This is a genomic window from Ralstonia sp. 24A2 (assembly GCF_051783885.1).
Taxonomy (GTDB): domain Bacteria; phylum Pseudomonadota; class Gammaproteobacteria; order Burkholderiales; family Burkholderiaceae; genus Ralstonia.
In genome coordinates this window covers 2,518,881-2,630,357 of the sequence record NZ_JBPVZD010000002.1, presented here as the reverse complement: position 1 = coordinate 2,630,357, position 111,477 = coordinate 2,518,881, and the positions used below count along the sequence as shown (strand labels likewise).

Below are 111,477 nucleotides of genomic sequence, written 5' to 3'. Positions count from 1 at the left end.
GTGCTTGGCACGCCGCAGGGCTATCGCGGCGAGGGCGTGATCCAGCGTTTCTGGGAGATCGTCGAGCACCATCGCGTGAACTTCTTCAGCGGCGTACCGACGCTGTACGCCTCGTTGCTGCAAGTGCCTGTTGGCGGGCGGGATGTGAAATCGCTCGAATACGGCCTATGCGGCGCAGCACCCATGCCGGTGGAGGTGTTTCGCCGCTTCCAGGAACAGACCGGCATCAAGATCCTCGAGGGCTATGGGCTCACCGAAGCCACATGTGTGAGCAGCGTCAATCCGCCGATGGGCGAGCGCCGCCTTGGCTCCATTGGCCTGCGCGTTCCCACGCAGCAGATGAAGACCGTCGTACTGGGCGATGGCGGCGAGTACCTGCGTGATTGCGTTGTCGATGAAGTCGGCGTGGTGCTGGTGTCGGGCCCCAATGTCTTCGCGGGCTACCGCCAGACAGAGCAAAACAAGGGGCTCTGGATCGATACGGGGGACGGCCAGCGATGGCTCAACACCGGCGATCTGGCTCGGCAGGACGCACAAGGCTACTTCTGGCTCACGGGCCGCAAGAAGGAGCTGATCATCCGAGGCGGCCACAACATCGATCCGCTCACCATCGAAGCGCCACTGCATCGTCACCCAGCGGTACAGATTGCCGCTGCCGTCGGGCGTCCGGACGTACATGCAGGGGAGCTGCCGGTTGCGTACGTGCAGTTGCGTGCCGGTGCGTCTGCAACGGAAGCTGAATTACTGGCCTTCCTGAAGGCAGAGATTGGGGAACGGGCCGCGCTACCCCGGCAGGTCAACATCCTTGAAACGATGCCCCTGACTGCCGTGGGCAAGATCTTCAAGCCCGCACTCAGGCACCGTGAAACACGCGAAGCCCTGTCTGCGGCGCTCGGGGATGCGGGCATTGCGTTTGACGCGTTGGATGTCGCCGAAGACAAATCAAGAGGCCTGTCGATCTCAGTAAAGCTCGATGCATCGGCATCGACGGCCGCTGCGCGTGAAGTGCTGGGCCGGTTCCCGTTTCCCTTTTCCATCAATTGAAGGCGAGTGGGCCAGCGTTGCGGCTCACCTGACCGAAGGAGGAATTCCTCGCCCGTTCACCCCATCGTGAGCGGGTGAAGTGCCCTGCGCCGCATGGCGGCGCATTCCTGCAGTTGCAGTTCCCACATTACAAAAATCGGAGACAACATGAAGTACACACGCGCGGCAATGCTTTTGTCGCTCGCGGCGACCTCGCTCGCCCATGCGCAGTCGGCAGGGCAGTGGGTCGTCAATGCGGGCTGGATGCATCTCGCTCCTCAAGATTCCAGCCAGCCTTTGACCGTGAATGCCCTCGGGCAATCGGCCGTAGTGCCCGGCAGCGGGTCGACACTGGCTAACGCCAATACCTTCGCGCTCACCACGCGGTATTTCGTCACGGACCGTGTAGCCCTCGAAACGGTGCTCGGCATTCCACCCAAGCTGCACCTGAACGGGACCGGATCGCTGGCGTCTGTCGGCGAGATGGGCACAGCACGGGCGTGGAGTCCGGCCGCGCAAGTGCAGTACCACTTTGGCGAGCCAACCGCGCGTATCCGGCCTTATCTGGGCGCCGGTCTCGCCTACGTCTGGTATCGGGACATCGAACTCAGCAGGCCCTTGGCGACCGGGCAGATTCTCGCTTCGCCAACAACCGGCTCCATGTTGGTCGGTCCGACCACGGCATCGCTGAGCAAGTCGTTCGCGCCGATCGTCAATGCGGGCCTGACGTACAACATCGACGCGCATTGGTCGATTGGCGCATCGGTGTCGTATATGTGGCTGTCCACCAAGGCGACGCTGACGACGCAGGCGCCGGTTGGCACCGTGACAACGACGACAAAGGTGCGGATCAACCCGCTGGCGAGCTTTCTGTCGGTGGGGTACCGGTTCTAGTGCTGATGTGCGTGCTAGGCATGCGGCACGCGAGCCACACGCCTTCCACCTTCGCACCGAAGCGTCAGAACACCTTGATGATCCGAATCTGTGTGAAGTCCCCGGCCTTGGTGTTGTGCGATGCGATTGTCCGCATGTATTGGAGCGTGACCGCCGCGTCGATGCCGGGCACCTTCATCGTGAAGAAACCCCCAACATTGATCGCGCTTCGACGCGCAACGACCGCTCATCGCGGGCTCCACTGCGTGCATGCCCGGTCTGCGAGACTAGGGTGTTGTCGCGTAGTCAACACAGTTCCGTCCTCTGCGCTTAGCCTCGTAGAGCGCATCGTCCGCGGCCTTAGTCAATGCATTCAATGACGGAAAGCTTGATCGGCGCGCGGTGGCACAACCGACACTCACTGTGAATGGTGCCAAGCCCGGGCTGCCAACTGTGGTACGGGTCGCTTCGACTTCCGCACGTATCGCTTCAGCGATTTGCGTGGCACCGGCTTCGTCAGTGTCGGGAAGCACGACCACGAACTCCTCTCCACCGTATCGGGCCGCAAGATCGCCGCGTCGTCGCGCATGCTTGGAAATGCAGTTGGCGAGGTACTGGAGCGCGTTGTCACCCTGTGCATGTCCGTGCTCGTCGTTATAGCGTTTGAAGTGATCGGCATCGACAAAGAGCACGGATAGACAACTGCCGTTGCGTTGCAGGCGATCCCACTCGTTTTCCAGTACGACATCCAGTGCGCGCCGGTTCTTCAGGCCAGTGAGCGGGTCGGTTTGTGTCAGCTCACGCAGGTGGTTTTCGGCCGCCACGCGCCCACGCAGGGCGAATGCGAGGAGCCATACGCCTGCGCAGAACGCGAGACTCACGGACAGTGACGATAGTCCTACGATCCATGACAGCCGCCGCCAGGCTGCAAGTGCATCGTCCATTGCCGGGGCGACCACGGCGATGAATGGTGTGCCTGGCACGCGTTGAAATGTGTATAGGCGTAGCACGCCGTCGCTGGCCGAGGGCGCCACATAGAAGCCCGACTCCTGATTCACCATGCGCGGGAACACGAGGGATTTGTTGAGACTGAACGCGCGGGTTGCGCTAGGTGGCGGATTTCTCGCCACCAGTGTTCCATCGATGCGGACAATGGCAGTGACGCCGCGCGGCCCGACATCCAGCTTTTCAAGAAGTTGCCTGAAGTAGTCGAGGTCGATTGCGACCAGCGCGGTGCCCGCGAATGTCCCATCCCGTCGGTTCATCCTTCGGCTAAGCGCAATGGCCTCCACGCCCGCGCGTGACCGTGCCTGATAGACGGCGGACACATAGAGGCCAACGTTTGCGTGGTCGCGGTGGACGATGAAGTAGTCGCGGTCGCTGAAATTCCAGTGATGCGTCGGGGAGCAGCAACCGTCAACGAGCTGGCCCTTGTCGTCGGTGATGCCCATGCCCGTGAGGTGCTGGGCGGAGGCCGTCTGGCTGAAAAGCAGGTCATGCCGTACCTCTGGATCCAGGTTTCGGATGCCGGGCTTGTCGATCTCGGCGATCAGCATCTGCAGCGATTGATCTGCCGAGTCGACGGTGCGCGAGACGTGGCTTGCCAGAACGGCGGCGACATTTTTTGAGGTTTCGTGAGCGTGCTCGATGGCCGTTTCACGGTCTGCCCACAGCGTCAGCACGCTGATGGACAGGACCACCAGTGTCAGCAACGTCCCCAGTGCACCAACGAAAAAGGGATGGTGGCCTGCCAAGGTGGCCAGCCGTTGGGCGTAGGGACGAAGGGGCATGTCGTGGTCTTGGGCGCGACGACAGACCGCACGTCTGCTGGTTCGTGAGGCAGACTGCAGCCGATCTGGGGGCGGTATTGGCGCGTGCGTGGCACGCCGTCACCGCCGGTTATCGGCACAAGACAGGAAAACTGCAGTCCGGCGAGCTGCTTTTTGTTGCAAGCCCTGCCTTTGAGACACAAATACCCGGCGACGGTGTAGGCATTCAGCACCCAGGAACGGTCCGCCGTGTTGGCTTGCGCAAACCCTGCGCGTAAGGCGCTGAAAACGGCGAACAGCATCGTGCCGTCCATCGACACAAGGAATGCCGCCACACTGGCGATCCAGAACACCGGCCAAGGGATGCGCCGGCAGGCTGCGCGTTAGGTGCGGCCGGTGCCATCGTGGCGGACGCCGTGGCTGTGGCGTTGTCTAGGTGCGTCAGTTCCGATGGAGCGCGCCGGATGCATTCCGCGCAGCCAACCTCAGGAGAGTCCGAATGTCTTGCGCAGGCCCGAGTCGACCGGACCTGCCGGCATGAAGCGGCGCAGTTTGCGCAGGAGGGATGCCTCGCCTTTGGGTGTGCGGCGCATCTTCCACGCACCCAGTGCAGCATCGACCACCGTGCGGGCGACGCTATCCGGGTCCGGTGCGTTCTGGACAGCTTGTTGAATGGTCCGGGACACGACGCTGCGCTCCGCGTCGTAAGCCGGGACCTTGGACGCCGCCTGCGGCGCGTTGGTATCGAGGCTGGTCTTGGTGAACGAGGGTTCGACAAGCGCCACGCGGATGCCGAACTTGCGCACCTCGTGATCCAGCGTCTCGGACATGCCCTCCACCGCGTGCTTGGATGCCGAATACAGGCCCATGTAGGGCGCTGGCAGGAAGCCAAGCACCGAGCTGATGTTCACGATTCTTCCCGAGCGTTGCGCGCGCATGTGCGGCAGCACGGCTTGCGTGGTGCGCAAGATGCCGAACACGTTGGTGTCAAACAGCGTCTGCGCTTCGGCAACCGACGTTTCTTCGGTTGCGCCGAGCAGAGCCACGCCTGCACTGTTGACCAGCACATCGATGCGCTTCGCCTGCCTGATGATGGTCTCGATTCCTTGCTGAACCGAGGCTTCATCGCGGATATCCATCTGGACCAGTTCAACGCCGGCGATCGGCTGTGTTGTCGCGAGGTTGCGCACCGTGCCGAACACGCGGCAGCCCCGCAGGGCAAACTTTGCGGCGGTCGCACGGCCAATGCCGGAGGACACGCCGGTAATCACAATAACTCTGGAATTCGACATGGCAGTTTTTTGCTGGATGAGTGGGCAGGTGCTGCGGAAAATCGGTTCTTGCGAGGGGACTATTTGCTGGCGACGGCAGTCGATGGGTCGGGCTGCCAGCCGCCGCCCAGCGCCTTGAACGCCGCAACGGCAGCGCGCGCGGATTCCGTTTGCGCCTGAGCGCGCGCGTCCGATGCGCGCAACAGGCTTTCGTCGGCTTGCAACACTTCAATCAGGCTGACGACACCCTTTTGGTACGCGGCGAACGAGGCGTTTCGCGCGCGGCCAAGCGAGTCCACGCCTTGTGTGAGCACAACGGCTTGCTCCTCGCGCTTGACCAAGGCAGAGAAGGCGTCTTCCACGTCTTCCGTGGCGCGCAGCACGGCGAGCCGGTACGCGGCCAGCATCTCTGCCTCCTGTCCCTTGGCCTGATCGATCTGCGCGTTGATACGGCCGAAATCGAACAGGCGCCAGCGCAGGCCGAGCACGCCTGCAAATTGGCTGGCACCGCTGCCGAACAGGCTGCCGGCGCCCACCGATGTGGCGCTGCCGAGCAAGCCGCCAAGCGAGAACTTCGGGTAGTACTCCGCGATGGCGACACCAATGCGCGCGTTGGAGGCCGCGAGGCGGCGCTCGGCGACGATGAGGTCAGGCCGGCGCCGCAGCAGCTCGCCCGGTGATCCGCTGATCGCGATCTGCGGAGCGGCTGGGATGTCTTTGTCTTCCGCCAGCTCGGTCCGGTGCGTGCCCGGCAGTGAGCCGAGCATCACGTCCAGCGCGTTCATCGCGGCATCGAGGCCCGCCTCAAGCTGTGGGATGGAAGCGCGCACCTGAGCCAGTGCGCCTTCGGCTTGCCGGACTTGAAGCTCCGCCGCCAGTCCCTTGCCATAGAGCAGGTTGATGGTGGCGAGCAATGCCTCCTGCGTCTGCACTTGGTGGCGCGCTACCTTCAGGCGCGTTTGCAAGCCGCGGAGGGTGATGTAGATATCGGCCGTCTGCGCGGCCACGGCCAACCGTGTGGCGACCGCACCGGCCTGGGAGGCCTGGTAGTCCGCCAGCGCAGCCTCGCGGCCACGGCGTAGGCCGCCGAATACGTCCAGCTCCCAGCTTGCGTTGGCGTCGGCCTCGAACGCGTTGCCGTAGCGGTCAAAGCCCGGTCTCGAATTCAGGACGCGGCCCAACGGGGTTTCAACGGACTGGTACGCACGCGCCGCTTGGCCCGTGACGTTGCCAGAGGGCAGCAACGCCGCATTGGCAGCCCCCAAGCCCGCACGTGCTTGCGTGACCCGGGCGAAAGCCTGGGCAAGGTCCAGGTTTTGTTCCAGCGCCAGTTGCACGAACTGCGTGAGTTGCGGATCGCCAAAGCCGGCCCACCACGTGGATAGATCGGCTGCCGCATTGGCCGGGCGCTGCTCGACTGCCGTCTGGCCCAGGAATCGTTCGGGAACCGGCGCATCGGGCTTCACATAGTCTGGGCCGACGGCACAACCGGCTGCCAGGCTGGCAACGAGGAGGGCCGCAAGGGAGTGTTTTGGCAACATGGCGACGTCCATCGAAATTTTTAGTGACTATAGTACAAATTGGTCACAAGTTGTTCAACTATCTCGACTGGCGTAAGCTGGAGCCCATGAAGACCACTCCTTACCCCGTTTCCGCCCGCGGCCCGGCGGACCACGACGTGCGAGACCAGATCGTCGCCGCCGCCACCGAGCACTTCAGCCGCTACGGCTACGAGAAGACTGCCGTGTCCGATCTGGCCAAGGCCATCGGTTTTTCCAAGGCCTACATCTACAAGTTTTTCGAGTCCAAGCAGGCCATTGGCGAGATGATTTGCGCCAACTGCCTGCGCGAGATCGAGGCCGACGTGAATGCCGCTTTAGGCGAGGCTACCTCTGCACCGGATAAGCTGCGCCGCATGTTCAAAGCCTTGACGGAAGCCAGCCTTCGGCTGTTTTCCCACGACCGCAAGCTGTACGAGATCGCGGCCTCGGCAGCGACGGAGCGCTGGCAGTCGGTGATCGCCTATGAGGGGCGCATCCAGCAACTGCTGCGCGATGTGCTGCAGGAAGGCCGGGAGACCGGAGACTTTGAGCGCAAGACGCCGCTGGACGAGACCACGGCGGCCATCTACCTGGTCATGCGCCCGTACATGAATCCGTTGCTTTTGCAGTACAGCTTTGACTACACAGAGGTGGCCCCCGGGCTGCTTTCCAGTCTCGTCCTCCGAAGCCTTTCCCCCTGATGCGCAGTTTTTTTCTTTGTGACCATTGACTAAATTGGTCACAAGAACAAGAATGAAAGCCCAAATCATTCTGTCGATGGGGCTTTCATGCTTTCGCGTCGCTTCGTTACCTCTACCGCTGTCCTTGCGTTGCCGCTGGTGTTGATCGCCTGCGGCGAAAAGGCGCCTGCTGACCCACGCACCGAGGCGCCCTTGGTGCGTGTCGAGTTCGTGCAGCCGGTGGCTTCGGCATCGCGTTCGTTCACGGGCGTCGTCGCTGCCCGGGTGCAGAGCGACCTCGGGTTCCGTGTGCCCGGTAAGGTGCTGGAGCGGTTGGTGGACGCTGGACAAACCGTCAAGCGTGGGCAGCCGCTCATGCGTATCGACCCGGTCGATCTGAAGCTCGCCGCGCATGCACAGCAAGAAACCGTGGCGGCTGCAAAGGCACGCGCGCAACAGACGGCGGAAGATGAAGCGCGCTACCGCGATCTGCGCGGAACCGGTGCCATTTCCGCTTCGGCCTATGACCAGGCCAAGGCTGCGGCGGATGCAGCCAAAGCCCAGTTGAGCGCCGCAGAAGCCCAGGCCGATGTCGCGCGCAACGCCAGCCGCTATGCAGAACTCGTTGCTGATGGCGACGGCGTGGTCATGGAAACGCTGGCCGAGCCTGGCCAAGTCGTCAGCGCGGGGCAGGCGGTAGTGCGCCTGGCCCATGCCGGTCGCCGTGAAGCGGTGGTCCAGTTACCAGAAACGTTGCGGCCTGCGATCGGCTCGGTCGCACAGGCCACGCTGTTCGGCAAGGAAAGCGATGGCACGCCTGCCAAACTGCGGCAATTGTCGGACGCTGCGGACCGGCTTACCCGCACGTACGAAGCGCGTTATGTGCTGGATGGCGAGCTGGCCAACGCCCCGCTGGGCGCCACTGTCACGATCCAGATTCCCGATCGGCTGGCGACTGCGCAAGGCGATCTGCAGGTGCCCCTCGGCGCCGTGTTCGATGCCGGCAAGGGCCCGGGCGTGTGGGTCATCCAGGGCGACCCGGCCAAGGTGTCGTGGCGCTCCATCACCATTGTTCGCCTTGGTGACGAAGGCGCGCGCGTTGCCGGCCAGGTCAAGCAGGGCGACCGGATCGTCGCGCTTGGCGCGCAACTGCTGCGTGAGGGCCAGCAGGTCCGCGTGGCGGGTCAGGGCGCCAGCACTGCTATCGCGGGGGGGCGACTGTGAGCCAAGGTCGTTTCAACCTATCGGCACTTGCCGTGCGTGAGCGTGCCGTCACGCTGTTCCTCATTTGCCTGATCTCGCTGGCAGGGCTCGTTTCCTTCTTCAAGCTGGGGCGCGCGGAAGACCCGGCATTTACGGTCAAGGTGATGAACATCGTCACCGTATGGCCCGGCGCCACCGCGCAGGAAATGCAGGACCAAGTGGCCGAAAAGATCGAAAAGCGCATGCAGGAGCTGCGCTGGTATGACCGCACGGAAACGTACACGCGGCCGGGTCTCGCATTCACCACGTTGACCTTGCTCGACACCACACCGCCCTCGGAAGTGCAAGAAGAGTTCTACCAAGCGCGCAAGAAGGTTGGCGACGAGGTGGGCAACCTGCCGTCCGGCGTGATCGGGCCGATCGTCAATGACGAATATTCGGACGTGACCTTTGCCCTGTTTGCGCTCAAAGCGCAGGGCGAGCCGCAACGTGCGCTGGTGCGCGATGCGGAGACGCTGCGCCAGCGCTTGCTGCACGTGCCGGGTGTGAAGAAGGTCAACATCATTGGCGAGCAGTCCGAGCGTATCTACGTCGAGTTTTCACATGACCGGCTGGCGACGCTGGGTGTGAGCCCACAAGAGGTGTTTGCCGCGCTCAACAGCCAGAATGCGCTGACGGCTGCGGGCTCGGTCGAGACGAAGGGGCCGCAGGTGTTCATCCGCCTGGACGGCGCGTTCGACGAGCTGCAGAAGATCCGGGATACGCCGGTGGTATCGCAGGGCCGTACGTTGAAGCTGTCGGACATCGCCACAGTCAAGCGCGGCTATGAAGATCCCGCCACGTTCATGGTGCGCAATGGTGGGCAGCCCGCCTTGCTGCTGGGCATCGTGATGCGCGAGGGCTGGAACGGGCTCGACCTCGGCACGGCACTCGACAAGGAAGTCGGTGCCATCAATGCGGACATGCCACTGGGCATGAGCCTGACCAAGGTGACGGACCAGGCGGTCAACATCGCCGCGTCTGTTGACGAGTTCATGCTCAAGTTCTTTGCCGCGCTGCTGGTGGTGATGCTGGTGAGCTTCGTCAGCATGGGCTGGCGCGCGGGCCTGGTGGTGGCCGCTGCCGTGCCGCTCACGCTGGCCGTCGTGTTCGTGGTGATGGCCGCGACAGGCAAGAACTTCGACCGCATCACGTTGGGCTCTTTGATTCTGGCGCTGGGCCTGCTGGTGGACGACGCCATCATCGCCATCGAAATGATGGTGGTGAAGATGGAGGAGGGCTACAGCCGCGTGGCCGCTTCGGCCTATGCATGGAGCCACACGGCGGCGCCCATGCTGTCGGGCACGCTGGTGACGGCCGTCGGCTTCATGCCCAACGGCTTTGCGCGATCCACTGCGGGCGAATACACCAGCAACATGTTCTGGATCGTCGGCATTGCGCTGATTGCGTCGTGGGTGGTGGCGGTGGTGTTCACGCCGTACCTGGGCGTGAAGATGCTGCCCGACTTCAAGAAGGTCGAAGGTGGCCACGATGCGATCTACAACACGCCGCGCTACAACCACTTCCGTGCGCTGCTTGGCCGTGTGATCGCACGCAAATGGCTGGTCGCGGGTGCGGTGGTGGGCCTCTTCGCCTTGGCGATCGTGGGCATGGCAGTGGTCAAGAAGCAGTTCTTCCCGATCTCGGATCGCCCTGAAGTGCTGGTCGAGGTGCAGATGCCCTATGGCACGTCGATCAACCAGACAGACGCCGCGACCGCAAAGCTGGAAGCCTGGCTCGCCAAGCAGAAGGAAGCCAAGATCGTGACGGCCTACATCGGCCAAGGGGCACCACGCTTCTACTTGGCGATGGGGCCGGAATTGCCGGATCCGTCGTTCGCCAAGATCGTGATTCGCACCGACAGTCAGGAAGAGCGCGACGCGTTGAAGCAGCGCCTGCGCCAGGCCGTTGCTGATGGCTTGGCCTCGGAGGCGCGCGTGCGTGTCACGCAACTCGTGTTTGGTCCGTATTCGCCGTTCCCGGTGGCCTATCGCGTGACCGGCCCGGACGCGGAGACATTGCGTCGCATCGCGACCGATGTACAGCACGTCATGGACGCCAGCTCAATGATGCGTACAGTCAATACCGACTGGGGCACGCGCGTACCTACGCTGCACTTCACCTTGCAGCAGGACCGCTTGCAAGCCGTGGGGCTGACCTCCAGCGCCGTCGCACAGCAACTGCAATTCCTGCTCAACGGCATTCCCTTGACGGCCGTGCGCGAGGACATCCGTACCGTGCAGGTGACCGCGCGTTCAGCCGGTGGCGTTCGGCTCGACCCGGCCAAGATCGGCGATTTCACGCTGGCCGGTGCCAATGGGCAACGCATTCCGCTCTCGCAGGTCGGTAAGATCGATGTGCGCATGGAAGAACCCATCATCCGCCGGCGCGATCGCATGCCGACCATCACGGTACGTGGCGATATCGCCGACGGCTTGCAACCGCCCGATGTGTCGGGCGCCATCAGCAAGCAGCTTCAGCCCATCATCGAGAAACTGCCGAGCGGGTATCGCATTGAACAGGCGGGCTCCATCGAAGAATCGGGCAAGGCGACGAAGGCCATGCTGCCGCTGTTCCCGATCATGCTGGCCATCACGCTGGTCATCCTCATCTTCCAGGTGCGATCCATCCCGGCGATGGTCATGGTGTTTCTGACCAGCCCGCTGGGGTTGATTGGTGTGGTGCCCACGCTGATTCTGTTCGGGCAGCCGTTCGGCATCAACGCGCTGGTCGGCTTGATTGCGCTGTCGGGCATTCTGATGCGCAATACGCTGATCCTGATCGGGCAGATTCAGCACAACAAGGACGAAGGGTTGGATCCGTTCAGGGCAGTGGTGGAAGCGACTGTCCAACGTGCCCGCCCGGTGATTCTCACCGCGCTGGCCGCCATCCTGGCCTTCATCCCGCTGACCCATTCGGTGTTTTGGGGGGCGCTTGCCTACACGCTCATCGGCGGGACGTTTGCCGGGACGATCCTGACTCTGGTGTTCCTGCCGGCGATGTACTCCATCTGGTTCAGGATCCGGCCCGGCAACGTGGCCAACGCCCCCGAGGATCGGCATATGCAAGCGCAGCCATCCAGAGAACTGGTGCCCGAGTGATGCTGACTGGCAAGGGCGTGTGCTCGCCACATTGCCCTTGGTCTCAACCTGCTTTCGAACGCTACGTAAGCAGCGGAAAATTTTGGCTCCCGCCTGCCCGTGTTACCTCCGTTCTCTCTCGACCTTGGGGCAGGCGTTTTTTTTCTTATCCGATTGTTTTTTGAGAGACGGAACGATCAACGGCAAGGACGCCGTGTATCGCTCCGACGACAAGGGTGCCAACTGGACCCGCATCGACGACGCGCACCGGTACGGCGGCGTCAGAACACCTTGATGATCCGAATCTGCGTGAGGTCCCCGGCCTTGGCGTTGTGCGACGCGACTGTTCGCATGTATTGGATCGTGACCGCCGCATCGATACCAGGCACCTTCGTCGTGAAGAAACCACCGGCGTTGACCGTGCGATAGCGGATGGTGCCCCACGGATTGTTCGAATCGCTCTGGTATTGCTGCACGAAAACGGTGTGCAGCCCGAATACGCCAATTGCGCTCAAGGTGTAGACCGTGTCGCGCATGATGAGCGGTGGTTCAGCCGGATTCCGATCGAGATCGCGCTTGATCTCATCAGCGGCCTGGCGCTGGCCACCATCGCACGCTTGATTGCGAACGAGGCGGCGGATAATCACCCTGAGTGGGTTGTCGCCATGTTGCCAAATGCGCCGAGCGTGCCCGAGGAAGACGTCAGCCGAATTGCTTTTGCACCGATACAACCGCTTGCTATTGCAGAGGACTCGCTTGTGGCGAGAGCGAGTGCTCGGGCGCTTGCGCGTGCTGAGCCGGCCTAGCGCAGTTGTCTCGTGCAGGTGTCTAGAGTCACTCAACCCCTGAACCGGTGCCCCACGATCCACAGGTGTTCCTGGTGGCGTTGCTTGGACAACTTTGAACTCTCGGTTCGCTTAACTTTGAACCACCCCCAGATGATCGACGGTAATCATGAGCGTCCGATCTCCCAGGTCTGTCTGGGCATGCAGCCCTAGGCGCGCCCGTAGAACGCGGTCAAGCATGCATTGCAGCTGACAAAGATCTGGGTGATTCGCGTGCAGTAACTGATTCATGACATCGTGCGTGAATGCGATCGTGAGCGTTCTCACACGCCAGATGCGGCTGTCGAGTTCAGGTACCTGCCAGTTTGCTGTCAGCACACTCGGACCAGAGTTCCAGGTCCGCACATCCTGCCCGGTAATTTCATCGAGCACCGGCTTGGTAAACGCGATAAGGTCGAGCATCACGGATCTCCATGACCTACATCGCGAGTCGGAGCATCGACGGGCAAGCGTCCGTGTGCGGAACAGGCGAGGATGGCAGCGTGCAGGGCTTGATCCAGCGTAGGGGGGCGCCACCGAGTGCTGTGATCACAGGTGCGGGTAAAAATGCTCGTACCAACGGATGCAAGATCCGGCGCGCCATTGTTGGTGCCCCACTGTACTCCCATAACAGCACGACGACGTCACTATCTTCCGAAGTACCGCAAACATGCTGTTCGCGCTCAGGGGAGAGGCAGGTGAACGCAAGAGGCAAAGGCGAACCAGGCACTGTCGGGGCGTGTCGTTCAAAACAGCTACCTATGGCGGTACCCGCAGCGTGCGCTGTATGTCGGGCGCGAGGCCATATGCGGGGACGAAAAAAAACCCCGCGTGGCGGGGTTTCTTATTACGGGCGAGATGGATCAGATCGCTGTAATCTTGGTCGCGACGGGGCCCTTCTGGCCTACGCCTGACACAAAGCTGACCTTCTGCCCCTCTTGAAGCGACTTGAACCCATTGCCCTGAACCTCAGAGAAATGAGCAAACAGATCGTTGCCGCCCGCGTCAGGGGTGATGAAGCCGAAGCCCTTGGAGTCGTTGAACCACTTTACGATACCGGTTTCCATGTTGGATGCCTTAAACGTTCTGGATGAGCCCATGCTCACCAGGCATGACAATCAAAGAAGGAACAGAGAGAAAAAGGTGTCGCTTGGCGTGACAACCCAAAACATCGGAGTAACTGCTTGAAAAGCCTGCGGCACGAGGTGTACCGGTATCGCAAGGTTCTGTCAAGGATAAGGGCGATCATCCCCGAAATAACGCCTGGATGTGGATGGGGCCGCTCTTTTCTAGCACCTCATGTTGTGTGTACGTTGCTGCCGCTGCACATCAAAGAAGGCCGGTACCGCTCGATGGATACGCGCGAGGCAAGTCATTGAGGCTCGCACGAAGCCATGGTGGCGAGAAGCTGTTACCATGCGCCACCTTAGCCCGTTCTTCGAATTGATCGGGCCGGGTGCCGAGCAAGACAACACAACAAGCGCCAGCCACCCGTCGGGCGTACACCCGAATCACCCTGGGCCGCGCAGCCCATCACCTACCTGACCGGCGGTTTATCCGCTCCGTATGCGGCGCGCATGTACTAGGCGTGCCAGCCTGCGCAAGTGCGGTCACCTCGTTGCCAATGGTTTGCGTCATGCATCTGAATGCGTGACACGCCGACATTGGCTTTACCCATCGTGGCGTTCGTCAGCAGCAAGAAGTGGCCTGCCCACACCTGCCATCAGCCTTCGCCCGAAACCTAGCAGTCTATTGAACCAAGTCCCTTCCCCCTACACGGTGTCCGTGTATCCGATCGAGCAAGAGCCAGGCGTCTGGTTTGCCACCTATCTCATCAATGAGTACAGCGATGGCGTGGAGCGCATCCTCGCCAACGTCTCGATGCGCCACAGCGTACATCGCACAGAAGCACTCGCAAGAAATGCAGCCCGGCTTGCAGGAAGAGCCGCCATCGCACGTCTGGCACCTCGTCACAACAACTGAACCATGCAAGCCGCCTCGGGTGGCTTTTCCGCTTGCTGCAACGGCAGGCGTCCCCCCAGAATCAACGAAAAGGAAATCACCATGTCTGTTAGCGATGAATGGGAAGAGCTGCACCTCACGCCCGACGGTTGGAAAGATGGCAGCTACCGGCACGAGCCCGGTGATGCCGTCATCATCGCGCCGCCGGCCAATGATGTACTGACGGTGCGCAGGCATGTGGCGGCCGTGTACGGCGGCCCGTCGCGCGTGACAGAAGACAGAACACCGCGCACCGATGACATGAGCCAGATCGAGCAATTGCTGTTGAAGTATGGTGCTCCTGTCTTTGGCGTTTAGACCGAAGACGAAACGGACGAATGCCCGCGCGCTATATCGGGTCCACGTTATTCGAGAGAGGAATTGGCATGACACTCTGCCGCGCTTGCCTAGCCATTGAAGTCGGTCGACTTGGTGTGTCAGGCCATGCTTCCCTAAGGATCACCGACACACAACGCATCAAAGTATCTAAGGCCGCGGCCGTCACAGTGAGCACGTTCACATGCCGCACGTGCGGCGCGGGCTGGACCTATCGCGAAGGGAAAAACGTGCCTAACCCAGGATGGTCGCTTGATCAGTAGGTGTCTTCATTGGCTTGCTAGCTTCTGCCGTCTTAGCTGACGCCTTGTGAAACGTTTGACGGCGCGTCAGGCAACTACGCCAGGAGTGCAACACCGTGCATCGCCGTGCCTCTTTCGCTCAGCGGGCTCGGCCTATTCTCTTGAGGCTGTTCTCCTCGCTGCCACTGCCTGCGATCCACGGCATCGGATGCGCGTTCGGTCGGAGCGGCTATGGCATACCGAATAGATATCGCCGCCATGTTCAGGGCAATGCCGCGCAGGCTGGATTCAAAGCGCCCCGCTTTGCACGGCGGGCAGCAGCAGAAACCGGTGCAACGATGAGCAAACTGGCACGCGTCTGGTTCCAGAGCGATGCGTGCATGCGCCAGCTGTTCCTATGGGCACTGTATAGGCGGATTTCGTACTTTTCCTCATCGACTGCACCGATTGTGTCTGCGCTCTAGTCGAAAGAGGCAAGCTTCGTGTAGCCGGCAGCGGCTCGCAGCATCGCGACGCATCTTCGACACGCCGTCGCGCACGCGCATTGTCGCAGCTCATCGCTCAAGTGCGCGCAAAAGTCGCACATGTCAGCACATCGGCGCTGTAAGGCGGATGTGAAACAACCGTCTCGCTCAATGACTGCGCAAGAATGCATGCAGGTGTTCGCGCATTGCAAATCAAAGCAGGCCTACCAGGAGGAAATCCAGTTAGCGTGATGTGGAGCACAAGCTACGGAGTTGGCTTGGCGGCAGGTTTTGCTGTGTCCGGATAGTTCCGTAATCTGCGCTCGGCTACAAGTCGCCGATGAGGGCAGGAACGATAGTTACGGAGAGTCGCGCGCGAATGCTCGGCGCAAGAAGACCAAGATCACGTAGTGCCCGTCGGTGAGTCGTCCGGTTAGCTTTCGCAATCGATTCGAGCGTGGCCAAGCCCATGCTCGCAACTCAGCGTTCTAGCGTGGCGCCGCCAATCAGTCCGGTTGGCTCAAGATCGTCAGCGGCCAAGCGTAGGTGCCGTCCTTTAGCTTGTTGACCAAGTTGAAGCGGTACGTGAGGGATAAATTGGCCGTTGGCCCGGGGAAGGGCATCGTGACCTTGCCCCCGGTTGCGGGGAGCGTGACAGTCGTCCCCAGGCCGAAGACTTGGATCGACTTGAACAGGGCCTGTTCCGCGGGCGCAACTTGGAACACCAGTGTGTAGCCAGCGTGGTCGTTCGTCTTAATCGTCAGTTGCGTACCGCTGGGGTTACTGCCGTTCGGCACGCTCACATAGCCCTGGTTAACGTCCTTGTTGGCGATGATGAGCTGGCCCGGCTGTGTTGCTGTCAGATGCGCGTAAGGCTGCACCGTGGCGCCGACGGCGATGTGGCTCGTGGCGACGTGTGGTGCCTTGGCCGGTGCCTGGGCAGCCGGCGCAGATTGCCACGAGAACGCCAGCACGATGCCGCAGACGCAGGGCAAGCTCGCCTTGCCGATCGGTTCGAGGCACCAGCGGGCGGGGAGTTTGTCGATCCGTTCCATGATCTTCCTTCCTTTCAAGCTGCGTGAGCCCCGGCCGCCCGATGGCATTGGCGCCGGACACGTGTCATGTCATTGGTAGGTTAGTGTGACTGTGATCGGCACTGTGGTTGCGTAGCTGCCCGGCACCACGTTCTGCCCGCCGTTGATCTTGCCGTAGATGGTGAGGTTGACCGTGCCTTGCTGTTTGGTCACCGTCCCGGTGAGCGTGACCGTTCCGTCGCCGTTGCCGTCGCCCCAGATGCTGGTGTCAGCGGACGTGGTGTATAGGTTGTACGCAATGACATTGCTGCCCGTGAGCAACTGCCGGTTGGCATAGGTGCCAGAGCCCGCGCTGGCGGTTAGCGTGTAGCTGATCGAATTGCTGCCGGCCCACGCACCGCACGTGATGGTGACGGTTGTCGTGCCGGTGAGGTTGCTTAAAGTGTTGTAGGCCCCAAAGCTGAGCGCGTTGGCGGTGACGGTGCAGCTTACGGCCAGCGCGTCAGGCGCCCATGACGCCAGCGCAGCCAGTGCCACGCCCGCCAGCAGGGTCCGGGCTGATGCGCGCCGCGGCCGCATCGCATTTGGAAAGCGTGTCATGGCTGGACTCCCTTGCAAACGAAGATGCCGAGATCGGGTAGCGGCTGTGCGCCGGTTGGAAATGGCACGGTGATATCGCAGTCCTGGCCGCGCCAGCTCGCGCGCAGACGGTTCTGCGCCGCCAGACCAGTCAGGTAGACCACGCCGTCGTTGCCGACCGGGAAGGTCTCGTTCTGCCCGGCGATCTGCACGGTGGCGCCGGCGGGCAGGTCGCTGCCGTTCTCCAGCTTGAGCGTGAGCAGTGCGTCGTGCGCGTGCGTGACCGGAAACTGCAGAACCATGCCGCTGCGGAAGTACGGCACGGCATCCAGCGACAACGTGCCCACCTTGGCGTCGAAGGGCAGGTCCAACTGCTCCAGCGAGATCGCGTTCTTTTCGTACGCACGCAACCGCGGGATAAGCGCTTCGCCGCTTGCGTCGGTCTTGGCCACCAGTTGGTTGTCAGCGTAGATCCCCACGTTGGGGAAATCGGGCACCTTGACCACGGCAAAGCTGTCGGTGATGCGGCGGGTCGGATGAAACCCGTCCAGCACCGCGATGCCACCCGAGGCGCCGATACGCACCCCCGCCTGCCCGCCGTTGCCAGCGCCTTCCAACAGGTAAGTGCCGACGCGGTTCTGCGCGTTCAGGGCAACGTCCCACGTGCCGAGCTGGCTGGCGCGCACGCTGTAGCCAACACCATCGCCGGGCGGCAGCCCCTGCTGCATTTGCGCTTGCACATCGGTGCGGCCCTGCTGCTTGGTCACGTTGACGGAGGTGGTGGTGCGCTCGCCCAGCGGCAACGTCCAGTTCAGGCCGACGATCAGCCCGCCGGTCTGATGCAATGTCTTGGAGATGGCCAGGCTCACGAAACCGAAGCGCCCCAGCTCTGTGCCATAGCTGATCGAGGCGAGCTGGCTCGGTTGGCCATCGCGGTTGTCCAGATACACATAAGCCAGCCCCAGCGAGCCGTTGCCCGGCAGTGCCATGCCCACATTTACGCTGCTCAGCAGGCGCGGTGCGGGCAGGCCTGGTTCGAGCCCGAGTTGTGTGAAGTGCGGGCTGGCGAACTGCGTATGCACGCCCAGGCTGATCGGGCTTGCCTGCCGTTCGAGCCCGAACGAGACGAGGCCACCGTGTCCTTGCTGCCCACGGCTGGCGGCGCCCGCCACGCTGAAGACGCCGACCGGCGGCACCAGCATCACCGTGCCCAGGCCGAGGGTCTGGCGTTCGCGCTGCGCTTCTGCGTGCACTTCGCCCGTCAGCCAATCTGTGAATCCGAAGCGATGGGTCGCGGCGGCGAAGGCGCGGCCGTAATCGTTGCTGTCGGTGCCGAAGTTCGTGCGCTCGGCGCCGGCCTCATACGAGAAATCTTGCAGCCCCTTGGCAAGCAGGCTGGCGCTTGCGTAGAACGGCACGCTGATCACCTGTTCGCGGCCCAACAGGTCGCGCACGACAACGCGCACGTCACCTTGGCCGGTGACCACCGGTACGTTGGTGATCGAGAACGGCCCCGGCGCGACTTCCTTGCGCGAACTCAGCACGTTGTTGACGTAGACGTCCACCGTTGACGGCAACGCAGCCTGCCCGCCGATGCTCTGCAGCGGCAGTGCGACAAAGCCGGGCTGGACAGCAAAGTTGGTGCCGTACTGAATGCCGCCAAAGCGCACGCTGCGGCCCCACGCGCCCGCGCGGCTGATCGCATCGCCCACGCGCACGCTGGTGAGCTGGTCGGGGAGGTCCTTGGTCCACGTGCTCTCCAGCCGGATGAGGTGGTGGGTGTTGTCTCCGCTATTGCCGCTGTTGGCTACGAAGCTGGTGACGCCCGTGCCAAAGCCGTTGAAGACGCCGGCTTCGAACAGTCCGGTGGCGTGGGTCTGGCCGGTGGCGTGTTCTGCGAGCAGGTCGTAGTTGAGGAAGCCGCCGAGGCTGGGCCTGGCTGCGAGTGCGGTGGGCTTGTTCGTGTCGTCGAATGCGTTGGGCAGGAACGCCTGCGCCGGCGCCGTGACCGCGATGGTCAGGTGGGCCTCATCCAACTGGTATGACAGCCCGGCAATGGCCTTGAGCGGGTAGAACGCCTCGTTATTGTGGGCGAGCGGTGTCACCTCAGGCTGGCGCAGACGCCAGCGCTTGAGGTCTTCCGCCGAGGCGTACAGCTCGCCGCCCTTGGTTTTGAGCAGCAGCACCGTGTCATCCAAGCCCTGCTGGTTGAGGTCGAGCTGTAGCAGCAGCTCGGCAATGTCGCCACCAGCGCTGGCGCCGGTGCGGCTGGGCGCCGGTGCGCTCGGTGCGCGCGGCGCATCGTTTGCGAGTGCCATGCCTGCTCCCGATAGGGCGGTTGCCAAGATCGCCAGGGCGGTGATCGCCTTAGCGGGTCTCGGGCGCCAGGGCCGAATCGATGTCGCCGGCATCGGAGTACGCCTTCAGACGCAGTGCGCCGCCTGTGACTGCCGGTGCGCCGGGAGTGCGCTGGAGCAACAGGCGCCGCGTTTGCCCAGGCAGGACATAGGCGAATTCGGGGTGCGTGGCGACTGGCCGCTCAGTCCCGGCCGCAGTAACGACGAGGTTGGCCACCTGCGCATGCGCCGTGCCTTCGTTGCTGACCGTCAGTGCCAGCGCGCCATCCGGTTGCGTCTCGGCTCGCCACTTGAGTTGCGGTGCTGCGGGAACGCGTGGCTTGGCAAACACGGGCAGGCGCATTTCGAGCGCGATCTGCACGCCGGCGAAGCCCGGCTTGGGCGGCGGCGGCACTTCGCGCAGGAAGAGGCGATAGCACACTTCGCGATCGTCGGTGGGCGGGTGGCGCAGGCCAACGCGGATGACCTGCGTGGCCCCCGGCGCTAGGGTGAATATGGGCGGTGTGGCCAGCAGGTCCTGCGCCGGGGCGTACGCGTCTTCGCCGCCGTTTTGCGTCCATGCCATGGTGCGCAGTTCCACCACCACGGATTCGTCGGTCATTTCGTTCTTCACCGTCAGCGCGGCACTGGGGCGCTGCTGAGAGAGTTCGACCCGCACGGGGGTGACGGTGAAGTTCGCGGCCTGCGGGAGCGTGCACGCCAAGGCGAGGCCCGCGCCCGCCACCCCCATGGCGAGTCGGCGCAGACGTTGTCGGATGGATAGGATTGACATGGTTCCTCCGCCAGATCTTGTGTTGTGTCGAGCCGCGCTCGGGCCCGGGCAGCGGCCCGGAGCCCTACGCCGGCGTTAGTACGTCACCGTCACCGTCACGGTGTCGGCGTAGTTGCCCGGCACGGTGTTCGGCTGGCTTGGGATCAGGCCATAGACGGTCTTGGTGATGGCGTTGCCGGCTGCCATGCCTGCACCCGTTCCCGCCACGGTGTTGGTGCCGACCGTGTTCCCCCAGACCGAGGTGTGGCCCGTGTCCTGGTAGAGCGAGTACGTGAGTGTGTTGGCGCCGCTGGTCATGACGCGGCTGGCCACTGTCGCGCCTGTGCCGGTGCCGGCATTCAGCCCGATGTTGAACGGCGTGGTGTTGGTGCAATTGACGCTGATCGACGAGGTCGATGCCTGCGCGCCCTGGCTCGGATCGAAGGCAGCAAAGGTCAACGCGCTGGCCGAATTGATGACGCAGGTGGCGTTGACGGTGGCCGAGACGCCGAAGGTCGTGGTGGTGGTCGCAGCCGAAGCTGCCGCCGCCGTCAGACCCAGCGCCATGGCCACGAGGGCCTTGATGGCAGATGTTTGCATGATGGTTCCCCCAATGGGTGTTGTTTGTGTTGGTGGTCAGCTCAGTACGTCACGGTCACCGTCACGGTGTCGGCGTAGCTGCCCGGCACGGTGTTCGGCTGGCTCGGAATCAGGCCATAGACCGTCTTGGTGATGGCATTGGCGGGTGCCATGCCAGCCCCCGTGCCTGCCACGGTGTTGGTGCCAACCGTGTTGCCCCAGACCGAGGTGTGGCCCGAATCCTGGAACAGCGAATAGGTGAGCGTGTTGCCACCGCTGGTCATGACGCGGCTGGCCACCGTGGCACTGGGCCCGGCGCCGGCATCGAGGCTGATGTTGAACGGCGTGGTATTGCTGCAGTTCACGCTGATCGACGAGGTCGATGCCTGCGCGCCCTGGCTCGGGTCGAAGGCCGCGAAGGCCAACGCGCTGGCCGAATTGATGATGCAGATGGCATTGACCGTGGTTGACACGCCAAACGACGAAGTGGTCGACGCGGCAGACGCGACCATAGCGGTCAAGCACAGCGCGGCCGCCAGGGCGGTTTTGAGTGCAAGTGCTTTCATGTTGGAACTCCTTGAAAAATGGACTCGGTGCCCGGCCGGTCATGCGTGAAAAGGACGAGCAACCCAACTGGAAACAGGATGTGGTCTGGTTCGCGGTGGTTGGCCTCCTCTCGATGTCGGATACACGATCGGCACGCGCCCGAAAGACGCGCGAATGCTCCCCGCGTGCCTGGCGCTCGCGGCGGCAAAGCACGTGGTTATTGCGCGGTTGGCGCGGGGGCTAGAGCCTGTGGTGCGGATGGATGCGCGCGGGCCCCGCAAGGTTGCGGAGCCAGGCCCGGCTGGGCCTTCGTGCTGGCGATGGCGTTGACATGGTGACTCCCCCGGTGTTGCTTCTAGGTATGACAGCCGGCGGTATCGCGATCGTATGTCGGCGTCCAACTGCAACTGCGTGGCCGCCACCGATGCTTTCCGGCAATTTTTCTATCCGGCAATCTTGCTTCGCTGCCGTGCCAGCCATTGAGCAATATGCGGGCCATATGCCGGGACGCCTTGCCCCACCAGGGTTTGAGCGTTCTGAATAGAGTGCCGGACGCAATGGCGATCCGAATTTGTCTCAGTCTTGAATCAATTCCCTGCATCGCACATAGCATGGGATGCGAGCAAACCCCGTCGCTGTCGCTTATCCAGTCACGTGTAGCGGTCGGAAGGGTGCGTACTCGCGCGAGCGGGCGGTCGCTTTTTGCGGGAAACGCGTCGAGATTGTTAGGGTGATGAAACGCCTATTCAGTCGGTGGGCCTGAGCGGAGTCACACTGACGTCGCTGACCCAGGTCGACAAGCTTGGCTTCCCAGTGGGGCTGTTCTCGGACCCCGGTGAGCACCGTCGGCCTTCATTCGGGTTGCGGGGATTGTCCGGGCCTTGTTGTGAACGTCAAACTCATTGGCCGTCGTGTCGCACCTTGCCAAGAGGAAGTGGCAAGCACGAGGTATTCGATCTCACTGGTGACTTCGTCGCGTTGATGCGCATTCCCTGGCATGGACGCTCGGCCCGTACATGGCCCGTACATGATTGGAAAATGACACCTGAAAGTTTGCGACTGTTTACCTGAAAACGTGTGTGGCAATTGGCCTGCCCAGAGGGATTCGAACCCCCGACCGTCGGCTTAGAAGGCCGATGCTCTATCCAACTGAGCTATGGGCAGATGTGTGCGCTGCCCAGGCAGGTTAGCGACGAACGGCCTCCGGATGCCTGGGAGGCCGCGATTCTAACAGATGGCGGATGCCGAAAACCGCGGCGCGCTAGCGCTGGGGCGGGATTTCCGGCGGTACTTCGCCGGGCGGCAGTTCGATCGGCGGCGTCAGCGGTTCCGGGTCATGGACAGGGTCGTGAGACGGCTCGTCCGGGGGCGGCATCTCGGGTGGTGGATGTGGCGGAGGCTCGTGCGGTGTTGGCGGCGTAATGTGCGCGCGCAAGCTCAATTCGGGCTGGGCGGAATGCATGGATGGCTCCGTGACAGTGCAATAAGGTCGGTTTGGCCCCAATCGGTCCGCAAGCGTCGTTCCCACGCATCATCCAAATGGAGATACCTAAAATACATACCCCCCATTAGGGGGATTCTTTGATACATTTCGTGGCGTCGGGTAGTGCCATAACAAGTAACGATTCAACTCGAAATTCCGCGCAACGACGTGGAACGCTGTGCCTACACACGCCAAAGGGCGTGACGGATGTCTTTTTCGGTTCCGACCAGACGGGAAATGGGAGTCTTGTTTGGGCAGCCTTGGGAAGCTGCTGTGTTTCGCCGGCAACAGGGAGCCAGGCGAGGCGTCAGCCATGGGGCAGGGAGGAAACGAAGAATGAGTACACGTCACGCACGACGCCCGGCAGGGACGTCACGATCCATGTATGTCCGCAACGCGCAGAGTGGGCGCATTGGCGACCGCTCCAACGCCGCGGGTCACCGCCTGCCACCCAGTGGCGTGCCGCGCCTGCTGCTGTGGCTGCTGGCCGCGACGATTCTCTTTGCCGCGGCGAACTACATGTTCAAGCTGCTCGGCTGAAACCGACGCGGCTTACAACACCTTCCCCGGATTCATCAGGCCGCGCGGGTCCAGTGCCTGCTTGATCGCGTGCATGGCCGCCAGCTCGACCGCACTCTTGTAGCGTGCGTTGTCTTCTCGCTTGAGTTGGCCGATGCCGTGCTCGGCTGAGATCGAGCCGCCGTGCGCATGCACGCTGTCATGCACGATGCGGTTGATGCCGTCCTGATGCGCCAGGAAAGCCTCATGCGCATGCCCTTCGGGCGGTGACACGTTGTAGTGCAGATTGCCGTCGCCGAGGTGGCCAAAGGTCACCATGCGGATGTCGGGGTAGGCGGCGGCCAGCGCGCGGTCGGTCACGTCGATGAAGTCTGCGATGCGCGAGATCGGCACGCCAATGTCGTGCTTGATGTTCTTGCCTTCGTCGGCCTGGGCCAGCGGGATGTGCTCGCGCAGGTTCCAGAAGTCGCGCGATTGCGCCATCGATTCCGCCACCGCTGCATCGTCGATCACGCCGCGGGCCAGTGCGTCTTCCATCAGCGCCTCGAATAGCGCACGGGCGTGTTCTTCGCTCTCCAGGTCGGACAGTTCCAGCAGCACGTACTGCGGATACGCCTGCGCAAACGGCACACGCAACTGCGGATAGTGCTTGCGCACCAACGCCAGACAGAACGCCGACATCAACTCGAAACCCGTCAGCAGCGTGCCCGAATGGCTTTGTGCGAGCGACAGGAAGGTCAGCGCCTGACGCGGCGATTGCAGTGCCGCCAGCGCCGTCACCTTGGCGCGCGGCTGCGGAAACAGCTTCAGCGTTGCCCCGGTGATGATGCCGAGCGTGCCTTCCGCGCCGATCAACAGATCGCGCAGGTCATAGCCGGTATTGTCCTTGCGCAGGCCGCGCAGGCCGTTCCATAGCTCGCCGTTTGGCAGCACGGCTTCTACCCCCAGGCACAGCTCGCGCGCGTTGCCGTAGCGCAGGACGGCCGTGCCGCCCGCGTTGGTCGCCAGGTTGCCGCCGATGGTGCAACTGCCTTCGGCGGCCAGGCTTAGCGGGAACAGGCGATCGGCCGCGGCTGCGGCCTGCTGCACGTTGGCCAGAATGCAGCCGGCATCCACGGTGATGGTGTTGTTGATCGGGTCCACCGCACGTACCCGCTGCATGCGCTGCACCGAGATGACGACCGCGTTGCCTTCCATGTCAGGCGTAGCGCCGCCGCACAGGCCGGTGTTACCGCCTTGCGGGACCATCGGCACCGCATGCTCACCGCACAGCCGCACCAGCGCCGCCACCTGCAAAGCATCGGCCGGACGCAGCACCGCACGGGCGCGGCCAGTGAAACGCTTGCGCCAATCGGTCAGATAGGGTGCCTGGTCTTCCGGCGTTGTCAGGACATACGTGGCGCCGATGGCGTCAACGCAGGCTTGCAGAAACGCATCGTGGGTCATGGCAGGTCAGGTGTTCTGTTTGGCGTGTGCCTTGGCTGCACGCTTGAACGGACGGAGGTAGAAAATCGTCGCGAAGAAGAACGTCACGCTGAGCACAACCTCCACCCACGCCAGTGATCGCGACAGGCCGGCATCGGATGTTGCGCGCACGATGCCCTCGGTAAAGAACAGCAGGATGAACATCGACGCCCACTGCATCGTGTAGCGGTTCCTGCGTAGTACGCCGGGCAGCGGCCATGCTAGCAACAGTGCCTTGAGCGCGAGCCACGAGCCGCCCGGGCGCACCGGCGCGAGCCACAGTTCCCACGCGGCACATAGCACGATCAGCGTGACCAGGCTGCAGACACTCAGCACATACAGCGCCCGGGATTCGACGACGGGGTGATCGGCGAGGGTCATGCTGCGAGCTTCAGGGCAGTCTGTGCAAGCCGGCGGCCCATGGCCGTAGCGAGCGTGCGTTCGTGGGCGGTGAGCGGTGCAGTGTCGCCACGATGCGCGACGTGCGACGGTCCATAGGGCGTGCCGCCGGCATCGGTGGAAAGCAACTCGCTCTGCTGATACGGCAGGCCAAGGATGACCATGCCATGGTGCAGCAGCGGCAGCATCATCGAGAGCAGGGTGGTTTCCTGCCCACCGTGCATGCTGCCCGTGGAGGTGAACACGCAGGCAGGCTTGCCGGCCAGTGCGCCCGACAGCCATTGCGGCGTGGTGCCATCCAGAAAGTACTTGAGCGGGGCGGCCATGTTGCCGAAACGTGTGGGCGAGCCCAGCGCCAGGCCAACGCATTCTTCCAGGTCGTGCACTTCCACATAGGGCGGGCCACCATTGGGCACGTCGGGCTGCGTGGCTTCACATACGGTGGAGACGGCAGGCACGGTGCGTACACGCGCCTGGGCGCCGTCCACGCTTTCAATGCCTTGCGCGATGGCTTCGGCCAACGCACGGGTGCTGCCATGACGGCTGTAGTACAGGACCAGGATATCTTTCATAACAAAGCGTTGAGAGCGTCGCGGTATTATAGTTGCGCCCCCCATCTCCCTCATTGGCCTTGCGCCGCCTCATTCTTCATGCTTTTTGATCTCCGTGCGCTTCGTCAATGGAATGCCGCCAAGCTGCGTGCGCTGTCGCGTTATGCGCTGCGCCGGGCGGGCGAAGACAGCCTGCCGCAGGTGGCCGGCAGCCTGACGTTCACGACGGTGCTCTCGGTGGTGCCGATCCTGACGGTGGCGTTTGCGCTGTTCACGGCGTTTCCGATGTTCAAGAGCTTTCGTGCGGACATCGAAGGCTATATGTTCAGCAACCTCGTGCCCGGCAACATCAGCCGGCCGATCCTCACGTATCTGAACCAGTTCTCCACCAACGCCAAGGGGCTGACGGCTGCTGGCCTGATCGGTTTAGTGGTGACGTCGGTCATGACCATGCTGACGGTCGAGAACGCGCTCAACGCCATCTGGCGCGTGCGTCAACGCCGGCCGCTGGCGCAGCGTGTGCTCGTGTTCTGGGCGTTGGTGACGTTTGGTCCGGTGCTGATCGGTGCGAGCCTGTCGGTGAGCTCGTACATGGTGTCAATTTCGGCGGGCTATGTGCACAAGCTGCCGTTCGGCCTGGGCGTGATTGTGGGTGTGGTGCCGATCCTGCTGTCGGCAATTGCGTTTGCGATGCTTTATGTCTTTGTGCCGAACACCTATGTGGCGCGGCGTGATGCGTTTCTTGCGGGGCTCATTGCCGCCGTGGCGTTTGAAGTCGCCAAGCGCATCTTTGGTTCCTATGTGGCGCACATTCCCACGTACACCGCCGTCTATGGCGCTTTTGCCACGTTGCCGATTTTTCTGACGTGGATCTATGTGAGCTGGCTGGTGACGCTGCTTGGCGCGACCATTGCATCGACGTTGCCGATCATCCGCCAGGGCTACTGGCAGCGGCGTACGTTTCCGGGCAGCGAGTTCTTTGATGCGTTGGGTGTTCTGCTGCTGCTGTACCGCGCACGCGAACAGGCGCCGCGTACGGTGGCTGAACTCGAAATCGGCCGGCGTCTGCAACTGGAGGCGGAGTACCTCGCCGACCTGTTGGCCAAACTCAAGTCACTGCACCTGGTCGGCAAGCTGCAACAGGATCGCAGCGAAGCGCACTGGGCAATGCTGTGCGATGCGCACACGACTACGCTGCGGCCGCTCTATGAACGGCTGGTGCTGAACTTGCCGCGACTGCCGCGCACGTCGCTGGCGCGTCATCTGGGCGATACCCACGCGCTGGCTGCTCAACTGCACAATCCCGCGCTCGATAGCACGCTGGAGAGCGTGTTCGCCACCGGTGAACGTGGCTTGGCGGCCGCTACGCAGGCGGCCTCCGCACCGGCGTCGGCGTCGGCAATGCCTGCCGCCGCCCGCGCCTGATCGGTCAGAACGGGATCTTCCCCGTCCAGATGTCGCGGTACATCACCCAGTCGCCCATCAGGCTGTAGAAGGGGTGACGGAAGGTGGCGGGCCGGTTTTTCTCAAAGCCGAAGTGCCCGACCCACGCGAACGCATAACCGCTGACTGCCGCTCCGAGCAGCCACCACAGGTCACCCGTAAAAAGCAGCAGGATCAGGCACACCAGGGCAACACTCGACCCCGCGAAATGCAGGCGCCGGCAGGTGCGGTCCTGGTGCTCGCCCAGATAGAACGGATAGAACTCGGCGAAGCTGCCGAAGGTGGGGGGCTCGGTGGTGGCCATGGTGCGTCTCCTGGATCCTGACGGGCGCAGTTACGCGGCGGCTGCGGCCGGCTCGCGTTCGCGCGCAAAGGCAATCAGCGCATCGAGCGTGCCGTCCGGACATTCTCCCATGACCGCATGTCCGGCAGGCAGGCCCACCACGCGGCTGCCCGCCAATCCTGCGGCTACCTGACGGCCTGCTTTCGCGGGCGTCATCTGGTCTTTCTCGCCAACGATGACGAGTGACGGGCACTGTACGGCTGCCATGGCCTCGGCGCCGCGTGCGTAGCCGTTGCAGGCGGAGAAATCCGTGTGGAAGACGGGGGCCTCGGTGCCGTGCGCCACGCGTTCCATCAGACGCTGGCTGCCGCCATGCATCCAGAACCCCGGCCCTGGCGCCGACGGTTTGTTGGCGAGGCTGGAATGCGACCAGACGTTCACCATGTCGATCGCGCTGGCCGTGTTGTTGAGCGCCGCATCGAGCAGCGCATCCGACACCTTCATCGGCCAGGCGGTGGCCACCAGCGCAATGCGGCGCACGCGACTTGCGTATCGCGAGGCGCACTCCAGTGCAATCAGCGAGCCCATGCTGTGCCCGACTACCATCACCGGCTGCGTGGCACCTGCGGCTTGGACGAGCGCCATTACCCAGTCGGCCATGGCTTCCACGGTTTGCAGGGGCGCACCGCCGCTGCGGCCATGTGCGGGCAGATCAACCGCCAGCACGCTGAAACCGTGGTGCGCAAACCAGCGGGTCTGCAGCCCCCAGACCGAGTGATCGTTCTGCGCGCCATGCACGAACACCACGCACGGCAGCGCCGGATTGAACGGCCTGCCACCGGTGTAGGCGTAAGCGCGTTCGCCTTGTACGGTCCATTCCATCAGCGGGCTCCGGTTGCGTTGGGTGCGGCTTTGCCAGGCGCGGCCGACATCGCGCGCTCGGCGGCTTTCAGGCCGCGTTTCAGATCGTCGATGAGGTCGTCGGCGTCCTCCAGGCCAATCGACAGGCGGATTGTGCCTTCGCTGATGCCGGCGGCCGCCAGCGCATCGGCGTCCATGCGGAAATGCGTGGTCGATGCCGGGTGAATGACCAGCGAACGCGCATCGCCCACGTTGGCCAGATGCGAGAACAGGCCGAGCGATTCAATGAATTGCTGGCCGGCACGCCGATCACCGCGCAGGTCGAAGCTGAACACGGCGCCGCTGCCACGCGGCAGCAAACGCTTGGCCAAGGCGTGGTCGGGGTGTGATTCCAACTCCGGGTAGGCCACCGACGCCACCATCGGGTGGCTCGCCAGGAAGGTGGTGATGCGGCGGGCGTTCTCTACGTGGCGGGCCATGCGCAGCGGCAGCGTTTCGATGCCTTGCAGCAATTGCCACGCCGCCATCGGGTTCATACAGGCGCCAAAGTCGCGCAAGCCTTCTCGGCGGGCGCGCAGCAGGAAGGGAGCGACCGTGCTTTCCTCGGCAAACACCATGTCGTGAAAGCCCGCGTACGGCTCGGTCAGTTCGGGGTGCTTGCCCGCTGCCACGTAGTCGAAGGTACCCCCGTCGACCAGCACACCACCAATGGTGGTGCCATGTCCGCCCAGGAACTTGGTGGCCGAGTGATAGACCAGGTCAGCACCATGTGCGAACGGCTGCAGCAGCCACGGCGTGGAGAAGGTGGAGTCGACTAGCAGCGGTACGCCCGCGTCATGCGCGATCGACGCCACGGTCGGGATGTCGAGCACGTCCAGCCCCGGGTTGCCGAGCGTCTCGCCAAACAGCAGCCGCGTATTCGGGCGGATGGCCGCGCGCCAGCCGTTGATGTCGCCGGGCTTGACGAAGGTTGTCTCGATGCCAAAGCGGCGCAGCGTGTAATGCAGCAGGTTGTGCGAGCCGCCATACAGCGCCGATGAGGCAACGATATGTGAGCCCGCGCCCATCAGAGTGACAATAGCCAGATGCAGCGCCGCCTGGCCGGAGGCCGTGGCGATGGCGCCGACACCGTTTTCCAGCGCAGCCATGCGTTCTTCAAACACGGCGACGGTCGGGTTGGAGATGCGCGAGTAGACGTGACCCGCGCGCTCCATGTTGAACAGGGATGCGGCATGTTCGCTGTCGCGAAACACGAATGACGTGGTGAGGTGGATGGGCGTAGCGCGCGCACCCGTGGCCGGGTCGGGCGCGGCGCCGGCATGCAGGGCCAGCGTGTCGAAGCGGGCTTTGGACATGGATTCAAGCACCGAATGAGGGTAGAGACGGGGCATGCTAGCACTGCTCGCTGTTGCGGTGCATCCCGGGCAAACGCCGAGCGGGCGCGGTTTTTGACAGGTTTTTCTGCAGCATTTTTGAGGGTATGCGCTTGTCGAAGCCCTTGGATTTGGGCTAGGATCGAAGCACAACCATAACCACAACCCGCGCGCGGTCGCCCCCCGGCAGACTGGCACCCCGATACTCTGGGAGACGCAATATGAAAGTCAGCGACATCCTTCACGTGAAGGGCAACACGCTCTATACCGTGGCCCCGGAAACCAAGCTCCAGGTGGCGGTGCAGACGATGGCGGAATACGACATCGGCTCGCTCGTGGTGATGGAGTACGGCGAACTGGTCGGCATGCTGACCTTCCGCGAGATCATCAAGGTCCTGGCCAAGGGCCACGGCACGGTGGGCGAGGGCACGACCATCCGCAAGGTGATGGACGATCATCCGGTCACGTGCACGCCAGAAACCGAAGTCAACGAAGTGCGCCGCATCATGCTGGAGCACCATGTGCGCTACCTGCCCGTGCTCAACAGCCGTACGCTGATGGGCGTGATCTCGTTCTACGACGTCGCCAAGGCCGTGTTTGAAGAGCAGAACTTCGAGAACAAGATGCTCAAGGCGTACATTCGCGATTGGCCGAAGGAAGAAGAGGCCAAAGAAGACTGATCTGCGCACCGTCTTTACCGCACACCCGAAACCCGCCCGCTGCTGCGAGCGGGTTTTTTGTTGAACCCGATTTGAACCACGATCGCCCCTGCCGATGAGCCAATCGAGCCAGTTTTCCCTGCTGAAGCAGCGCCGTTTCGCGCCGTTCTTCTGGACCCAGTTCCTGGGCGCGATGAACGACAACGTATTCAAGGTGGCGTTCTCCTCTCTGGTCACGTACCACGCGGCGCTGTTCGGCAATACGGACCCAGCCTCGGCGGCGTTCCTGATCTCGGCCATTTTCATTGCGCCTTTCGTATTGCTGTCGGCCACCAGCGGGCAGATTGCTGATCGCATGGACAAGGCTCGGCTGATCCGCCTGGTCAAAACGCTGGAAATCGCCATCATGGCGATCGGCTGCGCAGGCTTTGCGTTGCGCCACGTCGAGTTGCTGTATCTGTGCACCTTCCTGATGGGGGTGCATTCGACACTGTTCGGGCCCGTCAAGTACGCCTATCTGCCGCAGCATCTGCAGTCGTCCGAGCTGGTGGGCGGCAACGGGCTGGTGGAAATGGGCACTTTTGTCGCCATCCTGATCGGCACCATCGGCGGTGGGGAGTTGGCCAACTACACGCGCAACGGCGATCTCATCGGTCCCACGCTCACGGGCATTGCCTGCCTGGTCATTGCCGTGGCCGGCTGGCTGACGGCACGTGGTGTACCGGTGTCGCCGGCGTCGCAGCCGGATCTGCGCATCAACTGGAACCCAATCTCCGAGACCTGGCGCAACCTCAAGCTGGCAAGCAACCAGCGCGCCGTGTTCCTGAGCTTGATGGGCATCTCGTGGCTGTGGTTTGTGGGGGCGACGTTCCTGACGTCGTTCTTTGCCTTTGCGCGCAATGTGCTCGGTGGCGATCAGAACGTGGTGACCCTGCTGCTGGCAGTGTTCTCGGTCGGTATCGGGCTGGGGTCGGTGCTGTGCGAGAAGCTCTCGGGCCGCACGGTGGAGATTGGCCTCGTGCCGTTCGGCTCAATCGGCATGACGGTCTTTGCGGTGGACTTGTACTTTGCCTCGCATGCCGAAGCGCTGGTCGCGCACGACGTACTGACAGGCGTTTCCGGCTTCCTGCAGAACCACCGCCACTGGCGCGCGCTGGCCGATCTGTTCCTGCTGGCGATGTTCGGCGGCTTCTATAGCGTGCCGCTCTATGCACTGATCCAGAGCCGCTGCGAGCCAACGCACCGGGCGCGCATCATTGCCGCCAACAACATCCTCAACGCGCTGTTCATGATCGCCTCGGCGGTGCTGGCGATGGTGCTCACGCATGCCGGGTTCACGATCCCGCAACTGTTCCTGGTGACGGGCATCCTCAATGCCGTGGTGGCCATCTACATTTACACGCTGGTGCCGGAATTCCTGATTCGCTTCGTGATGTGGCTGCTGATCCATACCGTCTACCGCGTGAAGGTGGAGGGCTCGGAGCGCATTCCTGATGAAGGTCCGTGCCTGCTAGTCTGCAACCACGTGAGTTTTGTCGATGCGGTGGTGGTGGGCGCCTTCGTGCGCCGGCCGGTGCGCTTCGTGATGGACCACCGTATCTTCAAGGTGCCGCTGCTGTCATGGTTCTTCCGCACAGTCAAGGCGATCCCGATCGCACCGATGCATGAAGACCCCGAGATGCTCAAGCGCGCCTACGACACCATCGCCGCAGCGCTGGCTGAAGGGGAGGTGGTCTGCATCTTCCCCGAAGGCAAGATCACTGCCACAGGCGAAATGAACCCGTTCAAGGAAGGGGTGCGCCGCATCGTCGAGCGCACCCCCGTGCCCGTCGTGCCGATGGCGTTGCGCGGCCTATGGGGCAGCTTCTTTTCGCGCCACGGCGGTGCGGCGATGTCGCGGCCGTTCCGTCGCGGCTTCCTCAACAAGCTGGAGCTGTGCATCGGTACGCCGGTGGCGCCCCAGGCGGTGTCGCCTGAAGGGCTGCAGGCTGCTGTCTTGGCGCTGCGCGGTGAGTGGCTCTAACGGTTGGCGCCCGATCGGAATTCGCTACACTGCCGGTTGGCCCGCAACCGGCCTCATCTTTTCTTACCCCCAACTCTCCCGTTATCTGCCATGAAACTCGCTTCCCTGCTGCTGTGCGCTTCGTCGCTTGCCCTGGCTGCTGTTAGCGTGCAAGCCGCATCGCCCACCAGCGAAACCTTGCCCTCCGGTGTGATCGTCCAGACCCTGACCAAGGGCACCGGCCCGTCGCCCAAGGCCAGCGATACGGTCAAGGTGCACTACCGTGGCACGTTGACCGACGGCAAAGAGTTCGACAGCTCCTACAAGCGCGGCCAGCCGATCTCGTTCCCGCTGAACCGCGTGATTCCGTGCTGGACCGAAGGCGTGCAGAAGATGCAAATTGGCGGCAAGGCCAAGCTGACGTGCCCGGCAGCCACTGCCTACGGCGCGCAAGGTGTGCCTGGCACGATTCCGCCCAATGCCACGCTGAACTTCGAGGTTGAACTGCTGGGTATCGGCGGCTGATTGGGAGGCCGATTGATCGGCCTTACAATAGCGTTTTCCTGATGTTTCGCGCCGCGGCACCCGCGGTGCCTTCCTGAGCACGATCATGTCTGGCAATACCCTGGGCCTGCTGTTTTCCGTCACCACTTTCGGCGAGTCGCATGGCCCGGCCATCGGCGCTGTCATCGACGGCTGCCCGCCGGGCATGACGCTGTCGGCGGAAGATATCCAGCCTGATCTGGACCGCCGCAAGCCCGGTACGTCGCGCCATGTCACGCAGCGCAAGGAAGACGACGTCGTCGAGATCCTCTCCGGTGTGTACGAGGGCAAGACCACCGGCACGCCCATCTGCCTGCTGATCCGCAATACCGACCAGCGCAGCAAGGACTACAGCAACATCGCCGAGACCTTCCGTCCCGGCCACGCTGACTACACCTACTGGCACAAGTACGGCGTCCGCGACCCGCGCGGCGGTGGCCGTTCGTCGGCACGGTTGACTGCACCCACGGTGGCCGCAGGCGCGGTCGCCAAGAAATGGCTGCGCGAGAAATTTGGCGTGGAGATCCACGGCTTCATGTCGCAGCTTGGCGATATCCAGATTCCGTTCATGGACTGGAACGAGGTGCCGAACAACCCGTTCTTCGCGCCGAATGCCGAGATCGTGCCCGAACTGGAAACCTACATGGATGCGCTGCGCAAGGATGGCGATTCCGTCGGCGCGCGCATCGAAGTGGTGGCCACCGGCGTGCCGGTCGGCTGGGGCGAGCCGCTGTTCGATCGCCTGGACGCCGACATCGCTCACGCCATGATGGGCCTGAACGCGGTGAAGGGCGTGGAGATTGGCGCCGGCTTTCACGCCGTGGCCCAGCGCGGTTCCGAGCACGGTGATGAGTTGACGCCGGAAGGCTTTATCGGCAACAACGCAGGCGGCATCCTGGGTGGGATTTCGACCGGTCAGGACATCTCCGTGTCGCTGGCGATCAAGCCGACGTCGAGCATCCGCACGCCGCGCCGCTCGATCGACAAAGCGGGCGAGCCGGCGGTGGTGGAAACGTTCGGCCGCCATGACCCGTGCGTGGGCATTCGTGCCACGCCGATCGCCGAGGCGCTGCTGGCACTGGTGCTGATCGACCACGCACTGCGCCATCGCGCGCAATGCGGCGATGTGTCGGTCGAGACGCCCGCGATCGCGGCGAAGGCTTCCTGAGTCGATTCGCGCAGACAACAAAAAAGACGGCTTGAAGCCGTCTTTTTTGTTGGGCGCTCGCTAGCTTACATGCCGACGTAGTTCGGGCCACCGCCGCCTTCCGGCGTGACCCACACGATGTTCTGCGTTGGGTCCTTGATGTCGCAGGTCTTGCAGTGCACGCAGTTTTGCGCGTTGATCTGCAGGCGTTCCGTACCTTCATCATTCTTGACGAATTCGTACACGCCGGCCGGGCAGTAGCGCTGCTCGGGGCCTGCAAACTGCGTCAGGTTGATGCGCGTCGGAACCGTCGGGTCCTTCAGCGTCAGGTGGGCGGGTTGGTTCTCTTCGTGGTTGGTGTTCGAGATGAACACCGACGAGAGACGGTCGAACGTAATCTTGCCATCCGGCTTCGGGTACTCGATCTTCACGCACTCGGCTGCGGGCTTGAGCGACTGGTTATCCGACTTCGTGCCGTGCAGCGTCCAGGGTGGGTTGCTGACGCCAATCTTCGGCAGCAGCCACTGCTCGATGCCGGTCATGATCTTGCCCAGCGTCGGGCTCTTCTTGAACCACAGCTTGAAGTTGCGCGACTGGTCCAGCTCTTCCTTCAGCCAGCTTTCTTCGAAGGCGGCCGGGTAGGCGGACAGTTCATCTGCCGAGCGGCCGGCCGTCACGGCGTCGAATACGGCTTCGCCGCACATCATGCCGCTCTTGATGGCCGCGTGGCTGCCCTTGATGCGTGCGGCATTCAGGTAGCCTGCGTCGCAGCCGACCAGCGCGCCACCCGGGAACACGGTCTTGGGCAAGGCTTGCGGTGTGCCGTTGTTGATGGCGCGGGCGCCGTAGCCGATGCGCTTGCCGCCTTCGATATGCGCGCGGATGGCCGGGTGGGCCTTCCAGCGCTGCATTTCTTCAAACGGGCTCATCCACGGGTTCTTGTAGTCGAGCCCGATCACGAAGCCGAGGGTGACCTTGTTGTCTTCCAGGTGGTACAGGAAGCCACCACCGAAGGTGTCGTCTTCCATCGGCCAGCCGGCGGTGTGGACCACCAGGCCGGGCTTGGCCTTGGCCGGGTCGATTTCCCAGAGTTCCTTGATGCCGATGGCGAAGGTCTGCGGGTCTTTGCCGGCGTTCAGCTTGTACTTGTCGAGCAGTTGGCGGCCCAGGTGGCCACGCGCACCTTCCGCGAAGATCGTGTACTTGCCGAGCAACTCCATGCCGAGCTGGAAGTTTTCGGTCGGCTCGCCATCCTTGCCGATGCCCATGTTGCCGGTGGCGACGCCGCGCACCGCGCCCTTGTCGTCGTACAGCACTTCAGCGGCGGCAAAGCCCGGGAAGATCTCCACGCCCAGTGCTTCAGCCTGTGTGGCCATCCACTTGACCACGTTCGACAGCGAAATCACGTAGCAGCCGTGGTTGTGGAAGTTGCGCGGCACGAGCCAGTCGGGCGTCCGCTTGGTGCCGGTTTCGCTCAGGAAGAGCACGTCGTCACCGGTGACGACCTGGTTGAGCGGGGCGCCGTCGGCCTTCCAGTTCGGCAGCAGTTCGGTGATGGCGCGCGGGTCCATGACCGCGCCCGACAGGATGTGCGCGCCGGGCTCCGAGCCCTTTTCCAGCACGACGACCGACACGTCCTTGCCGGTCTCGGCGGCACGTTGCTTGATCCGGATCGCGGTCGCCAGGCCGGCGGGGCCGCCCCCGACGATCACGACGTCGTACTCCATGGACTCTCGGGGACCGTACTGTTCGAGGAGCTGCTGCTGGTTCATAGATGTCTCGTCGCTCTTTTAGGGACAGTTAAGGGCGTTTGCTTATTGGTATGGCGGATTGCTGCATTAGAATTTCCCGCATTGTCGGGGACACGCCCGCATGCGGCAAGTGAAATTTCTGAACGATCGTTCGATTTTTTGCTAAGCTGCGCCGACTTCACATGCCGAGACCGCCTGCAGCGGGTCTCGTGTATGTCAAACCAAACGCGAAACCAACATACGGGGATCACGCATCATGGGTCTGTCGATCAATCTGGAAGGCAAGGTCGCGCTGATCACCGGCGCATCCAGCGGTCTGGGCGCGCGTTTCGCGCATACGCTGGCCGCGGCCGGCGCCAAGGTTGTGCTGGCCTCGCGCCGCGTCGAGCGCTTGAAAGAACTGCGCGCGGATATCGAATCGAAGGGCGGCAGTGCCCACGTCGTGCGCCTGGACGTGACGGACCCGGACAGCATCCGTGCCGCCATCGCCCATGCGGAGACCGAAGCCGGCACCATCGACATCCTGGTCAACAACTCGGGCGTTTCGACCACACAGCGCATGGTGGACGTGACACCGGATGACTTTGATTTCGTGTTTGACACCAATACGCGCGGTGCCTTCTTCGTGGCGCAGGAAACCGCCAAGCGCATGATCGCGCGGGCCAAGGGGGCGGAAAAGAACGGCTCGCCGCTGCCGCAGTCGCGCATCATCAACATCGCGTCGGTGGCAGGGTTGAAGGTGCTGTCGCAGATCGGCGTGTATTGCATGAGCAAGGCCGCCGTGGTGCACATGACCAAGGCCATGGCGCTGGAGTGGGGGCGTCTGGGCATCAACACGAATGCCATTTGCCCAGGCTACATCGATACCGAGATCAATCACCACCACTGGGAAACCGAAGCTGGCCAGAAGCTCGTGCAGATGCTGCCGCGCAAGCGCGTGGGCAAGCCGGAAGACCTGGATGGGTTGATCCTGCTGCTGGCGTCGGATCAATCGGACTTCATCAACGGCGCGGTCATCAACGCCGACGACGGGATGGTGTAACCCTCCGGGCTTAGAACCTGTTCACGATCCGTAGCGAGCGGTTCGAGGTTGATCCGAGAAGCGCAGCCGTACATGTGTACGGCGAGCATCGCAGGGCCAAGATCGGGCCGCGCAGTAGGGTCGTGAACAGGTTTTCAGTGCCCCATCAGCCGCTGCACTAGCTCCAATGAGGTGCCGGCGGCGTACTTCTTCATCAGCCGCGCACGATAGATCTCCACCGTGCGTGGGCTGATCTCCAACTGCTTGCCGATCTGCTTGCTGGTCTTGCCTTCCACCAGCTGCGCGGCGATGTCGCGCTCGCGCGGCGTGAGCGCCGCCGTGACCGGCCGGTGCGCGGAAAGATCCTCGAACGTCCAGATGCCTTCGCCCAGCGGCTTAGTGCGATCCAGCGCACGGCCCGTGACATGGCACCAGAACAGCTCACCATTGGCGCGCTTCATGATGCGCTCGTCCGAGTAGCTGCCGCGCGCGTTCATGACGGGGATGATGCGTGCGCCGGTGCGCTCATACTCGTCATGCGTCGGGTAGAGCAGTTCAAACGATTGCCCGATCATCGCGGCGCGTGCGTGGCCGAAGATGCGTGCGGCTTCGTCGTTGACGTCGAGCATCACGCGCTCGCGTGACATCACCATGCCGACCGGGGCGAGCTGGAACGCGGTCTGGTAATCGAGTGCGGGCATGGGATTAAGCCTTATGTAGTCGTACGTATTGCTGCGTTGCGTGACGCTTGCGTATTCTCGCCAGATTGTATCGTTACTATTTTCCGGCGCTGCATCGCACAAACCCCAACCGTGTGATCGGTCAAAACCCTGCCGGATTCGTTGGACCACCAAGGAAGGAGTACGCATGAACAAAATCTTCGCCAGCGCCAGCGAGGCGCTCGCGGGCGTCGTCAAAGACGGCCAGACCATCGCCGTGGGCGGCTTCGGCCTGTGCGGCATTCCGGAAGCGCTGATTGCCGCGCTGCGCGATTCGGGCGTCAAGAACCTCACCTGCATCTCCAACAACGCCGGTGTCGACGGATTCGGCCTGGGTCTGCTGCTGGAAACGCGCCAGATCAAGAAGATGATTTCGTCCTACGTGGGCGAGAACAAGGAGTTCGAGCGCCAGTACCTGGCCGGCGAGCTCGAATTGGAGTTCACCCCGCAGGGCACGCTGGCCGAGAAGCTGCGCGCAGGCGGCGCGGGCATCCCCGCGTTCTTCACCAAGACCGGTGTCGGTACCCTGGTGGCGGAGGGCAAGGAACTGCGTGAATTCGATGGCGAAACGTACGTCATGGAGCGCTCGCTGGTGCCCGATGTGTCGCTGGTCAAGGCGCAAGTAGCGGACAAATCCGGCAACCTGCGATTCAACCTGACCGCACGCAACTTCAACCCGGCTGCGGCAACGGCCGGCAAGATCTGCATCGTCGAGGTGGAAGAGATCGTTGAAGTGGGCGAACTGGCACCGGATGATATCCACCTGCCGGGCATCTACGCGCATCGCATCGTGCTCAATGCCACGCCCGAGAAGCGCATCGAAAAGCGCACCATCCGAGCAGCCAACTAAGGAGACCGACATGGCCTGGACTCAAGACCAAATGGCGGCACGCGCTGCCCAGGAACTGCAAGACGGTTTCTACGTCAACCTCGGCATCGGCATTCCGACGCTGGTCGCCAACCATACCGGCAACAAGGAAGTCTGGCTGCAGAGCGAAAACGGCATGCTCGGCATCGGCCCGTTCCCCACGGAAGACGAAGTGGATGCTGACCTGATCAACGCTGGCAAGCAAACCGTGACGACGCTGCCGGGCAGCGCCATCTTCGGCAGCGACCAGAGCTTCGCGATGATCCGCGGCGGCAAGATCAACCTGTCGATTCTCGGCGCGATGCAAGTGAGCGAGAAGGGCGATCTGGCCAACTGGATGATCCCCGGCAAGATGGTTAAGGGCATGGGCGGCGCGATGGACCTGGTTGCGGGCGTCAAGCGCGTGATTGTGCTGATGGAGCACACCGCCAAGAAGAAAGACGGCACCGAAGACCTGAAGCTCCTGCCCAAGTGCACGCTGCCGCTGACGGGCGTGGGTGTGGTCGACCGCATCATTACGGATCTTGGCGTGATCGACGTGACCGAGCAGGGCCTGAAGCTGATCGAAACCGCGCCGGGTGTGTCGCGCGACGATATCCAGGCCAAGACTGGCGTCACCCTGCTGTAATCGCTGCTGACATCCGGAGATACGCATGCTGCAAGGAAAAACTGCTCTCGTCACGGGCTCGACCAGCGGGATCGGTCTGGGCATTGCCTGCTCGCTGGCCGCGCAGGGTGCCAACATCATCATGAACGGTTTCGGCGACGTGGAAGGCCCCAAAGCCCAGATCGCGACGGCAGGCAAGAACGCCATCCGTATCGGTTACCACGGTGCCGACATGAGCAAGGCGGCCGAGATCGAAGCAATGTTCGCGTATGCCGACGCCGAATTCGGTGGCGTGGACATCCTCGTCAACAACGCCGGCATCCAGTACGTGGCCAATGTTGAGGACTTCCCGGCTGAGCGCTGGGACGCCATCATCGCCATCAACCTGACCTCGGCCTTCCACACGACGCGGCTGGCCGTGCCGGGCATGAAGCGAAAGAACTGGGGTCGCATCATCAACATCGCCTCGGCGCATGGTCTGGTGGCGTCGGCGCAGAAGTCGGCATATGTGGCGGCCAAGCACGGCATCGTCGGTTTTACCAAGTCGGTGGCGCTGGAGACGGCGCAGACGGGCGTGACCTCCAACGCGATCTGCCCGGGCTGGGTGCTGACGCCGCTGGTGCAGAAGCAGATTGATGCGCGCGCCGAGAAGGATGGTCTGTCCGCGCTGGAAGCGAAGAAGGATCTGCTGATGGAAAAGCAACCTTCCGGCGAGTTCGTCACGCCTGATCAGCTTGGTGCGCTGGCAGTGTTCCTGTGCAGCGATGCGGCCGAGCAGGTGCGCGGCGTGGCCTGGAACATGGATGGCGGCTGGGTGGCGCAATAACCCGCCTACGATTCGGCAAAAAGCCCCGCACCCGCGGGGCTTTTCTTTTGGCGGCGATCAAGCGCGCGCTACCTGCGTCGTGTCGACGATTGGCGCCATCCCGGCTTCGGCCACGCCCTGATCTTGCAGCGTTTGCAGAATGCCCTGCAGCTTCTGCGTATCGCAATGAATGCGCAGCGATACTACGCGCCCCCAGCGTAGCCGTAGCACGTGCACGCCCTGATTGCTGCAGCGCTGCCCATCGCGCAGCAAGAACCGATCGCGCCATTCGACCACGGCGATGGTGTCCCACGGCCAGCCGCGCACGACGACGGAATCCACGTCGAAATGCAGATCGGGTAACACCTTCAGCAGTCGCGTATACCACTGCCGCAGGCTGTCGGGCGCATGTCGCGTGCCGCCCAGCGCGTGCTCGCCATAGAAGGTGTGTTCCACCCGTTTGGCAAACGCCGCGAGCACGGCAGAGCAGTCGCCGTCATTGAGCGCGGCAAAGGCACGCCGCAGTTTCCATTCCACAATCGCGCGGTAGATCATGATGTGCCGCCCTCCTTGGTGTATTGGCGCAGGTCGTACTCGACGTAGCGGTGCAGGTGCCGGACTGCGGCTAGCAGTGGTTCGGGACTGCCGTAGAGATGGCTCAGCATTACGCCGCCTTCCAGCCCGCCGATGAGGACCGCGCTGACCTCCGCGGGGTCGAGGTCGTTTCGGAGTTCACCACGGCGCATGCCGGCCAGCACGATCTGCTCGACCAGGTGCCGCCATTGCGACATGGCCTCCACGGCCCGTTCGCGCAGGCCCGCATGCGCGTGATCGGATTCGATGGCGACGTTCATGATTGGGCAACCCCCTGGCAGTGGCACGGGCTCATCTTCCGGCTGATAGGCATGGATCAGCGCGAGCAGTTGCTCGGGCGCGGTCTCGCAGCCCTCGAGGCTGCCCAGGAGGCGATCCCGTATGCGGGCCACAGCGTAGTCAAACGCGGCATACGCGAGGGCTTCCCGGCTCTCGAAATGGCGATACAGTCCGCCTTTCTGCAAGCCGCTGACCGCCATGACTTGCGAGATTGGCACACCGAGCCAACCTTGCTCGTTCATCAGATCTGCCGTCAGGGCGATGACCTGGTTGCGTGTGCGTTCTCCCTTGCTCACCATGTGCATCCTCATAAAAATACCAATCGGTCTCTTTCTTGGGGAGTCTAGATGGCGGTTTCCGATATCGCAAGGTTCACGCAAGTCTTTTCCGGCTGATCTGCTGCATCGCCGCATCGCACGTGGGCCAGCGTACAATCGGGCTTCGCTGTCTCCGTCATTGACGTGTAGGAGTTGTTCATGCCCGTTTCGCCGCGCCTTGCCTTCGTGCAGTGTCTAAGCCCGTCCGGCTTGCACCGGATGGCGTATCACGAGTGGGGCGATCCGCAGAATCCGCGCGTGCTGGTCTGTGTGCACGGCCTCTCGCGCACGGGGCGCGACTTTGACGTACTGGCACAGGCGTTGTGCAACGACTATCGCGTGATCTGTCCCGACGTGGTTGGGCGTGGCCGCTCTGACTGGCTGCTCGATCCGAAGGGCTACGTGATTCCGCAGTATGTGGCCGACATGGTCACGTTGCTGGCGCGCCTGAACGTGGAGTCGGTCGACTGGTTCGGTACGTCGATGGGCGGGCTGATCGGCATGAGCCTGGCGGGCCTGCCGAAGTCGCCGATCCGCAAACTGCTGCTCAACGATGTGGGGCCGCGCGTGACGGAATCGTCGTTGACGCGTATCGGCGCGTACCTCGGCCTGAACGTCCGCTTCAAGACCTTCGATGAGGGGCTGGCGTATCTGAAGACGATCAGCGCCTCGTTCGGCCCGCACACGCCGGAGCAATGGCGCGAGCTGAACACCGCAATCCTCAAGCCGCAGGGTGGTGAGTGGATCCTCCACTACGATCCGCGCATGGCTGAGCCATTCAAGAGCGCCACGCCCGAGCTGATCGCTGCTGGCGAATCCACGTTGTGGAAACTGTTCGAGGCGATCCCTGGCGAGGTGTTGATCGTACGCGGCGCGCAGTCCGACCTGCTCACGCGCGAAACCGTCGAGGCCATGATGCAGCGCGGCCGGCATGTGAACACAGTAGAAATTCCCGACGTGGGCCATGCGCCGACCTTCATCCAGCCGGACCAGGTGGCGATTGCCCGCAAGTTCTTTCTCGGTCAATGACCGTTTGTTTGACCCAATTCGATTCGCAACATGAGCACTGAACTGAAGCGCTACAACGTCGAGCATCGCTATTCCGATGCGGCTGTCTACAACGGTGTCGTCTACGTGGCCGGCCAAGTGCCGGAGACCACGCTGGACGCCGGCATCGCCGAGCAGACGGCAGAAGTGCTCGCCATCATCGATCGCGTGCTGGCCGCCAACGGCAGCGACAAGACGCACATCCTGATGTGCCAAATTTTCCTGAAAGACATCACCGACATTGGCGAGATGAACAAGGTGTGGGACCAGTGGGTCGCCGCCGAATCCAAGAACTCGCCGCCGCGCGCCACGGTAGAGGCCGCGTTGGCCAACCCGAAGTACCGTATTGAAATCGTCGTGACGGCAGCACTGAAGGGCTGAACCCGTCGCGCAACAGGCGAGACGCAAGCAGGACGCATCATGGAGAACAAGACCGGCCGGCCAGCCGAGGGAGCTGGCAAGTTGGCAACACTCGCGGCAGAGCAGGGCGCCAACGGTACGCTGGTCGCGCGGGCGATCGAATACCTAGTGGCCAACGCTGCGGACAACGTCACGCTGACAGGCGAGCCGCTGGAGTCGCACGCGCGCGGCACGATCGCCATTCTTGAGGGGCTGCGCGTCGATACGCCATCGCTGCAGGCGGCGGCGCTGTTCCTGCTGCCCACGCTGGCGATGGACAACGAAAAGGCGCTGGAACCTGCGTTTGGCGCCGAGGTCGTCAAGCTCGTGCATGACGTGCGGCAACTGCTGCGCATCGGTGCAATTGCCGGCTTGGTCAGCCCGACGGATGCCAGCATCACGCGCAAGAATGAAGCCGAGGCACGTCGCGCCCAGGTCGAAGCACTGCGTAAGATGCTGCTCGCATTTGCGCAGGATATTCGCGTGGTGCTGATCCGGCTGGCGTCGCGGCTGCAATCGCTGCGCTGGCTGGCGCAAAGCAAGCGCCCCGCGCCCGAGGGCATGGCGCGCGAAACGCTCGACATCTACGCGCCGCTGGCCAACCGCCTGGGCATCTGGCAACTCAAGTGGGAGCTGGAAGACCTCGGCTTCCGCTTTGAAGACCCCGATACCTACAAGCGCATCGCCCGCCTGCTCGACGAAAAGCGCATCGAGCGTGAGAAGTTCATCGGCGAGGCCATCGCGCAGTTGCAGAAGACGCTGCATGACGCCGGCATCCAGGCCGAGGTGACCGGCCGGCCCAAGCACATCTACAGCATCTGGAAAAAGATGCGCGGCAAGGAACTCGACTTTGCCGATCTGTACGACGTGCGCGCGTTCCGCGTCATCGTCGACGACATCAAGGATTGCTACACCGTGCTCGGCTTCGTGCACCACATGTGGCAGCCCATCCCGAAGGAGTTCGACGACTACATCTCGCGCCCGAAGGCCAACGGCTACATGTCGCTGCACACGGTGGTGATCGGCGACGATGGCCGCGCGCTGGAGGTGCAGATCCGCACGCGCGAGATGCACCACTTTGCCGAGTACGGCGTGGCCGCCCACTGGCGCTACAAGGAAGCCGGCAGTAGGGGTTACGCGGGCCAGTTCTCCGCCAGCGAGCGCTATGACGAAAAGATTGCCTGGTTGCGTCAGCTCCTCGCCTGGAAGGACGACGCCGAGCACACCGTTGCGCACGAAGATTCCCCGTGGGAGCAGCTCAAGCACACCGAGCTGGATGACCATATCTACGTACTGACGCCGCAGGCGCGCGTGATCGCGTTGCCGCAAGGCGCGACACCGGTTGACTTCGCTTACCACCTGCACAGTGATCTTGGCCACCGTTGCCGCGGCGCGCGCGTTGACGGCGCGATGGTGCCGTTGAATACGCCGCTCAAGAACGGGCAGACCGTCGAGATCGTTACGGTCAAGCAGGGCGGGCCGTCGCGCGATTGGCTGAACACCGAGTTGCACTATCTGGCCAGCCCGCGCGCCCGCACGAAAGTGCGTGCGTGGTTCAACGCGATGGAGCTGGAAGAGACGCTCGCGCAGGGTCGGGCGCTCATCGACAAGACACTGCAGCGCGAGGGCAAGACTGCCGTCAATCTGGAGGAGTTGGCAGCCAAGCTCGGCTACAAGACGCCGGATGATCTCTATGCCGTGGTCGCCAAGGACGAACTGAGTCTGCGCCGCATCGAAGCCGTCCTGCGTTCGGACGGCGCACCGCCGCCCGCGCCGGTCGACGATGAAGCGTTGATCACCAAAAAGAGCAGGGCGACCAGTGTGGCCCGTGGCGCCAAAAGCGGCGTGCTGGTGGTGGGCGTTGATTCACTGCTCACGCAGATGTCGCGCTGCTGCAAGCCGGCGCCTCCGGATCCGATCGTTGGTTTTGTCACACGCGGGCGCGGTGTGTCGATCCATCGGCAAAGCTGCGCGACGTTCCAGCAACTGGCCGCCCGCGCGCCGGGTCGCGTGATCCAGACGGAGTGGGGTCAACGCAGCGATTCGGTCTACCCGATCGACATCCAGGTCGAGGCGCTGGACCGCCAGGGTCTGCTGCGCGACATCTCGGAAATCCTCTCACGCGAGAAGATCAACGTGACCGGCGTGCGAACGCTATCGAGTAAGGGCGTCGCAAAAATGCAGTTCACCGCCGAGGTGGCGGAGGCTACACAACTGCAACGCGCGCTGACTTTGATCGAAGAAGTGCAAGGGGTATTGACAGCGAAAAGGAAGTGACGGTATAGTCTTGTTCTTCGGCAGGCTCGTAGCTCAGCTGGTTAGAGCACCACCTTGACATGGTGGGGGTCGTTGGTTCGAGTCCAATCGAGCCTACCAACGCATTTAGCAGGACGCGTCGGGTAGGATGTCCAAGCCGTCATCCCTCGGGTTTGTCCCGTACAACTGAACACAAGGCGAATATGATTCGAGCACCGCGAACTACAACCGCTTCGGAGCGACAGTAGTCAAGGTGCGTTTTTCGCCCTTTGCGGTCTGCCCAAGTGGTAGATAGCGCAAATGAAAACGCGGCCTTGGCCGCGTTTTTTTTTCGTCCGCAATTCGTGTCATGCGTGGCGATCAAGCTGAAGGCGCTTCGAAACATCAGATTCGACAACCTGCCACGCCAGATCGGCGCGGCGCACGACAGAATGACTGCCGCCGGGCGCATCTGAGCGCACGACGGTGACTCCACAGGAGCAAGCATGATCGCAATCACGTTGCCGGACGGTTCCCGGCGCGAGTTTCCCGGCCCGGTGACGGTGGCTGAAGTGGCGCAAAGCATCGGCGCCGGTCTGGCCAAGGCTGCGCTGGCCGGCCGCGTGGACGGCCAGATGGTCGACACGAGCTATTCGATTGACCGCGATGCCAAGCTTGCCATCATCACGGACAAGGACGCCGACGGCGTCGACGTGATCCGCCACTCGACGGCCCACTTGCTGGCCTACGCCGTCAAGGAGCTGTATCCGGAGGCGCAGGTCACGATCGGCCCCGTCATCGACAACGGCTTCTACTACGATTTCGCCTACAAGCGCCCCTTCACGCCCGAAGACCTCGTCGCCATCGAAAAGAAGATGGCGGAGCTCGCCAAGAAAGACGAAAAGGTCACGCGCGAAGTCTGGAACCGCGACGAAGCCGTCAAGCTGTTCCAGGGCATGGGTGAGAAGTACAAGGCCGAAATCATCGCCTCCATTCCGGAGGATCAGGAAATCGGTCTGTACCGCGAGGGCAATTTCGTTGACCTGTGCCGTGGCCCGCACGTGCCGTCCACGGGCAAGCTCAAGGTCTTCAAGCTGATGAAGGTGGCCGGTGCCTACTGGCGCGGTGACCACAACAACGAGATGCTCCAGCGCATCTACGGCACGGCCTGGGCCAAGAAGGAAGACCAGGAAGCCTACCTGCGCATGCTGGAAGAGGCCGAGAAACGCGACCACCGCAAGCTCGGTCGCGAACTCGACCTGTTTCACATCGACGAAACCGCTCCGGGCATGGTGTTCTGGCACCCCAAGGGCTGGACGCTGTGGCAGGAGATCGAGCAGTACATGCGCCGCGTCTACCGCGAAAACGGTTACCAGGAAGTAAAGGGGCCGCAGATTCTCGACAAGTCGCTGTGGGAAAAGACCGGCCACTGGGACAAGTACCGCGAGAACATGTTCATCACGGAATCGGAAAAGCGCGAATACGCGCTCAAGCCGATGAACTGCCCCGGCCACATCCTCATCTACAAGCAGGGCATCAAGAGCTACCGCGACCTGCCGCTGCGCTTCGGTGAGTTTGGTGCTTGCCACCGCAATGAGCCGTCGGGTGGCCTGCACGGCATCATGCGCGTGCGCGGCTTTACGCAGGACGATGGTCACATCTTCTGCACGGAGGACATGATCCAGGCTGAGGTAACGGCCTTCACGACGCTGCTGCAGAAGGTCTACAAGGATTTTGGCTTTACCGAGATTCTGTACAAGCTGTCCACGCGTCCGGAAAAGCGCATCGGCTCCGAGGAAAGCTGGGATCGCGCCGAGGCTGCCCTGGCGGACGGCTTGCGTGCCTCCGGCTGCGAATTCGAGTACCTGCCAGGCGAGGGTGCGTTCTATGGCCCGAAGATCGAATACGTGCTGAAAGATGCACTTGGTCGCCAGTGGCAGTGCGGCACGATCCAGGTCGACCCGAACCTGCCGGAACGCCTGGATGCTGAGTTTGTCGGCGAAGACGGCGCGCGCCATCGCCCGATCATGCTGCACCGGGCCATCGTGGGCAGCCTGGAGCGCTTTATCGGTATCTTGATCGAGCAATACGCCGGTGCGCTGCCGACGTGGCTTTCGCCGGTGCAGGTCGCGGTGCTCAGCATCACCGATTCGCACGCCGAATACGCACAATCCGTTGCGCAATCCCTGCAAAAACAAGGATTTAGGGCGGTCGTCGATTTGCGGAATGAGAAGATTGGGTATAAAATCCGCGAGCATTCCGTTCAGAAGGTCCCGTACCAGGTTGTGGTCGGCGACAAAGAACGGGATGAAAGTCAGGTGGCCGTGCGTGCCCGTGGCAACGTCGATCTAGGCTCCATGCCGCTGTCGGCGTTCGTTGAGCGACTGCAGAACGATCTCGCCAACAAGTCATGAGCTGGACACGGCCTGTTTTTTTGATTCTTTGAGGATATTCAACATCGCTACCGATAAGTCATCTCACCGCCTCAACCGCGAAATCACCGCGCCGGAAATCCGGCTGACCGGGGTTGAAGGGGAACAGCTCGGCATCGTCAAACTGTTTGACGCATTGCGTCTGGCAGAAGAAAAAGACGTCGACCTGGTCGAGATCGCGCCGACCGCGCAGCCGCCCGTCTGCCGCCTGATGGACTATGGCAAGTTCAAGTATCAGGAACAGAAGAAGGCCCACGAGGCCAAGCTGAAGCAGAAGGTCATCCTGGTGAAGGAAGTCAAATTCCGCCCTGGTACCGACGACGGTGACTACAACGTCAAGCTGCGCAATGCACAGCGTTTCCTGGATGAGGATGGGGATCGCGTCAAGGTCACCCTGCGTTTCCGGGGCCGTGAGATGGCCCACCAGGAGATTGGCATGCGCATGCTGGAGCGAATCAAGACTGACCTGGAGCCATTCGCTCAGGTTGAGCAGATGCCGAAGATGGAAGGTCGCCAGGCAGTGATGATGTTGGCACCCAAGAAGAAGAAGTAATGCAGTGGCGGCCGGATGATTCCGGCTGCGCTGAGCAGGTTTCAGACGGAAACGTCGGAAAACGCGGTTGGCATCAAAGCCTGCCGCGATACAACAAGTGAGTCCGGGTCTTGCAAGTGTCGGCGCCAGCCGTCCACCTGGCTTCATGTCAAAAGCGGAGTTGTTCCATGCCGAAGATGAAGACGAAGAAAAGCGCCTCCAAGCGCTTTACTGCCCGTCCTGGTGGCACGATCAAACGTGGCCAAGCCTTCAAGCGTCACATCCTGACCAAGAAGACCACCAAGAACAAGCGTCACCTGCGCGGTACCGAGGGCGTCCATGAGACGAACCTGAAGTCCGTTCGCGCAATGATGCCGTACGCCTAACCCTAACTAACTACGAAAGGAGCATTTCATGCCTCGAGTAAAACGTGGGGTCACAGCGCGGGCCCGTCATAAGAAGGTTATCAGTGCAGCCAAGGGTTACCGCGGCCGCCGCAATAACGTCTATCGCATCGCCAAGCAGGCGGTCATGCGTGCTGGTCAGTACGCTTACCGCGATCGTCGCAACAAGAAGCGCGTGTTCCGCGCACTCTGGATTGCACGTATCAACGCTGGCGCACGCGAGCATGGCCTGACCTACAGCAAGTTCATGAACGGCCTGAAGAAGGCGTCCATCGAACTGGACCGCAAGGTGCTGTCGGACATGGCCATTCACGACAAGGTGGCTTTTGCCGCCATCGTGAACCAGGTGAAAGCCAACGTCGCCTGATGGATTAGCCGGGCGGGCTGCTGGAATTGCCCAACAGTTTGCCGGCTAGTCACCCTGACGGGGCTCTTACCGAGCCCCGTTTTTTATTCTGTAGTTCCGAATCACCCGAATTTTTTCGCTCGCCTTCCCATGTCACTGGATCTGGACCAAGTCGTCGTCGATGCCCAAAACGCGTTTGCCTCTGTGGAGGACAACGCCTCGCTGGAAAACGAGAAAGCACGCTTTCTCGGCAAGTCCGGCGTGCTGACCGACTTGCTCAAAGGTCTGGGCAAGCTGGATCCGGAGACGCGCAAGACCGAAGGCGCGCGCATCAACCAGGCCAAGAGCCGCGTTGAAGAAGCTCTGACCGCCCGCCGCCAGGCGCTGGCCGATGCGCTGATGAACGCGCGCCTGGCCGCCGAAGCGATCGACGTGACGCTGCCCGGCCGCGACGTGGCCGAGGGCAGCCTGCACCCGGTGATGAACACCTGGGAGCGTGTCGCCAAGATCTTCGGCTCGATTGGTTTCGATGTGGCCGATGGCCCCGAGATCGAATCCGACTGGATGAACTTCACGGCGCTGAACAACCCGGACAACCATCCGGCGCGCTCGATGCAGGACACCTTCTACATCGATGGCCGCGACAGCGAAGACAAGCTCCTGCTGCTGCGCACGCACACCAGCCCGATGCAGGTGCGCTACGCCCGCATGCACGTCGAGAAGTACAAGCACCTCGACCGCATTCCCCCGATCAAGGTCATCGCGCCGGGTCGCACGTATCGCGTCGACAGCGACGCCACGCACTCGCCGATGTTCCACCAGGTTGAAGGCCTCTGGATTGCCGACAACATCAGCTTTGCCGACCTGAAGGGCGTCTACACCGACTTCCTGCGCAACTTCTTCGAGCGCGACGACATCAACGTGCGTTTCCGTCCGTCGTACTTCCCGTTCACCGAGCCGTCGGCCGAAATCGACATGGCCTTCGGCAACGGCAAATGGCTGGAGATTTCCGGTTCCGGCCAGGTGCACCCGACCGTGGTGCGCAACATGGGTCTGGACCCGGAGCGCTACATCGGCTTTGCGTTTGGCTCCGGCCTTGAGCGCCTGACGATGCTGCGCTATGGCATCAACGATCTGCGCCTGTTCTTCGAGGGCGATGTGCGTTTCCTGCGCCAGTTCGCGTAAGCGCTGCGCTCGCACTGACTAACCCGTCGCCCCGTTAATCGAATTCTCTTTTCTGTCGCGCCATGCAATTTCCGGAATCCTGGCTTCGCAGTTTCGTCAATCCGTCGATCACCACGGATGAGCTTTCCCATCGCCTGACGATGGCCGGCCTTGAAGTGGAAGAGGTTGACCCCGTTGCGCCGCCGTTCTCGCAGATCGTTGTTGGCCACGTGGTCGAGGTGAACAAGCACCCGGACGCCGATCGCCTGAACGTCTGTAAGGTCGATGCGGGCACGGGCGAGCTGCTGCAGATCGTCTGCGGCGCGCCGAACGTGTCGGTAGGCATCAAGGTGCCGTGCGCGATGCTGGGCGCCGAGTTGCCGCCGGGCGAAGACGGCAAGCCGTTCAAGATCAAGATCGGCAAGCTGCGCGGTGTTGAGAGCTACGGCATGCTGTGCTCGGCGCGCGAACTGAAGTTGTCGGAGGACCACGGCGGCCTGCTGATCCTGCCGGAAGACACGCCGGTGGGCGCGGACATCCGCAAGGTGCTCGACCTGGACGACCAGATTTTCGTCATCAAGCTCACGCCCAACAAGGCGGACTGCCTGTCGATCCACGGCGTGGCACGCGAAGTGTCCGCGCTGACGGGTGCGCCGATCACGCTGCCGTCGATGGCGCCGGTGGCGGTGACGCTGGCCGACAAGCTGCCAGTCAAGGTGGAAGCGCCGGACCTGTGCGGCCGCTTCTCGGGTCGCATCATCCGCGGCGTGAACGCGCATGCGAAGACGCCGGCATGGATGGTCTCGCGTATCGAACGTGCGGGCATGCGCAGTGTGTCGGCGCTGGTCGATATCTCCAACTACGTGATGCTGGAGTTGGGCCGCCCGTCGCACGTGTTCGATCTGGACAAGATCCACGGCGGCCTGACGGTGCGCTGGGGCAAGCCGGGCGAGCAACTGAAGCTGCTCAACGGTGACACCATCACCGTCGACGAAAAAGTCGGCGTGATTGCCGACGAACAGGCCATTGAAAGCCTCGCCGGCATCATGGGCGGCGACAAGACCGCTGTCACGCTCGATACGCAGAACATCTACGTCGAAGCCGCATTCTGGTGGCCGGAAGCCATCCAGGGCCGCGGGCGCCGCTACAACTTCTCGACCGACGCCGGCCATCGCTTCGAGCGCGGCGTTGACTACGCCACGACGGTTGAGCACATCGAGCGCATCAGCGCGCTGATCCTCGACATCTGTGGCGGTCAGGCTGGCCCGATTGATGATCAGATCGTCAATCTGCCCAAGCGCGAGCCGGTGCGCATGCGTGTCGCACGTGCGGCGCGCGTGCTCGGCATTCCGCTGTCGCATGAAGTCGTGGCCGATGTGTTCAAGCGCCTCGGCCTTACGTTTAACGTGGACGGCGATGTATTCATCGTTGAGCCGCCGTCGTACCGCTTCGACCTCGAAATCGAAGAAGACCTGATCGAAGAGGTCGCCCGCATCTACGGTTTCGAACAGATTCCGGCCAAGCCGCCGGTCGCCGAGAGCGCCATGCGTCCGACGGACGAGGCACGCCGCACGATGCACGATGTGCGTCATGCCGTGGCCGCGCGCGACTATCACGAGGTCGTCAATTTCGCCTTCGTCGAGGCCGAATGGGAAGCTGACTTTGCTGGCAACACCAATCCGATCCCGTTGCTGAATCCGATCGCAAGCCAGTACTCGGTGATGCGCAGCACGCTCATCGGTGGGCTGCTCGACAAGGTGCGCTACAACCTGAACCGCAAGGCCTCGCGCGTACGCATGTTCGAGGTGGGCCGCGTGTTCCACCGCGATGCGAGCGTCGTGGATGGCGGCCTGTCGATCGCCGGCTATGCGCAGCCGATGATGGCTGGCGGCATTGCCTATGGCCCGGCCAAGGAAGAGCAGTGGGGCGTGCAGACGCGTGCCGTCGACTTCTTCGATGTGAAGGGCGATGTGGAGTCGCTGCTGTGGCCGCTGCAAGCGCGCTTTGAGCGCGTCGAGCATCCGGCGCTGCATCCTGGGCGCTCAGCGCGTGTGGTGTTGAATGACCGCGTGATTGGTTGGATCGGCGAACTGCATCCGCGTTGGCTGCAGAAGTATGATCTGCCGACCGCGCCGGTGGTGTGGGAGCTTGAGCTCGACGCCATCACCCCAATTGGCCTGCCGAAGTATCGTGAAGTGCCGCGCGTGCCGGCTGTGACCCGCGACATCGCGCTGGTCGTGCGCCAGGATGTGGCGGTGCAGGACCTGGTGGATACGTTCGAGAAAACGGCTGTCGGTACGCCGTGGCAGCGCTATCTGCAAGGCGTTGTGCTGTTCGACGAGTTTCGTCCGAAGGCCGCCACGGCTGCCATTGGGGCGCAGGAGAAAAGCCTTGCCTTCAGAATTACGTTGCAAGATACTGACAGCACCCTTCAGGACGACATTGTCGAGGCCGCCACACAGCAACTGATTCGAGCGGCCGGCGATGCATTCGGCGCGCGCCTGCGCGCTTGACGTCCACGCGCGCTAGAGACAGCTCGAACGAACCTCCGCATTCGGATCGAATACGCCAAGCGAATCCTATGAACGATCAACACGCGCCTGCGTTGGCAGCATCCTTGGACGACTCGCTCGATTCTTCTTCGTCAGCACTGGCCGATGCGCGTGATGCGCGCGGTCAGGATGTACCGACGCTCACGAAGGCCGAGCTTGCGGAGATGCTGTTCGAGCAGGTCGGCCTGAACAAGCGTGAATCGAAGGACATGGTCGAAGCATTCTTCGACGTGATTCGCGAGGCGCTCGAGCAGGGTGACAGTGTCAAACTGTCCGGCTTCGGCAACTTTCAGTTGCGCGACAAGCCGCAGCGTCCGGGCCGTAACCCGAAGACTGGGGAGATCATCCCCATCACGGCGCGCCGCGTCGTTACGTTCCACGCCAGCCAGAAACTCAAGGCGCTCGTTGAAGAGCGCGTCGAGCCGCTGCCTGTGAGTGTTGCGTAATTCTTCCGTTCATTCTGTTTCTTTCGCCAGCCCTTTATGGCCGCCGATAAACATACGGAGCGGGTCAACCTGCCGCCGATTCCCGCCAAGCGCTACTTCACCATCGGTGAGGTGAGCGACCTGTGCGCCGTCAAACCGCATGTGCTGCGCTATTGGGAGCAGGAGTTCACGCAACTCAAGCCGGTCAAGCGGCGTGGCAATCGGCGGTACTACCAGCACCATGAAGTGCTGTTGATCCGGCGTATTCGTGAGCTGCTGTATGAGCAGGGTTTTACGATCAATGGCGCGCGCAACCGGCTTGATGAGTTGCGGCATGGTGTGAGCGCTGCGCCGGTAGAGGAAGTCGAAGTGCCGCAAGTGGAGGTCGTGGCACAGGTGCCGGCCGCAGTAAGCGGCCCAGTCGACGTGCCGAGCTTGCGGCGCGCGCTGCAATCGGTGCTGGAGATTCTGCGCAGCGATAAACCGTAAGCGCACGCGGTACCCACTAGTCATCTGCTCGGCGGCTCTGTTATACTTTCATGCTTGTTCGGGGCGTAGCGCAGCCTGGTAGCGTACCTGCATGGGGTGCAGGTGGTCGGAGGTTCAAATCCTCTCGCCCCGACCAGAAATATCGAAGGACTTACGGTGATGAGCCGTAAGTCCTTTTTGTTTTCTACAGGCACATCACGCGCGCGTGTCAGTTGTTTCGAGCTATGAGCCAATTTCGGTATAGCGATGATGAGGTCGATACCATCTACCGTGTCATTCGTGAGCGGAGGGACATGCGCCACTTTCGGCCAGATCCGCTCGATGCGGCGCTCCTGACGCGATTGCTGCAGGCTGCGCATCTCGGCCCCAGCGTCGGTTTCATGCAGCCGTGGCGTTTCATTCATGTGACGGATCGTGCAGTGCGGGCACGCATGCACGCGCTGGTCGAGGCCGAGCGTCAGCGGACGGCTGTTGCGCTGGGCGAGCGGCAGGATGATTTCATGCGGCTCAAGGTCGAAGGCATCCTGGAGTGTGGAGAGGTCTTGGTGGCCGCGCTGATGGATGGGCGTGAGCGACATGTCTTCGGTCGACGCACGTTACCGGAGATGGATCTCGCATCAGTCGCCTGTGCCATTCAGAACCTGTGGTTGGCCGCCAGGGCCGAAGGGATCGGTATGGGTTGGGTCTCGCTGTTCGATCCTGAGCAGCTTGGTCAGCTGCTTTTGCTGCCGCCCGGTGCGAGGCCGGTAGCGGTACTGTGCCTGGGCCGGGTCGACCAGTTCTATGATCAGCCGATGCTTGAGCGGCAGCGATGGGCAGCCCGGCAACCGCTCCATGAATTGCTATTCGAAAATGGTTGGGGCAATCCGAGTCCGCTTGCTGACCAGGCTCCGAACCACGCTGATTGACCTATCTCCCTCGGTCTGACGCCGTCTCGCGTTGTTCCGCTATCGCTCGGCGATATCGCGCCGGCGTCATCCCCAGTTGCTGCTTGAACGCCTTGCCGAATGCCGCTTCGGATTGGTAGCCGACGCGCGCGCCGATTTCGCCTGCGTTGAGTCGTGTCCTAGTCAACGCGTCGCACGCGAGCGTCATGCGCACACGCGTGAGGAAATCCCACACGGTCATCTCGGCACGTGCCTTGAAGTGCCGTGCGTAGGTGGCACGCGACATGGCGGCCAGATCAGCGAGCGCATCGATCGTCCAGGTGCGCTCCGGCGCGTTGAGCATGGCCTGTATCGACGGGCCGAGGCGCGTATCCGATAACAGTGTCAGCGTGCCGGGGCAGGCATTCTCGCGCTGACCGTATACACGCAATGCCAGTGTCAGCAGCGCCTGGCTCAATGAGGTGACGATCGCCAGCGCACCTGGGGCTCGCGTTTCGGCCTCGCTGCGCATCATGCCAATGACGGCTTGCAGCGCTGGAAACGAAGCGCTATCACTCAAGGACACATGCAGCGGGTCAGGCAGCGTGCGCACCAGCAGCGTGGTCGAGCCGGGCTCGTGTACGAAGCGACCGCAGAGCAGGTCCACTTCGGCAGCACCGCGGCCGGTCTGGCGCAGCGGGAGCATGCCGTCGTGTGAAGCGCGCGGTTTGCGAGCGGGGGTGTCGGCACCGCTGGCCGGGTCGTGAATGGTGTGCGCATGGCCGCGTGGGAAGAGGATGAAATCGCCTTCACGCAAGGTGAGCGTGCGGCCGTCCGTTTCCACCAGGCATGTGCCGGACAGCATCAAGTGGAACAGCACCTGACTATCTGGCTCGGGGTCGTGTGGGATCGAGAACGGGCCTTGAAACAGGCAGCGCAGATCCAGGCTGGCCTGTGGGCGGGTTAGCTGAATGAATTGGCTGAGTGCATCCATTGAGACGATTTCGATAGAAATTGGTTAAATCGAGTATTCAGCGGATCGCTTGTAAAGGCAATACTCTTTCCAACGACGCGGGCATCGGGCCAGCGCCACACCACCGGGAGCACATCATGCTGAACTGGGTTGAGTATCGGAAGGAACTGCTGGGGCGCATTGGCGAGATCGGCAAGATCACGCCGGATACGGTTAAGGGCTACCAGACGCTGTCGGGCGCAAAGACCGGCAGTCTGGATGCCAAGACGCGTGAACTGATTGCCCTGGCTGTGGCGGTGACGACGCGTTGCGATGGCTGTATCACCGTGCACACTGCCGAAGCGCTCAAGCACGGTGCCACGCACGAAGAGATTGCCGATGCGCTGAGCGTGGCGATCTCGCTCAATGCCGGCGCAGCGCTGGTGTACTCGGCACGCGTGATGGACGCGGTGCAGGCGTACGAGAAGGCCTGAGCGCGCCGCTAGCGCGTGATCCGCAAACGGCTGGTGGCCTGACGTGTTTCGCCGGGGGCGAGCAGGTGTAGGCCCTCGCCGTGGTGGATCGCGTTGGGCAGGCCCATCCAGGGTTCGACGCAGTAGAAGTCGGACGTGGCGTTTTCCGTCCAGGTGGTGATGGCGTGCCAGGGTACCGGCGCGCCATCTACCTCGATACGGATACGGCGGCCAAGCGGTGCGTCTGCGTACGGCGGAATGGCGAGCGTGGCTGCACCGGCACCATCCAGCAAGTGATAGCGGTCCTGCAGCGCTGCATCGTCGAGCCGGTAGGTTGGCCGTCCGGGCTCTGGCGTATCGAGGCTGCCATCGGCCAACTGGCGTGAGAGCCGCGATGGTGGCATCGACAGTTCAGACGCACTGCGCAGCGCGTGCGGAAGCGCCAGGTAAAAATGATGGCCCGCGTAGAACGGCATGGGCGTATGCGCATCGCCGTCGTCGAGGTGCTTGATCGAGAAAGTCGCTTCCAGCCCGTCAATCAATAGCCGATACGTGATGCGAAATTCGAACGCGAATGGATAGCCGCTGCGCGTTCGCGGGCTGTCACGCAGCAGCATGACGATGTGCGTGTTGCTCGCGTCCTCCACTACAAACGGCAGGTCGCGCGCAAAGCCGTGCTGCGGCAGGGCGTACGTTTGCCCACGTGGGTCACGCCACCGACCGATCTCGCTGTCAACAAAATGCCGGCCAATGAAGGGAAACAGTAGTGGATTGCCACCGCGTATTTTGGCCGGGTTGGACCAATCCGCCTGCGTTGGCCAGAACAGAATCTCTTCACCGAGATGCCGCCAGCGCACGAGCCGGCCGCCGGCCTCCGGTGCGAGCAGCAGCATCGAACCTTCTGCGCTTGTGTCGTCAACGTCGCCAATGCGGATCAGCGTGCGATCCTGGAAGCGTGCAGTGGGCAGGTCGTGCATGGGCGGTTGGGTAGGGTGGCTTGTTGGTACAGGGTTCACGTACTAGATTGTCAATGCGTTTTGCCCGGAGGGAAACCATGTCCGCCGATCGGTTCGCCAATGACATTGGCTGCGCACGCAGCCTCATGTGTCCCACACACACCGTTCCCCCGCCTGACGAGCCGTCGCCGCCGGGAATTCCCCCAGATCTGCCGTCTCCCGATGCGCCGCCGCCGGTGGAGCCGCCGGAGGTGTTGCGCATGTAATGTGCTGTTACCAATCGTCACAGCTTTGCGTAAAGCGGTTCGTAAGATAGCGCCAGTCCCCGCGCGACTTGCGCATTTCTACAACGACAATACGAGCCCAATCATGTCGATTCTTCCGCGTCTGACTCTGTGCGCTGTGCTGGTGGCCTCCATGGCCGGCTGTGTGGTGGCCCCGCCGCAGCAAACTCGCACGGTGGTGGTGCGTGAGCCGGTTCCGGTCGCGGCCCCGGTTGATCCGCGCGCCCGCTTTGATCAGGTGCAAGGTCGCCTCGCCGAGGAATTCCACCGCGTTGATGTGCGCCAGTCGCAGGGCTACATCGATCCGTACCGTGGCGACGGCCTGCGTGACCGCCTGCGTCGCATCCGCCAGGAAACCAACGATATGGCCAGCCAGCATAACGGCGGCCTGTCCGGCGACGAGCAGCACACGCTGAACGAAGAACTCGGTGCCGTGGCTCGCGACATCAACCGCTAAGCTGCATTTCCTGTCCCATCATTCGCCGATGCTGCACTGCGGTATCGGCGAAATGCATTGTTGCGCAGCCGAGCGTGCGCATTCGGTGCGCACCCGGCGGAAGCTGGTACGCTTGCGTTCCTCCTGAACGCGCCAGCCCGACTTGAAGCGGGTTTCTGCGGCCCTCTGCCGTGCGAAAGATCATCCACTGCGACTGCGATTGCTTCTACGCCGCCATCGAAATGCGCGATGATCCGCGCCTTGTCGGCAAGCCGCTGGCCGTAGGCGGGCGGCCCGAGCGGCGCGGCGTGGTGGCCACCTGCAACTACGAGGCGCGCAAGTTTGGCATCCACTCGGCGATGCCCATGTCGCAGGCCGTCAAGCGTTGCCCGGACTTGCTGATCGTGCCGCCGTCCATGGACAAGTATCGCCAGGTCGCACGTCAGATCTTCGCCATCTATCACAGCTACACCGCGCTGGTAGAGCCGCTCTCGCTGGACGAGGCTTACCTCGACGTGAGTGACAGCCCGATGCTCGCCGGCAGCGGCACCCGCATCGCCGAGGACATCCGCCGCCGTGTGCGGGAAGAGATCGGTATCACCGTGTCAGCCGGGGTGGCGCCCAACAAGTTCATCGCCAAGATCGCAAGCGATTGGAAGAAGCCCGACGGCCTGTTCGTGGTGCGGCCGGAGCAGGTGGATGCGTTTGTGGCCGAGCTGCCCGTGGAGCGCCTGTTTGGTGTGGGCAAGGTGACGGCGGCCAAGCTGCGTCGGCTGGGCGCTGAAACCTGCGGGGACCTGCGCAGTTGGGGCACCGACCGGTTGCAGCAGCATTTCGGTGTCTTCGGTTTCCGGTTGCACGACCTTTGCCGCGGCATCGACCACCGGCAGGTGCAACCCTCGCAGATTCGCAAATCCGTCAGCGTGGAAGAAACGTACGCCACGGACCTGCGCACGCTTGACGATTGCCAGCGCGAGCTGACTGTTCTCGTGGAGCAGCTTGCCGCGCGCGTTGAGCGTGCCCGCGCTGCGGACATGATCCACAAGACCTACGTCAAGCTGCGCTTTGCCGATTTTCGCGGCACCACGGTCGAATGTATTCACCCGAAGGTGTCGCTGCCTGTGTTCTCGAAGTTGCTCACGCAGGGCTTCGAGCGGCGGCAGATTCCTGTGCGGTTGTTGGGCGTGGGCGTGCGCCTGTACGAATCCGATGCGCATGCGCGTCAACAGACGCTGTTCACGGAAGACGCCGACATCGTTGAGTGAGTCTTAATTGTTGTGAGTTGTTGTGGCTCACGACAGTCGGATACGAATTGTCCTATTTTCTTGTCTGCACTACGGCGATGTGGAAGGGCGGGCATCGCCAACGGGTAAAATGCCCGCTTTTTGCAAAAATCCGCCGCCGCGCGCCACACGTGCGCGACAGTGCATCCGTACCCACGGAGGCACGCAGACAGGAGACGCAGTCAATGAGTTTGTTTCGTACCAAAAACGTGGATCACATGATCCGCACGGGCCACAGCGATACTGGCCTGAAGAAAGTCCTCGGTCCCATGGACCTGACCTTCCTGGGCGTCGGCGCCATCATCGGCACCGGCATCTTCGTGCTCACGGGCACGGGCGCGCTGACCGCCGGCCCCGCACTCACGTTGTCGTTCATCGTTGCCGCTCTGGCTTGCGGGTTTGCCGCGCTGTGCTATGCCGAGTTCGCCTCGACCATCCCCGTATCCGGCTCGATCTACACCTACGCCTATGCCACGATGGGCGAGCTGGTCGCTTGGATCATCGGCTGGGATTTGATGCTCGAATATGGTCTGGCGACTTCCGCTGTGTCGGTGGGCTGGTCCGGCTACTTCCAATCGCTGCTGTCAGGCTTCGGCCTGCACTTGCCGGTGGCACTGACGGCTGCGCCGGGCGCGATCCCGGGCGTGCAGACGCTGTTCAACCTGCCGGCGCTGGTGATCATGCTGCTCATCACTACGGTGCTGTCGTTCGGCGTGCGGGAATCGGCGCGTGCCAACAACATCATGGTAGTGATCAAGGTGACGGTGGTGCTGCTGTTCATCTTCGTGGGCGTGCGTCACGTGCAGCCGGCCAACTGGCAGCCATTCATGCCGTTCGGCATGGAAGGCGTGTTTGGTGCCGCAGCCATCGTGTTCTTTGCCTTCATCGGTTTCGACGCAGTCACCTCTGCGGCGGAAGAGGTACGCAACCCCAAGCGTGACCTGCCGATCGGCATTATCGGCTCGCTGGCTGTCTGCACGATCCTCTACGTGGTGGTGGCCGCCATCATGACCGGCATCGTGCCGTTCTCGAAGTTCGCGGGTGTCGATCACCCCGTGTCGCTTGCGCTGCAGATGGCGGGCGAAAGCTGGGTCGCGGGCTTTGTTGATCTGGGCGCCATCATCGGCATGACCACGGTGATCCTGGTGATGGCGTATGGCCAGACCCGCATCATCTTCGCCATGTCGCGAGATGGCCTGCTGCCCAAGCGCCTGTCGCACATCCATCCGCGCTATTCGACGCCGTTCCTGAACACCTGGGTGGTCGGCATCGTGTTTGCCGTGATCGCCGCATTCGTGCCGCTGAACGTGCTGGCTGAGCTGATCAATATCGGTACGCTGGCAGCGTTCTCGCTCATCGCGGTGGCCGTGCTGGTCCTGCGCCGTACGCGTCCGGACCTGCATCGCGGTTTCCGTTGCCCGGGCGTGCCGGTGGTGCCGCTGCTCGCCATCGGCATGTGCCTGTTCCTGATGAGCCATCTGCAAGCCGTGACCTGGATCGCCTTTGCGGTTTGGGTTGTGATCGGCCTGCTGGTGTACTTCGGCTACGCGCGTCGCCGCTCGCTGCTGCATACACCGCAGCAAGGTGCCGCTCCGGCTTCTGGCGCGGCGCGCTGATTGCCTGGTCGCCTAATGGCATAGCGGCGCGGAGACCGCTTGCAGGATTTCCGCGTCGCGCGGCCGCTCAATGAAGGCGGCCAAACTCACATCAGCAGGGTGCGCGTTGGCAGGTAGGGGAATCTCGCCCTGCCATTGCGTACTCGCGCCAGTCAATTGGATCGGACCGATCCATTCCCTTACGACATGGTCGTGGCGTAGTTCCACGCCGCCGTTCTCGCCGCCGCTCGGGTGGCTGACCAGACTGTTCTGCGTCAGGGCGATCCACGCGATGGTTGGGCCGGTGCTGGCGGCATTTGGCCGCAGTGTGAATCGCGCGCGGGCCTGTAACGTGGTGTGCGGCGCGTTTGCCGTGGTGGCGTCGAGTGCGATATCCGCTGTGGCAGGCAACGCGTTGCGCGCCGCGATTGCCTGTGAAAAATCGGCGTGATCTGCCCAGCGGCGCAGCTCGTGGCCAGAGACGAACACTTCCGGCGTGTAGATCGTGGAGGTATTTGCGGCGTCCCCCAATGCACGCTGCCGTGCTGAGAAGGCCGCGTGGCCGAAGGTGTCTTTCCAGCCGAGACTGTCCCAATAGTCGACATGCAGTGCGAGCGGAATCCAGTGTCGCGCATCGACTGGCGTGCGGCTTAACCAGCGGTCAGCCGGTGGGCAACTATTACAACCTTCGGATGTATAGAGTTCAACAACCGCAACCGTGTGCGGCGGGCTCTGAACGTGCAGCGCCGCGCAATCGGCGGCGTGCGTGGGAAGCGAAGCGCTTGTCAGCGCAAGCAATGTCAGTGTTGCGCTGACATGAAAGTGTCGCAAACGGTGTGCTTGGATGCGCATGATGGTCTCCTGGCCTGCATGTCGGCACGGGCTTTGCATGTGGCTCCCGCATTGCTTAGTCGGGTGGCGCTCGCGGTCCTGACAAAAAAGCATAACTATGGCGAAGGGCGTGCGAGCCCTGATACAGCCTCGGATGGCGAGCTAGAGCCCTTGTCAGGGTCCTCCTGCTTTGACGATGTGGTTCGCACGCGCAGCGCAAGCTATGGTTAAAATAAATCTCGCAGTCAGACACAATGTTTGACGGAATCGTGCCGGCCCCCCCGCACGGTTTCCACGCAACAGCGTGTGCGTTGTTGTCCATTGCAATCGGAGGGCTTTGACGATGGAAATCAAGTTCGAAAAGAAAGAGGCGTACGACATCAACAACGAAGGCCTGCTGTTCGACGCGTTGGTCGACGGCGAAAAGGTGACTTGCGTGGCAACGCGCGAGGCCCTTTGGGAAGGCTTGGAAGGTGATCAGGTGTTGTCGCTTCAAGCGGCCTTTGAGGCCGGCCAGGATCGGATCCAGGATGCCGCGCGCGTGCTCATTGCCGACGGCGTGCAGCGGTCTCATGGGTTGACTGATTTGCCGCAACCGGTCGTGGTCAAGCGCGTGCATATCGCCGTGGCTTGAGTGTGGTCGATTGCCTCTGCAGGCATCGGCGTGTCCGATATGCCCGCGTGGTGGATACACGTCCACCGTTCTGAAAAAGCCGGTCCGCGTGACCGGCTTTTTCATTGCCGATGTTCCAGTGTTTCCCGACTTGACAGAGTTGTGATCTGGTTAGATTATTAACATGTTAATTAAATGGGCGGCGCGGATGCCGCTCCAAAGCCAAGGAGACATGGATGCGGCGAGGCAGAGTGGTATCGCCAGATGGCCAGGCGCACGATATCGCCTGGGCAGCGGCGCCTGGAGAGGCTGAAGCGGGCGCCGCGCAGCACTGGTTGCCACCGGTTGGGGGCACGGTCGTCGGCGCATTGCTGAACTACCGTGGCGAGTTGGCGGCGTTGGGCGATGCGCTCTCCGTGCCGCCATACCAGGCACCACCCAACGCACCCATCCTGTATATCAAGCCGGCCAACACGCATGTCGGCCATGACCGTGATGTTGTTTTGCCGTCTGACGTTGACGCGGTTTGGGCTGGCGCCTGCTTGGGCGTGGTGATTGGCCGCACCGCCACGCGTGTGAGCGCCGCACGGGCCTACGAATGCATTGCCGGCTACACCGTCGTCAATGACTTGACGGTACCGCATGCCAGCTACTACCGCCCGGCGATCCGCCACAAGTGCCGTGACGGCTTTTGCCCGATCGGCCCGTGGGTGGTGGATCGAGGCGATGTGCCCGATGCAGACGCGCTGGAGATCACCGTGCGCATCAACGGCGAGATCAAGCAGCGCGCGTCCACCGCAACGCTGGTACGCCCGATCGCGCAAATGCTGGCCGATGTGACCGCCTTCATGACGCTCGAAGCCGGCGACGTACTGCTTGTCGGTATGCCCGAGAACCCGCCACTGGCGCGCGCCGGTGACCGCATTGACATCGACATCGCCCACATCGGCACGCTGACGATCCGCTTGGCTGGCCACGCGCAGGAGGCCTCGAAATGAAGCGCGCACGCATAGCCTACGATGGCGCGATCCATCAAGCCATCGCCATGCCCGGCGACGACACCCGCCTGCAGTTGGCCGATGGCCGCGTGCTACACGAAACGGAAGTCGTCTGGCTGCCACCGGTGGAGCCCCGCACGATCTTCGCGCTGGGCTTGAACTACGCCGACCACGCGAAGGAGCTGGCCTTCAAGGCGCCGGAGGAGCCGCTCGCCTTCCTGAAGGGGCCGAACACGCTGATCGGCCATCGCGCCCATACCGTGCGCCCGACCGGCGTGGCCTTCATGCACTACGAGTGCGAGCTGGTGGTGGTGATCGGCAAGACTGCGCGCAATGTGCCGCGCGAACGTGCCTACGAGGTCGTTACCGGCTATACGGTGGCCAATGACTACGCGATCCGCGACTACCTCGAGAACTACTACCGCCCGAACCTGCGCGTGAAGAGCCGCGACACATGCACGCCCATCGGCCCGTGGCTGGTGGATCGCGATGACGTGCCCGACCCGATGAACCTCGCACTGCGCACCACCGTCAATGGCCGTGTGACGCAAGACGGCAGCACGCGCGACATGATCTTCGACATCCCGGCGCTGATTGCGTGGTTCTCCAGCTTTATGACCCTCGCGCCGGGCGACATGATCCTGACCGGCACACCCGAGGGTTTGGCCGATACGCAACCCGGCGACGAGGTCGTCACCGAAATCGAGGGCATTGGGCGACTGGTCAGCACCATCGCCGCAGAACAACCGAGCAAGGAGCCCGCATGAACACGCGCATGCATGCCGTCAGCATGGACCCCGTCAAACACTGGATCGACGGCCGGCAAGTCGACAGCGCCGAGCGTTTCATCACCACCAACCCAGCCACGGGTGAGGCGATTGGCGAGGTGGCTTCGGGCGGCGAGGCGGAGATCAACGCGGCGGTGGCCGCGGCCAAGGCCGCATTCCCCGCCTGGGCCAATACCCCGGCCAAGCAACGCGCCAAGCTGATGCGCCGCCTGGGCGAGCTGATCGAGCAGAGCGTGCCGCACCTGGCCGCGCTGGAGACGATGGATACCGGTTTGCCCATCGCGCAGACGAGCAAGCAGCTCATTCCGCGTGCATCGGAGAACTTCCATTTCTTTGCCGAGGTGTGCACGCAGATCAACGGCCGCACCTATCCGGTCGATGACCAGATGTTGAACTACACGCTCTATCAGCCGGTGGGTGTGTGTGCGCTGATCTCGCCGTGGAACGTGCCGTTCATGACGGCGACATGGAAGGTCGCGCCGTGCCTGGCGCTGGGCAATACGGCGGTGCTGAAAATGTCGGAGCTCTCGCCGCTGACGGCGGACCAGCTTGGCCGGCTGGCGCTGGAGGCCGGCATTCCACCGGGCGTGCTGAACGTTGTGCAGGGCTATGGCGCTACGGCTGGCGATGCACTGGTGCGTCATCCCGACGTGCGCGTGGTGTCGTTCACCGGTGGCACGGCGACCGGCAAGCGCATCATGGAGCGTGCCGGTCTGAAGAAATTCTCGATGGAGCTGGGCGGCAAATCGCCCGTGCTGATTTTTGACGATGCCGACCTGGACCGTGCGCTGGACGCATCGCTCTTCACCATCTTCTCGATCAACGGCGAGCGTTGCACGGCCGGTTCGCGCATCTTCGTGCAGGAGAACGTGTACGACGACTTCGTGCGCAAGTTCGCCGAGCGCGCCAAGCGCCTCGTGGTGGGCGATCCGGCGGATGAGAAGACCAACGTTGGCTCGATGATCACGCGTGCCCACTGGGAGAAGGTCACGGGCTATATCCGCCTGGGCGAGCAGGAGGGCGCCAGGATTCTGGCGGGTGGCCCGGACAAGCCGGTAGGCCTGCCTGACCACCTGAAGAACGGCAACTTTGTCGCGCCGACGGTGCTGGCCAACGTCGACAACCGCATGCGTGTGGCGCAGGAAGAGATCTTTGGTCCCGTGGCCTGTCTGATCCCGTTCAAGGATGAAGCTGATGGCCTGAGGCTCGCCAACGACGTGGAATACGGCCTGGCTTCGTATATCTGGACACAGGACGTAGGCAAGGTGCACCGCTTGGCGCGCGGCATCGAGGCGGGCATGGTGTTCGTCAACAGCCAGAACGTGCGTGACCTTCGGCAGCCGTTTGGCGGCGTGAAGGCATCGGGCACTGGGCGCGAAGGTGGCGAGTACAGTCTGGAAGTGTTTGCCGAGATCAAGAACGTCTGCATTTCAATGGGCAGTCACCATATCCCGCGCTGGGGCGTTTAATCGGGCACCCAACGCGCCACCAGACAAACCAAGACAAGGGCGGAAGGAGACACCATGGGCAAGCTGGCCTTGGCCGCGAAGATTACCCACGTACCGTCGATGTATCTGTCGGAGCTACCCGGCAAGCATCACGGCTGTCGGGCGGCCGCCATTGAGGGGCACCGCATCATCGGGCAGCGCTGCCGTGATCTGGGGGTGGACACCATCGTCGTGTCCGACGTGCACTGGCTGGTCAACGCCGGCTATCACGTCAACTGCAACGCGCGCTTCGAGGGCATCTACACGAGCAACGAGCTGCCGCATTTCATCAAGGACATGCGGTATGCGTATCCGGGCAATCCGGCGCTTGGCCGACTGATTGCCGAGACGGCAACGGCGCGGGGTGTCTTCACGCGCGCTCACGAGATTGACAGCCTCGAACTCGAATACGGCACGCTGGTGCCGATGCGCTACATGAACAGCGACCAGCACTTCGAGGTCGTGTCGATTGCCGGCTGGTGTGCGTGGCACAAACTGGACGAGAGCCGCCGCTTCGGCGCCGCGCTGCTCGACGCCATCGAGGCCAGTGACAGCACCGTCGCGTTTCTCGCCAGTGGATCGCTCTCGCACCGCTTCAACGACAACGGCAGCCCCGAAGAGTCCATCCACCAGATCAGCCGCGAGTTCTTCAAGCAGGTCGACCTGCGCGTGGTGGACTTGTGGAAGCAGGGTGACTGGAAGACCTTCTGCGCGATGCTGCCCGAATACGCGTCGCTGTGCGAAGGCGAGGGCGGCATGCATGACACCGCCATGCTGCTCGGCCTGCTTGGCTGGGATGCCTATGACAAGGGCATTGAAGTCATCACCGATTATTTCCCCAGTTCCGGTACCGGCCAGATCAATGCGATCTTCCCGCTGCCGGATCGAGTGTGAGCAGGAGACCACCATGCCGCACGTCATCGTTGAATACACCGACAACCTGGGCGACGACGCCCGCATCCCGCAACTCCTGCAGACGATCAACGAGACACTGATTGCGCAGAACGGCGTGTTCCCGACCGGTGGCATCCGCTCGCGTGCCATCAAGCTGACGGATTACCGTGTGGCCGATGGCAAGGAAGACGACGCTTTCGTCCATGTCACGCTCAAGATCGGCGCGGGCCGCACGCCCGAGATCAAAAAGGCCGCCTGCGATGCGCTGTTCGACGCCATTAAGGTGCACTTCGCAGAAGCCTTTGCCCGTCGCTACCTGGCGCTCTCGATGGAGCTGACCGAATTCGACGAGGGCGGCAGCTACAAGCACAACAACATCCACGCGCGTTTTCGCAAAGCCTGATCCATGCTCGATACCGCCACCATCCAGACCATTGCCCGCCGCCTGCACCAGGCTGAGATCGACCGCAAGCAGATCCGCCAGGTTTCACTCGACCACCCCAACATCACCATCGACGATGCCTATGCCATCCAGCGCGATTGGGTGGCGATGAAACTGGCCGAAGGGCGATGCCTGAAGGGCCACAAGATTGGCCTGACGTCGCGCGCGATGCAGCAGTCCTCGCAGATCGACGAGCCCGACTATGGTGCACTGCTCGACGACATGTTCTTTGCCGAGGGCAGTGAGATTCCAGCCAGTCGCTTCATCGTGCCGCGCGTGGAGGTGGAACTCGCCTTCGTGCTCGGCAAGCGGCTGGAAGGGCCAGAGGTGACACTGTTCGATGTGTACGACGCGGTGGACCACGTGATTCCCGCCCTGGAGATCATCGATGCGCGTTCACAGTCGATCGACCCGGACAGCGGTCGCCCGCGCAAGGTGTTCGACACGATTGCCGACAACGCCGCCAATGCCGGCGTGGTGATGGGCGGCCGGCCAATCCGCATGCGCGATGTGGACTTGCGCTGGGTCGGTGCCATCCTCTCGCGTAATGCCGTGATTGAAGAGACCGGCGTGGCGGCGGGCGTGCTGAATCATCCTGCCAACGGCGTGGTCTGGCTGGCCAACAAGCTGGCGCCGCACGGCGTGGCGCTGGAGCCGGGGCAGGTTATCCTGGGCGGCTCGTTCACGCGCCCGGTGCCCGCGCGCCCTGGTGATACATTCCATTGCGACTATGGCCCGCTTGGCAGCATCGCCTGCCATTTCGTTTAACGCTCAAAGGATGTCCCCGTCATGCAGCTTCCGGTGAACCACTTCAAGCGCGCGTTGGCTGAGCGCCGCCCGCAGATCGGCCTGTGGCTGGCGATGACGCACCCGTATCCGGCAGAGATTGTCGCGGGGGCTGGCTTCGACTGGCTGCTGGTCGACAACGAGCACGCGCCGAACCAGTTGGAGTCGACGCTCGCGCAACTGCAGGCCCTCGCGCCGTATCCGTCGCACCCGATCGTGCGGCCCGCCTGGAACGATGCTGTAGAGATCAAGCGCCTGATGGACATCGGCGCGCAGACGCTGCTGGTGCCGATGGTGCAGAGCGCAAACGAAGCCCGTGCGGCTGTCGAGGCGATGCGTTATCCGCCCGAGGGCATTCGCGGCGTCGGTAGTGCGCTGGCACGCGCATCGCGCTGGAATCGCGTTGACGACTACCTGCGCCGCGCCAACGCGGAGATGTGCACGCTGGTGCAGGTGGAGACCACCGAAAGCCTGGCGCATCTCGATGCAATTCTTGCGGTGGATGGCGTGGATGGCGTGTTCATCGGTCCAGGCGATCTGGCCGCATCCATGGGCCATCTGGGCGAGCCCGGCCATCCGGAAGTCCGCAAGGCGATCGACGATGCGGTCCGCCGCATTGTGGCCTCGGGCAAAGCCGCAGGCATCTTGTCGGCCGATCAGGCGCAGGCCAGGCATTACCTGTCGCTTGGGGCGACCTTTGTCGCCGTCGGAACGGACGTGACGTTGCTGGCCCGCAGTGCCGAGCAACTCGCGCAGGCGTTTAAGGGCGAGGGCGCCAAGCCCCAGGCGGGCGGCAGCGTCTACTAAGGGGCGTTACTCGTCGCCGGTGAAGCGCGACATCGGCGTGTGTGTTTCCATCACCTGGATGGATTCGTCGATGGCGGCATAGAGCGAATCGAGCCTCGCGCGCCCGAGTTGAGCCTCGATGCGCGCGTACTCCGCATCCACCTGCGGCTCCACATCGGCCAGGAACCTGCGGCTTTTGGGCGTGAGCGAAATCACCTGCCGTCGCTGATCCACCGACGACTTCGTGCGCACGATCATCTCGGATTGCTCCATCGCCGCCAGCATCCGGGTCAGACTCGGACTGAGGATCAGGCACGCATCGGCGAGCTGGTTGGGCTCCATGTCGCCGGTGTCGTTGAGCGTACGCAGCACGCGCCACTGCTGCTCGGTGATGCCGTGCTCACGCAGGATCGGCCGAAAGCGCGCCATGAACGTCTCGCGTGCCCGCAGCAGCAGATGCGGCAGATTGCGGTGCTTGAAGGTGGATGCCATGCCGGTGCCGCCTTATGCGTCGCGCAAGGCTGCGACCACGGGCGTGTGGTCGGACGGCTGCTCCCAACCGCGCGGCACCTTGTCGATATGGCACGACTCGCACAGCTTGGCGAGCTCGGGCGACAGCATGATGTGGTCGATGCGCAGACCGGCGTTGCGCCTGAAGCCGAACATACGGTAGTCCCACCAAGAGAACAGCTTGTCTTCCTGCTCGAACATGCGGAAGGCATCGACCAGCCCGGCGCTTTCCATCGCCCGAAACGCCGCACGTTCTTCCGGCGACACCAGGTTCTGGCCTTCCCACTTCTTCGGGTCGTGCACGTCGCGGTCTTCCGGGGCGATGTTGAAATCGCCCAGCAGCATCAGGCGCGGATGCACTGCCATCTCGGCTGTCAGCCATGCCTGCAGCGCTTCAAGCCAGCGCAGCTTATAGACAAACTTGTCGGAATCGAGCGCCTGGCCGTTCGGGATGTAGGCCGAGATCACGCGGACCGGGCCGCCGGCCACGTCATACGTGGCCGCCACGATGCGCTGCTGGTCGTCGGCAAAACCGGGAATGTTCTTCACCACATCGCGGCCCTCGGGCACGGCAGCCTTGCGTGCGAGGATGGCGACGCCGTTGTAGGTCTTCTGGCCCGTGAACAGCGATGTATAGCCCGCGGCGTCCAGTTCCGCCAGCGGGTAGCGGTCATCGGGCAGCTTGAGTTCCTGCAGACAGAGCAGGTCGATGGGCGTGCCGTCAGCCTCGCGCTCGGCCAGCCATTGCAGCACCTGCGGCAGGCGGACTTTGAGGGAGTTGACGTTCCAAGTAGCGGCGCGCATGGGGGATTATTCCTTGCAAATCTAGTAGCGACGGCACATCCACGCGGCACCGTCCAAATCGAGCGATATTGTGCCATCAAGCGCCCATGCCGCCGCCATCAGCCGCTTGCGGTAGATTGGCACCCATGTTGCATAAGGAGCCTGCATGGATTTCGTGATTCGCAACGCCAATCTGCCCGACGGGCGTACTGGCATCGACATCGGCATCACCGCTGGACGGATCGAGGCCGTGCAGCCGCAGTTGCCTGCGCGCGGCACGCAGGAGTTCGACGCGGCCGGGGCGCTGGTCAGTCCGCCGTTCGTCGATGCGCACTTCCACATGGATGCGACCTTGTCGTACGGTTTGCCGCGCGTGAACCAGTCCGGCACGCTGCTTGAAGGTATCGCGCTGTGGAGCGAACTCAAGCCAACGCTTACGCAAGAGGCGTTGGTCGAACGCGCCTTGCACTACTGCGATTGGGCCGTCGCACGCGGTCTGCTGGCAATCCGATCCCACGTGGATGTGTGCGACTCGCGTCTGTTAGCCGTCGAGGCGTTACTGCACGTCAAGCGGCAGGTGGCGCCATATCTAGATCTGCAGCTTGTCGCCTTCCCGCAGGACGGTTTGCTGCGCAGCCCGGGCGCCTTCGACAACCTCAAGCGCGCTGTCAGCATGGGCGTGGATGTGATCGGCGGCATCCCGCATTTCGAACGAACGATGGCGGATGGTGCCGAGTCTGTTCGGCTGCTATGCGAATTCGCTGCCGAGTGCGGCTTGCGTGTCGATATGCACTGCGATGAGTCCGATGACCCGCTCTCGCGCCATATCGAAACACTTGCTGCGCAAACGCAGCGCCTGGGTTTGCAAGGCCGCGTGGCTGGCTCGCACCTCACGTCGATGCACTCGATGGACAACTACTACGTCAGCAAGCTGCTGCCGCTGATGCGCGAGGCGGGTGTGGCAGCGATTGCCAATCCGCTGATCAACATCACCCTGCAGGGGCGGTCCGATACGTATCCGAAGCGGCGTGGCATGACGCGCGTGCCGGAACTACTGGCGGCCGGTATCGACGTTGCCTTTGGCCACGACTGCGTGATGGACCCGTGGTACAGCCTGGGCTCTGGCGACATGCTGGAGGTTGCGCATATGGGTTTGCACGTCGCGCAGATGACCGGGCAGGACGCCATGCGCCAGTGTTTTGCAGCGGTGACGGAAACCCCCGCGCGCATCCTGGGGCTGGAGCGTTACGGCATCGCGCCGGGGTGCCATGCAGACCTGGTGGTGCTGGATGCACATGACCCGATCGAGGCGATCCGCTTGCGCGCAACGCGCACGCTGGTCATGCGGCGAGGCCAAGTGGTGGCTCGTACGCCGGCGCCGCATGCAACGCTGTCACTGCCGGGCCGGCCAGCGCATGTCGATTTCCGCCTCGCTCAATAAAAAACGCCGCTTCGGCTTGCGCGCGAAGCGGCGTTGTTCTTGCAACGTAGAACGTCAGGCCGCTTCCGCCACCATGCCGCCGTGGCGCAGCAGTGCATCGATGCTCGGCGCGCGACCTCGGAAGGCGGTGAACGATTCGATGGCCGGGCGGCTGCCACCCACTTCCAGCACTTCACGGCGGTAACGCGCGCCGGTTTCAGCGTCCAGCACCGTGCCGTTCAGTTTGCTGGCTTCCTCAAATGCCGCGTAGGCATCTGCCGACAGCACCTCAGCCCACTTGTAGCTGTAGTAGCCCGCCGCATAGCCACCTGCGAAGATGTGGCTGAACGTATTCGGCCAACGTGACAGCTCGGCCTGCGGCACCACGTGGAAGCGGTTGTTGACCTGGCGCGACAGCTCCAGCACCGACGTCGAACCCTTCGGGTCGAAATCCGTATGCAGATGCATATCGAACGTCGAGAACACGATCTGGCGCAGCGTCATCATGCCGTTCTGGAAGTTCTTCGCAGCCAGCATGCTGTCGTACAGCTTGCGCGGCAGCGGTTCGCCGGAATTCACATGGCGGGTCATACGCGAGAGCACCTCCCACTCCCAGCAGAAGTTCTCCATGAACTGCGAGGGCAGCTCCACCGCATCCCATTCCACGCCGTTGATGCCGGACACGCCCAGCTCATCCACGCGCGTGAGCATGTGGTGCAGGCCATGGCCGAATTCATGGAAGAGGGTGATGACTTCGTCGTGCGTGAACAGCGCGGGTTTGTCGCCGACCGGGCCGGAGAAGTTGCAGGTCAGGTAGGCCACGGGGGTTTGCACACGTGCATCAGCCAACGCCTTGCGACCGCGCGCGTCGTCCATCCAGGCTCCACCGCGCTTGCCGTCGCGGGCGTACAGGTCGATGTAGAACTGCGCGAGCAGTTCGCCCTGTGCCGATTCGACGCGGAAGAAGCGCACGTCCGGATGCCACACCGCAGCTTCTTCGGGGCGGATCTTGACCGAGAACAGCGTCTGCACAACGTTGAACAGGCCATCCAGCACCGCCGGTTCGGGGAAGTACTGCTTCACCTCCTGCTCGGAGAACGCATAGCGTGCCTCACGCAGTTTTTCCGAGGCGTAGGCCATGTCCCATGGTTCGAGCTTGTCGATGCTGAGCGTGGTCTTGGCGAACGCCTGCAGCTCTTCCCAATCCTTCTCGGCGAAGGGGCGGGCACGGTCGGCCAGTTCACTCAGGAAGCGCAGCACGTCTTCCGGCGAATCCGCCATTTTCGGCACGAGCGAGACCTCGCCAAAGTTGCGGTAGCCGAGCATGTGGGCTTCTTCCGTACGCAGCGCAAGCTGTTCGGCCATGTTGGCAGTGTTGTCCCACTCCGCCTTGCCGCCGCCGTACTGGGCGGCCAGCTCGGAGGCGCGCGTCACGTTGGCTTCGTACAGCGTGCGACGCAGCGCGCGGTCGTCTGCGTACTGCAGCACCGGGAAGTACGACGGGAAGTGCAGCGTGAACTTCCAGCCAGTGGCGTTTGGGTTGTCGCGGCGGGCGGCTTCCTGCGCGGCTTGCTTGGCGTCGTCGGGCAGGCCGGCCAGGCGGGCTTCGTCGTCGATCAGCAGGGCGTAGGCATTGGTGGCATCCAGCACGTGGTCGCTGAAGGCCTTGGTCAGTTGCGCCTGCTGTTCCTGGATGGCGGCAAAACGCGGCTTCTGGTCTTCCGGCAATTCGGCGCCGCCCAGGCGGAAGCCGCGCAGTTCGTTGTCGAGCAGCTTTTTGCGCGCGGAAGTTAGTGTGGCGTATTCGGCGCCTTGCGCGATGGCTTTGTACTTCTCGAACAGTTCAAGGTCTTGGCCCAGACCCGACCAGAATTCAGTCACGCGCGGCAGGTTGGCGGCGTGCGCCTCGCGCAGCGCGGGCGTGTCGGCCACGGCGCTCAGGTGGCTGACGATGCCCCAGGCGCGGCCCAGCGGCTCGGTGGCGTCTTCCAGCGCGGTGACAACGGTATTCCAGGCGGCGGGTGTGGCCGGGTCCTTGACCTTGGCGACGGCCGCCGCTGCGCGCTCAAGCAGCACGTCGATGGCCGGCGTGATGTGCTCGGGGCGGAGATCCGCAAAGCGCGGCAGACCGGAGAAATCGAGCAGCGGATTGTTGGCTTGGAGCGAAATGTCGGTCATGGCGGGCTCAGTAGGAAAAATCGGGGACAAAAAAAGCGTCCGATCCATCAGGTTGGGACGCTTTTCTCAATTCCAACAGGATCAGGTGAAGCTTACGCCGCCAGCGAGGCTCCCGCGGCAACACGTTCAGCGGCTTCCAGGGTGTTGATCAGCAGCATGGTGATCGTCATCGGGCCGACGCCGCCCGGCACCGGGGTGATGTAGCCCGCGACTTCCTTCACGCGGGCAAAGTCGACGTCGCCGCAGAGCTTGCCGGCATCGTCGCGGTTCATGCCCACGTCGATGACGACGGCGCCCGGCTTGACCATGTCTGCGGTGATGATGTTGCGGCGGCCGACGGCGGCCACGATGATGTCGGCCTCACGCGTGTGGGCGGCCAGGTCGCGCGTCTTGCTGTTGCAGATCGTGATCGTGGCGCCGGCCTGCAGTAGCAGCATCGCCATCGGCTTGCCGACGATGTTCGAGGCGCCCACCACCACGGCGTTGGCGCCGCGCACCGGGTAGTTGACCGATTCCAGCATCTTCATGCAGCCGTACGGCGTGCACGGGCGGAACAGCGGGGCGCCGGTCATCAGCGCGCCGGCGTTGGCCACGTGGAAGCCGTCGACGTCCTTTTCAGGTGCGATGGCTTCGAGCACCTTGTGGCTGTCGATGTGCTTGGGCAGCGGAAGCTGGACCAGGATGCCGTGGATGCGCGGGTCGCGGTTCAGGGCGTCGATGCGGCCGAGCAGGTCGGCTTCGGTCAGGTCAGCGGGGTAGCGGTCGAAGACGGACAGGAAACCGTTGTCTTCGCATGCCTTGATCTTGTTGCGGACGTAGACCTGGCTGGCCGGGTCTTCGCCGACAAGGATGACGGCCAGGCCGGGCTGGTGGCCGCTCGCGGTGAGAGCGGCGGCGCGTTGTGCGGCTTCGGCGCGGAGTTGCTTGGCAAGCGCGTTGCCGTCAATAAGTTGGGCGGTCATGGCTGGGCGGAGGAGGGAGAGGGCAAACCGCAATTATAAATCGGCGCCTCTCTTCCAGCCGCCCGGGTTGCTCACAACCGGCCCACAAAATGAATCAGCTATTGCGCGAGAGTGCCAGGCGCAGCAGGTCGGCGACCGTGTTCACGTTGAGCTTTTCCATGATGTTGGCGCGGTGCGCCTCCACCGTCTTGATGGAAATACCCAGATCGTCAGCGATTTGCTTGTTCAGGCGGCCGGCAACGATGCGCTCCAGGACCTGCTGCTCACGCGTGGTCAGGCGGCCAAGCAGGTCCTTGGCGGCCTTCTGCTCGCGTGCGGCGGAGTCTTCCGAGCGGGCCTTGCTGAGCATGCGCTCGACCAGTTCGCGCAGTTCCGATTCGTCAAACGGTTTTTCGATGAAGTCGACCGCGCCTTTCTTCATGGTCGACACCGCCATCGGCACGTCGCCGTGGCCGGTCACGAAGACGATCGGCAGGCGGCTGTTTTCGGCCATGAGGCGGTCTTGCAGCTCGGGGCCGCTCATGCCCTGCATGCGCACGTCGAGGATCAGGCAGCCGACGCCTTCGGCGCGCTTGTCGTCCACGAGAAATTCTTCAGCACTGCGGTAGGTGCGCACGGTGTAGCCGTTGCCCTCGAGCAGCCACGTCAATGAGTCACGCATGGCTTCATCGTCGTCGACGACGAACACGGTTTCGTTGCGCGGAGCAACTGCTGTGGGCGTTGTGCTCATGGAGAGTCCTCGGTCTACGTTCTGTTTTAAAAACGATTTACAGCGGATTACAGCGGATTCAGCGGCAGGATGATTTTAAACGTACAGCCGATGCCATCGGCATTGTTTTCTACCCAGAGCCTGCCGAGGTGGGATTCTATGATGGAGCGGCAGATGTTCAGGCCCATGCCCATGCCGTCGGATTTGGTGCTGAAGAAGGGCTCGAACAGGCGTTCCTTGGTGCTGTCGTCCACGCCCGGGCCCTGGTCGATGACCTCGATCAGCACGGAGTTTTCCGGGTCGTCGATCAGGTTGGCGTGCAGGCGCAGGACGCTCGCGGCGCGCAGGCGCGGGTGGGCCGCCATGGCTTCGGCGGCGTTCTTGAGCAGGTTGACCAGCACCTGCTCGATCAGCACCGGGTCGACATACAGATGCGGCAGCTCCGCCGGCAGGCGCGTGAGGATGGTGATGCCGCGGCGCGTGGCTTCCAGCTCGGCCAAGCCGACGGCATCGGCCACGATGTCGCGCAGATCCGATTCGCGCCGCTGCGGTTGGCTGCGTTTCACGAAGCCGCGGATGCGCTGGATGATCGTGCCGGCACGCACCGCCTGGGCGGAGGTTTTCTCCAGCACGGGAATCAGTTCTTCCGCCGTGCTGCGACCGCTCTTCAGGCGACCGACCGCACCCATGCAGTAGTTGTTGATGGCCGCCAGCGGCTGGTTCAGCTCGTGTGCCAACGACGATGCCATCTCGCCCATGGTCGTCAGGCGGCTGGTGAACTGCAGGCGCTCTTCGTGCTGGCGCGTCATTTCTTCGGCGGCCTTGCGCACGGTGATGTCGGTGGCGATCTGCATCTGCGCGAGATGGCCGTCCACCCATTGGATGTAGCGGCGGCGCACTTCAAACCATTTCTGCATCGCTGGGACGTAGATTTCGCGCGCATCGGCAGCATGCGGTGTCAACTCGGAGGCGGGCAGGCCTGCGTAGCCGTCCACCATGTCGAGCGCATCGCTGGACACGTCTTCCGTATTGACATCCTGCCCAGAGAGCTGCAGATGGCCGAACGCCTCCCAGCCGAACAGCTGGCGGTAGTAGCGGTTGGCAAACAGCAGCTCGGCCTTGTCGGTGGAGAGCACGGAGACGGCGGCGTCCAGACTCTCCAGCACGGTGGTGAATCGATCGTGCGCGGCGGCCAGGTCTTCGCGCGCGCGCTTCGGTTCGGTAATGTCGGTGATCGAACTCATCCAGCCGGTGTGCCGGCCACGCGCATCGATCAGCGGGGAAACGTACATCCGCGCATAGAAGCTCGTGCCGTCGCGGCGCATCATGCGCAGTTCCATACCGTTGGCCGGGGCCTTGCCGCGCAGGGTCAACTCGATGTGCTTCTGCATCTCGCCGATTTCGTTGGGCGGCCAGTACGGGAAGGGCGGCATGCGGCCAACCAGTTCCGCCTCTGTCCAGCCGATCATGCGGCAGAACGCGGGGTTGACGTAGGTGATGCGGCCGTTGAGGTCGAGCGCGCGCATGCCGATCACCATGGAGTTTTCCATGGCGCGGCGGAACGAGGTTTCCGCCAGCAGGGCACGCTGCGCTTCCGAGCGGCGGCTGGTGTGTCGCCAGACGCTCCACAAGCTCCAGATCACGAAGCACGACAGGCCCGCCACCAGCCACATCAGCATGTTGTTGGGCAGGTTGGACGGCGCCGGATACGCCTCGGCCCGCAGCGACAGCGAGTGTCCCGGCGGGTCCAGCAGCACCTCGTACGAGGCCGCAGCTTTTGGCACCGGCCGCAGCGACGTGCTGGCGCGGATCACATTGTTCTTGTCGACCAGGGAAAACCGGTAGCGGTCCGTCAACTCGCCCGGCAGCAGTTGCGTGAGGATGCCCGTGACCGAGTACATCGCACCCACCGTGCCGAGGAACTCGTTGTCCCGCACGATCGGCACTTCCATCAGCATGAAGCTCTCGCCGCGCTCATTCTGGATCGGGCGGGAATAGACGGCACGCTGCGTCTCACGCGCGGCGTCATAGGCGGACTGGATCTCGGCTTCGAGCGGGTGATCGCGCGTCTCGCGCACCCGGGTGACGAACTCAGAGCTGGCCGGGAAGGCCCAGCGTGGGCGGCGCGTGGCGTCTAGCCAGTTGATGAAGACCAACTCGGGGTTCTCGCGCAGCAGTTGGCGCGCGGCGTCGCGGTAGGCACTCGGGTCGAGTTGCGCGGCGCCAATGTCGCGGGCCAGCGCAGCGACCTGATCCTGATTGCTCTGCAGGGACAAGCGCACCTTCTGCTCGGCCCAGGCGGCATCGCGGTAGAGGGCGTCGCGCTGCTGCTGCACCTCGGTGGCGTGCAACTGATACAGGATGAAGATCATCGCGCCGGCGAACAGGACGATCGCCACCAGCGGAATGAACATGAACCAGTTGGTCGTCCACAGCCGGCTCAGGCGCGTCATCCACAGGCGGCGCGGCACGTTGGGGCGCGAGCCTTCATCGGGCGGCAGCTCGGGCGCGGGCACTGCTGCGTGTACAGAGGCAGGCGCGGCAGGCGTCGGCGGCTCGGACAATTCGGACAGTTCAGACGACCGGGCCGGGTCCTGCTGGGCGTGGCGGGGGGAAAGCATGATGGGCGGACGAACGCCGGAATTCTGCGGAGGTAAAGGTGTGGACATCTGTGCAACTGCGCAAAACCAAGTGTAACGGCAATTAACCTGCTGGTCGCTTGGGGAAACCGCTTGGTGACGCACATTTCGGCAGCAGGGAAATGCTGCGCTGCAGCGTTAAAAGTGATTTGTTTTGCAGTGCCACAATATTCCGCATTATAAAAAACCATATCGCAATTTGAAAATTCCGCTTGTGCTGCATTTGCGGGTGCCCATAGAATCAGCGCAAAAGTTGGGGTACCCCCAATCTAAAGAGACGCACCTACCGTTACTGCTACCAAGGAGACCGCCATGTCGGCCGTACCAGAACAAGTCCTGGGCGCCACGAGCGCCAGCGACGTCGATCCCCAGGAAACCAAGGAATGGCTGGAGGCGCTGCAAGGCGTCATCGGCGCGGAAGGCCCGCAGCGCGCGGCGTTCCTCCTAGATAAGCAGATCGAGTACGCGCGCATCAACGGCGTGACCTCGCCGCTGCACGCAGAAACCCCCTATATCAATACGATTCCGGTCGAGAACCAGGACCGCATTCCCGGCGACCAGGAAATCGAGCACCGCATCCGTTCGTACACGCGCTGGAACGCCATGGCGATGGTGCTGCGCGCGAACAAGGACACCAACGTCGGTGGCCACATCTCGTCGTTTGCGTCGGCAGCCACGCTGTATGACGTCGGTTACAACCACTTCTGGCACGCCCCGTCGGACAAGCACGGCGGCGACATGGTCTTCGTGCAGGGCCACTCGGCGCCGGGCGTGTACTCGCGCGCCTTCCTGCTGGGCCGCCTGACCGAAAACCAGCTCGACAGCTTCCGCCAGGAAGTGGACGGCCACGGTATCTCGTCGTATCCGCACCCGTGGCTGATGCCGGATTTCTGGCAGTTCCCGACCGTGTCGATGGGCCTGGGCCCGATCATGGCGATCTACCAGGCGCGCTTCACCAAGTACCTGGCCAGCCGTGGCCTGATCCAGAACTGGGAAAACCGCAAGGTCTGGGCCTTCCTGGGCGACGGCGAAACCGACGAGCCGGAATCGCTGGGCGCGATCGGCATGGCCGGCCGTGAAAAGCTGGACAACCTCGTCTTCGTGATCAACTGCAACCTGCAGCGCCTGGACGGCCCGGTGCGCGGCAACGGCAAGATCATTCAAGAGCTGGAGTCCGAATTCCGCGGTGCCGGCTGGAACGTCATCAAGGTGATCTGGGGCAGCCGCTGGGATCAACTGCTGGCGCGCGACACCAAGGGCCTGCTGATGAGCCGCATGATGGAATGCGTCGACGGCGAGTACCAGACCTTCAAGTCGAAGAGCGGCGCCTACGTGCGCGAGCACTTCTTCAACACGCCGGAACTCAAGGCCATGGTGGCCGACTGGTCCGACGACGATATCTGGGCGCTGAACCGCGGCGGCCATGATCCGCACAAGATTTACGCGGCATTCCAATCGGCGAGCAACCACAAGGGCCAGCCGACCGTCATCCTCGCCAAGACCATCAAGGGTTATGGCATGGGCGAAGCCGGCGAAGCGATGAACATCGCCCACCAGCAGAAGAAGATGCCGGTGGACGCTATCCGCAAGCTGCGCGATCGCTTCAACATCCCGGTGGCTGACGACCAGCTCGAGAAGGTTCCGTACGTCAAGTTCGAGGAAGGCTCGAAGGAACTCGAATACATGCGCAAGGCCCGTCTGGACCTGGGCGGCTACCTGCCGGCCCGTCGTCAGAAGGCGGACCCGCTGCAAGTGCCGGCACTGTCGGCATTCGACGCGCTGCTCAAGGCCACCGGTGAAGGCCGCGAAGTGTCCACCACGATGGCCTTCGTGCGCATTCTGAACATCCTGCTGAAGGACAAGAACGTCGGTAAGCACGTCGTGCCCATCGTGCCGGATGAGTCGCGCACATTCGGTATGGAAGGTCTGTTCCGCCAGGTCGGTATCTGGAACCAGGAAGGCCAGAAGTACGTGCCGCAGGATCACGACCAGCTGATGTTCTACAAGGAATCGCAGACGGGTCAGGTGCTGCAGGAAGGCATCAACGAAGCCGGCGCCATGTGCGACTGGATCGCGGCCGCCACGTCGTATTCGACGCATGGCGTGGCGATGATCCCGTTCTACATCTACTACTCGATGTTCGGCATCCAGCGTATCGGCGATCTCTGCTGGGCTGCTGGCGACATGCGCTCGCGTGGCTTCCTGCTGGGCGGCACCGCTGGCCGCACCACGCTGAACGGCGAAGGCCTGCAGCACGAAGACGGCCACTCGCACGTGTACCACGCTGCCATCCCGAACTGCATCTCGTATGACCCGACCTTCCAGTACGAACTGGCGGTGGTGATGCAAGACGGCCTGCGCCGCATGTATGTCGAGCAGGAAGACGTCTATTACTACTTGACGGTGATGAACGAGAACTACGAACACCCGGAAATGCCGGCGGGTGTCGAGGCCGACATCATCAAGGGGATGTACCAGTTCAAGAAGGGCGTCGAGAACAGCAACGCACCGCGCGTGCAACTGCTGGGTTCGGGCACGATCTTCCGCGAGGTGATCGCTGCCGCCGAGCTGCTCAAGAAGGATTGGGGCGTCGAGTCCGACCTGTGGGGCTGCCCGAGCTTTACCGAGCTGGCCCGCGAAGGCAACGCCACCGCGCGCTGGAACCTGCTCAACCCGACCGAACCGCAACGTGAGTCGCACGTCGAGAAGCTGCTCAAGAACGCACGCGGCCCGGTCATCGCATCGACCGACTACGTCCGTACCTTCGCCGAGCAGATCCGCGCCTTCGTGCCGCGTCGCTACGTGGTGCTGGGCACCGACGGCTTTGGCCGCTCGGATACCCGCGAGAAGCTGCGCCACTTCTTCGAGGTGGATCGCTACTGGGTGACGGTTGCGTCGCTCAAGGCACTCGCCGATGAAGGCGTGCTGCCGCGCGAAAAGGTGGCCGAGGCACTGAAGAAGTACAACCTCGATCCGAACAAGCCCAACCCGATGACCGTATAACGGAGCCGCCGGGCGCGCAGGTCGCGTCCCGGCCGGGCACCGCCCCGACAGACTTTCCGCGTAGTGCATTTGCCTGCACGATGCGGTAGCCTGCGGAGCAGTTTGTGCCCACGCCGGACGCACCCGCCGCCAGACCCTCTGGAGACAGAAGAATGAGTCAAGTCGTAGAAATCAAGGTGCCGGACATCGGCGACTACAAAGACGTCCCGGTGATCGAAGTGCTGGTCAAGGCGGGCGATACCGTCAATGCCGAGGATTCGCTGGTCACGCTGGAGTCGGACAAGGCGACGATGGACGTGCCGTCGCCCAAGAGCGGCGTCGTCAAGGAAGTGAAGATCAAGGTGGGTGACACCGTGTCGGAAGGCTCGCTGGTGCTGCTGCTCGAAGAGCAGGGCGCTGCGGCTGCTGCCGCTCCGGCTCCGGCCGCTGCAGCGCCGGCACCCGCACCGGCTGCACAAGCTCCGGCTCCCGCGCCGGCAGCAGCTGGTGGCGGCACGGTGGAAGTGAAGGTCCCGGACATCGGCGACTACACCGACGTGCCCGTCATCGAGATCAGCGTGAAGGTGGGCGACAAGGTGGAAGCCGAGCAGTCGCTGATTACGCTCGAATCGGACAAGGCCACGATGGATGTGCCGTCGCCGGCTGCAGGTATCGTCAAGGAAATCCGCGTGAAGGTCGGCGATGCCGTGTCGCAAGGCACGCTGATCGTCGTGCTGGAAGGCGCTGGCGGTGCTGCCGCTGCGCCGGCACCCGCACAAGCTCCGGCGCCTGCACCGGCTGCCGCTGCACCGAGCCCGGCACCTGCCGCGGCCCCCGCCGCCGCTTCGGCGGCAGCACCTGCCACGTACACCGCTGACACGGTCGGCACGGTGGGCAAGGCTGCCCACGCCAGCCCGTCAGTGCGCAAGTACGCCCGTGACCTGGGCGTGAACGTCAACCTCGTCGGCGGTACGGGCCCGAAGAACCGCATTACGCAGGAAGACGTGCAGCGCTACGTCAAGGGCGTGATGTCAGGCCAGGCCGCAGCGCCGGGCAAGGCTGCTGCAGGCGCCCCGGCTGGCGGCGGCGAGCTGAACCTGCTGCCGTGGCCGAAGGTGGACTTCACCAAGTTCGGTCCGGTCGATCCGAAGCCGCTGTCGCGCATCAAGAAGATCTCGGGCGCGAACCTGCATCGCAACTGGGTCATGATCCCGCATGTCACGAACAACGACGAAGCGGACATCACCGAGCTCGAAGCCCTGCGCGTGACGCTGAACAAGGAAAACGAAAAGGCCGGCGTGAAGTTCACGATGCTGGCATTCGTGATCAAGGCCGTGGTCGGCGCACTGAAGAAGTTCCCGACCTTCAACGCCAGCCTGGACGGCGACAACCTGGTCTTCAAGCAGTACTTCCACATCGGCTTCGCGGCTGATACGCCCAATGGGCTGGTGGTGCCGGTGATCCGCGATGCGGACAAGAAGGGTCTGGTCGATATCGCCAAGGAAATGGCTGAGTTGTCGAAGGCTGCGCGTGACGGCAAGCTCAAGCCGGACCAGATGCAGGGCGGCTGCTTCTCGATCTCGTCACTGGGCGGCATCGGCGGTACGAACTTCACGCCGATCATCAATGCGCCGGAAGTGGCCATCCTGGGTCTGTCGCGCGGTTATCAGAAGCCCGTTTGGGACGGCAAGCAGTTCGTGCCGCGTCTGACGCTGCCGCTGTCGCTGTCGTACGATCACCGCGTGATCGACGGCGCGGAAGCTGCTCGCTTCAACGCGTATCTGGCCAGCGTGCTGGCGGACTTCCGCCGCGTCAGCCTGTAAGCCTGTACGGGCACGGCACGCATCTGGCTTCGAGCCTGAGCGTGCCGGCCCGGTCGGCTGACTTTTGGCGAGGACGACATGACAACGTGCGTGGTAGTCAAGAAAGACGGCGAGGTGGCAATCGCAGCCGATTCTCTGGTGACGTTTGGTGATACGCGCTTGGCGCGCGGCTACGAGCAGAACCAGAAAATCTTCCAGGTGGGCGATTCGCTGATCGCGCTGGCGGGTACGACGGCTCACTTTCCGGTCATGCGCAGTCTGCTGACGGGATTGGCAGATGAGTGCCGACTGGGCACGCGCGACGACGTCTTCCGGACCTTCCTCAAGGTGCACGAAAAGCTCAAGGATGAGTATTTCGTCAACACCAAGGAAGATGACGACGACCCTTATGAGTCGTCGCAGATCACCTGCCTGATCGCCAACGCAACCGGCATCTACGGCGTCTATTCGTACCGCGAGGTGTTCTCGTTCGACCGTTTCTGGGGCATTGGCTCGGGGCGCAATTTCGCGCTGGGGGCGATGTCGGCGGTGTTCGATATGCCCGGCAAGACGGCGGCGGATGTCGCGCAGGTGGGCGTGTCCGCGGGCGTGGAGTTCGACAAGAGTTCCGGCGGCCCGATCGAAGTGCACACAGTACGTCTGCAGGATTGAAAGCGTCGGCGGCCGAGGCGAGTGCCTGCAGCCGACGACAAGAACAAGGAGTCAGGAATGAGCGTGGTGGAAATCAAGGTGCCGGATATCGGCGACTACAAAGACGTGGACGTCATTGAAGTGATGGTGAAGGCGGGCGATGCCGTCACCGTCGATCAGGCGCTGATCACGCTGGAAACCGACAAGGCCACCATGGATGTGCCGTCGGATGTGGCCGGCAAGATTGTCGAAGTCAAGATCAAGGTGGGCGACAAGGTCAGCCAAGGCACGGTGATTGCCACGGCGGAAGCTGGTGCAGCCGCTGCGGCTCCCGCGCCTGCGCAAGCCCCGGCTCCGGCCGCCGCACCTGCTGCCGCTCCGGCAGCATCGACCCCCGCACCGCAAGCGGCCAAGCACGCTGGTGGCGCCGATATCGAATGCGACATGCTCGTCCTGGGCTCCGGCCCCGGCGGTTACTCGGCCGCGTTCCGCAGCGCGGATCTGGGCATGAACACCGTGCTGGTCGAGCGCTTCTCCACGCTGGGCGGTGTCTGCCTGAACGTGGGTTGCATCCCGTCGAAGGCGCTGCTGCATACCGCCGCCGTGATGGAAGAAGTCAAGGCGATGGCCGCACACGGCATCGTCTACAGCGAGCCGAAGGTTGATATCAACCAACTGCGCAAGCACAAGGAATCCGTGATCGGCAAGCTGACCGGCGGCCTGGCCGGCATGGCCAAGGCACGCAAGGTGCAGGTCGTGCGCGGCGTCGGTACGTTCCTGGATCCGAACCATCTGGAAGTCCAGCTCACCGATGGCGCCGGCAAGGCGACCACCGGCGAGAAGAAGGTCATCCGCTTCGCCAAGGCGATCATCGCGGCGGGCAGCGAATCGGTGAAGCTGCCGTTCATTCCGGAAGATCCGCGCATCGTCGATTCGACCGGCGCGCTGGAGCTGCGCGAGGTGCCGGCCAAGATGCTGGTCATCGGCGGCGGCATCATCGGTCTGGAAATGGCCACGGTGTACAGCACGCTGGGCGCACGCATCGACGTGGTGGAAATGCTCGACAGCCTGATGAATGGCGCCGACCGCGACCTCGTCAAGGTGTGGGACAAGATGAACAAGGGCCGTTTCGACAAGGTCATGCTCAAGACCAAGACGGTGGGTGTCGAAGCCAAGCCTGACGGTATCTACGTCAAGTTCGAAGGCGAGGCCGCACCGGCCGAGCCGCAGCGCTACGACATGGTGCTGGTGGCCGTGGGCCGTAGCCCGAACGGCAAGCGTATCGGCGCCGAGAAGGCCGGCGTGGCCGTGACCGACCGCGGCTTCATCGACGTGGACAAGCAGCAGCGCACGAATGTGTCGCACATCTACGCGATCGGCGACATCGTCGGTCAGCCGATGCTGGCGCACAAGGCCGTGCACGAAGGTCACGTGGCGGCAGAAGCCGCACACGGTGAGAAGGCGTACTTCGATGCCAAGCAGATTCCGTCGGTGGCCTTTACCGATCCGGAAGTGGCCTGGGCCGGCCTGACCGAAGACCAGTGCAAGGCGCAGGGCATCAAGTACGGCAAGGGCGTGTTCCCGTGGGCCGCTTCGGGCCGCGCGATCGCCAACGGCCGAGACGAGGGCTTCACCAAGGTCATCTTCGATGAGGAAACGCATCGCATCATCGGCGGTGGCATTGTCGGCACGCATGCGGGCGACCTCATCAGCGAGATTTGCCTGGCCATCGAGATGGGCGCTGACGCCGTGGATATCGGCAAGACCATCCACCCGCACCCGACGCTGGGTGAATCGGTGGGCATGGCGGCCGAGATCTATGAAGGCGTTTGCACGGATGTGCCGCCGGCTCGCAAGCGATGAAATGCAATTAACCGACAGATTTTCAGATAAACCCTGAAAACTGGCTGGCAATGAAGAGGGCCGCTCAACCGAGCGGCCCTTTTTTACTGCTCTGCTGCCTCAGTGGCGAGGTTGAGCAGGGCGACGGTTCCGGCGCAGCAGGCGCAACGCAGCGGTCAGTCGGCGCCAAGCCAAGCGTACCAGCCCGCGTCGATGGGTTCGCCAAATGCTGACGCGTGCCTGCAGCGCTTGCCAGGTTGGGCTGGCGCGCAAGGCGGTAACCATGCGCTGCTTCCAGGCCAGGAAGGCGGCTTCCCAACGTGCATACCAGCCGATCGTATGCAACTGCGGCCGAACCACCATGTAGATGCGGGCACCGAGCGCCGTGCTGACAGCCTTTGCCAATATCAGCACCAGCGTCCCGGCGATAAATTTGCCACGCGCGAGCACGTAGACGGCAGCCAGCTTAAACGGCAGCAACGCCAGCATTGGCAGGACGAACGCGCAGAGGGCTTCGATCGGCTCAAGCGCGGCCAAGCGCCGTTCTGCCGCCTGCACCCATGGGTGTGTTGCCAGCCGGGCAGTAACCCACAGCATGGCGTTCCAGATCCATTCTTCAAACAGCAGGATGAGTGCGGCCAGGAAGATCAGGCTACGTTTGGCCAGGGATTCGCGGGACATCGGCGTGGGGCTGGGGCGGCAATCCGCAATATAGGATGGAGCACCGGTTGCTCACAAAGTTCGCAGTTTGAAGCGCCGTGACGGTTTGTGCGCACACAAAAAACCCGGCCGAAGCCGGGTCAAAGGTACCCACTGATCACCACTGAGGACAGGTTTTCTCTGGCGGTACCGAGGAGACAATCCAACGAACACAGTGGAATTGACTGCCGGGCGTGCGTTTCGGTTCCGCGCAAATGCACGCAAACGACGCGTTTGGAAGATTGGTTCGATGGCCCAAACAAAACGGGCCTCCCGAAGGAGGCCCGCTTGAGCAGAAAACTAAGACCGATTAGGCAGCGGTCGTGGTCTTCTTGCTGGTGGCAGCGCGCGCTTGAGCCGAAGCCTGGGCGGTTGCCTTGCTGGCAGCGTTGGCAGCAGCGTGGAAGTTGCTTTCAGCCAGTTCCACAGCCTGCTTGGTGGCCTTTTGCACCGAGTCGTACGCGTTGTTGGCAGCCGACAGTGCCGACTTCACCAGGGCAACAGCCGATTCCGAACCAGCCGGAGCGTTCTTCGACACGTTGTCGACCAGCGCTTGCAGCTTGCGGCTGTTTTCAGCGATTTGCGATTCAGCAGCCTTGCTGAATTCGGTTTGCGTGTCCGAAGCGATTTCGTACAGGTGACGGCTGTAAGCCAGAACCTTTTCGGCCAGCGGCTGAACGGCAGCGGTTTGTACCGACAGCAGTTCTTGCGCGTCTTTGGCGGTCAGGGCCTTCTTAGCGTGCTCGACGTTTTCGGCCAGGGTAGCCTTGACGACTTGCAGGTTCAGCTCGACCAGTTTCTCGACGCCTTCAAATGCCTTGTTGGTCAGGCCAAAGAAGGTTTCCAGGTTGGCCTTGTGCGCCGCAGCGATCTGTTCCTGAGTCAGCATGTTGTCTCTCCAATGCAAGGTGGACGGGGAATCAAATTCAAAATTTAGATCGCCCAGATGTACAAAGCATGACGGTCTGCGTCGGGCCTTCCAGGCGACATCGCGATGGCTTAGGGATGGTGCATCGCAACAATTCCATTGTTGTTGAACGTCAAACCAGTGTCAAGCAGCTTTTGTGCATCGCACAAAAATCAGAATCGGCTGATTTTTCGTGCACAGGAATTGCGCGACAAACCGTTTGGCATAACTTTTTGTGGCAGAAGAATGCGCATTTGTGGTGCGCGACGAAGTTGCTCCCGTGTCTCTGGCGGCAATTCCGTCTCAAAAAACATACTGTCGCAGCCTAGGTTAGGATGCGTCCGTTCGCCAATTCTGTTGCGCTGCAATTACTTGTGATCTCTCATGCGGGCGTTCTACACCGATCATTTTGTGCTGCCGCTGCCTCCCGGCCACCGGTTTCCGATGCGTAAATACAGTGAGCTGCGCGAGCGGGTGCTGACGGAAGTGCCGGGGTTGGATATGCGTGAAGCTCCACGCGCCGACGATCAGGCCTTGCTGCTGGCCCATGTGCCCGATTATGTCGAGGCGGTGAGCGCCGGCCAGCTTGATCCGGCGCGTCAGCGCGAAATCGGTTTCCCGTGGTCGCCTGAGATGGTGGAGCGTAGTCGCCGATCCGCAGGCGCCACCATGGCAGCGTGTGAAGCCGCCATGGCAGACGGCATTGCCGTCAACTTGGCAGGCGGCACGCATCACGCTTATGCGGACAAGGGCGCGGGCTTTTGTGTCTTCAACGACGCAGCCATCGCTTCGCGTTGGATGCAGCGTCAGCCGGGCAGGACGCCCGCCGAATTTCCCGTCGCCATCGTTGATCTGGACGTACACCAAGGCAACGGCACCGCGTCGATCCTGCGTGACGATGCCTCGGTGTTCACGCTGTCGGTACACGGTGAGAAGAACTACCCGTTCCGCAAGGAAGCGTCCGACCTAGACGTTGGCCTGCATGACGGCTGCGGCGATCATGACTATCTGGAAGCGCTGACCGGCGCGCTCGACATCCTGGCGGGGCATTTCAAGCCGCGCCTGATCATCTATCTGGCCGGCGCCGATCCGCACGAAGGTGATCGCCTGGGCAGGCTCAAATTGACGATGGCCGGGCTGGCCGCACGCGACCGGCAGGTATTCGATTTTGCGTACCAGCGACGGATTCCCATTGCCGTTACCATGGCGGGCGGCTACGGCAACAATATCGAAGACACCGTGGCTGTCCACGCGCAGACCATTGCGCTGGCCGCCCGGCATGCACAACGTTGGGCGGCTCGCGACGAGGCTGCCGCCGCAAGGATCTCTCTTCCGCTTTCCGCATGACCCAAGCGTATTCCGCCACGCCTGCGCTGGCCCGCGATTCCCTGTTCGTGGCCGCGATGCCGTGGCTGTTCGTGTTGATCTGGAGCACGGGCTTTATCGTGGCCAAGTACGGGATGCCGTACGCCGAGCCGATCACGTTCCTCTTCCTGCGTTTTGTGGGGGTGTTGGCGTGCCTACTGCCCCTTGTGTTGCTGGCGCGCGTGCCGCTGCCGCGTCGCGCGGGCACGCATGACGTCGACTGGGCAATCATCGGCCACCTCGCTGTGGCGGGGGTGTTGATGCAGTGGGGCTATCTGGCCGGCGTGTGGGCGGCCGTCAAGCTGGGGATGCCAGCGGGCATGACGGCGCTGATTGTCGGCATGCAGCCGATCCTCACGGCGTTGTACGTATCCATGCGTGGTGAGCGTGTAACGGGGCGCCAGTGGCTGGGCCTGCTGTGCGGTATCACCGGGGTGGGGCTGGTGGTCGCGAACAAGCTGCATCTGGCCGGCGTGGGCGTGACGACGCTGGCGCTGTGCGTGGGCGCGCTCCTGTCGATCACGATCGGCACGTTGTATCAGAAGCGCCATTGCCCGGTGTTTGATCTGCGCATGGGGGCATGCATTCAGTTCGGCGCGTCGGCGTTGCTGTGTCTGCCGTTCATGCTCCTGTTCGAGACGCGCGAGGTGCACTGGACAGCGCAGATGATCGGCTCGCTGGTGTGGTCGGTGCTGGCGCTGTCCATCGGTGCAATCTCGCTGCTGTTCGTGCTGATCCGCAGGGGTGCGGCGACCAAGGTGACGTCTTTGCTGTACCTGACGCCGCCAACGACTGCGGTGATGGCCTGGGCGCTCTTCGGCGAGCGCTTTCCGCCGCTGGCCGCGTTGGGCATGGTGATCGCCGCGTGCGGTGTGGCGTTGGTGATCCGCAAGTGACCGCTTGAAAGCGGCTGGCGTATCCTCGTAGTTTTCCAATCTCCCGAGTGCACACCAGCATGAGCACGCCCCGACAGACGCGCGACGACTACCGCCACTTCCACACCATCACCACGCGCTGGATGGACAACGACGTCTACGGTCACGTCAACAACGTCGTCTACTACAGCTACTTCGATACGGTGGTGAATGCCTACCTGATCGAGCAGGGCGTGCTGAACCCCGAGCGCAGCGACACCATCGGCCTCGTCATCGAAACGCAGTGCAACTACTTCGCGCCGCTGTCGTTCCCCGACCCGGTGGTCGCCGGCCTGCGCGTTGCGCGCCTGGGCAATACCAGCGTGCGTTATGAGGTGGGACTGTTTCGTGGAGATGCGCATGAGGTTGCGGCGCAAGGGCATTTCGTGCACGTCTACGTGGATCGTGAGACGCGTCGCCCAGTATTGTTGCCGGATGCGTTGCGCGCCGTGCTGGAACCGTTGGCCGCCAACGTCACTGCCTGAGTGATCCGCCTCGCCATGAACGATCGACGCCCCAACTCCGCCGAGGTCGATCTTGTCGACCAAGCCATCACTTCGCGCCGCTCGATTCGCGCGTTCCTGCCCAAACCTGTCGCGCGTGAAGATATCGAAGCGATTCTGGATGTGGCACGCCGCGCGCCGTCGGGCAGCAATACGCAGCCATGGAAGGTCTACGTGCTGACGGGCGAGTCGAAGGCGCGTCTGTCGGAATCCGTGTTGGCGGCGTTCGATCATCCGGAAGTCGATACGCTGCACCGCGAGGAGTATCCGTACTACCCGCGCACATGGGTCGATCCGTATCAAAGCCGCCGCCGCAAGGTGGGCTGGGATCTCTATGGCTTGCTCGGTATCGGCCGCGCAGAGAAGGCGCGCATGCACGCGCAGCACGCGCGCAATTTCCGTTTCTTCGATGCGCCGATCGGCCTCATCTTCAGCATCGATCGCGTGATGGAGCAGGGCAGCTGGCTCGACTACGGGATGTTCCTTGAGGCCGTGATGGTGGCGGCGCGCGCACGCGGTATCGACACGTGTCCGCAAGCGGCTTTCACGCAATTCCATCGCATCATCAAAGCGCACCTGGCGTTGCCTGATGAGGAAATGGTCGTGTGCGGTATGTCGATGGGGTATGCAGACCGGTCTGCCATCGAAAACACGCTCGTCACCGAGCGTGCACCTGTCTCCGCCTTCACTCGGTTCTTCGACTGACGTCGTTATCACGCATCGATTCGCGCACATCTTCGTGCAAGGGGCGAATAGAGGCCAAAAAGTCGTTGAATTATGTCAACAGATTTGGTCGATGCGTCGTTAGACTTTCATCATGCAGTCGGCGTGTGAGCGCGGGCGCATTGTGAGGAAGTGTTGGGCGACGTTGTAAACCGTGATTGTCACCATTCGGGTGGGAATTCGAGCGGGATGAAGTGCTCTCTCCAGGGCCTTCGCAATACGTTTTGACGCGATACTCAGAAAGTGCCCTATGCGCAACTTTCTTCGCAAATTGTGGCCTGCTTTGGCAGGGAATTGCGTCGAAATGATGTCTGAATGATAAGGCTCCAGAGGTCAAACTTTAAGGCTGTGAGCTAAGTCCTTCATCTTGCTAAGAATTTTGTTTTTGCCTACACTTGCGCCATCTCACGCGCGGGTGATCGAATCATGTCACGGTCTGTTTCCTCATTTTTCCGACGTCTCGGCCTAGCTTCGCTGATGACCGTCGCGCTCGCCGCCGTTTCCGTCGCCTCTGTGGCCCACGCTGCCACCGCCGACAAAAAGCCCGCCGCCAGCAAGAAAGCCAAATCCAAAGGCAAGACTGTCGCCAGCAAGAAAGCCAGCGCCAAGGTCGCGGCAGCCAGCAGCGATGACGCTGCCGCCACCAAAGTCCGCAAGGTCGTGACCGTCAAGGGCAAGCGCCGCGTGATCGTGGTTGAGCGTGGTGCTCGCCCGGTGCGTGCTTCCTTTGTGCCGGCCAGCCCGACGCTGGGCGAAGCGATGGGCCTGCGTTCCACGCCGGATGCGCTGGCGCTGCGTTCGTCGGTCGCGCTGGTGATGGATCAGAACACCGGTGAAGTCCTGTTCCAGAAGAATTCGGCCGCTGTGCTGCCGATCGCCTCGATCACCAAGCTGATGACCGCGCTGGTCGTGACCGAAGCGCACCAACCGATGGACGAGTTGCTTGAGATCACCGATGACGATCGCGATTACGAGCGCAACACCGGCTCGCGTTTGCGCTTCGGCACGATGCTCACGCGTGAAGATCTGCTGCTGCTGGCGCTGATGTCGTCGGAGAACCGCGCTGCCTCGGCGCTGGGCCGCAGCTATCCGGGTGGCCGCCCGGCATTCGTGGCCGCCATGAACCGCAAGGCGCATGAACTGGGCATGAACGACACGCACTATGTCGATTCGAATGGCCTGTCGAGCAGCAATGTTTCCAGCGCACAGGATCTCGCCAAGATCGTGATCGCGGCTTACAAGGTGCCGACCATCCGCCAGTTCACGACCACGACCGAGCACACCGTCAATGCGAACGGCCGCACGCTGCACTACGTGAATACCAACCGTCTGGTGCGTGGCGGCGAGTGGGACATCGGCCTGCAGAAGACTGGCTTCATCAACGAAGCAGGCCGCTGCCTGGTGATGCAGGCCAATGTGCATGGCCGCAATGTGGTGATGGTGTTCCTGGATTCGGCCGGCAACCTGACGCGCTTTGCAGATGCTACGCGTGTGCGCAACTGGCTGGAGCGCAATCCGCATGTCGAGGCAGCTACGCAAGCTGCTGCACCGCTGCGCAATATTCCGGTGTCGACCCAACAACCGGCAACGGTGCTGGCTTCGGAGCAGCACGGCGCCTGAGTCGCAGTCTGATCCTCCCAACAAAAAAGCGCGTTCGATGACGCGCTTTTTTGTTGGGTAAAACCGGCGCTCATTCCGCGCGCACCGGTTCCTCGTCGTACGTGTAGCCCATGCCCTTCGAGATCTGCAGGGCGGTGTCCTTGAGGTTGTCGAGCCAGCTGTCCTGCAGGCGGTCTGCCGGTGCGGACAGCGACAGGCCTGCCACCAGCCGGCGTGAGTCGTCATAGATGCCGGCAGCGATACAGCGCACGCCGAGTTCCAACTCTTCGTTGTCACGTGCGTAGCCGTTGGTGCGTACCCAGTTCAGTTCACGCTCAAGCTTGGGCAGATCGGTGATCGACGTGCGGGTGTGGCCCGACAGGCCTGTGCGCGTGGCATAGGCACGCACGCGGCCGATCTCATCCGCGGCCAGGAACAGCTTGCCGACCGACGTCAGGTGCAGTGGCGCACGGCCACCGATGGCGCGCACGACTTGCATGCCCGAGCGTTCGGAATACGCACGCTCGATATAGACGATCTCATCGCCCTGGCGCACGGAGAGGTTGACGGTCTGGCCAGTCAGGCGGTGCAGCGCGCGCATGGGCGTCAGCGCAGCCTCGCGTACCGATAGGCGTGCCTTGACTAGGTTGCCGAGCTCCAGCAGGCGCATACCGAGGCGATAGCTGCCGGGGTCGGAGCGATCGACAAAGCGGCAAGCGACCATGTCGTTCAGGATGCGGTGGGCGGTGGACGGGTGCAGGCCGGTGCTGGCGGACAGCGCCTTCAGACTGACCGGGTCGGCATGCTCGGCCAGTGCGTCAAGCAACATCATCATACGTTCGATGACCTGGATGGACGTCTTGCCGGGGTCCTTGTCTGCTTCTGCCATGGGTGCAGGGATGGGGTGCGAATGCGATGCAAAATTTTATCCCACGATGTGAAAATACGCACCATCCTGATACGTGATTCCGAGTATTTTCGAGGGCATTCTCGGTGGCTCTAGCGTTGTGCTTGCGAGGGCATCGTGAAGCGCACTCACGAGCGGCATGAAGAAGTTCACTGCCTGAAAACCCGCGCTGGCTGGGCGTCGGGCGCATAATGACGGCTTCCGAGAACACACGAGACTCCCCATGCGCGTAGGCCTGTTCGTCACTTGCCTGGTCGATCTGATGCGGCCCGACATCGGTTTTTCGGTGCTCAAGCTGCTGGAGAAAGCCGGTTACGACGTGGTGGTGCCGCCCGCGCAGACCTGCTGCGGCCAGCCGGCCTATAACTCAGGCGATCGCCCGCTGGCGCGCGATCTGGCCGAAAAAACGCTCAAGGAATTCGAGCAATTCGACTACGTGGTCATCCCGTCCGGCTCGTGCGGCGGCATGATCCGCAAGGGTTATGCCGATCTCTTTCGCGATGATCCGGAGCTTGCCGGCCGTTACGAGCGCCTGGCCCCCCGCGTGCACGAGCTGACCGATTTCCTTGTCAACGTCGCGCGTATCGAATCGCTCGATTCCGAGTTCAAGGGCCACGTGACGTATCACGATTCCTGCTCGGGCCTGCGCGAACTGGGTGTGAAGACGCAGCCGCGCGAGCTGCTCGGAAAACTACCCGGTGTGCAACTGACCGAGATGCCGGCGTGCGAGGCGTGTTGCGGCTTTGGCGGCACGTTCTCGATCAAGTACGGGGATATTTCCACCGCCATTGCTGACGAGAAGTGCGCCAACATTAAGGCCAGCGGCGCTGACGCCGTGGTGCTCGGTGATGTGGGTTGCATGCTCAACATCGAAGGCCGTCTGCGCCGCACCGGTGACACGAAAACGCGCGTGCTGCATATCGCACAGGTCCTGGCCGGCGACGCCTGAGCTACGAACACGACGGAGACGCAATCGCATGCAAGTCCGCAGCATGGAATTCAAGGCGCGCGCCGGGCAGAAGCTCGCCGATAAGCGCCTGCAGCAGAATCTCACCAAGCTTTCGACGAAGTTCGTCACCGCGCGCGCAGCGGCCATCCAGGAAATCGATTTCCCGGCCACCCGTGAAGCGTTGAAAGAACGCCGCAATCGCGCGCTCGAGAACCTCGACGTGTGGCTCGCCACGTTCGAAGCAGAGGCCACGCGCCGCGGCGCCAAGGTGCTCTTTGCCGAGACGACGGCCGATGCCGCACGCCTGGTCGCCGAGATCGCCCGCAAGCACGAGGTCAAGAAGGTCATCAAGAGCAAGTCGATGGTGACCGAAGAGATGCGCCTGAACCAGGTGCTCGGCGAGATGGGCGTGCAGAGCATCGAGACCGATCTGGGCGAATACATCCTCCAGATCAACGACAGCGAGCCACCGTCGCACATCATCGCGCCGGTGGTGCACAAGGATAAGGAAGAGATCGCCGATCTCTTTGCCAAGACGCACAACAAGCCGCGCCTGACCGACATTCCGGAGATGACCCGCGAGGCGCGTGAAGTGCTGCGACCCGAGTTCCTGTCGGCCGACATGGGCGTGACGGGCGGCAACTTCATCATTGCCGAGACGGGCTCGGTGGCCGTTGTCACCAACGAAGGTAACGAAGGCATGTGCACGATCATGCCGCGCGTGCATGTCGCCGTGACGGGCATCGAGAAGGTGCTGCCGACGCTTGAAGACCTTGCGACCGTCATGCGCCTGCTGCCGCGCTCGGCCACGGGGCAGGCCATCTCGAACTACTTTTCGCTGCTGACGGGCCCGCGTGCACCCGGCGAGAAAGACGGCCCCGAGCACATGTATTTCGTGATCGTCGATGGCGGGCGCAGCGGCCTGATCGGCGGTGAGTTCCAGGAGATGCTGCGCTGTATCCGGTGCGGCGCATGTATGAACCATTGCCCGGTCTACCAGAAGATCGGCGGCCATGCGTATGGCTGGGTGTATCCGGGGCCGATGGGCAGCGTGTTGACGCCGAGCTACGTTGGCTTGTCGAATGCGCTGGATCTGCCGCAGGCCGCCACGCTGTGCGGTGAGTGCAATCGCGTCTGCCCGGCATCGATTCCGCTGTCGGACCTGCTGCGCACGTTGCGCGAGAAGCAGATGGAGCGCGAACTGCGCCCGCAGTCCGAGCGTCTTGGTCTGCGCATGTGGGGCTTCATGGCGCGGCGCCCGGCGCTGTATTCGGCGGGTACGTGGGTTGCGGCGCGCGTGCTGCGCTGGATGGGCGGCGACAAGAAACTGATTCATTCGCTGCCGGTCGGCAAAGGCTGGACCGATACGCGAGACATGCCGGCCCCCGCTGGCAAAACCTTCCGTGAGCTGTACCGCGAAAAGAGAGCACGCGCATGACCGCTACTGAATCCCTGCAAACGTTGCGTGACGCGCTGGACCGTCACGTGCAATCGCCCGACCTGCCACGCCTGCTCAAGCATTGGCGTGATGAGGCCGTGCTTGCACCGCTGGCCATGTTGCCGCCTGCGTACGATCAGGTGCGCCGTTCGCTGTTGCAACGGCTGGACATGGCCGTCTCCTTTGGCGAGGAGAGCTGCTCGTTCTCGCCCGCTTCGCTGTTCGCCGAGATGCGCCTGTGGGTCGACAAGGCCGAGGCCAAGCTCGCCAGCATGTAATCGATACGCGACATGGAACGCGGGGGCGGCGCTGCTGTCTGACCGGAAACCCTCACGTTTGCCGACCCCATGAACGAAACTGCCCGCGAAATCATGCTGTACGACGCCCAGAAGAAGACTGCGGGCGTCGCATACCTCTGGTGGTTCCTGCTGGGCTTTCTGGGGGCGCATCGCTTCTATGTGAAGCGACCGGGTAGCGGCATCGCGCAGGCGCTTGCCAATATTGGCGGGACCTGGCTGGCGTTTCGCGATATGAGCAATACGGCCGGCTGGGTGCTGGCCGTCATCGGCGGACTGTGGGTGCTGGTGGACGTATTCCTGATCCCAGGGATGGTCCGCGCATACAACACGGTGTTGGCCGAGCGGCTTACGGCCACGCCTTGAGAGGAACTGACGCTATGAACCGAATGATTGGATGGAAGCGTGCCGTGCTGTGGGCGACAGGGTTGGTTTGTGTTGGTGCCGCGCTGGCCGGATGCTCGACCTCGCGCGAGCAATACAGCCAGAGCTCCAACATCAGCGCATACGGCGTGATAGATGCCGGGATCGAGCGGACTTCGCGGTAAGGCTCATTTGGCAGCGCCTGAACTCGGCGGCGCGGGATAGAACTTGCAGGGCTCAGTCTGCCCCAGTGAGCATGTGGAGCCGACACAGCCGGCCGCCGATGCTGCCAGCATTGCACAGGCGATATAGCGCGTTAGAAGACGCATATGTTCATCTATGACGAGAAAGCGTCTTTATAGCAACCCGCTAGCCGATCAGCTATAGCATTGCGCCGCAGCTTGTCAGTCTGGCTGAGTATTGACTGAGGCCGCGTCCTCAAACCGCCGCCACTCCCCATTGACCAGCAGCTCCAGCGGCTGGAACAAGGCCTTGTAGGCCATCTTGCGGCTCTGTTCGATCCAGTAGCCGAGGTAGACATAGGGCAGATCCAGCGCCTGCGCCTGGGCGATCTGCCAGAGCACGTTGTACGTTCCGTAGCTCGCCTTGGGCTCCATCGGATCGTAGAAGGTGTAGACGGACGACAGGCCGTCTTCCAGTACGTCAATCATGCTCACCATACGCAGCTTGCCCGCCGATGGCGATTCGGGCGGCTCGCGAAACTCCACCAGACGTGAATTCACCCGGCTTTGCAGCAGGAACTGCTCGTATTGGTCGCGGCTGTCGTGGTCCATGCCGCCGCCTGCGTGGCGGACGGATTGGTACAGCAGGTAGAGCTGGTAGTGCTCTTCGACATAGGTGAGCGGGGCGACCAACGCCTCGAGCGACTGATGGCGCTCTGCCGCGCGACGTTGCGTGCGCGAAGGCGAAAACTGATCGACCACGACGCGACAGGGCGTGCACGCATGGCAGTCGTCACAGTGGGGGCGATACGTGAAGATGCCGCTGCGCCGAAATCCGGCGCGCACGAGCTTCGAGTAGACGTCCGCGTTGATCAGGTGCGCCGGCGTGGCGACCTGTGAGCGCGCCAAGCGGCCATCCAGATAGCTGCATGCGTAAGGCGCGGTGGCATAGAACTGCAATGCCGAGAGAGGAAGTTCCTTAAGCTTGCTCATTGCGCACGGTCCATCGACGAAGCACGGATTTGTCGAAGTGCCACGGAACGATGGCCGGCGCGTTGGCCGTTTCCCGCACATGCGCGAGAAACGCTGCGCGCGGCACCGGGGCTCCTCCCAGTGACGCCAGATGTTCAGTCTCCTGCTGGCAGTCTATCATCGCGACGCCCTGGCCGCCGAGAAAGGCGCAGAGCGCCGCCAGCGCGATTTTCGAGGCGTCAGTGCGGTGGGCGAACATGGATTCACCGTAGAACATGCGGCCCAACGCCACGCCATACAGGCCGCCGACGCGCTTGCCGGCATACCAGGTTTCAACGCTATGGGCATAGCCGCGGCGGTGCAGGGCGGTGTAAGCCTGGATCACGTCTTCGGTGATCCACGTGCCGTGCTGGCCAGGGCGTGCGGTAGTAGCACAGTCGACCATGGTTTCGCGGAAAGCGTGGTCGATGCGAACCTCCCAGGCCGGATTGTCGAGCACGCGGCGCAGCGTCTTGCGGAAGGTGACCGATACGCGGAAGTCTTCCGGGCGCAGCACCATGCGTGGGTCGGTACTCCACCAGAGCACGGGCTGGCCCTGCGCGTACCACGGGAAGATGCCTTGCCGATACGCAATCAGCAGTCGCTGCGGCGAAAGGTCTGCGCTAGCCGCGAGTAACCCGGGCGCTTCAGATTCAGGCCCGAGCGCGCGATCGACCGGCGGAAAGGGATCGTGCGGATCCAGCCAGGCGATCATGATGCGGGAAAATTTTGGGGCTGGATTACGACGTCGTGGCCGGCGTGTCGACCGTGGTCGAGCGCATCGGCTTGTAGATGTCCAGCGTGTGGAGGCGGAAGCTGCCGTCGGTCAGTTTGCCTGCAGCGCGGTCGGCGAAGAAGCAGCGCAGCGTGTGGATGACGGTCGGGAAGGCGAGGTCGTCCCAGGGGATGTCGGCTTCATTGAACAGCGCAACTTCCAGGCTTTCCTCGCCTGGCGCGAAATCGAGATCGCTCAGCTTGGCCAAGTAAAACAGGTGGACCTGGTGCACGTGCGGCACGTTCAGCACCGAATACAGTTCGCCGATCTCAATGCGGGCGCCGGCTTCTTCCTGCGTTTCACGTTCGGCGGCCTGTGCGGTCGTCTCGCCAATCTCCATGAAGCCTGCGGGCAGGGTCCAGAAACCGTAACGCGGTTCAATGGCGCGCTTGCAGAGCAAGACCTGATCGTTCCATACGGGCACGGTGCCGACCACGTTGCGCGGATTCACATAGTGAATCGTATTGCAGTGATCGCAAACGTCGCGCAGTCGGTTGTCGCCGGAGGGGATGCGCGAGACGACTGGCTGGCCGCAGTTGGAACAGAATTTCATGGGGACCATGAGCACTCAGGCAGGTGGAATATCTCAGTGTATCACCGAGGTGATGCGGCCCCGTGTGGGGCGGGGTATCGACTGAGTTGCGGACTGTAGCGGCGCGCAGAAAAGCAAAAAGCCCGCTAGTGCGGGCTTTGCTAGAGTGTTTCTTATTCGGCCCAGGTTTTAGAGCGAGCCGTTCGACTTTTGTCGTTGGTTGCGGGGGCAGGATTTGAACCTGCGACCTTCGGGTTATGAGCCCGACGAGCTGCCAGACTGCTCCACCCCGCGTCCGTAAAAAACACGTTCGACTTCTGGCTGGTTGCGGGGGCAGGATTTGAACCTGCGACCTTCGGGTTATGAGCCCGACGAGCTGCCAGACTGCTCCACCCCGCGTCCGTCGAAGAACGAGACTATATCGAAATCCCTGCGGCGACGCAACATCTTTCTCGTGCAATCGGCATCTTGGTGGTGCGTGATGCTCATGCGACGTGCCTGCAATGTCAATCCGCACTTGGTACTTAGACTCATCGAACATCGTGGTGTTCGAATGCGGCGCACACGATGCATGGCAGTGCGTCCGCCACGTTTACAATGCGGCCTTTCGCGTTCTTCTCCTGACTCTGACCGTGCTCAACGCCCTGTACCCGCTTGCCCGCCCGCTGCTGTTTTCGATGGACCCCGAAGACGCGCACCACTTTACGTTGAACCAGCTCAAGCGGGCGCATGCGATGGGATTCTCCAGTTGCATTGGCGCGCGCATTGCGCCGCAACCTCGCACGGTGATGGGTGTGACGTTTCCGAATCCAGTTGGGCTGGCTGCTGGCCTAGACAAGGACGGTGCTTATATTGATGCGCTTGGCGCGCTCGGCTTCGGCTTCATCGAGGTCGGTACGGTTACGCCGCGTGCGCAGCCGGGCAACCCGCGCCCTCGCATGTTCCGCTTGCCGGCTGCGAACGCACTGATCAACCGCATGGGTTTCAATAACGGCGGCGTCGATGCGTTCATCAATAACGTGAAGGCATCGAAGTGGCGTGAGGCAGGTGGCGTGCTCGGCCTGAACATCGGCAAGAACGCCGATACGCCGATCGAACGCGCTGTCGACGATTACCTGCACTGCTTGGAGCGCGTGTACCCGCACGCCAGCTACGTGACGGTGAACATCTCATCGCCGAACACGAAGAACTTGCGTCAACTCCAGGGCGCAAGCGAACTGGACAGCCTGCTGGGCACCCTGCGCGATGCGCAAAACCGCCTAGCCGATCAACACAAGCGCTATGTGCCGGTGGCACTGAAGATCGCGCCGGACCTTGATGACGATCAGATCGCCAACGTGGCCGATGCGCTGCTGCGCCACAAGATGGATGGCGTGATCGCTACCAATACGACGATTCGCCGCGAAGCCGTGGCCGGCCTGGCTCATGCGGAGGAGGCGGGTGGCCTGTCGGGCCAGCCGGTGCGTGAAGGTTCGACGCGAGTGATTCGCGCGCTGCGTGGTTTGCTGGGTGACGCCGTGCCGATCATCGGCGTGGGCGGCATCCTGGCGGGTGAGCACGCGCGCGAGAAGATCGACGCGGGTGCGCAGCTCGTGCAGCTCTATACCGGTTTGATCTATCGCGGCCCGTCGCTGGTGGCGGAGTGTGCCCGCGCGCTGGCGCGTTGAGCCCCGGCTAACGCCGAGTGACGTAAATGACGATGGCGCTGATGGCCACCACAGCCGCCGCCACGTCGTACGGGCCGGTGTAGTCCGCCCACACCGCTGCGTCGAGCCGCGGCGTGAATGCCGGCTGCGTCCAGGGCAGGATTACGCGCGGAATGGCGAATAGCACCACAGCCACGACCAGCAACACAATCAGTGCGGCCAGCGAAGTCTGCATGCGTCCCCAGATGCGGATGGATGAATAGGGCAAGGCCCGACCTTGTTCGGAGATTGCCGTGCAGCCATCGGAGCGACCGGCAAAGAAGTTTGCAATTCTGCTTTGTCGGTAATTCTCCTACAAAATACTGTCGGCCGCTGTCCTACGTTTGGCTATGTGCAGTACAGCATGCCTGACCCGGCAACAAGGTGCATGGCACATGGCTTTGCGCCGGTTTTCGTTGCAAATATCAAACGACTGTTTGCTGAAGTGACTCGACGTAATTGCCCTTGAAACGTCAATAGCAAGGGGGATTTGTCCTGATGCTGCGCGGCAACGATTGCCCGCTTGAGGGGTTGGCGTGAGAAGGGCGCGGAGTACAATCCGCCCTCATTGTGCATTGCACTATTTTTTGAGCGGCCAGCGGTTCGGCCGATTTCCAAGCTCATGAGTCAAGCTCTTACAGCAGCAGGGGCCCCCCCCAAGACCAACGTAAACCTGCGCGCCATGGTGATCGGTGCCGTGGGGGTGGTGTTCGGCGACATCGGGACCAGCCCGCTGTACTCGCTCAAAGAAGCGTTCAATCCGGAGCACGGCATTCCGTTTTCGAACGCCGCGGTGTTCGGCATCATCTCGATGCTGTTCTGGGCGATGGTGATCGTGGTGTCGCTCAAGTACGTGCTGTTCGTCATGCGCGCCGACAACAACGGCGAAGGCGGCATCCTCGCGCTGATGGCGCTGTCGCTACGCACGGCCAATCCGAATTCCAAACGCATGTCGCTGCTGATGATGCTCGGCGTCTTCGGGGCCTGCATGTTCTACGGCGATGCGGTGATCACGCCGGCCATTTCGGTGCTCTCGGCCATGGAAGGCCTGGAGATCGCTGCGCCCGCGCTGTCGCCGTTCGTGCTGCCAATCACGCTGGTGATCCTGACGGCGCTGTTCCTGATCCAGCGCAGCGGCACCTCGGTGGTTGGCAAGCTGTTCGGGCCGGTGATGCTGTTGTGGTTTGCCGCGCTGGCCGCGCTGGGCATGATGAACCTGGTGAAGGCACCGCAGATTCTGGCGGCCGTCAACCCGATGTATGCGATTTCGTTCCTGCATGACCACGCGCTGCAGGCGTTCATCGTGCTGGGCTCCGTGTTTCTGGTGCTGACCGGCGCCGAGGCGCTGTACGCCGACATGGGCCACTTTGGCGCGCGCCCGATCCGTTGGGGGTGGTTCTTTATCGTGGCGCCGAGCCTGCTGCTGAACTACTTCGGCCAGGGCGCCATGATGCTGACCGATCCGAGCACGATCGAGAACCCGTTCTACCGCTCCGTCCCCGAAGCCCTGCAATTGCCAATGGTGGTGCTGGCCGCGGCTGCGACCGTCATCGCCTCGCAGGCCGTCATCTCGGGCGCGTTCTCGCTGACCAGTCAGGCGATCCAGCTCGGCTTCGTACCGCGCATGCGTATCCGCTACACGTCGGAAGCGGAGATCGGCCAGATCTACGTGCCGGTGGTGAACTGGATGCTGTTGATCCTGGTGATCGGTGTGGTGCTGGCGTTCAAGAAGTCCGACAACCTGGCCGCAGCCTACGGGATTGCCGTGACGACCACGATGGTCATCACCACGGTGTTGGCGGCGGTGGTGATGCGCAACGTGTGGCGCTGGAATCCGGTGCTGGTGACGCTGGTGAGTCTGGGTTTCCTGGTGGTTGACCTGGCGTTCTTTGCCGCCAACCTGCTGAAGATCCGTGACGGCGGCTGGTTCCCGCTGATGCTGGGTGCTAGTGTGTTCTTCCTGCTGATGACCTGGTACAAGGGCAAGAAGCTGCTGCGTGCGCGCAGCCTGGAAGACGGTATTCCGCTGGAGCCGTTCCTGGCGGGCCTGCTGGCCCATCCACCGCATCGCGTGGAAGGCACGGCTGTGTTCCTGACTGGCAATACCGATTTCGTGCCAGTGTCGCTGCTGCATAACCTGAAGCACAACCGTGTGCTGCACGAGCGCGTGATCTTCATCAGCTTCGTCACGCGCGACATTCCGTATGTGGATGACAAGCGTCGCGTGACCGTGCGTGATCTGGGCAGCGGTATCTACATCGCCCGCGCCGAATACGGCTTCAAGGAAACGCCGGACGTGTACCGCGTGCTTGAGCTCGGCCAACCGCAGATCGGCACGCGCTGCGAACTGATGGATACGTCGTTCTTCATCGCGCGTGAATCGGTGGTGCCGTCCAAGCTGCCGGGCATGTCGATGTGGCGCGAGCGTTTGTTCGCATGGATGCATCAGAACGGCGCCAAGCCTTCGGACTTCTTCCATATCCCCGCCAACCGCGTGGTGGAGCTGGGGACCAAGGTCGAGATCTGACAACCTGCATTGCTGAATGACAAAACGGCCCGTGCGAGAGAGACGCACGGGCCGTTTTGCTTGCAGCGATGCTGGGGTTACATCTTCGACGCAGCGTGATTGCGCTCGCGGATTTCATCCTTGCGCTCGTGCACGTCGTGGTTGCGATCTTTGATGTCGTGGTGCAGATCTTTGCGGTCTTGATGCAGGTCGCGGCGATCGGCGTTGACTTGGCGCTGGTCTTGCGCGCGCTGCTTGTTCCAGTACTCGGCACCCTTGACGTTGCCATTGGCCAGATCGCGGTCTTCGCGGCGTTGGGCCGCATTGCGCTCGGCGCGTTCGTCGGCCAGCGCGGCCTTGTCCTTGCCGATGTCGGCGCGATCGCGGCGGATATCGCGGTTGTCGTGACGGATGTCACGGCTGTCCTGACGGATCTGCTGATTGTCTTGTTGCACTTGCGTGGCCGGCGACACAGGAGCGGGCGGCGTGGTCTGCGCGAAGGCAGCGGTACCAGCAACAGCAAGCAGAACAGCGATCAGGGTGTGGCTCGTCTTCATGGTGTTTCTCCTCGTGGGTGCCAGGCGCGGTGTGTGCCTGTGCCTCCTTAACGGGCCGAAAAGACGTGCCGCCGACGCGCGAGTGTTAGGAAAGTTCCACACAGGTAAGGACTTGTAACGCACTCCGCGCGCCTGGAGATCGGCCAACAAAAACCCGCCGGGTCCGAAGACCGGGCGGGTTCTCGCCAGCGGAATGCGCCTTAGCGCTTGAGCTTGGCGAAGGCTGCTGCCATTGCGCCACCCGCCGGTGCTGTCTCGCGGCGTTGCTGGCCGCCTTGCCGATTGCCGCCGCCGTTCGGGCGATCACCACCGCCGGCGCGCGCAGGCGTCTGGCCCGGTTCGTCCGACAGGCGCATCGTCAGGCCAATGCGGTTGCGCTTCACGTCCACCTCCATCACCTTGACTTTGACGATCTGGCCGGGCTTGACCACCTCGTGCGGGTCGCGCACGAACTTGGTCGACAGCGCCGACACGTGCACCAGACCATCCTGATGCACGCCGATGTCGATAAACGCGCCAAAGGCCGCCACGTTCGTCACCACGCCTTCGAGCACCATGCCGGGCTGCAGGTGCTTGATGTCTTCCACGCCGTCCTGGAACGTGGCCGTCTTGAACTCGGGGCGCGGGTCGCGGCCGGGCTTTTCCAGTTCGGAGAGGATGTCGACCACGGTCGGCAGGCCGAACTTCTCGTCGGTGAAGTCGCGGGCGGTCAGGCCACGCAGTGCTTCACGGTTGCCGAGCACGTCGCCGATGCCCTTCTTGATGCTGTCCAGGATGCGCTTGACCACCGGGTACGCTTCCGGGTGAACAGAGGAGCGGTCGAGCGGGTTGTCGCCATCATTGATGCGCAAGAAGCCGGCGGCCTGCTCGAACGTCTTGTCGCCCAGGCGTGGCACTTTCTTGAGCGCATCGCGGTTGGCAAATGCGCCGTTGGCGTCGCGGTATTCGACGATGTTCTTGGCGAGGATCGAGTTGAGGCCCGACACGCGCGCCAGCAGCGGGGCAGAGGCCGTGTTCACGTCCACGCCAACCGCGTTCACGCAGTCCTCGACGATGGCGTCCAGCGCACGGGCCAGCTCACGCTGGTTCACGTCGTGCTGATACTGGCCGACGCCGATCGACTTCGGGTCGATCTTCACCAGCTCTGCCAGCGGGTCTTGCAGACGGCGGGCAATCGACACCGCGCCGCGCAGCGACACATCCAGCTCTGGGAATTCCTTGGCCGCCAGTTCCGACGCCGAGTACACCGACGCGCCGGCTTCGCTCACCACAATTTTGGTCAGCTTCACTTCGGGCGCGGATTGGGCCAAGAGCTGCATCAGGTCTTGCACAAGCTTGTCGGTCTCGCGGCTGGCGGTGCCGTTGCCGATGGAGACCAGCGCCACGTTGTGCTGCTTGGCCAGACGCGCCATCGTGGCGAGCGAGCCGTTCCAGTCACGGCGCGGTTCGTGCGGATAGATCGTGGCGGTTTCGAGCAGCTTGCCGGTGTGGTCCACCACAGCAATCTTGCAGCCCGTACGGATGCCCGGGTCCACGCCCATCACCGCCTTGGGGCCCGCGGGTGCCGCCAGCAGCAGGTCGTGCAGGTTGCGGCCGAAGATCTTGATGGCTTCGGCTTCGGCCGATTCGCGCAACTGCGTCAGCAACTCGGTCTCGATATGCGGCTGTACCTTGACGCGCCAGCACCAGCGGCAAACGTCCGACAGCCACTTGTCGGCCGCGCGGCCCTTGTTCTCAATGCCGACGTGGCGCGCGATCATGGTTTCGCACGGGTGCGGGCTCATCGCGTCCTGTCCTTCGCCCAGGCCAAGCTTGACGAACAGCACTCCCGCATTACGGCCGCGGAACAGCGCCAACGCGCGGTGCGACGGCACGTTGCGGATGGGCTCGCTGTAGGCGTAGTAGTCGCGGAATTTCTCTTCCTCGGCGGTTTCCTTACCTTCCACCACCGTCGACGAGACCTGGCCCTGGTTCCACAGGTGCTCGCGCACCTTGCCCAGCAGCTCAGCCGTTTCGCCGAATTGCTCGGAGAGGATGTCGCGCGCGCCGTCCAGCGCGGCCTTCACGTCGGGCACGCCGCCGTCGGCGGTCGGGTTGCCGTTGACGAACTTGGCGGCCTCGGCTTGCGGGTCGAGCGTCGGATCAGCCAGCAGCGCCTGCGCCAGCGGCTCCAGGCCGCATTCGCGGGCAATCTGGGCGCGCGTGCGGCGCTTGGGCTTGTAGGGCAGGTAGAGGTCTTCCAGCACCTGCTTGGTCTCGGCGGCCTCGATGGCACCGCGCAGGGCGTCGGTCAGCTTGCCTTGCTCTTCAATGGAGGCCAGGATCGCCGCGCGGCGGTCTTCCAGCTCACGCAGGTACAGCAGGCGCTCTTCCAGGTTGCGCAGTTGCGTGTCGTCCAGGTTGTCCGTCACTTCCTTGCGGTAGCGTGCGATGAAGGGCACGGTGGCGCCTTCGTCCAGCAGTTGTACGGCGGCGGCAACCTGATGCGGCTTGACCGCCAGTTCGACGGCAATGCGGGAGACGATCTTCTGCAACACGGAATCGGTCATTGCTTCCAGAGAGTGCGATGGGAAGCCGCGCATTTTGCCATAAGGCACAATCTGTTCCGGCGCTGATTGCGCGCCCCACGCGACGTTAGCCGCACAAGCGCAGTGATAAAATACACGTTATGCCTACGCTCCTGTTTTCTGCCCATCACCGCGCTGGTGCGCGCTGTGTTTCCCGTCTGGTTCTGCTGCTCGCCGCGCTCGGTGCTGCGCCTGCGTGGAGCCAATCCCAACCGGCAGCCGCATCGACCCCCGCCGTGTCCGCTATGCCGCCGGATTTCGGTGCGGAGCACGACCGCATCAACAGCGCCAAAACGTGGGCCGAATACCGCTATGCGCAGGCCGAGCGCGCTTGCTACGACAAGTTCTTCGTCACGCGCTGCGTCGATCAAGCCAAGGATGTGCGCCGCACGGAGCTCCACATCATCCGCGAGCGCGAACTCGCCCTGGACGAAGCCGAGCGCGCCGACCGCGCCGCACGCCGCGATCAGGATCGCGCCATCCGCGAGGCCCAGTACAACGCCGAGCGCCCGCAGCGTGAAGCCGCTGAACAGAAGAACCGCACCGATTTCCAGAGCAAGCAGGAACAGCAGCGCCTGAACGAAGCGCAGCGTCAGGCTGAAGCTCCGCAGCGTGCAGCCAATGCGCAGGCGAACGCTCAGAAGCAGGCGGAGCACGATGCCAAGCTCAAAGCCGCGCAAGAGCAGGGCGCCGCCAATGCCGCCAAGCGCGCAGAGAACGTCAAGCAGTTCCAGGAAAAGCAGCAAGACGCCGTGCAGCGCCAGAAGGAGCTGGAAGAGCGCCGCGAGCAGACCAAGCGCCGCAACGAGCAAAACAACGGCAACACGAGCCCGCTGGGGTTCTAAACTCTGAAGCGTGGACGGGTGTCCCGGGAGGAAGTGATGGACAGCGATCTGAACACGATCTCACGTCGCATCATCGAATTGCAGATCGAGCATCGTGATCTCGATTTCCTGATTGACAAGCTGGCGTCGGAAACCGATCACGACGAGCTGCAACTGCGCCGCCTCAAGAAGCGCAAGCTGAAACTCAAGGACGCCATCACGCTGCTACAGTTGCAGCTTGAACCGGACGTACCTGCCTGAGCGTCGTCCATCCCAACTCTGAGAAGCCGCCTGCACATGCGGCTTCCTTTATTTGCTCCCCAGGGACTTTCCTCCGTTGACTTCGCTTTCCCCGCTCACCGAGCCGTCGAGTGAATCCGATGCTGCTGGTGACACCTCTGCTCCCGTAGCCGTTCCCGTTGATGCTCACCATGCTGAGTTGGCGACGCTCTTCGCCGATGACGGCACGCTGGCCAAGGGCATCGACTCGTACCGGCCGCGCAGCTCGCAGTTGACGATGGCACAGGCTGTAGCCAACGCCATTGAGGCTGCCGATTCGCTCATCGTCGAGGCCGGCACGGGCACGGGCAAGACCTACGCCTACCTTGTTCCGGCGATGCTGTGGGGCGGCAAGGTGATTCTGTCCACGGGGACGAAGAACCTGCAGGACCAACTTTTCCTGCGCGACATCCCGACGGTGCGCAAGGCACTCAACGCGCCAGTGTCGGTGGCACTGCTCAAGGGACGCGCCAACTACGTCTGCCACTACCACTTGGAGCGCACGTCACAGAATGGGCGTTTGTCTTCGCGCCAGGACGCCGCGTGGCTGCGCCAGATCAACCTCTTCCTGAAGACCACGAAGACCGGCGACAAGGCCGAGATGTCCACCGTGCCCGAGAATGCGCCGGTATGGAATCTTGTCACGTCCACGCGCGACAACTGCCTTGGTTCCGACTGCGCGTACTACAAGGATTGCTTTGTCATGCGCGCCCGCAAAGAGGCGCAGCAGGCCGATGTGGTGGTGGTCAATCACCACCTGTTCTTCGCAGACGTCATGTTGAAGGACACCGGTATGGCCGAGCTGCTGCCGGCGGCCAACACGATCATCTTCGACGAAGCGCACCAGTTGCCCGAGACGGCCACGCTGTTCTTCGGCGAGACGATCTCGACCAACCAGATCCTGGAGCTGGCGCGCGATGCCGTGGCCGAAGGCCTGTCGCATGCGCGCGATGCGGTGGACTGGGTTGCCATTGCCGCACCGCTGGAGCGCGCTGCGCGTGACTTGCGCCTGGTGTTCCGTCAGGACGGCGCGCGCTTGTCGATCAAGCAGATCGACAGTGATCAGGCGACGGCCAAGCCCTTCTATGAAGTGCTGCCCAAGCTGGAGCAGGCGCTGTCGGATTTCACGGGCGCGTTGGAGGCCCAGGCCGAACGCGCTGAAACCATCGAGCAATGCCATCGCCGCGCCGCCGCGCTGTGCGACCAGCTGGATGCATGGGCCAACCCCAAGCCGGCGCCCGTGGTGAAGAACGAGGAGGGCGAGACGGTGGAAACCGCCCCCGTCGACGAGCGCGTGCGCTGGGTCGAGGTGTTCGCCAATTCCGTGCAACTGCATCTGACGCCGCTGTCCATCGCGCCGATCTTTTCGCGCCAGCGTGCGGGCCAGCCACGCGCATGGATATTCACCTCGGCCACGCTGTCGGTACGCGGCAACTTCACGCACTACGCGGCGCAGCTTGGGCTCAATCGTGATCGGTCGATGATGCTGGACAGCCCATTCGACTATGCATCGCAGGGCTTGCTGTATGTGCCACGCGATCTGCCGCAACCGAGCGATCCGCGCTTTACTGACGCGGTGCTCGACGCGGCCTTGCCGATGATCGAGGCGGCGGGCGGCAAGACCTTCGTGCTGTGCACGACGTTGCGTGCGGTCAATCGCGCGGCCGAGCGGCTGACGGATGAGTTCGCTCAGCGCGGCTGGGATTTTCCGCTGCTTGTGCAGGGGCAGGCCAGCCGCACGGAGTTGCTCGACCGCTTCCGTACGCTCGGCAATGCCGTGCTGATCGGCAGCCAGAGTTTCTGGGAAGGTGTTGACGTGCGCGGCGAGGCGCTGTCGCTGGTCGTGATCGACAAGCTGCCGTTTGCGCCGCCCGACGACCCGGTTCTGAGTGCGCGCATGGAAGCGCTGGAAAAGAAGGGCTTGAGTCCGTTTGCCGTGCACCAGTTGCCGCATGCCGTCATCACGCTCAAGCAAGGGGCGGGGCGGTTGATTCGCTCCGAGACCGATCGTGGCGTGCTGATGATCTGCGACCCGCGTCTGGTGGAAAAATCCTACGGTCGGCAGATCTGGCAGAGCTTGCCACCGTTCAAGCGCACGCGCGAGGCAGATACGGCAGCAGGCTTTCTGCGCTCACTCCGGCCTGATGATCCACCAGAAGACGCCGCATCAGACTGACGCTGACACACAAATAAAAAGCCCGGCCAATCGACCGGGCTTTTTACTGCGCTGTTCAAGCCTTGCTTACCACATCTGGTACCAGGGCTTGTCTTTCTTGCGCTGACCGTAAGCGAGGAAATCGCTGTTCGGATAGTTCTGCTTGATGATGCGTTCGGTGTCGTCGCGCATGTCCTTCATGCCCAGCGCCTCGTACGACTTCATCATGATGTACAGCGCTTCCTCAACAGCCGGGGCGCGGTCGTAATCCTTGATGGCGTCCTGTGCGCGGTTAACAGCAGCCAAGTAAGCGCCACGACGGTAGTAGTAGCGTGCGGCGCCCACTTCATGCTCGGCCATCGCGTTGACGATGTACTGCATGCGTGCGGTGGCGTCCGGCGCGTACTTGCTGTTCGGGAAACGCGTGATCAGCGTCTTGAACGCGTCGTAAGCGGCGCGGGCCGCCTTCGGGTCGCGCTCGCTCAGGTCTTGGTTCGAGAAGCGGCCAAGCCAGCCCAGGTTGTCGTTAAAGTTGATCAGGCCCTTGAGGTAGTAGGCGTAATCGACGCTGGGGTGGTTCGGGTGCAACTGGATGAAGCGATCAACCGCAGCCAATGCAGCGGCGGTTTCGCCATCCTTGTAGTTGGCGTAGGCGGTTTCGATCTGCGCTTGCTGTGCAAACGGGCCGAACGGGTAGCGGCTTTCGAGCTTTTCGTAGTACTTGACGGCCTTGGCGTAGTCGCCGCCATTCAGCGAATCCTTCGCTTCAGAATATAATTTGTTGGCTGACCATCCAGCCGTTTCGTCTTGCTGTTCCGGCAGGATGCCGCAGGCCGAGACGGCCAAGCATGCAATACCTACCGCCAACACTGCTCCGATTTGTGCGCGGATTCGTACACCAAAACGCGCCTGCTTTACGCTCGTGACCGACATGGGCACCTTTTCTCAATGAAAAATCGCATCAAGGATTATAGCCCAAGCCCTGTGTCGGACGACGCTGCGGCTGACGTTTCCATCACTTCGCAAGAAACCGAAGACGCGCTCGACGACGAGGCACTCGATCTGCCTGCCGCCGGTGGCGCAGAGGCGGCTGAGCCGATTGTCGTGGAGGTCCCCGAAGTCCTGCACGGGGAGCGCCTGGACAAAGCGCTCGCCAAGCTCTTGCCCGATTACTCGCGCAGCCGCCTGCAGCAATGGATCGACGCCGGTGCCGTGCGCATGGATGGCGCTGCAGTGCGACCGCGTGCAGCGGTCTCCGGTGGCGCTCGGATCGAGGTCGTGCCGCAGCGTGCGGCTGACGAGAATGCCTTCGTGGCCGAGCCGATCGACCTTGACGTGGTCTACGAAGACGACACGCTGCTCGTCATCAACAAGCCCGCCGGTCTGGTCGTGCACCCGGCTGCCGGCAATTGGAGCGGCACCGTACTCAACGGCTTGCTGCACCGCTATCCCGATGCCGCTGAGCTGCCCCGTGCCGGCATCGTGCATCGGCTTGACAAGGATACCTCCGGCCTGATGGTCGTCGCGCGCACGTTGCCTGCGCAGACCGATCTCGTACGCCAGCTGCAGGCCCGCACGGTCAAGCGGACGTACCTCGCGCTGGTTTGGGGCGAGACGCCGGAAGAAGCCACCATTGATGCTCCAATTGGCCGGGATCCGCGCGACCGTACGCGCATGGCCATCATCGAGACGGCCAGCGGTAAGCAGGCGCGCACGCATTTCAAGACGCTCGACGTGGTGGACCTGGGGCGTGCACAGGTGTCGCTGGTGCGCTGCCAGCTCGAGACCGGCCGTACGCACCAGATTCGCGTGCACTTTGAATCCGAAGGCCATCCGCTGCTGGGCGACCCGGTGTACACGCGCAACTTCCGTCGAGGCAAGCCGCAGACGATCAAGGCGCAACTGCCGGTGCCGTTTGCGCGGCAAGCGCTGCATGCTGTGCGCCTGGGGCTCGTGCACCCGGCATCCGGCAAGTCGGTCCACTGGACGGCCGAGGTGCCCGACGATTTCGCAGAACTGATGGAAGCCCTGGACCTAGACCCCGATGTCGACTTCACCTGACTGGATCACTCCCGACTGGCCGGCGCATCCACGCGTCAAGGCGCTGGCGACCACGCGGCTGGGTGGCGTCAGTACTGGCCCCTATGGTCTGGCCGGCGGCTTGCCGGGCGGTCTGAATCTTGGGCAACACGTGGGCGATACACCGGATGCCGTCGAACAGAATCGCCGTATCCTGCGTGCCGCCGTTCCCGCTGAACCGGTATGGATGGAACAGGTGCATGGCACCGGCGTGGCGGACCTGGATCAGCTCGCTGACGCGTCGACGCCCGTGGTGGCCGACGCAGCCGTGGCGTCGTGGCGCGATCGCGTCTGCGTGGTCATGACAGCCGACTGCCTGCCTGTTTTGCTGAGCGACGCACGTGGTGTGACCATCGGGGCGGCGCATGCCGGTTGGCGTGGCCTGTGCGGCGGTGTGATCGAGCGCACGGTCGACGCGATGATGCAGCGACTGCGTGCCTGCGGCCAGGAAGCCGATCCGACATGGCTGGCATGGCTGGGCCCCGCTATCGGTCCATCGTGCTTTGAAGTGGGCGCGGAAGTACGTCAGGCCTTTATAGATGCGGCTCGGCTGGATGAGCTGCCGGCCACCGAGGCGGCGTTCGTAAATGGCGTGTCGGAAGGAAAATTCTTTGCTGATCTCTATGCGCTGGCCCGGCTGCGGCTGGCACGTGTCGGCTGCATGGATGTGTACGGCGGGGGCTTGTGCACGATGACGGACGCCGATCGCTTCTATTCGTACCGTCGGGAGCGCACGACTGGCCGCATGGCCACCCTGATCTGGCGCACTGAGTAACGCTGACCGGCGTCAGGTGGCGCTGTCGCCGGATGCGGTGGCGTCTTTCTCTGCTTCCTGCGCCCGCCGGCGCCGCTTGCGTGCCGGTGAGCCGACAATCCACAAAAAGAGCGACAGGGGTGCCAAGCCGTACAGGATGAATGTGCTGATACCGGCAATCCACGATTGCTCAGTCAAGGACATCATCAGGACAACGTAAAGCCAGGCAATGGCGACGATATACATGGCGTGAAGGCGCCCGGCGTTTGCGTAATGGTGCAGTCTCGCACGAATTTGCGCCGGTTCGACCATAGCCTGTCGCTACGCTTGACCATTTGGTGGGCGTCACTTTAGGGAAGATTCGGCAAAACCCGCACCGGATCACGGTTTCCAAGCAATCAACGGTCAACTCCGATTGACAGCCTTGAAACGGCAAGGCAACAATGCCCTGGAATACTGCGATATGCGCCGCACAACCACCCGGAACGGCGCGTATCGTACGCATGAGGGCACTATGGCAACGCGTCAATCCGCATCTTCCAAAGCATCTAGCGCCCACACCCAAGCCCCCTGGCAGGGCTTGTCGGATCCGGCGCAATGGGCTGAGCAATTCAAGCAATGGCAAGCCTACGCGGGCGCATTCGCCCAGCCTGGCGCTGCCGCCCCTGGCCTCGGCCAGTTCAATGGCACGCAGATGATGGGCGAGGGCGCCGTGCCCTTCGCGTTGATCCCGCCTGAACGATTGGCTGAAATCCAGCAGAAATACCTCGAAGAATGGCTCCAGATCTGGCGTCATATGAGCACCGGCGATAGCGCCGAAGCCGTTGCGCCGTCGGATCGCCGCTTTGCCAACGAGGCCTGGCGCAAAAGCCCGCTTTATGGCTATGCCGCCGCCTTCTACGTGCTGAACGCTCGTACGCTGATGGAAATGGCCGATGCCGTGCAGGCCGATGCCAAAACCCGCGAGCGCGTTCGTTTTGCGGTGTCGCAATGGACGGCGGCCATGTCGCCGTCGAACTTCCTGGCGACGAACCCGGAGGCGCAGAAGCAACTGC

Annotated in this window: 106 protein-coding genes, 5 tRNA genes and 1 pseudogene (2 of these 112 running past the window's edge); 66 read left to right on the top strand and 46 right to left on the bottom strand. The window is 62.8% G+C overall.

The window, feature by feature from the left end; genetic code table 11:
- On the top strand, positions 1-1,044 hold the 3' portion of the coding sequence (locus ACS13N_RS17145; RefSeq protein ID WP_438932740.1) for an acyl-CoA synthetase. It extends 897 nt beyond the left edge of the window; only the last 1,044 of its 1,941 coding nucleotides appear in the window; the start codon falls outside the window, past its left edge; it ends in the stop codon at positions 1,042-1,044.
- Between the two features lie 147 nt (positions 1,045-1,191).
- On the top strand, positions 1,192-1,917 hold the full coding sequence (locus ACS13N_RS17140) for an OmpW/AlkL family protein (RefSeq protein WP_438932739.1): 726 nt from the start codon (positions 1,192-1,194) through the stop codon (positions 1,915-1,917).
- A gap of 266 nt (positions 1,918-2,183) precedes the next feature.
- Here the strand turns inward: ACS13N_RS17140 and ACS13N_RS17135 are convergent, their stop codons facing one another.
- The 4 genes and pseudogenes from ACS13N_RS17135 to ACS13N_RS17120 form a co-directional block, all read right to left on the bottom strand.
- Complete coding sequence (locus ACS13N_RS17135; protein WP_438932738.1) at positions 2,184-3,686, bottom strand: diguanylate cyclase; 1,503 nt, start codon at positions 3,684-3,686, stop codon at positions 2,184-2,186.
- Between the two features lie 188 nt (positions 3,687-3,874).
- A pseudogene (locus tag ACS13N_RS17130) lies at positions 3,875-4,068 on the bottom strand (MFS transporter); the annotation flags it as partial.
- Positions 4,069-4,150: 82 nt separating this feature from the next.
- The gene (locus ACS13N_RS17125) at positions 4,151-4,957 is read right to left on the bottom strand and encodes an oxidoreductase (RefSeq protein ID WP_438932737.1); all 807 of its coding nucleotides are present in this window, start codon (positions 4,955-4,957) and stop codon (positions 4,151-4,153) included.
- Between the two features lie 59 nt (positions 4,958-5,016).
- Positions 5,017-6,477: an efflux transporter outer membrane subunit gene (locus ACS13N_RS17120; RefSeq protein WP_438932736.1), complete on the bottom strand. Its 1,461-nt coding sequence runs from the start codon at positions 6,475-6,477 to the stop codon at positions 5,017-5,019.
- Between the two features lie 86 nt (positions 6,478-6,563).
- Between ACS13N_RS17120 and ACS13N_RS17115 the strand changes: the two genes are divergently transcribed.
- The 3 genes from ACS13N_RS17115 to ACS13N_RS17105 all read left to right on the top strand — a co-directional run bounded on the left by ACS13N_RS17115 (position 6,564) and on the right by ACS13N_RS17105 (position 11,500).
- Positions 6,564-7,178, top strand: coding sequence for a TetR/AcrR family transcriptional regulator (locus ACS13N_RS17115; RefSeq protein ID WP_438932879.1), 615 nt, complete (start codon positions 6,564-6,566; stop codon positions 7,176-7,178).
- A gap of 87 nt (positions 7,179-7,265) precedes the next feature.
- Complete coding sequence (locus tag ACS13N_RS17110; protein ID WP_438932735.1) at positions 7,266-8,381, top strand: efflux RND transporter periplasmic adaptor subunit; 1,116 nt, start codon at positions 7,266-7,268, stop codon at positions 8,379-8,381.
- Entirely contained in the window at positions 8,378-11,500 is a 3,123-nt protein-coding gene (locus ACS13N_RS17105) for an efflux RND transporter permease subunit (protein WP_438932734.1), read from the top strand. Before ACS13N_RS17110 ends, ACS13N_RS17105 begins: the two co-directional genes overlap by 4 nt.
- 260 nt (positions 11,501-11,760) lie before the next feature.
- Here ACS13N_RS17105 and ACS13N_RS17100 read toward each other — a convergent pair whose 3' ends face one another.
- From ACS13N_RS17100 to ACS13N_RS17090, 3 genes are all read right to left on the bottom strand, one after another.
- On the bottom strand, positions 11,761-12,126 hold the full coding sequence (locus tag ACS13N_RS17100; protein WP_438932733.1) for a hypothetical protein: 366 nt from the start codon (positions 12,124-12,126) through the stop codon (positions 11,761-11,763).
- Positions 12,127-12,396: 270 nt separating this feature from the next.
- On the bottom strand, positions 12,397-12,726 hold the full coding sequence (locus ACS13N_RS17095; protein ID WP_438932732.1) for a hypothetical protein: 330 nt from the start codon (positions 12,724-12,726) through the stop codon (positions 12,397-12,399).
- Between the two features lie 440 nt (positions 12,727-13,166).
- A complete protein-coding gene (locus tag ACS13N_RS17090; protein WP_252682127.1) occupies positions 13,167-13,370 on the bottom strand; it encodes a cold-shock protein in 204 nt (67 codons plus the stop codon).
- 685 nt (positions 13,371-14,055) lie between these two features.
- Here ACS13N_RS17090 and ACS13N_RS17085 point away from each other — a divergent pair.
- Positions 14,056-14,286 carry an isochorismatase gene (locus ACS13N_RS17085; protein ID WP_438932731.1) on the top strand — a complete coding sequence of 77 codons (231 nt, stop codon included), beginning with the start codon at positions 14,056-14,058 and terminating at the stop codon, positions 14,284-14,286.
- An 81-nt stretch (positions 14,287-14,367) separates the two neighbouring features.
- A complete protein-coding gene (locus tag ACS13N_RS17080; RefSeq protein ID WP_438932730.1) occupies positions 14,368-14,622 on the top strand; it encodes a translation initiation factor 1 in 255 nt (84 codons plus the stop codon).
- Positions 14,623-15,852: 1,230 nt separating this feature from the next.
- Here ACS13N_RS17080 and ACS13N_RS17075 read toward each other — a convergent pair.
- The 7 genes from ACS13N_RS17075 to ACS13N_RS17045 form a co-directional block, all read right to left on the bottom strand.
- Positions 15,853-16,401: a hypothetical protein gene (locus ACS13N_RS17075; protein ID WP_438932729.1), complete on the bottom strand. Its 549-nt coding sequence runs from the start codon at positions 16,399-16,401 to the stop codon at positions 15,853-15,855.
- 69 nt (positions 16,402-16,470) lie between these two features.
- On the bottom strand, positions 16,471-16,980 hold the full coding sequence (locus ACS13N_RS17070) for a spore coat protein U domain-containing protein (RefSeq protein WP_438932728.1): 510 nt from the start codon (positions 16,978-16,980) through the stop codon (positions 16,471-16,473).
- On the bottom strand, positions 16,977-19,277 hold the full coding sequence (locus ACS13N_RS17065) for a fimbria/pilus outer membrane usher protein (RefSeq protein ID WP_438932727.1): 2,301 nt from the start codon (positions 19,275-19,277) through the stop codon (positions 16,977-16,979). Before ACS13N_RS17065 ends, ACS13N_RS17070 begins: the two co-directional genes overlap by 4 nt.
- A gap of 49 nt (positions 19,278-19,326) precedes the next feature.
- Entirely contained in the window at positions 19,327-20,046 is a 720-nt protein-coding gene (locus ACS13N_RS17060) for a fimbrial biogenesis chaperone (RefSeq protein WP_438932878.1), read from the bottom strand.
- Between the two features lie 117 nt (positions 20,047-20,163).
- Positions 20,164-20,667, bottom strand: a complete 504-nt coding sequence (locus tag ACS13N_RS17055) for a Csu type fimbrial protein (protein ID WP_438932726.1) — start codon at positions 20,665-20,667, stop codon at positions 20,164-20,166.
- Between the two features lie 41 nt (positions 20,668-20,708).
- Positions 20,709-21,212 (bottom strand): Csu type fimbrial protein, encoded by a 504-nt coding sequence (locus ACS13N_RS17050; protein WP_438932725.1) that lies wholly within the window; start codon positions 21,210-21,212, stop codon positions 20,709-20,711.
- 1,067 nt (positions 21,213-22,279) lie between these two features.
- A tRNA-Arg gene (locus ACS13N_RS17045) sits at positions 22,280-22,356 on the bottom strand.
- Positions 22,357-23,011: 655 nt separating this feature from the next.
- Between ACS13N_RS17045 and ACS13N_RS17040 the strand changes: the two genes are divergently transcribed.
- Entirely contained in the window at positions 23,012-23,215 is a 204-nt protein-coding gene (locus ACS13N_RS17040) for a hypothetical protein (RefSeq protein ID WP_438932724.1), read from the top strand.
- A gap of 12 nt (positions 23,216-23,227) precedes the next feature.
- Here ACS13N_RS17040 and ACS13N_RS17035 read toward each other — a convergent pair whose 3' ends face one another.
- The 3 genes from ACS13N_RS17035 to wrbA are packed head-to-tail and all read right to left on the bottom strand — an operon-like array spanning position 23,228 to position 25,629.
- Entirely contained in the window at positions 23,228-24,640 is a 1,413-nt protein-coding gene (locus ACS13N_RS17035) for an FAD-binding oxidoreductase (protein ID WP_438932723.1), read from the bottom strand.
- 6 nt (positions 24,641-24,646) lie between these two features.
- Positions 24,647-25,039, bottom strand: coding sequence for a DUF2069 domain-containing protein (locus tag ACS13N_RS17030; RefSeq protein WP_438932722.1), 393 nt, complete (start codon positions 25,037-25,039; stop codon positions 24,647-24,649).
- Positions 25,036-25,629 (bottom strand): NAD(P)H:quinone oxidoreductase, encoded by a 594-nt coding sequence (gene wrbA, locus ACS13N_RS17025; protein ID WP_438932721.1) that lies wholly within the window; start codon positions 25,627-25,629, stop codon positions 25,036-25,038. Before wrbA ends, ACS13N_RS17030 begins: the two co-directional genes overlap by 4 nt.
- A 78-nt stretch (positions 25,630-25,707) precedes the next feature.
- Here wrbA and ACS13N_RS17020 point away from each other — a divergent pair, with 78 nt between their 5' ends.
- Entirely contained in the window at positions 25,708-27,033 is a 1,326-nt protein-coding gene (locus ACS13N_RS17020; RefSeq protein ID WP_438932720.1) for a YihY family inner membrane protein, read from the top strand.
- A gap of 4 nt (positions 27,034-27,037) precedes the next feature.
- Here ACS13N_RS17020 and ACS13N_RS17015 read toward each other — a convergent pair whose 3' ends face one another.
- From ACS13N_RS17015 to ACS13N_RS17005, 3 genes are read right to left on the bottom strand one after another with little or no spacing between them, the layout of a single operon-like run.
- Complete coding sequence (locus tag ACS13N_RS17015) at positions 27,038-27,355, bottom strand: Mpo1-like protein (protein ID WP_438932719.1); 318 nt, start codon at positions 27,353-27,355, stop codon at positions 27,038-27,040.
- Between the two features lie 30 nt (positions 27,356-27,385).
- Positions 27,386-28,216 carry an alpha/beta fold hydrolase gene (locus tag ACS13N_RS17010; RefSeq protein WP_438932718.1) on the bottom strand — a complete coding sequence of 277 codons (831 nt, stop codon included), beginning with the start codon at positions 28,214-28,216 and terminating at the stop codon, positions 27,386-27,388.
- Entirely contained in the window at positions 28,216-29,550 is a 1,335-nt protein-coding gene (locus tag ACS13N_RS17005; protein ID WP_438932717.1) for an O-acetylhomoserine aminocarboxypropyltransferase, read from the bottom strand. Before ACS13N_RS17005 ends, ACS13N_RS17010 begins: the two co-directional genes overlap by 1 nt.
- A 239-nt stretch (positions 29,551-29,789) precedes the next feature.
- Between ACS13N_RS17005 and ACS13N_RS17000 the strand changes: the two genes are divergently transcribed.
- The 4 genes from ACS13N_RS17000 (at position 29,790) to aroC (ending at position 33,940) form a co-directional block, all read left to right on the top strand.
- Positions 29,790-30,248 carry a CBS domain-containing protein gene (locus tag ACS13N_RS17000; protein ID WP_438932716.1) on the top strand — a complete coding sequence of 153 codons (459 nt, stop codon included), beginning with the start codon at positions 29,790-29,792 and terminating at the stop codon, positions 30,246-30,248.
- Between the two features lie 94 nt (positions 30,249-30,342).
- The gene (locus ACS13N_RS16995) at positions 30,343-32,250 is read left to right on the top strand and encodes an MFS transporter (protein WP_438932715.1); all 1,908 of its coding nucleotides are present in this window, start codon (positions 30,343-30,345) and stop codon (positions 32,248-32,250) included.
- 90 nt (positions 32,251-32,340) lie between these two features.
- Positions 32,341-32,754, top strand: a complete 414-nt coding sequence (locus ACS13N_RS16990) for an FKBP-type peptidyl-prolyl cis-trans isomerase (RefSeq protein WP_438932714.1) — start codon at positions 32,341-32,343, stop codon at positions 32,752-32,754.
- A gap of 85 nt (positions 32,755-32,839) precedes the next feature.
- Complete coding sequence (aroC, locus tag ACS13N_RS16985) at positions 32,840-33,940, top strand: chorismate synthase (protein ID WP_438932713.1); 1,101 nt, start codon at positions 32,840-32,842, stop codon at positions 33,938-33,940.
- A 65-nt stretch (positions 33,941-34,005) separates the two neighbouring features.
- On the opposite strand, the gene ACS13N_RS16980 is transcribed toward aroC, so the two are convergent.
- Positions 34,006-35,691, bottom strand: coding sequence for a 4Fe-4S dicluster domain-containing protein (locus ACS13N_RS16980; RefSeq protein ID WP_438932712.1), 1,686 nt, complete (start codon positions 35,689-35,691; stop codon positions 34,006-34,008).
- Positions 35,692-35,926: 235 nt separating this feature from the next.
- Here ACS13N_RS16980 and ACS13N_RS16975 point away from each other — a divergent pair, with 235 nt between their 5' ends.
- Complete coding sequence (locus ACS13N_RS16975) at positions 35,927-36,712, top strand: SDR family oxidoreductase (protein ID WP_039597510.1); 786 nt, start codon at positions 35,927-35,929, stop codon at positions 36,710-36,712.
- A gap of 134 nt (positions 36,713-36,846) precedes the next feature.
- Here the strand turns inward: ACS13N_RS16975 and ACS13N_RS16970 are convergent, their stop codons facing one another.
- On the bottom strand, positions 36,847-37,392 hold the full coding sequence (locus ACS13N_RS16970; protein WP_438932711.1) for a LuxR C-terminal-related transcriptional regulator: 546 nt from the start codon (positions 37,390-37,392) through the stop codon (positions 36,847-36,849).
- A gap of 166 nt (positions 37,393-37,558) precedes the next feature.
- Between ACS13N_RS16970 and ACS13N_RS16965 the strand changes: the two genes are divergently transcribed.
- The 3 genes from ACS13N_RS16965 to ACS13N_RS16955 are packed head-to-tail and all read left to right on the top strand — an operon-like array spanning position 37,559 to position 39,711.
- Positions 37,559-38,260 (top strand): CoA transferase subunit A, encoded by a 702-nt coding sequence (locus ACS13N_RS16965; RefSeq protein WP_438932710.1) that lies wholly within the window; start codon positions 37,559-37,561, stop codon positions 38,258-38,260.
- Positions 38,261-38,270: 10 nt separating this feature from the next.
- The gene (locus ACS13N_RS16960; RefSeq protein WP_438932709.1) at positions 38,271-38,906 is read left to right on the top strand and encodes a 3-oxoacid CoA-transferase subunit B; all 636 of its coding nucleotides are present in this window, start codon (positions 38,271-38,273) and stop codon (positions 38,904-38,906) included.
- Positions 38,907-38,931: 25 nt separating this feature from the next.
- A complete protein-coding gene (locus tag ACS13N_RS16955) occupies positions 38,932-39,711 on the top strand; it encodes a 3-hydroxybutyrate dehydrogenase (RefSeq protein WP_438932708.1) in 780 nt (259 codons plus the stop codon).
- Between the two features lie 57 nt (positions 39,712-39,768).
- Here ACS13N_RS16955 and ACS13N_RS16950 read toward each other — a convergent pair whose 3' ends face one another.
- Entirely contained in the window at positions 39,769-40,245 is a 477-nt protein-coding gene (locus ACS13N_RS16950; RefSeq protein ID WP_438932707.1) for a nuclear transport factor 2 family protein, read from the bottom strand.
- Positions 40,242-40,862, bottom strand: a complete 621-nt coding sequence (locus ACS13N_RS16945; protein WP_438932706.1) for a TetR/AcrR family transcriptional regulator — start codon at positions 40,860-40,862, stop codon at positions 40,242-40,244. The genes ACS13N_RS16950 and ACS13N_RS16945 overlap by 4 nt, the downstream gene beginning before the upstream one ends.
- Before the next feature lie 177 nt (positions 40,863-41,039).
- Here ACS13N_RS16945 and ACS13N_RS16940 point away from each other — a divergent pair, with 177 nt between their 5' ends.
- From ACS13N_RS16940 to bluB, 14 genes are all read left to right on the top strand, one after another.
- Entirely contained in the window at positions 41,040-41,909 is an 870-nt protein-coding gene (locus tag ACS13N_RS16940) for an alpha/beta fold hydrolase (protein WP_438932705.1), read from the top strand.
- 30 nt (positions 41,910-41,939) lie between these two features.
- Positions 41,940-42,308, top strand: a complete 369-nt coding sequence (locus ACS13N_RS16935; RefSeq protein WP_438932704.1) for a RidA family protein — start codon at positions 41,940-41,942, stop codon at positions 42,306-42,308.
- Positions 42,309-42,347: 39 nt separating this feature from the next.
- The gene (locus tag ACS13N_RS16930; protein ID WP_438932703.1) at positions 42,348-44,603 is read left to right on the top strand and encodes a RelA/SpoT family protein; all 2,256 of its coding nucleotides are present in this window, start codon (positions 42,348-42,350) and stop codon (positions 44,601-44,603) included.
- Positions 44,604-44,625: 22 nt separating this feature from the next.
- Positions 44,626-44,702, top strand: a tRNA-Val gene (locus ACS13N_RS16925).
- A 365-nt stretch (positions 44,703-45,067) separates the two neighbouring features.
- Positions 45,068-46,975: a threonine--tRNA ligase gene (gene thrS / locus ACS13N_RS16920; RefSeq protein ID WP_438932702.1), complete on the top strand. Its 1,908-nt coding sequence runs from the start codon at positions 45,068-45,070 to the stop codon at positions 46,973-46,975.
- A gap of 28 nt (positions 46,976-47,003) precedes the next feature.
- On the top strand, positions 47,004-47,546 hold the full coding sequence (gene infC, locus ACS13N_RS16915; protein WP_438932877.1) for a translation initiation factor IF-3: 543 nt from the start codon (positions 47,004-47,006) through the stop codon (positions 47,544-47,546).
- A 167-nt stretch (positions 47,547-47,713) separates the two neighbouring features.
- Positions 47,714-47,911 carry a 50S ribosomal protein L35 gene (gene rpmI / locus ACS13N_RS16910; protein ID WP_004636003.1) on the top strand — a complete coding sequence of 66 codons (198 nt, stop codon included), beginning with the start codon at positions 47,714-47,716 and terminating at the stop codon, positions 47,909-47,911.
- Positions 47,912-47,939: 28 nt separating this feature from the next.
- Complete coding sequence (rplT, locus tag ACS13N_RS16905; RefSeq protein WP_012762124.1) at positions 47,940-48,296, top strand: 50S ribosomal protein L20; 357 nt, start codon at positions 47,940-47,942, stop codon at positions 48,294-48,296.
- 135 nt (positions 48,297-48,431) lie between these two features.
- Positions 48,432-49,460 carry a phenylalanine--tRNA ligase subunit alpha gene (pheS, locus tag ACS13N_RS16900; protein ID WP_438932876.1) on the top strand — a complete coding sequence of 343 codons (1,029 nt, stop codon included), beginning with the start codon at positions 48,432-48,434 and terminating at the stop codon, positions 49,458-49,460.
- A gap of 62 nt (positions 49,461-49,522) precedes the next feature.
- Complete coding sequence (gene pheT / locus ACS13N_RS16895) at positions 49,523-51,952, top strand: phenylalanine--tRNA ligase subunit beta (protein WP_438932701.1); 2,430 nt, start codon at positions 49,523-49,525, stop codon at positions 51,950-51,952.
- Between the two features lie 68 nt (positions 51,953-52,020).
- Positions 52,021-52,437: an integration host factor subunit alpha gene (locus ACS13N_RS16890; RefSeq protein ID WP_438932700.1), complete on the top strand. Its 417-nt coding sequence runs from the start codon at positions 52,021-52,023 to the stop codon at positions 52,435-52,437.
- A 36-nt stretch (positions 52,438-52,473) separates the two neighbouring features.
- Entirely contained in the window at positions 52,474-52,905 is a 432-nt protein-coding gene (locus ACS13N_RS16885; RefSeq protein ID WP_438932699.1) for a MerR family transcriptional regulator, read from the top strand.
- A 59-nt stretch (positions 52,906-52,964) separates the two neighbouring features.
- Positions 52,965-53,041, top strand: a tRNA-Pro gene (locus ACS13N_RS16880).
- 88 nt (positions 53,042-53,129) lie between these two features.
- The gene (bluB, locus tag ACS13N_RS16875; RefSeq protein ID WP_438932698.1) at positions 53,130-53,813 is read left to right on the top strand and encodes a 5,6-dimethylbenzimidazole synthase; all 684 of its coding nucleotides are present in this window, start codon (positions 53,130-53,132) and stop codon (positions 53,811-53,813) included.
- A gap of 1 nt (position 53,814) precedes the next feature.
- Here the strand turns inward: bluB and ACS13N_RS16870 are convergent, their stop codons facing one another.
- A complete protein-coding gene (locus tag ACS13N_RS16870) occupies positions 53,815-54,765 on the bottom strand; it encodes a cupin domain-containing protein (RefSeq protein WP_438932697.1) in 951 nt (316 codons plus the stop codon).
- Positions 54,766-54,881: 116 nt separating this feature from the next.
- Between ACS13N_RS16870 and ACS13N_RS16865 the strand changes: the two genes are divergently transcribed.
- Positions 54,882-55,217: a carboxymuconolactone decarboxylase family protein gene (locus ACS13N_RS16865; protein WP_021194672.1), complete on the top strand. Its 336-nt coding sequence runs from the start codon at positions 54,882-54,884 to the stop codon at positions 55,215-55,217.
- An 8-nt stretch (positions 55,218-55,225) separates the two neighbouring features.
- Here the strand turns inward: ACS13N_RS16865 and ACS13N_RS16860 are convergent, their stop codons facing one another.
- Positions 55,226-56,173: an aldose epimerase gene (locus ACS13N_RS16860; protein WP_438932696.1), complete on the bottom strand. Its 948-nt coding sequence runs from the start codon at positions 56,171-56,173 to the stop codon at positions 55,226-55,228.
- Between the two features lie 348 nt (positions 56,174-56,521).
- On the opposite strand from ACS13N_RS16860, the gene ACS13N_RS16855 reads away from it, so the two are divergent.
- The 3 genes from ACS13N_RS16855 to ACS13N_RS16845 all read left to right on the top strand — a co-directional run bounded on the left by ACS13N_RS16855 (position 56,522) and on the right by ACS13N_RS16845 (position 59,771).
- The gene (locus ACS13N_RS16855) at positions 56,522-56,893 is read left to right on the top strand and encodes a hypothetical protein (RefSeq protein WP_438932695.1); all 372 of its coding nucleotides are present in this window, start codon (positions 56,522-56,524) and stop codon (positions 56,891-56,893) included.
- A gap of 155 nt (positions 56,894-57,048) precedes the next feature.
- Entirely contained in the window at positions 57,049-58,137 is a 1,089-nt protein-coding gene (gene dinB, locus ACS13N_RS16850) for a DNA polymerase IV (RefSeq protein WP_438932875.1), read from the top strand.
- A 203-nt stretch (positions 58,138-58,340) separates the two neighbouring features.
- Entirely contained in the window at positions 58,341-59,771 is a 1,431-nt protein-coding gene (locus ACS13N_RS16845) for an amino acid permease (RefSeq protein WP_438932694.1), read from the top strand.
- A gap of 12 nt (positions 59,772-59,783) precedes the next feature.
- On the opposite strand, the gene ACS13N_RS16840 is transcribed toward ACS13N_RS16845, so the two are convergent.
- On the bottom strand, positions 59,784-60,602 hold the full coding sequence (locus ACS13N_RS16840) for a DUF1223 domain-containing protein (RefSeq protein WP_438932693.1): 819 nt from the start codon (positions 60,600-60,602) through the stop codon (positions 59,784-59,786).
- Between the two features lie 322 nt (positions 60,603-60,924).
- Here ACS13N_RS16840 and ACS13N_RS16835 point away from each other — a divergent pair, with 322 nt between their 5' ends.
- From ACS13N_RS16835 to hpaI, 8 genes are all read left to right on the top strand, one after another.
- On the top strand, positions 60,925-61,215 hold the full coding sequence (locus ACS13N_RS16835) for a DUF1488 domain-containing protein (RefSeq protein WP_438932692.1): 291 nt from the start codon (positions 60,925-60,927) through the stop codon (positions 61,213-61,215).
- Positions 61,216-61,430: 215 nt separating this feature from the next.
- Positions 61,431-62,192: a fumarylacetoacetate hydrolase family protein gene (locus ACS13N_RS16830; protein ID WP_438932691.1), complete on the top strand. Its 762-nt coding sequence runs from the start codon at positions 61,431-61,433 to the stop codon at positions 62,190-62,192.
- Entirely contained in the window at positions 62,189-62,959 is a 771-nt protein-coding gene (locus tag ACS13N_RS16825; RefSeq protein ID WP_438932690.1) for a fumarylacetoacetate hydrolase family protein, read from the top strand. Before ACS13N_RS16830 ends, ACS13N_RS16825 begins: the two co-directional genes overlap by 4 nt.
- Before the next feature lie 8 nt (positions 62,960-62,967).
- Positions 62,968-64,449: a 5-carboxymethyl-2-hydroxymuconate semialdehyde dehydrogenase gene (gene hpaE, locus ACS13N_RS16820; protein WP_438932874.1), complete on the top strand. Its 1,482-nt coding sequence runs from the start codon at positions 62,968-62,970 to the stop codon at positions 64,447-64,449.
- 54 nt (positions 64,450-64,503) lie between these two features.
- Entirely contained in the window at positions 64,504-65,361 is an 858-nt protein-coding gene (hpaD, locus tag ACS13N_RS16815) for a 3,4-dihydroxyphenylacetate 2,3-dioxygenase (protein WP_438932689.1), read from the top strand.
- A gap of 13 nt (positions 65,362-65,374) precedes the next feature.
- Complete coding sequence (locus ACS13N_RS16810; RefSeq protein WP_438932688.1) at positions 65,375-65,764, top strand: 5-carboxymethyl-2-hydroxymuconate Delta-isomerase; 390 nt, start codon at positions 65,375-65,377, stop codon at positions 65,762-65,764.
- Between the two features lie 3 nt (positions 65,765-65,767).
- Entirely contained in the window at positions 65,768-66,571 is an 804-nt protein-coding gene (gene hpaH, locus ACS13N_RS16805; protein ID WP_438932687.1) for a 2-oxo-hept-4-ene-1,7-dioate hydratase, read from the top strand.
- Positions 66,572-66,592: 21 nt separating this feature from the next.
- A complete protein-coding gene (gene hpaI / locus ACS13N_RS16800) occupies positions 66,593-67,396 on the top strand; it encodes a 4-hydroxy-2-oxoheptanedioate aldolase (protein WP_438932686.1) in 804 nt (267 codons plus the stop codon).
- A 6-nt stretch (positions 67,397-67,402) separates the two neighbouring features.
- On the opposite strand, the gene hpaR is transcribed toward hpaI, so the two are convergent.
- Positions 67,403-67,867, bottom strand: a complete 465-nt coding sequence (gene hpaR, locus ACS13N_RS16795) for a homoprotocatechuate degradation operon regulator HpaR (protein WP_438932685.1) — start codon at positions 67,865-67,867, stop codon at positions 67,403-67,405.
- A gap of 12 nt (positions 67,868-67,879) precedes the next feature.
- Positions 67,880-68,689: an exodeoxyribonuclease III gene (gene xth, locus ACS13N_RS16790; RefSeq protein ID WP_438932684.1), complete on the bottom strand. Its 810-nt coding sequence runs from the start codon at positions 68,687-68,689 to the stop codon at positions 67,880-67,882.
- A gap of 145 nt (positions 68,690-68,834) precedes the next feature.
- Between xth and ACS13N_RS16785 the strand changes: the two genes are divergently transcribed.
- Positions 68,835-70,109 carry an amidohydrolase family protein gene (locus ACS13N_RS16785; protein ID WP_438932683.1) on the top strand — a complete coding sequence of 425 codons (1,275 nt, stop codon included), beginning with the start codon at positions 68,835-68,837 and terminating at the stop codon, positions 70,107-70,109.
- A 54-nt stretch (positions 70,110-70,163) separates the two neighbouring features.
- Here the strand turns inward: ACS13N_RS16785 and ACS13N_RS16780 are convergent, their stop codons facing one another.
- From ACS13N_RS16780 to ACS13N_RS16765, 4 genes are all read right to left on the bottom strand, one after another.
- A complete protein-coding gene (locus ACS13N_RS16780) occupies positions 70,164-72,266 on the bottom strand; it encodes a M3 family metallopeptidase (RefSeq protein WP_438932682.1) in 2,103 nt (700 codons plus the stop codon).
- A 92-nt stretch (positions 72,267-72,358) separates the two neighbouring features.
- Positions 72,359-73,228: a bifunctional methylenetetrahydrofolate dehydrogenase/methenyltetrahydrofolate cyclohydrolase FolD gene (folD, locus tag ACS13N_RS16775; protein ID WP_438932681.1), complete on the bottom strand. Its 870-nt coding sequence runs from the start codon at positions 73,226-73,228 to the stop codon at positions 72,359-72,361.
- 94 nt (positions 73,229-73,322) lie between these two features.
- Entirely contained in the window at positions 73,323-73,958 is a 636-nt protein-coding gene (locus tag ACS13N_RS16770) for a response regulator transcription factor (protein WP_438932680.1), read from the bottom strand.
- 47 nt (positions 73,959-74,005) lie between these two features.
- Positions 74,006-76,606 carry a PAS domain S-box protein gene (locus ACS13N_RS16765; protein ID WP_438932679.1) on the bottom strand — a complete coding sequence of 867 codons (2,601 nt, stop codon included), beginning with the start codon at positions 76,604-76,606 and terminating at the stop codon, positions 74,006-74,008.
- A 282-nt stretch (positions 76,607-76,888) separates the two neighbouring features.
- Here ACS13N_RS16765 and aceE point away from each other — a divergent pair, with 282 nt between their 5' ends.
- The 4 genes from aceE to lpdA all read left to right on the top strand — a co-directional run bounded on the left by aceE (position 76,889) and on the right by lpdA (position 83,874).
- Entirely contained in the window at positions 76,889-79,579 is a 2,691-nt protein-coding gene (gene aceE, locus ACS13N_RS16760; protein ID WP_438932678.1) for a pyruvate dehydrogenase (acetyl-transferring), homodimeric type, read from the top strand.
- Between the two features lie 152 nt (positions 79,580-79,731).
- Positions 79,732-81,381, top strand: a complete 1,650-nt coding sequence (gene aceF, locus ACS13N_RS16755) for a dihydrolipoyllysine-residue acetyltransferase (RefSeq protein ID WP_438932677.1) — start codon at positions 79,732-79,734, stop codon at positions 81,379-81,381.
- A 78-nt stretch (positions 81,382-81,459) separates the two neighbouring features.
- Positions 81,460-82,032 (top strand): MFS transporter, encoded by a 573-nt coding sequence (locus ACS13N_RS16750; protein WP_048932532.1) that lies wholly within the window; start codon positions 81,460-81,462, stop codon positions 82,030-82,032.
- 57 nt (positions 82,033-82,089) lie between these two features.
- Positions 82,090-83,874: a dihydrolipoyl dehydrogenase gene (lpdA, locus tag ACS13N_RS16745; protein WP_438932676.1), complete on the top strand. Its 1,785-nt coding sequence runs from the start codon at positions 82,090-82,092 to the stop codon at positions 83,872-83,874.
- 99 nt (positions 83,875-83,973) lie between these two features.
- On the opposite strand, the gene ACS13N_RS16740 is transcribed toward lpdA, so the two are convergent.
- Together ACS13N_RS16740 and ACS13N_RS16735 are read right to left on the bottom strand one after the other, a co-directional pair.
- The gene (locus ACS13N_RS16740) at positions 83,974-84,534 is read right to left on the bottom strand and encodes a hypothetical protein (RefSeq protein WP_438932675.1); all 561 of its coding nucleotides are present in this window, start codon (positions 84,532-84,534) and stop codon (positions 83,974-83,976) included.
- Positions 84,535-84,862: 328 nt separating this feature from the next.
- The gene (locus ACS13N_RS16735) at positions 84,863-85,441 is read right to left on the bottom strand and encodes a phasin family protein (RefSeq protein ID WP_021194645.1); all 579 of its coding nucleotides are present in this window, start codon (positions 85,439-85,441) and stop codon (positions 84,863-84,865) included.
- A gap of 402 nt (positions 85,442-85,843) precedes the next feature.
- On the opposite strand from ACS13N_RS16735, the gene ACS13N_RS16730 reads away from it, so the two are divergent.
- The 5 genes from ACS13N_RS16730 (at position 85,844) to pbpG (ending at position 90,584) form a co-directional block, all read left to right on the top strand.
- Complete coding sequence (locus ACS13N_RS16730) at positions 85,844-86,806, top strand: histone deacetylase family protein (RefSeq protein WP_438932674.1); 963 nt, start codon at positions 85,844-85,846, stop codon at positions 86,804-86,806.
- Positions 86,803-87,720 (top strand): DMT family transporter, encoded by a 918-nt coding sequence (locus ACS13N_RS16725; protein WP_438932673.1) that lies wholly within the window; start codon positions 86,803-86,805, stop codon positions 87,718-87,720. Before ACS13N_RS16730 ends, ACS13N_RS16725 begins: the two co-directional genes overlap by 4 nt.
- A gap of 59 nt (positions 87,721-87,779) precedes the next feature.
- Complete coding sequence (locus ACS13N_RS16720) at positions 87,780-88,223, top strand: acyl-CoA thioesterase (RefSeq protein WP_438932672.1); 444 nt, start codon at positions 87,780-87,782, stop codon at positions 88,221-88,223.
- 15 nt (positions 88,224-88,238) lie between these two features.
- Positions 88,239-88,946: a nitroreductase gene (locus tag ACS13N_RS16715; protein WP_438932671.1), complete on the top strand. Its 708-nt coding sequence runs from the start codon at positions 88,239-88,241 to the stop codon at positions 88,944-88,946.
- A gap of 444 nt (positions 88,947-89,390) precedes the next feature.
- Complete coding sequence (gene pbpG, locus ACS13N_RS16710) at positions 89,391-90,584, top strand: D-alanyl-D-alanine endopeptidase (protein WP_438932670.1); 1,194 nt, start codon at positions 89,391-89,393, stop codon at positions 90,582-90,584.
- Between the two features lie 70 nt (positions 90,585-90,654).
- On the opposite strand, the gene ACS13N_RS16705 is transcribed toward pbpG, so the two are convergent.
- On the bottom strand, positions 90,655-91,452 hold the full coding sequence (locus ACS13N_RS16705) for an IclR family transcriptional regulator (protein ID WP_039597466.1): 798 nt from the start codon (positions 91,450-91,452) through the stop codon (positions 90,655-90,657).
- A 241-nt stretch (positions 91,453-91,693) separates the two neighbouring features.
- Between ACS13N_RS16705 and ACS13N_RS16700 the strand changes: the two genes are divergently transcribed.
- From ACS13N_RS16700 to ACS13N_RS16680, 5 genes are all read left to right on the top strand, one after another.
- Complete coding sequence (locus ACS13N_RS16700; protein ID WP_438932669.1) at positions 91,694-92,419, top strand: (Fe-S)-binding protein; 726 nt, start codon at positions 91,694-91,696, stop codon at positions 92,417-92,419.
- Between the two features lie 28 nt (positions 92,420-92,447).
- Positions 92,448-93,857 carry a LutB/LldF family L-lactate oxidation iron-sulfur protein gene (locus ACS13N_RS16695; RefSeq protein WP_438932668.1) on the top strand — a complete coding sequence of 470 codons (1,410 nt, stop codon included), beginning with the start codon at positions 92,448-92,450 and terminating at the stop codon, positions 93,855-93,857.
- Positions 93,854-94,135: a hypothetical protein gene (locus ACS13N_RS16690; RefSeq protein ID WP_438932667.1), complete on the top strand. Its 282-nt coding sequence runs from the start codon at positions 93,854-93,856 to the stop codon at positions 94,133-94,135. The genes ACS13N_RS16695 and ACS13N_RS16690 overlap by 4 nt, the downstream gene beginning before the upstream one ends.
- Before the next feature lie 69 nt (positions 94,136-94,204).
- Positions 94,205-94,519 (top strand): TM2 domain-containing protein, encoded by a 315-nt coding sequence (locus ACS13N_RS16685; protein WP_438932666.1) that lies wholly within the window; start codon positions 94,205-94,207, stop codon positions 94,517-94,519.
- A 14-nt stretch (positions 94,520-94,533) separates the two neighbouring features.
- The gene (locus ACS13N_RS16680) at positions 94,534-94,701 is read left to right on the top strand and encodes a hypothetical protein (RefSeq protein WP_438932665.1); all 168 of its coding nucleotides are present in this window, start codon (positions 94,534-94,536) and stop codon (positions 94,699-94,701) included.
- Positions 94,702-94,920: 219 nt separating this feature from the next.
- Here the strand turns inward: ACS13N_RS16680 and ACS13N_RS16675 are convergent, their stop codons facing one another.
- The 5 genes from ACS13N_RS16675 to ACS13N_RS16655 form a co-directional block, all read right to left on the bottom strand.
- Positions 94,921-95,691, bottom strand: a complete 771-nt coding sequence (locus ACS13N_RS16675; protein ID WP_438932664.1) for an arginyltransferase — start codon at positions 95,689-95,691, stop codon at positions 94,921-94,923.
- Positions 95,678-96,424, bottom strand: coding sequence for a leucyl/phenylalanyl-tRNA--protein transferase (gene aat / locus ACS13N_RS16670; RefSeq protein WP_438932663.1), 747 nt, complete (start codon positions 96,422-96,424; stop codon positions 95,678-95,680). Before aat ends, ACS13N_RS16675 begins: the two co-directional genes overlap by 14 nt.
- Before the next feature lie 25 nt (positions 96,425-96,449).
- Positions 96,450-97,037 carry an NUDIX hydrolase gene (locus tag ACS13N_RS16665; RefSeq protein ID WP_438932662.1) on the bottom strand — a complete coding sequence of 196 codons (588 nt, stop codon included), beginning with the start codon at positions 97,035-97,037 and terminating at the stop codon, positions 96,450-96,452.
- A 196-nt stretch (positions 97,038-97,233) separates the two neighbouring features.
- A tRNA-Met gene (locus tag ACS13N_RS16660) sits at positions 97,234-97,310 on the bottom strand.
- Positions 97,311-97,338: 28 nt separating this feature from the next.
- Positions 97,339-97,415, bottom strand: a tRNA-Met gene (locus ACS13N_RS16655).
- 233 nt (positions 97,416-97,648) lie between these two features.
- On the opposite strand from ACS13N_RS16655, the gene ACS13N_RS16650 reads away from it, so the two are divergent.
- On the top strand, positions 97,649-98,683 hold the full coding sequence (locus ACS13N_RS16650; RefSeq protein ID WP_438932661.1) for a quinone-dependent dihydroorotate dehydrogenase: 1,035 nt from the start codon (positions 97,649-97,651) through the stop codon (positions 98,681-98,683).
- 7 nt (positions 98,684-98,690) lie between these two features.
- On the opposite strand, the gene ACS13N_RS16645 is transcribed toward ACS13N_RS16650, so the two are convergent.
- A complete protein-coding gene (locus tag ACS13N_RS16645) occupies positions 98,691-98,930 on the bottom strand; it encodes a hypothetical protein (RefSeq protein ID WP_438932660.1) in 240 nt (79 codons plus the stop codon).
- Positions 98,931-99,323: 393 nt separating this feature from the next.
- Here ACS13N_RS16645 and ACS13N_RS16640 point away from each other — a divergent pair, with 393 nt between their 5' ends.
- Entirely contained in the window at positions 99,324-101,228 is a 1,905-nt protein-coding gene (locus ACS13N_RS16640) for a potassium transporter Kup (RefSeq protein ID WP_438932659.1), read from the top strand.
- A gap of 77 nt (positions 101,229-101,305) precedes the next feature.
- Here ACS13N_RS16640 and ACS13N_RS16635 read toward each other — a convergent pair whose 3' ends face one another.
- Complete coding sequence (locus tag ACS13N_RS16635; RefSeq protein ID WP_438932658.1) at positions 101,306-101,764, bottom strand: hypothetical protein; 459 nt, start codon at positions 101,762-101,764, stop codon at positions 101,306-101,308.
- Between the two features lie 200 nt (positions 101,765-101,964).
- Entirely contained in the window at positions 101,965-104,313 is a 2,349-nt protein-coding gene (locus ACS13N_RS16630) for a Tex family protein (RefSeq protein ID WP_438932657.1), read from the bottom strand.
- Positions 104,314-104,432: 119 nt separating this feature from the next.
- Between ACS13N_RS16630 and ACS13N_RS16625 the strand changes: the two genes are divergently transcribed.
- The 3 genes from ACS13N_RS16625 (at position 104,433) to ACS13N_RS16615 (ending at position 107,610) form a co-directional block, all read left to right on the top strand.
- The gene (locus ACS13N_RS16625; protein WP_438932656.1) at positions 104,433-105,176 is read left to right on the top strand and encodes a hypothetical protein; all 744 of its coding nucleotides are present in this window, start codon (positions 104,433-104,435) and stop codon (positions 105,174-105,176) included.
- Between the two features lie 36 nt (positions 105,177-105,212).
- Positions 105,213-105,416: a DUF465 domain-containing protein gene (locus ACS13N_RS16620; protein WP_039597453.1), complete on the top strand. Its 204-nt coding sequence runs from the start codon at positions 105,213-105,215 to the stop codon at positions 105,414-105,416.
- Between the two features lie 76 nt (positions 105,417-105,492).
- A complete protein-coding gene (locus ACS13N_RS16615; RefSeq protein ID WP_438932655.1) occupies positions 105,493-107,610 on the top strand; it encodes an ATP-dependent DNA helicase in 2,118 nt (705 codons plus the stop codon).
- 66 nt (positions 107,611-107,676) lie between these two features.
- Here ACS13N_RS16615 and ACS13N_RS16610 read toward each other — a convergent pair whose 3' ends face one another.
- Complete coding sequence (locus tag ACS13N_RS16610; RefSeq protein ID WP_438932654.1) at positions 107,677-108,522, bottom strand: outer membrane protein assembly factor BamD; 846 nt, start codon at positions 108,520-108,522, stop codon at positions 107,677-107,679.
- Between the two features lie 15 nt (positions 108,523-108,537).
- Between ACS13N_RS16610 and ACS13N_RS16605 the strand changes: the two genes are divergently transcribed.
- Positions 108,538-109,650 carry an RluA family pseudouridine synthase gene (locus ACS13N_RS16605; protein ID WP_438932653.1) on the top strand — a complete coding sequence of 371 codons (1,113 nt, stop codon included), beginning with the start codon at positions 108,538-108,540 and terminating at the stop codon, positions 109,648-109,650.
- Positions 109,634-110,443, top strand: coding sequence for a peptidoglycan editing factor PgeF (pgeF, locus tag ACS13N_RS16600; protein ID WP_438932652.1), 810 nt, complete (start codon positions 109,634-109,636; stop codon positions 110,441-110,443). Before ACS13N_RS16605 ends, pgeF begins: the two co-directional genes overlap by 17 nt.
- 12 nt (positions 110,444-110,455) lie before the next feature.
- Here pgeF and ACS13N_RS16595 read toward each other — a convergent pair whose 3' ends face one another.
- Positions 110,456-110,668: a hypothetical protein gene (locus tag ACS13N_RS16595; protein WP_438932873.1), complete on the bottom strand. Its 213-nt coding sequence runs from the start codon at positions 110,666-110,668 to the stop codon at positions 110,456-110,458.
- A gap of 268 nt (positions 110,669-110,936) precedes the next feature.
- On the opposite strand from ACS13N_RS16595, the gene phaC reads away from it, so the two are divergent.
- Positions 110,937-111,477, top strand: the start of a protein-coding gene (gene phaC, locus ACS13N_RS16590; protein ID WP_438932651.1) for a class I poly(R)-hydroxyalkanoic acid synthase. It continues 1,256 nt past the right edge of the window; only the first 541 of its 1,797 coding nucleotides appear in the window; it begins with the start codon at positions 110,937-110,939; its stop codon lies off the right edge, out of view.

What these genes read in the sequence shown, in the direction of transcription:
- ACS13N_RS17140 (WP_438932739.1), top strand. Translation starts at nt 1,192, where the DNA reads ATGAAGTACACACGCGCGGCAATGCTTTTGTCGCTCGCGGCGACCTCG.
- ACS13N_RS17135 (WP_438932738.1), bottom strand. Translation starts at nt 3,686, where the DNA reads ATGCCCCTTCGTCCCTACGCCCAACGGCTGGCCACCTTGGCAGGCCAC.
- ACS13N_RS17125 (WP_438932737.1), bottom strand. Translation starts at nt 4,957, where the DNA reads ATGTCGAATTCCAGAGTTATTGTGATTACCGGCGTGTCCTCCGGCATT.
- ACS13N_RS17120 (WP_438932736.1), bottom strand. Translation starts at nt 6,477, where the DNA reads ATGTTGCCAAAACACTCCCTTGCGGCCCTCCTCGTTGCCAGCCTGGCA.
- ACS13N_RS17115 (WP_438932879.1), top strand. Translation starts at nt 6,564, where the DNA reads ATGAAGACCACTCCTTACCCCGTTTCCGCCCGCGGCCCGGCGGACCAC.
- ACS13N_RS17110 (WP_438932735.1), top strand. Translation starts at nt 7,266, where the DNA reads ATGCTTTCGCGTCGCTTCGTTACCTCTACCGCTGTCCTTGCGTTGCCG.
- ACS13N_RS17095 (WP_438932732.1), bottom strand. Translation starts at nt 12,726, where the DNA reads ATGCTCGACCTTATCGCGTTTACCAAGCCGGTGCTCGATGAAATTACC.
- ACS13N_RS17090 (WP_252682127.1), bottom strand. Translation starts at nt 13,370, where the DNA reads ATGGAAACCGGTATCGTAAAGTGGTTCAACGACTCCAAGGGCTTCGGC.
- ACS13N_RS17080 (WP_438932730.1), top strand. Translation starts at nt 14,368, where the DNA reads ATGTCTGTTAGCGATGAATGGGAAGAGCTGCACCTCACGCCCGACGGT.
- ACS13N_RS17075 (WP_438932729.1), bottom strand. Translation starts at nt 16,401, where the DNA reads ATGGAACGGATCGACAAACTCCCCGCCCGCTGGTGCCTCGAACCGATC.
- ACS13N_RS17070 (WP_438932728.1), bottom strand. Translation starts at nt 16,980, where the DNA reads ATGACACGCTTTCCAAATGCGATGCGGCCGCGGCGCGCATCAGCCCGG.
- ACS13N_RS17065 (WP_438932727.1), bottom strand. Translation starts at nt 19,277, where the DNA reads ATGGCACTCGCAAACGATGCGCCGCGCGCACCGAGCGCACCGGCGCCC.
- ACS13N_RS17060 (WP_438932878.1), bottom strand. Translation starts at nt 20,046, where the DNA reads ATGGGGGTGGCGGGCGCGGGCCTCGCCTTGGCGTGCACGCTCCCGCAG.
- ACS13N_RS17055 (WP_438932726.1), bottom strand. Translation starts at nt 20,667, where the DNA reads ATGCAAACATCTGCCATCAAGGCCCTCGTGGCCATGGCGCTGGGTCTG.
- ACS13N_RS17050 (WP_438932725.1), bottom strand. Translation starts at nt 21,212, where the DNA reads ATGAAAGCACTTGCACTCAAAACCGCCCTGGCGGCCGCGCTGTGCTTG.
- ACS13N_RS17040 (WP_438932724.1), top strand. Translation starts at nt 23,012, where the DNA reads ATGAGTACACGTCACGCACGACGCCCGGCAGGGACGTCACGATCCATG.
- ACS13N_RS17035 (WP_438932723.1), bottom strand. Translation starts at nt 24,640, where the DNA reads ATGACCCACGATGCGTTTCTGCAAGCCTGCGTTGACGCCATCGGCGCC.
- ACS13N_RS17030 (WP_438932722.1), bottom strand. Translation starts at nt 25,039, where the DNA reads ATGACCCTCGCCGATCACCCCGTCGTCGAATCCCGGGCGCTGTATGTG.
- wrbA (WP_438932721.1), bottom strand. Translation starts at nt 25,629, where the DNA reads ATGAAAGATATCCTGGTCCTGTACTACAGCCGTCATGGCAGCACCCGT.
- ACS13N_RS17020 (WP_438932720.1), top strand. Translation starts at nt 25,708, where the DNA reads ATGCTTTTTGATCTCCGTGCGCTTCGTCAATGGAATGCCGCCAAGCTG.
- ACS13N_RS17015 (WP_438932719.1), bottom strand. Translation starts at nt 27,355, where the DNA reads ATGGCCACCACCGAGCCCCCCACCTTCGGCAGCTTCGCCGAGTTCTAT.
- ACS13N_RS17010 (WP_438932718.1), bottom strand. Translation starts at nt 28,216, where the DNA reads ATGGAATGGACCGTACAAGGCGAACGCGCTTACGCCTACACCGGTGGC.
- ACS13N_RS17005 (WP_438932717.1), bottom strand. Translation starts at nt 29,550, where the DNA reads ATGTCCAAAGCCCGCTTCGACACGCTGGCCCTGCATGCCGGCGCCGCG.
- ACS13N_RS17000 (WP_438932716.1), top strand. Translation starts at nt 29,790, where the DNA reads ATGAAAGTCAGCGACATCCTTCACGTGAAGGGCAACACGCTCTATACC.
- ACS13N_RS16995 (WP_438932715.1), top strand. Translation starts at nt 30,343, where the DNA reads ATGAGCCAATCGAGCCAGTTTTCCCTGCTGAAGCAGCGCCGTTTCGCG.
- ACS13N_RS16990 (WP_438932714.1), top strand. Translation starts at nt 32,341, where the DNA reads ATGAAACTCGCTTCCCTGCTGCTGTGCGCTTCGTCGCTTGCCCTGGCT.
- aroC (WP_438932713.1), top strand. Translation starts at nt 32,840, where the DNA reads ATGTCTGGCAATACCCTGGGCCTGCTGTTTTCCGTCACCACTTTCGGC.
- ACS13N_RS16980 (WP_438932712.1), bottom strand. Translation starts at nt 35,691, where the DNA reads ATGAACCAGCAGCAGCTCCTCGAACAGTACGGTCCCCGAGAGTCCATG.
- ACS13N_RS16975 (WP_039597510.1), top strand. Translation starts at nt 35,927, where the DNA reads ATGGGTCTGTCGATCAATCTGGAAGGCAAGGTCGCGCTGATCACCGGC.
- ACS13N_RS16970 (WP_438932711.1), bottom strand. Translation starts at nt 37,392, where the DNA reads ATGCCCGCACTCGATTACCAGACCGCGTTCCAGCTCGCCCCGGTCGGC.
- ACS13N_RS16965 (WP_438932710.1), top strand. Translation starts at nt 37,559, where the DNA reads ATGAACAAAATCTTCGCCAGCGCCAGCGAGGCGCTCGCGGGCGTCGTC.
- ACS13N_RS16960 (WP_438932709.1), top strand. Translation starts at nt 38,271, where the DNA reads ATGGCCTGGACTCAAGACCAAATGGCGGCACGCGCTGCCCAGGAACTG.
- ACS13N_RS16955 (WP_438932708.1), top strand. Translation starts at nt 38,932, where the DNA reads ATGCTGCAAGGAAAAACTGCTCTCGTCACGGGCTCGACCAGCGGGATC.
- ACS13N_RS16950 (WP_438932707.1), bottom strand. Translation starts at nt 40,245, where the DNA reads ATGATCTACCGCGCGATTGTGGAATGGAAACTGCGGCGTGCCTTTGCC.
- ACS13N_RS16945 (WP_438932706.1), bottom strand. Translation starts at nt 40,862, where the DNA reads ATGGTGAGCAAGGGAGAACGCACACGCAACCAGGTCATCGCCCTGACG.
- ACS13N_RS16940 (WP_438932705.1), top strand. Translation starts at nt 41,040, where the DNA reads ATGCCCGTTTCGCCGCGCCTTGCCTTCGTGCAGTGTCTAAGCCCGTCC.
- ACS13N_RS16935 (WP_438932704.1), top strand. Translation starts at nt 41,940, where the DNA reads ATGAGCACTGAACTGAAGCGCTACAACGTCGAGCATCGCTATTCCGAT.
- ACS13N_RS16930 (WP_438932703.1), top strand. Translation starts at nt 42,348, where the DNA reads ATGGAGAACAAGACCGGCCGGCCAGCCGAGGGAGCTGGCAAGTTGGCA.
- thrS (WP_438932702.1), top strand. Translation starts at nt 45,068, where the DNA reads ATGATCGCAATCACGTTGCCGGACGGTTCCCGGCGCGAGTTTCCCGGC.
- rpmI (WP_004636003.1), top strand. Translation starts at nt 47,714, where the DNA reads ATGCCGAAGATGAAGACGAAGAAAAGCGCCTCCAAGCGCTTTACTGCC.
- rplT (WP_012762124.1), top strand. Translation starts at nt 47,940, where the DNA reads ATGCCTCGAGTAAAACGTGGGGTCACAGCGCGGGCCCGTCATAAGAAG.
- pheT (WP_438932701.1), top strand. Translation starts at nt 49,523, where the DNA reads ATGCAATTTCCGGAATCCTGGCTTCGCAGTTTCGTCAATCCGTCGATC.
- ACS13N_RS16890 (WP_438932700.1), top strand. Translation starts at nt 52,021, where the DNA reads ATGAACGATCAACACGCGCCTGCGTTGGCAGCATCCTTGGACGACTCG.
- ACS13N_RS16885 (WP_438932699.1), top strand. Translation starts at nt 52,474, where the DNA reads ATGGCCGCCGATAAACATACGGAGCGGGTCAACCTGCCGCCGATTCCC.
- bluB (WP_438932698.1), top strand. Translation starts at nt 53,130, where the DNA reads ATGAGCCAATTTCGGTATAGCGATGATGAGGTCGATACCATCTACCGT.
- ACS13N_RS16870 (WP_438932697.1), bottom strand. Translation starts at nt 54,765, where the DNA reads ATGGATGCACTCAGCCAATTCATTCAGCTAACCCGCCCACAGGCCAGC.
- ACS13N_RS16865 (WP_021194672.1), top strand. Translation starts at nt 54,882, where the DNA reads ATGCTGAACTGGGTTGAGTATCGGAAGGAACTGCTGGGGCGCATTGGC.
- ACS13N_RS16860 (WP_438932696.1), bottom strand. Translation starts at nt 56,173, where the DNA reads ATGCACGACCTGCCCACTGCACGCTTCCAGGATCGCACGCTGATCCGC.
- ACS13N_RS16855 (WP_438932695.1), top strand. Translation starts at nt 56,522, where the DNA reads ATGTCGATTCTTCCGCGTCTGACTCTGTGCGCTGTGCTGGTGGCCTCC.
- ACS13N_RS16845 (WP_438932694.1), top strand. Translation starts at nt 58,341, where the DNA reads ATGAGTTTGTTTCGTACCAAAAACGTGGATCACATGATCCGCACGGGC.
- ACS13N_RS16840 (WP_438932693.1), bottom strand. Translation starts at nt 60,602, where the DNA reads ATGCGCATCCAAGCACACCGTTTGCGACACTTTCATGTCAGCGCAACA.
- ACS13N_RS16835 (WP_438932692.1), top strand. Translation starts at nt 60,925, where the DNA reads ATGGAAATCAAGTTCGAAAAGAAAGAGGCGTACGACATCAACAACGAA.
- ACS13N_RS16830 (WP_438932691.1), top strand. Translation starts at nt 61,431, where the DNA reads ATGCGGCGAGGCAGAGTGGTATCGCCAGATGGCCAGGCGCACGATATC.
- ACS13N_RS16825 (WP_438932690.1), top strand. Translation starts at nt 62,189, where the DNA reads ATGAAGCGCGCACGCATAGCCTACGATGGCGCGATCCATCAAGCCATC.
- hpaE (WP_438932874.1), top strand. Translation starts at nt 62,968, where the DNA reads ATGCATGCCGTCAGCATGGACCCCGTCAAACACTGGATCGACGGCCGG.
- hpaD (WP_438932689.1), top strand. Translation starts at nt 64,504, where the DNA reads ATGGGCAAGCTGGCCTTGGCCGCGAAGATTACCCACGTACCGTCGATG.
- ACS13N_RS16810 (WP_438932688.1), top strand. Translation starts at nt 65,375, where the DNA reads ATGCCGCACGTCATCGTTGAATACACCGACAACCTGGGCGACGACGCC.
- hpaH (WP_438932687.1), top strand. Translation starts at nt 65,768, where the DNA reads ATGCTCGATACCGCCACCATCCAGACCATTGCCCGCCGCCTGCACCAG.
- hpaI (WP_438932686.1), top strand. Translation starts at nt 66,593, where the DNA reads ATGCAGCTTCCGGTGAACCACTTCAAGCGCGCGTTGGCTGAGCGCCGC.
- hpaR (WP_438932685.1), bottom strand. Translation starts at nt 67,867, where the DNA reads ATGGCATCCACCTTCAAGCACCGCAATCTGCCGCATCTGCTGCTGCGG.
- xth (WP_438932684.1), bottom strand. Translation starts at nt 68,689, where the DNA reads ATGCGCGCCGCTACTTGGAACGTCAACTCCCTCAAAGTCCGCCTGCCG.
- ACS13N_RS16785 (WP_438932683.1), top strand. Translation starts at nt 68,835, where the DNA reads ATGGATTTCGTGATTCGCAACGCCAATCTGCCCGACGGGCGTACTGGC.
- ACS13N_RS16780 (WP_438932682.1), bottom strand. Translation starts at nt 72,266, where the DNA reads ATGACCGACATTTCGCTCCAAGCCAACAATCCGCTGCTCGATTTCTCC.
- folD (WP_438932681.1), bottom strand. Translation starts at nt 73,228, where the DNA reads ATGACCGCCCAACTTATTGACGGCAACGCGCTTGCCAAGCAACTCCGC.
- ACS13N_RS16770 (WP_438932680.1), bottom strand. Translation starts at nt 73,958, where the DNA reads ATGAGCACAACGCCCACAGCAGTTGCTCCGCGCAACGAAACCGTGTTC.
- ACS13N_RS16765 (WP_438932679.1), bottom strand. Translation starts at nt 76,606, where the DNA reads ATGTCCACACCTTTACCTCCGCAGAATTCCGGCGTTCGTCCGCCCATC.
- aceE (WP_438932678.1), top strand. Translation starts at nt 76,889, where the DNA reads ATGTCGGCCGTACCAGAACAAGTCCTGGGCGCCACGAGCGCCAGCGAC.
- aceF (WP_438932677.1), top strand. Translation starts at nt 79,732, where the DNA reads ATGAGTCAAGTCGTAGAAATCAAGGTGCCGGACATCGGCGACTACAAA.
- ACS13N_RS16750 (WP_048932532.1), top strand. Translation starts at nt 81,460, where the DNA reads ATGACAACGTGCGTGGTAGTCAAGAAAGACGGCGAGGTGGCAATCGCA.
- lpdA (WP_438932676.1), top strand. Translation starts at nt 82,090, where the DNA reads ATGAGCGTGGTGGAAATCAAGGTGCCGGATATCGGCGACTACAAAGAC.
- ACS13N_RS16740 (WP_438932675.1), bottom strand. Translation starts at nt 84,534, where the DNA reads ATGTCCCGCGAATCCCTGGCCAAACGTAGCCTGATCTTCCTGGCCGCA.
- ACS13N_RS16735 (WP_021194645.1), bottom strand. Translation starts at nt 85,441, where the DNA reads ATGCTGACTCAGGAACAGATCGCTGCGGCGCACAAGGCCAACCTGGAA.
- ACS13N_RS16730 (WP_438932674.1), top strand. Translation starts at nt 85,844, where the DNA reads ATGCGGGCGTTCTACACCGATCATTTTGTGCTGCCGCTGCCTCCCGGC.
- ACS13N_RS16725 (WP_438932673.1), top strand. Translation starts at nt 86,803, where the DNA reads ATGACCCAAGCGTATTCCGCCACGCCTGCGCTGGCCCGCGATTCCCTG.
- ACS13N_RS16720 (WP_438932672.1), top strand. Translation starts at nt 87,780, where the DNA reads ATGAGCACGCCCCGACAGACGCGCGACGACTACCGCCACTTCCACACC.
- ACS13N_RS16715 (WP_438932671.1), top strand. Translation starts at nt 88,239, where the DNA reads ATGAACGATCGACGCCCCAACTCCGCCGAGGTCGATCTTGTCGACCAA.
- pbpG (WP_438932670.1), top strand. Translation starts at nt 89,391, where the DNA reads ATGTCACGGTCTGTTTCCTCATTTTTCCGACGTCTCGGCCTAGCTTCG.
- ACS13N_RS16705 (WP_039597466.1), bottom strand. Translation starts at nt 91,452, where the DNA reads ATGGCAGAAGCAGACAAGGACCCCGGCAAGACGTCCATCCAGGTCATC.
- ACS13N_RS16700 (WP_438932669.1), top strand. Translation starts at nt 91,694, where the DNA reads ATGCGCGTAGGCCTGTTCGTCACTTGCCTGGTCGATCTGATGCGGCCC.
- ACS13N_RS16695 (WP_438932668.1), top strand. Translation starts at nt 92,448, where the DNA reads ATGCAAGTCCGCAGCATGGAATTCAAGGCGCGCGCCGGGCAGAAGCTC.
- ACS13N_RS16690 (WP_438932667.1), top strand. Translation starts at nt 93,854, where the DNA reads ATGACCGCTACTGAATCCCTGCAAACGTTGCGTGACGCGCTGGACCGT.
- ACS13N_RS16685 (WP_438932666.1), top strand. Translation starts at nt 94,205, where the DNA reads ATGAACGAAACTGCCCGCGAAATCATGCTGTACGACGCCCAGAAGAAG.
- ACS13N_RS16680 (WP_438932665.1), top strand. Translation starts at nt 94,534, where the DNA reads ATGAACCGAATGATTGGATGGAAGCGTGCCGTGCTGTGGGCGACAGGG.
- ACS13N_RS16675 (WP_438932664.1), bottom strand. Translation starts at nt 95,691, where the DNA reads ATGAGCAAGCTTAAGGAACTTCCTCTCTCGGCATTGCAGTTCTATGCC.
- aat (WP_438932663.1), bottom strand. Translation starts at nt 96,424, where the DNA reads ATGATCGCCTGGCTGGATCCGCACGATCCCTTTCCGCCGGTCGATCGC.
- ACS13N_RS16665 (WP_438932662.1), bottom strand. Translation starts at nt 97,037, where the DNA reads ATGAAATTCTGTTCCAACTGCGGCCAGCCAGTCGTCTCGCGCATCCCC.
- ACS13N_RS16640 (WP_438932659.1), top strand. Translation starts at nt 99,324, where the DNA reads ATGAGTCAAGCTCTTACAGCAGCAGGGGCCCCCCCCAAGACCAACGTA.
- ACS13N_RS16635 (WP_438932658.1), bottom strand. Translation starts at nt 101,764, where the DNA reads ATGAAGACGAGCCACACCCTGATCGCTGTTCTGCTTGCTGTTGCTGGT.
- ACS13N_RS16630 (WP_438932657.1), bottom strand. Translation starts at nt 104,313, where the DNA reads ATGACCGATTCCGTGTTGCAGAAGATCGTCTCCCGCATTGCCGTCGAA.
- ACS13N_RS16625 (WP_438932656.1), top strand. Translation starts at nt 104,433, where the DNA reads ATGCCTACGCTCCTGTTTTCTGCCCATCACCGCGCTGGTGCGCGCTGT.
- ACS13N_RS16620 (WP_039597453.1), top strand. Translation starts at nt 105,213, where the DNA reads ATGGACAGCGATCTGAACACGATCTCACGTCGCATCATCGAATTGCAG.
- ACS13N_RS16610 (WP_438932654.1), bottom strand. Translation starts at nt 108,522, where the DNA reads ATGTCGGTCACGAGCGTAAAGCAGGCGCGTTTTGGTGTACGAATCCGC.
- ACS13N_RS16605 (WP_438932653.1), top strand. Translation starts at nt 108,538, where the DNA reads ATGAAAAATCGCATCAAGGATTATAGCCCAAGCCCTGTGTCGGACGAC.
- pgeF (WP_438932652.1), top strand. Translation starts at nt 109,634, where the DNA reads ATGTCGACTTCACCTGACTGGATCACTCCCGACTGGCCGGCGCATCCA.
- ACS13N_RS16595 (WP_438932873.1), bottom strand. Translation starts at nt 110,668, where the DNA reads ATGTATATCGTCGCCATTGCCTGGCTTTACGTTGTCCTGATGATGTCC.